Annotated in this window: 118 protein-coding genes and 1 tRNA gene (2 of these 119 running past the window's edge); 66 read left to right on the top strand and 53 right to left on the bottom strand. The window is 61.0% G+C overall.

Annotation, left to right across the window (positions count from 1 at the left end; translation table 11 throughout):
* Both C8C89_RS14895 and C8C89_RS14890 read left to right on the top strand, forming a co-directional pair.
* A protein-coding gene (locus C8C89_RS14895; protein ID WP_133990678.1) for a PAS domain-containing protein crosses the window boundary here: on the top strand, positions 1-2,460 show its 3' portion. Its footprint begins 2,022 nt before the window's first position; only the last 2,460 of its 4,482 coding nucleotides appear in the window; its start codon lies off the left edge, out of view; it ends in the stop codon at positions 2,458-2,460.
* Positions 2,457-3,380, top strand: coding sequence for a diguanylate cyclase (locus C8C89_RS14890; RefSeq protein ID WP_133990676.1), 924 nt, complete (start codon positions 2,457-2,459; stop codon positions 3,378-3,380). The genes C8C89_RS14895 and C8C89_RS14890 overlap by 4 nt, the downstream gene beginning before the upstream one ends.
* 10 nt (positions 3,381-3,390) lie before the next feature.
* Here C8C89_RS14890 and C8C89_RS14885 read toward each other — a convergent pair whose 3' ends face one another.
* From C8C89_RS14885 to alaC, 10 genes are all read right to left on the bottom strand, one after another.
* Entirely contained in the window at positions 3,391-3,846 is a 456-nt protein-coding gene (locus C8C89_RS14885) for a MaoC family dehydratase (protein ID WP_101481764.1), read from the bottom strand.
* Entirely contained in the window at positions 3,839-4,336 is a 498-nt protein-coding gene (locus C8C89_RS14880) for a MaoC family dehydratase (protein ID WP_101481765.1), read from the bottom strand. The genes C8C89_RS14885 and C8C89_RS14880 overlap by 8 nt, the downstream gene beginning before the upstream one ends.
* The gene (locus tag C8C89_RS14875; protein WP_133990674.1) at positions 4,333-5,478 is read right to left on the bottom strand and encodes an acyl-CoA dehydrogenase family protein; all 1,146 of its coding nucleotides are present in this window, start codon (positions 5,476-5,478) and stop codon (positions 4,333-4,335) included. Before C8C89_RS14875 ends, C8C89_RS14880 begins: the two co-directional genes overlap by 4 nt.
* A gap of 16 nt (positions 5,479-5,494) precedes the next feature.
* Positions 5,495-6,685, bottom strand: coding sequence for an acyl-CoA dehydrogenase family protein (locus C8C89_RS14870; protein ID WP_133990672.1), 1,191 nt, complete (start codon positions 6,683-6,685; stop codon positions 5,495-5,497).
* Between the two features lie 237 nt (positions 6,686-6,922).
* Positions 6,923-7,312: a hypothetical protein gene (locus C8C89_RS14865; protein WP_133990670.1), complete on the bottom strand. Its 390-nt coding sequence runs from the start codon at positions 7,310-7,312 to the stop codon at positions 6,923-6,925.
* 174 nt (positions 7,313-7,486) lie between these two features.
* Positions 7,487-7,702: a hypothetical protein gene (locus tag C8C89_RS14860; RefSeq protein WP_133990668.1), complete on the bottom strand. Its 216-nt coding sequence runs from the start codon at positions 7,700-7,702 to the stop codon at positions 7,487-7,489.
* A 198-nt stretch (positions 7,703-7,900) separates the two neighbouring features.
* The gene (locus tag C8C89_RS14855) at positions 7,901-9,490 is read right to left on the bottom strand and encodes a TrkA C-terminal domain-containing protein (RefSeq protein WP_133990666.1); all 1,590 of its coding nucleotides are present in this window, start codon (positions 9,488-9,490) and stop codon (positions 7,901-7,903) included.
* Between the two features lie 244 nt (positions 9,491-9,734).
* Positions 9,735-10,229 carry a hypothetical protein gene (locus tag C8C89_RS14850; protein ID WP_133990664.1) on the bottom strand — a complete coding sequence of 165 codons (495 nt, stop codon included), beginning with the start codon at positions 10,227-10,229 and terminating at the stop codon, positions 9,735-9,737.
* Between the two features lie 245 nt (positions 10,230-10,474).
* Entirely contained in the window at positions 10,475-12,763 is a 2,289-nt protein-coding gene (gene metE, locus C8C89_RS14845) for a 5-methyltetrahydropteroyltriglutamate--homocysteine S-methyltransferase (RefSeq protein WP_133990662.1), read from the bottom strand.
* 365 nt (positions 12,764-13,128) lie between these two features.
* The gene (gene alaC, locus C8C89_RS14840) at positions 13,129-14,346 is read right to left on the bottom strand and encodes an alanine transaminase (RefSeq protein WP_133990658.1); all 1,218 of its coding nucleotides are present in this window, start codon (positions 14,344-14,346) and stop codon (positions 13,129-13,131) included.
* A gap of 341 nt (positions 14,347-14,687) precedes the next feature.
* Between alaC and C8C89_RS14835 the strand changes: the two genes are divergently transcribed.
* Positions 14,688-15,341: a pentapeptide repeat-containing protein gene (locus C8C89_RS14835; protein WP_101481778.1), complete on the top strand. Its 654-nt coding sequence runs from the start codon at positions 14,688-14,690 to the stop codon at positions 15,339-15,341.
* 163 nt (positions 15,342-15,504) lie between these two features.
* Here the strand turns inward: C8C89_RS14835 and C8C89_RS14830 are convergent, their stop codons facing one another.
* Entirely contained in the window at positions 15,505-16,719 is a 1,215-nt protein-coding gene (locus C8C89_RS14830) for an MFS transporter (protein ID WP_133990656.1), read from the bottom strand.
* Between the two features lie 120 nt (positions 16,720-16,839).
* Here C8C89_RS14830 and C8C89_RS14825 point away from each other — a divergent pair, with 120 nt between their 5' ends.
* Positions 16,840-17,766: a LysR family transcriptional regulator gene (locus C8C89_RS14825; RefSeq protein ID WP_133990654.1), complete on the top strand. Its 927-nt coding sequence runs from the start codon at positions 16,840-16,842 to the stop codon at positions 17,764-17,766.
* A 199-nt stretch (positions 17,767-17,965) separates the two neighbouring features.
* On the opposite strand, the gene C8C89_RS14820 is transcribed toward C8C89_RS14825, so the two are convergent.
* On the bottom strand, positions 17,966-20,233 hold the full coding sequence (locus tag C8C89_RS14820) for a carboxy terminal-processing peptidase (RefSeq protein WP_101481781.1): 2,268 nt from the start codon (positions 20,231-20,233) through the stop codon (positions 17,966-17,968).
* Positions 20,234-20,752: 519 nt separating this feature from the next.
* Between C8C89_RS14820 and C8C89_RS14815 the strand changes: the two genes are divergently transcribed.
* Together C8C89_RS14815 and C8C89_RS14810 are read left to right on the top strand one after the other, a co-directional pair.
* Positions 20,753-22,723: a Cache 3/Cache 2 fusion domain-containing protein gene (locus C8C89_RS14815; protein ID WP_166674751.1), complete on the top strand. Its 1,971-nt coding sequence runs from the start codon at positions 20,753-20,755 to the stop codon at positions 22,721-22,723.
* Positions 22,724-22,774: 51 nt separating this feature from the next.
* Positions 22,775-23,047 (top strand): DUF2007 domain-containing protein, encoded by a 273-nt coding sequence (locus tag C8C89_RS14810; RefSeq protein WP_101481782.1) that lies wholly within the window; start codon positions 22,775-22,777, stop codon positions 23,045-23,047.
* A 2-nt stretch (positions 23,048-23,049) separates the two neighbouring features.
* Here C8C89_RS14810 and C8C89_RS14805 read toward each other — a convergent pair whose 3' ends face one another.
* Positions 23,050-23,598, bottom strand: coding sequence for a thymidine kinase (locus C8C89_RS14805; RefSeq protein ID WP_034778598.1), 549 nt, complete (start codon positions 23,596-23,598; stop codon positions 23,050-23,052).
* Positions 23,599-23,889: 291 nt separating this feature from the next.
* On the opposite strand from C8C89_RS14805, the gene C8C89_RS14800 reads away from it, so the two are divergent.
* Together C8C89_RS14800 and C8C89_RS14795 are read left to right on the top strand one after the other, a co-directional pair.
* Positions 23,890-25,287 carry a cystathionine beta-synthase gene (locus tag C8C89_RS14800; RefSeq protein WP_243858026.1) on the top strand — a complete coding sequence of 466 codons (1,398 nt, stop codon included), beginning with the start codon at positions 23,890-23,892 and terminating at the stop codon, positions 25,285-25,287.
* On the top strand, positions 25,284-26,465 hold the full coding sequence (locus tag C8C89_RS14795) for a PLP-dependent aspartate aminotransferase family protein (RefSeq protein ID WP_133990652.1): 1,182 nt from the start codon (positions 25,284-25,286) through the stop codon (positions 26,463-26,465). Before C8C89_RS14800 ends, C8C89_RS14795 begins: the two co-directional genes overlap by 4 nt.
* Before the next feature lie 218 nt (positions 26,466-26,683).
* Here C8C89_RS14795 and C8C89_RS14790 read toward each other — a convergent pair whose 3' ends face one another.
* Positions 26,684-27,520: a hypothetical protein gene (locus C8C89_RS14790; protein ID WP_133990650.1), complete on the bottom strand. Its 837-nt coding sequence runs from the start codon at positions 27,518-27,520 to the stop codon at positions 26,684-26,686.
* Positions 27,521-27,632: 112 nt separating this feature from the next.
* Between C8C89_RS14790 and C8C89_RS14785 the strand changes: the two genes are divergently transcribed.
* From C8C89_RS14785 to C8C89_RS14770, 4 genes are all read left to right on the top strand, one after another.
* Positions 27,633-28,079, top strand: a complete 447-nt coding sequence (locus C8C89_RS14785) for a DUF2939 domain-containing protein (RefSeq protein ID WP_133990648.1) — start codon at positions 27,633-27,635, stop codon at positions 28,077-28,079.
* A 125-nt stretch (positions 28,080-28,204) separates the two neighbouring features.
* Positions 28,205-28,708 carry a DUF2939 domain-containing protein gene (locus C8C89_RS14780; protein ID WP_166674750.1) on the top strand — a complete coding sequence of 168 codons (504 nt, stop codon included), beginning with the start codon at positions 28,205-28,207 and terminating at the stop codon, positions 28,706-28,708.
* A 51-nt stretch (positions 28,709-28,759) separates the two neighbouring features.
* Entirely contained in the window at positions 28,760-28,972 is a 213-nt protein-coding gene (locus C8C89_RS14775) for a hypothetical protein (RefSeq protein ID WP_092709745.1), read from the top strand.
* An 8-nt stretch (positions 28,973-28,980) separates the two neighbouring features.
* Positions 28,981-29,364, top strand: a complete 384-nt coding sequence (locus C8C89_RS14770; protein ID WP_101481788.1) for a nuclear transport factor 2 family protein — start codon at positions 28,981-28,983, stop codon at positions 29,362-29,364.
* Between the two features lie 12 nt (positions 29,365-29,376).
* On the opposite strand, the gene C8C89_RS14765 is transcribed toward C8C89_RS14770, so the two are convergent.
* Positions 29,377-30,774, bottom strand: a complete 1,398-nt coding sequence (locus C8C89_RS14765) for an HD domain-containing protein (RefSeq protein ID WP_133990644.1) — start codon at positions 30,772-30,774, stop codon at positions 29,377-29,379.
* Between the two features lie 121 nt (positions 30,775-30,895).
* On the opposite strand from C8C89_RS14765, the gene C8C89_RS14760 reads away from it, so the two are divergent.
* The 3 genes from C8C89_RS14760 to C8C89_RS14750 all read left to right on the top strand — a co-directional run bounded on the left by C8C89_RS14760 (position 30,896) and on the right by C8C89_RS14750 (position 33,792).
* On the top strand, positions 30,896-31,153 hold the full coding sequence (locus tag C8C89_RS14760) for a hypothetical protein (protein WP_133990642.1): 258 nt from the start codon (positions 30,896-30,898) through the stop codon (positions 31,151-31,153).
* Positions 31,154-31,269: 116 nt separating this feature from the next.
* Complete coding sequence (locus C8C89_RS14755; RefSeq protein WP_347876594.1) at positions 31,270-33,558, top strand: TonB-dependent receptor; 2,289 nt, start codon at positions 31,270-31,272, stop codon at positions 33,556-33,558.
* A 147-nt stretch (positions 33,559-33,705) separates the two neighbouring features.
* A tRNA-Leu gene (locus C8C89_RS14750) sits at positions 33,706-33,792 on the top strand.
* A 94-nt stretch (positions 33,793-33,886) separates the two neighbouring features.
* Here C8C89_RS14750 and C8C89_RS14745 read toward each other — a convergent pair.
* The 21 genes from C8C89_RS14745 to C8C89_RS14655 all read right to left on the bottom strand — a co-directional run bounded on the left by C8C89_RS14745 (position 33,887) and on the right by C8C89_RS14655 (position 46,738).
* Positions 33,887-34,996 (bottom strand): tyrosine-type recombinase/integrase, encoded by a 1,110-nt coding sequence (locus C8C89_RS14745; protein WP_133990640.1) that lies wholly within the window; start codon positions 34,994-34,996, stop codon positions 33,887-33,889.
* Positions 34,996-35,214: a DUF4224 domain-containing protein gene (locus tag C8C89_RS14740; RefSeq protein ID WP_133990638.1), complete on the bottom strand. Its 219-nt coding sequence runs from the start codon at positions 35,212-35,214 to the stop codon at positions 34,996-34,998. The genes C8C89_RS14745 and C8C89_RS14740 overlap by 1 nt, the downstream gene beginning before the upstream one ends.
* Positions 35,215-35,719: 505 nt before the next feature.
* Positions 35,720-37,729, bottom strand: coding sequence for a DNA cytosine methyltransferase (locus tag C8C89_RS14730; protein WP_133990634.1), 2,010 nt, complete (start codon positions 37,727-37,729; stop codon positions 35,720-35,722).
* The gene (locus tag C8C89_RS14725) at positions 37,726-38,046 is read right to left on the bottom strand and encodes a hypothetical protein (RefSeq protein ID WP_133990632.1); all 321 of its coding nucleotides are present in this window, start codon (positions 38,044-38,046) and stop codon (positions 37,726-37,728) included. The genes C8C89_RS14730 and C8C89_RS14725 overlap by 4 nt, the downstream gene beginning before the upstream one ends.
* Positions 38,043-38,723: an RNA-directed DNA polymerase gene (locus C8C89_RS14720; RefSeq protein WP_347876593.1), complete on the bottom strand. Its 681-nt coding sequence runs from the start codon at positions 38,721-38,723 to the stop codon at positions 38,043-38,045. The genes C8C89_RS14725 and C8C89_RS14720 overlap by 4 nt, the downstream gene beginning before the upstream one ends.
* Before the next feature lie 23 nt (positions 38,724-38,746).
* Positions 38,747-39,205: a hypothetical protein gene (locus tag C8C89_RS27580; protein WP_347876592.1), complete on the bottom strand. Its 459-nt coding sequence runs from the start codon at positions 39,203-39,205 to the stop codon at positions 38,747-38,749.
* A 206-nt stretch (positions 39,206-39,411) separates the two neighbouring features.
* The gene (locus C8C89_RS14715) at positions 39,412-39,783 is read right to left on the bottom strand and encodes a four helix bundle protein (RefSeq protein WP_133990630.1); all 372 of its coding nucleotides are present in this window, start codon (positions 39,781-39,783) and stop codon (positions 39,412-39,414) included.
* 18 nt (positions 39,784-39,801) lie between these two features.
* Positions 39,802-40,410, bottom strand: a complete 609-nt coding sequence (locus C8C89_RS14710) for a DUF1566 domain-containing protein (RefSeq protein WP_133990628.1) — start codon at positions 40,408-40,410, stop codon at positions 39,802-39,804.
* Between the two features lie 22 nt (positions 40,411-40,432).
* Positions 40,433-40,777, bottom strand: a complete 345-nt coding sequence (locus C8C89_RS14705) for a hypothetical protein (protein ID WP_133990626.1) — start codon at positions 40,775-40,777, stop codon at positions 40,433-40,435.
* 35 nt (positions 40,778-40,812) lie between these two features.
* Positions 40,813-41,025, bottom strand: a complete 213-nt coding sequence (locus C8C89_RS14700) for a hypothetical protein (RefSeq protein ID WP_133990624.1) — start codon at positions 41,023-41,025, stop codon at positions 40,813-40,815.
* The gene (locus C8C89_RS14695) at positions 41,022-41,915 is read right to left on the bottom strand and encodes a DUF2303 family protein (protein ID WP_133990622.1); all 894 of its coding nucleotides are present in this window, start codon (positions 41,913-41,915) and stop codon (positions 41,022-41,024) included. The genes C8C89_RS14700 and C8C89_RS14695 overlap by 4 nt, the downstream gene beginning before the upstream one ends.
* On the bottom strand, positions 41,912-42,262 hold the full coding sequence (locus tag C8C89_RS14690; RefSeq protein ID WP_133990620.1) for a hypothetical protein: 351 nt from the start codon (positions 42,260-42,262) through the stop codon (positions 41,912-41,914). Before C8C89_RS14690 ends, C8C89_RS14695 begins: the two co-directional genes overlap by 4 nt.
* 21 nt (positions 42,263-42,283) lie before the next feature.
* Positions 42,284-42,595: a hypothetical protein gene (locus C8C89_RS14685; RefSeq protein ID WP_133990618.1), complete on the bottom strand. Its 312-nt coding sequence runs from the start codon at positions 42,593-42,595 to the stop codon at positions 42,284-42,286.
* Between the two features lie 34 nt (positions 42,596-42,629).
* Positions 42,630-42,818: a hypothetical protein gene (locus C8C89_RS14680; protein ID WP_133990616.1), complete on the bottom strand. Its 189-nt coding sequence runs from the start codon at positions 42,816-42,818 to the stop codon at positions 42,630-42,632.
* A 121-nt stretch (positions 42,819-42,939) separates the two neighbouring features.
* On the bottom strand, positions 42,940-43,080 hold the full coding sequence (locus C8C89_RS27010; protein ID WP_166674748.1) for a hypothetical protein: 141 nt from the start codon (positions 43,078-43,080) through the stop codon (positions 42,940-42,942).
* Positions 43,077-43,250 carry a hypothetical protein gene (locus tag C8C89_RS27005; RefSeq protein WP_166674747.1) on the bottom strand — a complete coding sequence of 58 codons (174 nt, stop codon included), beginning with the start codon at positions 43,248-43,250 and terminating at the stop codon, positions 43,077-43,079. The genes C8C89_RS27010 and C8C89_RS27005 overlap by 4 nt, the downstream gene beginning before the upstream one ends.
* A gap of 17 nt (positions 43,251-43,267) precedes the next feature.
* On the bottom strand, positions 43,268-43,594 hold the full coding sequence (locus C8C89_RS14675; RefSeq protein WP_133990614.1) for a hypothetical protein: 327 nt from the start codon (positions 43,592-43,594) through the stop codon (positions 43,268-43,270).
* Between the two features lie 30 nt (positions 43,595-43,624).
* Entirely contained in the window at positions 43,625-44,395 is a 771-nt protein-coding gene (locus C8C89_RS27350; RefSeq protein WP_243858025.1) for a DUF1566 domain-containing protein, read from the bottom strand.
* A gap of 258 nt (positions 44,396-44,653) precedes the next feature.
* On the bottom strand, positions 44,654-45,046 hold the full coding sequence (locus tag C8C89_RS14665) for a hypothetical protein (protein ID WP_133990612.1): 393 nt from the start codon (positions 45,044-45,046) through the stop codon (positions 44,654-44,656).
* A gap of 251 nt (positions 45,047-45,297) precedes the next feature.
* Entirely contained in the window at positions 45,298-46,032 is a 735-nt protein-coding gene (locus C8C89_RS14660; protein ID WP_133990610.1) for a hypothetical protein, read from the bottom strand.
* A gap of 7 nt (positions 46,033-46,039) precedes the next feature.
* A complete protein-coding gene (locus C8C89_RS14655; RefSeq protein ID WP_166674746.1) occupies positions 46,040-46,738 on the bottom strand; it encodes a S24 family peptidase in 699 nt (232 codons plus the stop codon).
* Between the two features lie 517 nt (positions 46,739-47,255).
* Here C8C89_RS14655 and C8C89_RS14650 point away from each other — a divergent pair.
* The 30 genes from C8C89_RS14650 (at position 47,256) to C8C89_RS14515 (ending at position 72,773) form a co-directional block, all read left to right on the top strand.
* Positions 47,256-47,699: a phage regulatory CII family protein gene (locus C8C89_RS14650; RefSeq protein WP_133990606.1), complete on the top strand. Its 444-nt coding sequence runs from the start codon at positions 47,256-47,258 to the stop codon at positions 47,697-47,699.
* On the top strand, positions 47,696-47,875 hold the full coding sequence (locus C8C89_RS14645; RefSeq protein WP_133990604.1) for a hypothetical protein: 180 nt from the start codon (positions 47,696-47,698) through the stop codon (positions 47,873-47,875). Before C8C89_RS14650 ends, C8C89_RS14645 begins: the two co-directional genes overlap by 4 nt.
* Entirely contained in the window at positions 47,872-50,460 is a 2,589-nt protein-coding gene (locus tag C8C89_RS14640) for a DUF5906 domain-containing protein (RefSeq protein ID WP_133990602.1), read from the top strand. The genes C8C89_RS14645 and C8C89_RS14640 overlap by 4 nt, the downstream gene beginning before the upstream one ends.
* A 292-nt stretch (positions 50,461-50,752) precedes the next feature.
* On the top strand, positions 50,753-51,511 hold the full coding sequence (locus C8C89_RS14635) for a hypothetical protein (RefSeq protein ID WP_133990600.1): 759 nt from the start codon (positions 50,753-50,755) through the stop codon (positions 51,509-51,511).
* Between the two features lie 152 nt (positions 51,512-51,663).
* Positions 51,664-52,212 (top strand): hypothetical protein, encoded by a 549-nt coding sequence (locus C8C89_RS14630; protein ID WP_133990598.1) that lies wholly within the window; start codon positions 51,664-51,666, stop codon positions 52,210-52,212.
* The gene (locus C8C89_RS14625; protein WP_133990596.1) at positions 52,209-54,227 is read left to right on the top strand and encodes a phage terminase large subunit family protein; all 2,019 of its coding nucleotides are present in this window, start codon (positions 52,209-52,211) and stop codon (positions 54,225-54,227) included. The genes C8C89_RS14630 and C8C89_RS14625 overlap by 4 nt, the downstream gene beginning before the upstream one ends.
* Entirely contained in the window at positions 54,173-54,511 is a 339-nt protein-coding gene (locus tag C8C89_RS14620; RefSeq protein ID WP_133990594.1) for a Mor transcription activator family protein, read from the top strand. Before C8C89_RS14625 ends, C8C89_RS14620 begins: the two co-directional genes overlap by 55 nt.
* A 54-nt stretch (positions 54,512-54,565) precedes the next feature.
* Positions 54,566-54,778 (top strand): hypothetical protein, encoded by a 213-nt coding sequence (locus C8C89_RS14615; protein ID WP_133990592.1) that lies wholly within the window; start codon positions 54,566-54,568, stop codon positions 54,776-54,778.
* Positions 54,778-56,259 (top strand): phage portal protein, encoded by a 1,482-nt coding sequence (locus tag C8C89_RS14610; RefSeq protein ID WP_133990590.1) that lies wholly within the window; start codon positions 54,778-54,780, stop codon positions 56,257-56,259. The genes C8C89_RS14615 and C8C89_RS14610 overlap by 1 nt, the downstream gene beginning before the upstream one ends.
* Positions 56,260-56,332: 73 nt before the next feature.
* A complete protein-coding gene (locus C8C89_RS14605; RefSeq protein ID WP_243858024.1) occupies positions 56,333-58,384 on the top strand; it encodes a prohead protease/major capsid protein fusion protein in 2,052 nt (683 codons plus the stop codon).
* A gap of 36 nt (positions 58,385-58,420) precedes the next feature.
* On the top strand, positions 58,421-58,753 hold the full coding sequence (locus tag C8C89_RS14600; protein WP_133990588.1) for a DUF2190 family protein: 333 nt from the start codon (positions 58,421-58,423) through the stop codon (positions 58,751-58,753).
* 3 nt (positions 58,754-58,756) lie between these two features.
* Positions 58,757-59,062, top strand: coding sequence for a hypothetical protein (locus tag C8C89_RS14595; RefSeq protein WP_133990586.1), 306 nt, complete (start codon positions 58,757-58,759; stop codon positions 59,060-59,062).
* Complete coding sequence (locus C8C89_RS14590) at positions 59,059-59,502, top strand: hypothetical protein (protein ID WP_133990584.1); 444 nt, start codon at positions 59,059-59,061, stop codon at positions 59,500-59,502. Before C8C89_RS14595 ends, C8C89_RS14590 begins: the two co-directional genes overlap by 4 nt.
* On the top strand, positions 59,499-59,672 hold the full coding sequence (locus C8C89_RS27000; protein ID WP_166674745.1) for a hypothetical protein: 174 nt from the start codon (positions 59,499-59,501) through the stop codon (positions 59,670-59,672). Before C8C89_RS14590 ends, C8C89_RS27000 begins: the two co-directional genes overlap by 4 nt.
* Entirely contained in the window at positions 59,669-60,640 is a 972-nt protein-coding gene (locus C8C89_RS14585; protein WP_133990582.1) for a phage tail tube protein, read from the top strand. The genes C8C89_RS27000 and C8C89_RS14585 overlap by 4 nt, the downstream gene beginning before the upstream one ends.
* A 36-nt stretch (positions 60,641-60,676) precedes the next feature.
* Positions 60,677-61,024: a hypothetical protein gene (locus C8C89_RS26995; protein ID WP_166674744.1), complete on the top strand. Its 348-nt coding sequence runs from the start codon at positions 60,677-60,679 to the stop codon at positions 61,022-61,024.
* Complete coding sequence (locus tag C8C89_RS14580; RefSeq protein ID WP_166674743.1) at positions 60,976-61,386, top strand: DUF1799 domain-containing protein; 411 nt, start codon at positions 60,976-60,978, stop codon at positions 61,384-61,386. The genes C8C89_RS26995 and C8C89_RS14580 overlap by 49 nt, the downstream gene beginning before the upstream one ends.
* Positions 61,379-63,919, top strand: a complete 2,541-nt coding sequence (locus C8C89_RS14575) for a tape measure protein (RefSeq protein ID WP_133990578.1) — start codon at positions 61,379-61,381, stop codon at positions 63,917-63,919. Before C8C89_RS14580 ends, C8C89_RS14575 begins: the two co-directional genes overlap by 8 nt.
* Complete coding sequence (locus C8C89_RS14570) at positions 63,819-65,531, top strand: hypothetical protein (RefSeq protein ID WP_133990576.1); 1,713 nt, start codon at positions 63,819-63,821, stop codon at positions 65,529-65,531. Before C8C89_RS14575 ends, C8C89_RS14570 begins: the two co-directional genes overlap by 101 nt.
* Positions 65,444-66,607, top strand: coding sequence for a DUF4214 domain-containing protein (locus tag C8C89_RS14565; protein WP_133990574.1), 1,164 nt, complete (start codon positions 65,444-65,446; stop codon positions 66,605-66,607). The genes C8C89_RS14570 and C8C89_RS14565 overlap by 88 nt, the downstream gene beginning before the upstream one ends.
* Positions 66,604-67,746: a hypothetical protein gene (locus C8C89_RS14560; protein WP_133990572.1), complete on the top strand. Its 1,143-nt coding sequence runs from the start codon at positions 66,604-66,606 to the stop codon at positions 67,744-67,746. The genes C8C89_RS14565 and C8C89_RS14560 overlap by 4 nt, the downstream gene beginning before the upstream one ends.
* Positions 67,747-69,816, top strand: a complete 2,070-nt coding sequence (locus C8C89_RS14555; RefSeq protein WP_133990570.1) for a phage tail protein — start codon at positions 67,747-67,749, stop codon at positions 69,814-69,816.
* Between the two features lie 8 nt (positions 69,817-69,824).
* Positions 69,825-70,253 (top strand): hypothetical protein, encoded by a 429-nt coding sequence (locus C8C89_RS14550; protein ID WP_133990568.1) that lies wholly within the window; start codon positions 69,825-69,827, stop codon positions 70,251-70,253.
* Entirely contained in the window at positions 70,250-70,534 is a 285-nt protein-coding gene (locus C8C89_RS14545; protein WP_243858023.1) for a hypothetical protein, read from the top strand. Before C8C89_RS14550 ends, C8C89_RS14545 begins: the two co-directional genes overlap by 4 nt.
* Before the next feature lie 189 nt (positions 70,535-70,723).
* On the top strand, positions 70,724-71,089 hold the full coding sequence (locus C8C89_RS14540) for a restriction endonuclease (RefSeq protein ID WP_133990566.1): 366 nt from the start codon (positions 70,724-70,726) through the stop codon (positions 71,087-71,089).
* Positions 71,086-71,343 carry a hypothetical protein gene (locus C8C89_RS14535; RefSeq protein WP_133990564.1) on the top strand — a complete coding sequence of 86 codons (258 nt, stop codon included), beginning with the start codon at positions 71,086-71,088 and terminating at the stop codon, positions 71,341-71,343. Before C8C89_RS14540 ends, C8C89_RS14535 begins: the two co-directional genes overlap by 4 nt.
* Positions 71,340-71,804 carry a D-Ala-D-Ala carboxypeptidase family metallohydrolase gene (locus tag C8C89_RS14530; RefSeq protein ID WP_133990562.1) on the top strand — a complete coding sequence of 155 codons (465 nt, stop codon included), beginning with the start codon at positions 71,340-71,342 and terminating at the stop codon, positions 71,802-71,804. The genes C8C89_RS14535 and C8C89_RS14530 overlap by 4 nt, the downstream gene beginning before the upstream one ends.
* Complete coding sequence (locus tag C8C89_RS14525) at positions 71,801-72,136, top strand: DUF6527 family protein (protein ID WP_243858022.1); 336 nt, start codon at positions 71,801-71,803, stop codon at positions 72,134-72,136. The genes C8C89_RS14530 and C8C89_RS14525 overlap by 4 nt, the downstream gene beginning before the upstream one ends.
* Complete coding sequence (locus C8C89_RS14520) at positions 72,133-72,528, top strand: hypothetical protein (protein WP_133990560.1); 396 nt, start codon at positions 72,133-72,135, stop codon at positions 72,526-72,528. The genes C8C89_RS14525 and C8C89_RS14520 overlap by 4 nt, the downstream gene beginning before the upstream one ends.
* Positions 72,525-72,773, top strand: coding sequence for a hypothetical protein (locus tag C8C89_RS14515; protein ID WP_133990558.1), 249 nt, complete (start codon positions 72,525-72,527; stop codon positions 72,771-72,773). Before C8C89_RS14520 ends, C8C89_RS14515 begins: the two co-directional genes overlap by 4 nt.
* A gap of 83 nt (positions 72,774-72,856) precedes the next feature.
* Here C8C89_RS14515 and C8C89_RS14510 read toward each other — a convergent pair whose 3' ends face one another.
* Positions 72,857-73,078 carry a hypothetical protein gene (locus C8C89_RS14510; protein ID WP_133990556.1) on the bottom strand — a complete coding sequence of 74 codons (222 nt, stop codon included), beginning with the start codon at positions 73,076-73,078 and terminating at the stop codon, positions 72,857-72,859.
* A gap of 757 nt (positions 73,079-73,835) precedes the next feature.
* On the opposite strand from C8C89_RS14510, the gene C8C89_RS14500 reads away from it, so the two are divergent.
* The 9 genes from C8C89_RS14500 to C8C89_RS14460 all read left to right on the top strand — a co-directional run bounded on the left by C8C89_RS14500 (position 73,836) and on the right by C8C89_RS14460 (position 84,948).
* The gene (locus C8C89_RS14500; RefSeq protein WP_133990554.1) at positions 73,836-74,246 is read left to right on the top strand and encodes a hypothetical protein; all 411 of its coding nucleotides are present in this window, start codon (positions 73,836-73,838) and stop codon (positions 74,244-74,246) included.
* A gap of 1 nt (position 74,247) precedes the next feature.
* Positions 74,248-74,685 (top strand): hypothetical protein, encoded by a 438-nt coding sequence (locus C8C89_RS14495; RefSeq protein ID WP_133990552.1) that lies wholly within the window; start codon positions 74,248-74,250, stop codon positions 74,683-74,685.
* 38 nt (positions 74,686-74,723) lie between these two features.
* The gene (locus C8C89_RS14490; RefSeq protein WP_133990550.1) at positions 74,724-75,407 is read left to right on the top strand and encodes an SOS response-associated peptidase family protein; all 684 of its coding nucleotides are present in this window, start codon (positions 74,724-74,726) and stop codon (positions 75,405-75,407) included.
* A gap of 71 nt (positions 75,408-75,478) precedes the next feature.
* Positions 75,479-75,952 carry a translesion error-prone DNA polymerase V autoproteolytic subunit gene (gene umuD, locus C8C89_RS14485; protein WP_133990548.1) on the top strand — a complete coding sequence of 158 codons (474 nt, stop codon included), beginning with the start codon at positions 75,479-75,481 and terminating at the stop codon, positions 75,950-75,952.
* Between the two features lies 1 nt (position 75,953).
* Positions 75,954-77,255, top strand: a complete 1,302-nt coding sequence (locus C8C89_RS14480; RefSeq protein WP_133990546.1) for a Y-family DNA polymerase — start codon at positions 75,954-75,956, stop codon at positions 77,253-77,255.
* Positions 77,256-77,710: 455 nt separating this feature from the next.
* A complete protein-coding gene (locus C8C89_RS14475; protein ID WP_133990544.1) occupies positions 77,711-77,989 on the top strand; it encodes a hypothetical protein in 279 nt (92 codons plus the stop codon).
* A 441-nt stretch (positions 77,990-78,430) separates the two neighbouring features.
* Positions 78,431-78,907 (top strand): DUF4188 domain-containing protein, encoded by a 477-nt coding sequence (locus tag C8C89_RS14470; RefSeq protein WP_133990542.1) that lies wholly within the window; start codon positions 78,431-78,433, stop codon positions 78,905-78,907.
* Between the two features lie 205 nt (positions 78,908-79,112).
* Positions 79,113-79,529, top strand: coding sequence for a hypothetical protein (locus C8C89_RS14465; protein ID WP_208327702.1), 417 nt, complete (start codon positions 79,113-79,115; stop codon positions 79,527-79,529).
* 376 nt (positions 79,530-79,905) lie between these two features.
* On the top strand, positions 79,906-84,948 hold the full coding sequence (locus C8C89_RS14460; RefSeq protein ID WP_133990541.1) for a diguanylate cyclase: 5,043 nt from the start codon (positions 79,906-79,908) through the stop codon (positions 84,946-84,948).
* Between the two features lie 43 nt (positions 84,949-84,991).
* Here C8C89_RS14460 and C8C89_RS14455 read toward each other — a convergent pair whose 3' ends face one another.
* From C8C89_RS14455 to C8C89_RS14445, 3 genes are all read right to left on the bottom strand, one after another.
* On the bottom strand, positions 84,992-86,491 hold the full coding sequence (locus tag C8C89_RS14455; RefSeq protein WP_133990539.1) for a nucleobase:cation symporter-2 family protein: 1,500 nt from the start codon (positions 86,489-86,491) through the stop codon (positions 84,992-84,994).
* A 275-nt stretch (positions 86,492-86,766) separates the two neighbouring features.
* A complete protein-coding gene (locus C8C89_RS14450) occupies positions 86,767-87,195 on the bottom strand; it encodes a hypothetical protein (protein WP_101481792.1) in 429 nt (142 codons plus the stop codon).
* Positions 87,196-87,277: 82 nt separating this feature from the next.
* A complete protein-coding gene (locus C8C89_RS14445; RefSeq protein ID WP_133990537.1) occupies positions 87,278-87,688 on the bottom strand; it encodes a winged helix-turn-helix domain-containing protein in 411 nt (136 codons plus the stop codon).
* Positions 87,689-87,837: 149 nt separating this feature from the next.
* Here C8C89_RS14445 and C8C89_RS14440 point away from each other — a divergent pair, with 149 nt between their 5' ends.
* The gene (locus tag C8C89_RS14440) at positions 87,838-88,560 is read left to right on the top strand and encodes a S24 family peptidase (protein ID WP_133990535.1); all 723 of its coding nucleotides are present in this window, start codon (positions 87,838-87,840) and stop codon (positions 88,558-88,560) included.
* A 44-nt stretch (positions 88,561-88,604) separates the two neighbouring features.
* On the opposite strand, the gene C8C89_RS14435 is transcribed toward C8C89_RS14440, so the two are convergent.
* From C8C89_RS14435 to prpB, 5 genes are all read right to left on the bottom strand, one after another.
* Entirely contained in the window at positions 88,605-90,491 is a 1,887-nt protein-coding gene (locus tag C8C89_RS14435; protein WP_133990533.1) for a propionate--CoA ligase, read from the bottom strand.
* Between the two features lie 113 nt (positions 90,492-90,604).
* Positions 90,605-91,795 carry a 2-methylaconitate cis-trans isomerase PrpF gene (gene prpF / locus C8C89_RS14430; RefSeq protein WP_133990531.1) on the bottom strand — a complete coding sequence of 397 codons (1,191 nt, stop codon included), beginning with the start codon at positions 91,793-91,795 and terminating at the stop codon, positions 90,605-90,607.
* A gap of 119 nt (positions 91,796-91,914) precedes the next feature.
* Complete coding sequence (acnD, locus tag C8C89_RS14425) at positions 91,915-94,509, bottom strand: Fe/S-dependent 2-methylisocitrate dehydratase AcnD (protein ID WP_101484600.1); 2,595 nt, start codon at positions 94,507-94,509, stop codon at positions 91,915-91,917.
* Positions 94,510-94,520: 11 nt separating this feature from the next.
* A complete protein-coding gene (prpC, locus tag C8C89_RS14420; protein WP_133990529.1) occupies positions 94,521-95,675 on the bottom strand; it encodes a 2-methylcitrate synthase in 1,155 nt (384 codons plus the stop codon).
* A 75-nt stretch (positions 95,676-95,750) separates the two neighbouring features.
* Positions 95,751-96,638, bottom strand: a complete 888-nt coding sequence (gene prpB, locus C8C89_RS14415; protein ID WP_096236075.1) for a methylisocitrate lyase — start codon at positions 96,636-96,638, stop codon at positions 95,751-95,753.
* Between the two features lie 50 nt (positions 96,639-96,688).
* On the opposite strand from prpB, the gene C8C89_RS14410 reads away from it, so the two are divergent.
* On the top strand, positions 96,689-96,892 hold the full coding sequence (locus tag C8C89_RS14410; protein WP_133990527.1) for a hypothetical protein: 204 nt from the start codon (positions 96,689-96,691) through the stop codon (positions 96,890-96,892).
* Positions 96,893-97,000: 108 nt separating this feature from the next.
* On the opposite strand, the gene C8C89_RS14405 is transcribed toward C8C89_RS14410, so the two are convergent.
* Both C8C89_RS14405 and C8C89_RS14400 read right to left on the bottom strand, forming a co-directional pair.
* Entirely contained in the window at positions 97,001-97,249 is a 249-nt protein-coding gene (locus C8C89_RS14405; protein WP_076571626.1) for a hypothetical protein, read from the bottom strand.
* 127 nt (positions 97,250-97,376) lie between these two features.
* Positions 97,377-97,613: a hypothetical protein gene (locus C8C89_RS14400; RefSeq protein WP_101481798.1), complete on the bottom strand. Its 237-nt coding sequence runs from the start codon at positions 97,611-97,613 to the stop codon at positions 97,377-97,379.
* 176 nt (positions 97,614-97,789) lie between these two features.
* Between C8C89_RS14400 and C8C89_RS14395 the strand changes: the two genes are divergently transcribed.
* Entirely contained in the window at positions 97,790-98,647 is an 858-nt protein-coding gene (locus C8C89_RS14395; RefSeq protein WP_101481799.1) for an MBL fold metallo-hydrolase, read from the top strand.
* 140 nt (positions 98,648-98,787) lie between these two features.
* Positions 98,788-99,396, top strand: a complete 609-nt coding sequence (locus tag C8C89_RS14390; RefSeq protein WP_133990525.1) for a hypothetical protein — start codon at positions 98,788-98,790, stop codon at positions 99,394-99,396.
* A gap of 16 nt (positions 99,397-99,412) precedes the next feature.
* Here the strand turns inward: C8C89_RS14390 and C8C89_RS14385 are convergent, their stop codons facing one another.
* On the bottom strand, positions 99,413-100,867 hold the full coding sequence (locus C8C89_RS14385; protein WP_133990523.1) for a M20/M25/M40 family metallo-hydrolase: 1,455 nt from the start codon (positions 100,865-100,867) through the stop codon (positions 99,413-99,415).
* A gap of 173 nt (positions 100,868-101,040) precedes the next feature.
* On the opposite strand from C8C89_RS14385, the gene C8C89_RS14380 reads away from it, so the two are divergent.
* From C8C89_RS14380 to C8C89_RS14370, 3 genes are all read left to right on the top strand, one after another.
* Complete coding sequence (locus C8C89_RS14380) at positions 101,041-101,571, top strand: GNAT family protein (RefSeq protein ID WP_101481802.1); 531 nt, start codon at positions 101,041-101,043, stop codon at positions 101,569-101,571.
* A 120-nt stretch (positions 101,572-101,691) separates the two neighbouring features.
* Positions 101,692-102,141 (top strand): glycine zipper domain-containing protein, encoded by a 450-nt coding sequence (locus C8C89_RS14375; RefSeq protein WP_101481803.1) that lies wholly within the window; start codon positions 101,692-101,694, stop codon positions 102,139-102,141.
* Positions 102,142-102,284: 143 nt separating this feature from the next.
* Positions 102,285-103,235, top strand: a complete 951-nt coding sequence (locus C8C89_RS14370) for a protein phosphatase 2C domain-containing protein (RefSeq protein WP_133990521.1) — start codon at positions 102,285-102,287, stop codon at positions 103,233-103,235.
* Here the strand turns inward: C8C89_RS14370 and C8C89_RS14365 are convergent.
* Positions 103,216-103,635: a DUF2177 family protein gene (locus C8C89_RS14365; protein WP_101481805.1), complete on the bottom strand. Its 420-nt coding sequence runs from the start codon at positions 103,633-103,635 to the stop codon at positions 103,216-103,218. The two genes, C8C89_RS14370 and C8C89_RS14365, sit on opposite strands and share 20 nt — an antisense overlap.
* A 340-nt stretch (positions 103,636-103,975) precedes the next feature.
* Here C8C89_RS14365 and C8C89_RS14360 point away from each other — a divergent pair, with 340 nt between their 5' ends.
* The 5 genes from C8C89_RS14360 to C8C89_RS14340 all read left to right on the top strand — a co-directional run bounded on the left by C8C89_RS14360 (position 103,976) and on the right by C8C89_RS14340 (position 110,719).
* Positions 103,976-105,550, top strand: a complete 1,575-nt coding sequence (locus tag C8C89_RS14360) for an FHA domain-containing protein (protein WP_243858021.1) — start codon at positions 103,976-103,978, stop codon at positions 105,548-105,550.
* A gap of 392 nt (positions 105,551-105,942) precedes the next feature.
* Positions 105,943-106,545, top strand: a complete 603-nt coding sequence (locus C8C89_RS14355) for a metal-dependent hydrolase (protein WP_101481806.1) — start codon at positions 105,943-105,945, stop codon at positions 106,543-106,545.
* A gap of 105 nt (positions 106,546-106,650) precedes the next feature.
* Positions 106,651-107,160, top strand: a complete 510-nt coding sequence (locus tag C8C89_RS14350; RefSeq protein ID WP_243858020.1) for a sigma-70 family RNA polymerase sigma factor — start codon at positions 106,651-106,653, stop codon at positions 107,158-107,160.
* The gene (locus C8C89_RS14345; protein ID WP_166674742.1) at positions 107,160-108,128 is read left to right on the top strand and encodes a FecR domain-containing protein; all 969 of its coding nucleotides are present in this window, start codon (positions 107,160-107,162) and stop codon (positions 108,126-108,128) included. The genes C8C89_RS14350 and C8C89_RS14345 overlap by 1 nt, the downstream gene beginning before the upstream one ends.
* Positions 108,129-108,241: 113 nt before the next feature.
* Positions 108,242-110,719: a TonB-dependent receptor gene (locus C8C89_RS14340; protein ID WP_133990515.1), complete on the top strand. Its 2,478-nt coding sequence runs from the start codon at positions 108,242-108,244 to the stop codon at positions 110,717-110,719.
* 9 nt (positions 110,720-110,728) lie between these two features.
* Here C8C89_RS14340 and C8C89_RS14335 read toward each other — a convergent pair whose 3' ends face one another.
* The 4 genes from C8C89_RS14335 to C8C89_RS14320 all read right to left on the bottom strand — a co-directional run.
* Positions 110,729-111,616, bottom strand: a complete 888-nt coding sequence (locus C8C89_RS14335; protein ID WP_133990513.1) for a pirin family protein — start codon at positions 111,614-111,616, stop codon at positions 110,729-110,731.
* A complete protein-coding gene (locus tag C8C89_RS14330) occupies positions 111,613-112,011 on the bottom strand; it encodes an OsmC family protein (protein WP_101481810.1) in 399 nt (132 codons plus the stop codon). Before C8C89_RS14330 ends, C8C89_RS14335 begins: the two co-directional genes overlap by 4 nt.
* 78 nt (positions 112,012-112,089) lie before the next feature.
* Positions 112,090-112,809 (bottom strand): SIMPL domain-containing protein, encoded by a 720-nt coding sequence (locus C8C89_RS14325; protein WP_243858019.1) that lies wholly within the window; start codon positions 112,807-112,809, stop codon positions 112,090-112,092.
* 62 nt (positions 112,810-112,871) lie between these two features.
* Positions 112,872-113,534, bottom strand: partial view of an SUMF1/EgtB/PvdO family nonheme iron enzyme gene (locus tag C8C89_RS14320; protein ID WP_166674741.1) — the end only. 1,644 nt of this gene lie beyond the right edge of the window; only the last 663 of its 2,307 coding nucleotides appear in the window; its start codon lies beyond the right edge, outside the window — the gene reads right to left on this strand; the stop codon is at positions 112,872-112,874.

Below are 113,534 nucleotides of genomic sequence, written 5' to 3'. Positions count from 1 at the left end.
TTCGACGTGTATGCGCCCCATGTCGAGGGCGTGCTCGCGGGCCGGCCGCAAAGCTTCGAGCGCGACCTGCTCGATCCCGCCGGCCAGGTGTGCCATACGTGGACTAACTACATCCCCGATGTCGACGACGGCGGCGGCGTGCGCGGCTTCTTCGTGCTGGCCTCGGACGTGTCCGAACTCAAGCGCACGGAATTGCGCCTGCACGAGCTCAACGAGCAAATGGTGCGCGCGCGCGACAAGGCCGAGGCGGCCAGCACCGCGAAGAGCGAATTCGTCGCCAACATGAGCCATGAAATCCGCACGCCGATGAACGCCATCATCGGCCTGGCGCGCCTGCTGGAAGAGTCGCCGCTGGAGCGGCGCGAGCGCAGCTATGTCGGCAAGATCCAGATGGCCACGCAGTCGCTGCTCAATATCGTCAATGACGTGCTCGATTTTTCCAAGATCGAGGCGGGGCAGATGGTGCTGGAACAGCACCGCTTCCAGCTCGAACGCATGCTGGACAGCGTAGGCGTCTTGCTGGCCAGCAGTGCCTGGGCGCGCGGCGTGGAACCCGTGTTCGTGCTCGGCCCCGGCGTGCCGGACGAACTGGTCGGCGACGCCCTGCGCGTGGAACAGATCCTGATCAACCTGGTGGGCAACGCCGTCAAATTTACTTCGCATGGTGAAGTGGTGCTGGCCATCGCCAAGGTGGCCGAGGATGCGGCCAGCGCCACCCTGGAGTTTTCCGTGCGCGACACGGGCATCGGCATCGGCGCAGCTGAGCAGGAACGCATCTTCGACGCGTTTTCCCAGGGAGACAGCGGCACCAGCCGCAAGTACGGTGGCACGGGACTGGGGCTGGCCATCTGCCGGCGCATGGTGGAATTGATGGGAGGCAAACTCAGCGTGAAAAGCGCGCTGGGCGAAGGCTCCGACTTCCGCTTCAGCTGCCGCTTCGACAAGGTGGCGCCGCCGTCCGAGCCGCCCGCCAAGAGTGCCCCCAAGGCCCTGTCGCTGCTGATCATCGACGACAATGCCAGCGTGCGCGCCATGCTGGAAGACTGGTGCGCGGCGCAGGGTTGGCACAGCCGCAGCGCGGACAGCGGTGCGGCCGGCCTGGCGCTGCTGCGCGCCAGCGCCAGCGGCATGGACGGCTTGCCGCCGGCTGACCTGGTGATGCTCGACGCGGCCATGCCAGGCATGGATGGCATTTCCATGCTCACCGAGGCACGCGCCGACGAACACCTGGTGCTGCCGCCCGTGATCATGCTGGTGGCCGACCAGGATAGCGAAAACCTAGAACGCCTGGCCGACAGCCTGATGCTGGCCGGCATCGTCTCGAAACCGGCCACCCCGGCGCGCCTGCTGGCGGCCGTGACGGCCGTGCGCGAAGGCCGCAGCGCCCCGTCCGCGCTGCCCGTGTCCACACCCCTGTCGGGCTTGCTGGAAGGCATGCGCGTGCTGCTGGTGGAAGACAATGAAATCAACCAGGAAGTGGCGCAGTACATTCTGCTGCACTCGGGCGCGCGCGTGGCTGTGGCCGCCAACGGCAAGCTGGCCGTCGACTTGCTCGCCAGCACGCCGGACGCCTGGGATGCGGTGCTGATGGATTTGCAGATGCCCGTCATGAATGGCTACGACGCCACCCTGGCCATCCGCGCGCTGGGCTTGCCGGACCTGCCCATCATCGCCATGACGGCCAATGCCATGGATGAGGACCGCCTGCGCGCCATCGCCAGCGGCATGAATGCGCACGTGGCCAAGCCCATCGATGTCGACGAGATGATCCAGACCCTGACCCGGCTGGTGCAGGCGCCCCAGGGGAAGGGCAGTAGCGCCGTCCACGCAGGCAATGCCGGCACGGAAACGCTGGAAGTGCCGGCCGCGGTGCCCGGCATCGACCTGGAAGCGGCACTGCACCGCTTCGGCGGTGATTATGGCGCCTTCCTGGCACTGCTCAAGCGTTTTGAGAATTCGCAAGGCGATGCCGTCGAGGAAACCCGGCGCCTGCTGGCTGCTGGCCAGGCGCGGCAGGCGGCACAGCTGCTGCACCGCGTGTGCGGCGTGGCGGCCAACCTGGGCGCCACCCACATCGCCAGCCTGGCTGGCGAAGCGGAAAAGGCGCTGCAAGGGGGCCGCGCGCACGCCACCGCAGCCCTCCTCGGACAACTGGAACTGGCCATGGCCGAAGTCATCGAAGCGGCGCGCGCGCTGCCCTCGCCCCTGCGGCGCAGCCAGCCGGCGCCCCCCGCCCCCGGCAGCGGGCCAATCGACCTGCGTGCCGGCCTGGCCGAGCTGCTCGTCTTGATCCGCAACAATAACCTGAAGGCGCTGGCACAATTCCACGCGCTGCACCCCGCCTTGCAACAGTCAGACCGGGAAGCGGCTCTGGCGATGGCAAACGCGATCGAGACCTTGAATTTTTCCGAAGCGGAAAAGCTTGTGCTCGATCAGCTGAAACGAGAGGAAAACAAGTGAGCTGGACCAACCTTGCCATGAACGGGCGCATCCTCATCGTCGATGACGCCATGGAAAACATCCAGATCCTGCACCAGCTGCTGCGTGAGGAACACGACGTGCTGTTCGCCCTGAACGGCGAGAAGGCGCTGGAAATTGCGCATAATCAACTGCCCGACCTGATCCTGCTCGATGCCGTCATGCCCGGCATGGATGGCTATGCCGTCTGCAATGCGCTGCGCGAATCGACCATCCTGAGCGCCATTCCCGTCATCTTCGTCACAGCCCTGAACCAGCCAGAAGACGAGACGCGGGCGCTGGAAGCGGGCGCCGTCGATTTCATCACGAAACCGTTCAACGCAGCCGTCGTGCGCGCCCGCGTACGCAGCCAGCTGACCATCAAACGGCAGGCCGACGCCATGCGCGAACTGTCGCTGACCGACTCGCTGACGGGCGTGGCCAACCGGCGCAGCTTCAATGACACCATGGACAGCGAATGGCGGCGCTGCGCGCGCGATGGCGTGCCGATGGCCCTCATCATGGCTGATATCGACCACTTCAAGGATTACAACGATACGTATGGCCACCAGGCGGGCGACCTGTGCCTGCAGCAGGTGAGCGCCGCCCTGCGCCGCTGCGCCGTGCGCCCGCCCGACCTGCTGGCGCGCTATGGCGGCGAGGAATTCATCATCCTCCTGCCGCAGGAAACGAGGGACGGCGCCGAAGTGGTAGCCCGGCGCATGCTCGACGAAGTGCGCGCCCTGCACATCGCGCACGCCAGATCCAGCGTCGGCCCGCATGTCACGATCAGCCTGGGCGTGGCCAGCGTCATGCCCACCGAAGGCATGGACCCCAGCGCCCTGATCCGCGCCGCCGACGCCCTGCTGTACCGCGCCAAGCATACGGGGCGGGACAGGTATTGTGCGTCGGACGGGGCGTGAAATTGATTCTTTACGGATAACAGCGCATCAAAAACTCCGCCACGCACACGGGTTTCGGGTCACCCTCGCGCTCCATGGTGACGGCCCAGTTCACTTGCGCCCCTTCCGGCAGGTCGTCGACGCAAAGAATGTCGAGCCGCGCGCGCAATCGGCTGCCGACGGGCACGGGCGCGGGAAAGCGCACTTTATTGAGCCCATAGTTGATGGCCATGCGGATGCCGGCCATGTGCAGCGCCCCCTGCAGCATGGCCGGCAGCAAGGACAAGGTCAGGAAACCATGCGCCACGGTGCAGCCGTAGGGCGACTCGCGCGCGCAGCGCTCGGCGTCGACGTGAATCCACTGATGGTCGTCCGTGGCGTCGGCAAAGGTGTCGATGCGCTGCTGGGTGATGGTGAGCCAGTCGGAGACAGCTACGTGCTGCCCCGCCAATGCTTTAAAACCGGCAATGCCGGCGATATCACGCACGCGCCTGCTCCTCTTGCGCCACCGGGCGGCGGCCGAACATGCCCATGCCTTCCACCGTCGTCACCACGTCGCCATGCTGGTTGCGCACGCTCCACACGGAAATGACGATGCCACGGTCCGGCTTTGACGTCGATGGCCGCACCTCCTTGACCTGGTAGGTCAGGTGCAAGGTATCGCCCGCGCGCACGGGTTTGAGCCAGCGGATGCTGTCCAGGCCGGGTGAGCCCATGCTGGACGAGTGCTTGAGCAGATTGTCCACCACCAGGCGCATCATCATGCCGCAGGTATGCCAGCCGCTGGCGATGACGCCCTTGAAGATGGTCTTTTCGGCAGCCGCATGGTCGACGTGGAAGGGCTGTGGGTCGAAATCCGTGGCGAAGGCGATGATTTCCTTTTCCGTCACGTGGCGCTGGCCCAGGTCGATTTCCAGGCCTTGCGTAAAGTCTTCGAAATACCAGTGTTTGGGTTTGATTCCGGTCAATGCGGTCATGCGGTCTCCGTCGGCAAGAAGCCCGGCTGGGCGATAAAGCGCTCGATATGGTGCTCCACGTCGCCCAGGGTCAGGCCGATCATGGACAGGCGCTTGAAGTGGTGGGCGGCGGGCAATTCATCCGTCACGCCCATGCCGCCATGCAATTGCACGGCTTGCTGGCCGACAAAGGTGGCGGCCAGTCCCACCCGCGCCTTGGCGGCGGAGACCGTTCGGCGGCGCTCCGCCACGTCGTCGCTATCGACCTTGGCGGCGGCCAGCATGGCCATCGAACGCGCCTGCTCCAGGTGAATGAACATGTCGGCCATGCGGTGCTGCAAGGCCTGGAATTTGCCGATCGGCGCGCCGAACTGCTGACGCGTCTTCAGGTACTCGAGGGTGGCGGCAAAGATGGCGTCCATGGCGCCCACCGCTTCCGCGCACAGCAGCGTGGCGCCGTAATCCACGGCAGCATCCAGCACGGGCCAGCCCTGCTCCGCCTGGCCGAGCAGCGCGTCGTGCCCCAGTACCACTTGCACAAAGGTGACAGTGGCAGCGCGCTGGCCGTCGATAGTGCGATAGTCGCGCACGGAAACGCCCGGTGCGTCAACAGGCACGAGAAACAGCGAGATGCCGTCCGTCTCATCCTGGCCGCCGCTGCTGCGCGCCGAAACGATCAAGGCGCCCGCCTGGGCGCCGTGTATGACGACGGTCTTCTCGCCATCCAGCACGAAACCGTCGCCGCCGGCGATGGCCGTGGTGGCGATATCGTGCATATCGTGGCGCGACTGGCGCTCGCCCAGCGCACAGGCCAGTTTCAGGCTGCCGCTGGCGACCTGCTCCAGCACGCCATCATGGCCGCCGGCCAGGGTGAGAAAACGCGCCCCCAGCATGGTGGCCAGATACGGTTCGACCACCAGGCCGCGCCCCAGTTCCTGCATCACCAGCAGCATGTCGACGGCAGAGCCGTCGAAGCCGCCCGCGCCGGCCGGCAGCGGCAAGGCCGTCATGCCCAGCTCGGCCAGGGTGGCCCAGGCGGAATCGGACGTGCCCGTGGCCGAGTGGACGATTTGCTTGCGCGTTTCAAACGGGTAATCCTTGTCGACCCAGCGCCTGAGCGCGTCGGCAAATTGCTGCTGTTCCTGATTAAATTGGAAGTCCATGTCGTCTCCTTCTGGCTTACAGGCCCAGGATCATCTGGGTGATGATGTTTTTCTGGATTTCATTCGAGCCGCCATAGATCGATGTCTTGCGGTAATTGAAGTAGTAGGCGGCCAGCGGCGCGGCCAGGTCGTCGCCGCCAGCGCTGTGCGGCGCGCTGCCGTCAAGAAAATCGGGGTCGAAAGGCAAGGCTTGCGGGCCGAGCGCTTCCACCATCAGTTCCGTCAGTTGCTGCTGCAGTTCCGAGCCGCGCACCTTCAGCATGGAAGCCTGCGGTCCCGGTCCCTTGCCCTCTTCGCTGATGACGCGCAAGACCGTCATTTCCAGCGCCATCAGTTCGATTTCCAGATGGGCCACCTTGGCGGCAAAAGCGGGATCATGCAGCAGCGGCGCACCGCGCTTGGATTGCTGCATGGCCAGCTGCTTGAGGAAAGTCAGCTCGCGCTTGGAGCGGCCCACGGCGGCGATGCCCGTACGCTCGTGCCCCAGCAGATACTTGGCGTAAGTCCAGCCCTTGTTTTCCTGGCCCACCAGATTGCTGACGGGCACGCGCACATTGTCAAAGAAGACTTCATTCACTTCATGTTCTTCATCGAGCATGATGATGGGGCGCACGGTGATCCCCGGCGTTTTCATGTCGATCAGCAAGAAACTGATGCCTTCCTGCTTGCGCACCGTGCTATCCGTGCGCACCAGGCAAAAGATCATGTCCGCGTGCTGGCCCAGGGTGGTCCAGGTTTTCTGACCATTCACGATGTAATGGTCGCCGTCGCGCTGGGCCGTGGTTTTCAGGGAAGCGAGGTCGGAACCGGCACCCGGCTCCGAGTATCCCTGGCACCACCAGTCGTCGCAGTTCAAAATGCGCGGCAAATAATAGGCTTTTTGTTCGGCGCTGGCGAAGGCCATGATGACGGGCGCCACCATGTTGATGCCGAAAGGCAAAATCGGCGGCGTCGCGGCGCGCGCGCACTCGTCTTCCCAGATATGGCGCTGCACGGCCGTCCAGCCCGTGCCGCCATGTTCGACAGGCCAGGCCGGTGCGGCCCAGCCTTGCTGCGCGACAATCTTGTGCCAGCGCACATAATCATCACGGTTCATGCGCAGATGCTGACGCACCTTGCGCTGCAAATCCGCTGGCAAATGCGTGTCGAGGAAGGCGCGCACCGTAGTGCGGAACGCCGTTTCCTCGGCCGTGTAATGCAGGTCCATGTCTGTCTCCTTGTTCTTATCGGTTGCCGTATTGACTGCACGCAAGGAAGCTCAGCGCACAAAAAAGCACGACCGTTCTCAAGGATTGTACAACAGAATGGGGGCGGCGCCAGGGGTTTTACAAAGGCTGGCGCGGAGAGGGAGTTGACTCGAATTGGCCAGCCGCCACAGACGGCGACCAGTGAGTGCATGCCCGATTGTAATGCCAGACACAGCCGCCATAGCTTCGCGACACAGTCAGGAATGCATATCCCAGAGTGAAGGAATAGGCCAAAACGGCATGTACTCATGCCAACCCACGAAGAATGAGAAGACTGCGTGGATTGCCGGCGACGAAGCAAAGGCCAGCAACACGTACCAAGCGAACTCGCTGCGCTGCATGCGGAACGCCAGCGGAGGAAGTGCAAGTGTTGCGGCGGCCGGGACGCCATAGTAGACCGGCCATGGAAACCCGGCGGTCGCACCGAACTTGGCAAAACACATGCCGACAACTACGACGACGAAAGCAATGCCGCAAGTGAGGCCAGCGGTCGGCATCACCGGCCTGGCGCGCAAGGTCCAGCGCAGGATGCCGATGAATACGAGCAATGAAACCACAATGAAGATGAAGAAACGCGTGGGTGGCAAGTTTATTCCTTCAAGTAGGTGTACATTACAGCCCGCTTTTGGCCGATAGTCGAAGTTCCCAGGAGCCTCGCCCACGTGTGTCGGTATTTACTGGCGGTTAGCTGGCTTTATTGTCGATCGATGGCCGAAAAAATCATGGCAAACATGGGTATTGCGTGAATATTCTCTCGCAGTCTACGGATGATCTTGAATGCACTTTACGCCCTCGGCGACGTGCTCCGCCCAACCGGTTTTATGCGTTGCAAACCATGCCTCAATTTGTGGCTTTGTAGCACCACAATCCAAGGCAATTTTTTCAATTTCTTCCGGACTCTTCTCGGGCGGAGATTCGCTACATCCGGAAATGAAAGATACCAAAACGACGGTACCCAACCATAAATTATTGCTCATCAATTTCTTTCCTATTTCAGTAGCACCACCAGCGCGGTCATCTGTTTGAGCGACTCCGGCAGGATACGGCCCAAGAGCTTAACGAATTGCCAATAAGAAAAATTCACACATTGTCACATCGATGCGAATATTTGCTGTTGGCCTATTGTGTTGAAAGACGCGGGCAAGCTGAAGTTTAGATAAAAATCCAGGCAAAAATCAGCCATACAAATGCAGCAGCACCTGCACGGCGACGATCTTGACGATGGTCATGCTGGGGAAAATCATGGCATAGCCGAGGTTCGGGCGGTCCGACTTGGCCAGGCGGTTGGCGAACACCAGCACGGCCGGGTTGCCCGTGGCGCCTGCCGCAATGCCTAGCAATTCAGGAAACGGCAGGCGCAGGAAAATCTTGCCAAGAATCACGACGAGCGCCACTACCACCAGCACCGTCACGGCACCGAGCGCCAGCATGGGCAAGCCATCGGCGCCCACCTGCTGCACGAAGGGCAAGCCGGACGCCATGCCAACGGAAGCGAGGAAAATCGTCAAGCCATAGTTGCGCATGACCAGGTTGGCCGACAGGGGCAGCCGCCAGCTGATCTTGCCGACTCTGCCCAGGCGCCCCAGGATCAGCGCCATCACCAGCGGGCCGCCCGCCAGGCCCAGGCTGAACGAGCCTATCCAGGGCAAGGGGATAGGCACCAGTCCCAGCAACACACCCAACACCATGCCCATGCCCAGCGAGACATAGCTGAACTCGGCCGTGGCCGTGATGGAATTGCCGAACAGCTTGCGCACGTCGGCCGCGTGTTTCGCTGGCGCAATGGCCATCACCCTGTCGCCAAATTCCAGGGTCAGGAAGGGATGGGGCAAAATCATGGCGTCGCCGCGGCGTATGAAGGCGATTTGCAAGGGGAAGTCTTTCGACAGGTTCAGTTCGCCCAGCGGCACGCCAACGATTTCCGCGTCGGACACAAACACTTCCGTGCCGTCGAACGCGCTGCGGTCCTTCATCAAACGGCCCGGGTCCAAATGGCCCAGCGCCGTGCGCGCCGCTTCCACGCCCGCCACCGTGCCCGACACCATCAACGCGTCGCCCACGCCGAGCACCAGCGATGGATCGGGCAAGCGGTTCTGGTGCCCCTGGCGCACGCCGATCACCTGCACGCCGGCCAGCGGGCCATCGGCCAGTTCGGACAAGGCCGCGCCCGCCAATTTCGCTTCGTCGATGGTAATTTCCGACACAACGATGGGCGCGGGCGGCGGCGTCAGCACGGGTTTCAAGATGCGCCCGGCCAGGTACAGACCCAGCATGGGGCCGACGACGCCGAAAGGATACGCGACGGCATAGCCGACGGCTGCGTCGCCATTGCCGTGCGACGCTTCCAGTGCCGCCTGCAGGGCCGCCGTGCTGGTCATGGCGCCGGCAAACACGCCGCTGGCCATGCGCAGCGAGATATCGATCCACTGCCCGCCCCATACGGACACGGCCAGGCCGCCCATGACGGCGGCAAACGCGATCAGATTGTGTTTTTGGCCCGCGCCGCGCAAACCGGCGAAAAACTGCACGCCATACTGCACGCCTATGCCATACAGAAACAACAGCAAGCCGATGGAGCCGACCATCGGCGGCGGCACGGAGCCGGGAGCGAATGCGCCCAACGCCAGCCCCGCGAACAGCACGCCGCCCACGCCCAGCGAAAAACCGAACACGCTGATACGCCCCAGCGCATAACCGGCGCCGATGACGAGAAACAGGGCGAGGATGGGCGTCGACTCCAGCGTGTGGCGAAATAATTGAAGCATCAGACAACCTTGATCTGGAGAAAGCCCAGTTTAGCATGCACAAAAGCAACACGATGGCGATGATGACGAGCAAGCGTGCGCTCGTTCATGCGCTCAAAAACGGGCAAAAAAAAGCCCGCTGCGGGAGCGGGCTGAATCTAATTCCTGTGAGGAAGTAGAGGAGACAGGTGCAATGATGCCGCGTTGCAACATAACAATCCAATTGCATGTTGTGATGATAGAAATATGCTTTATCAATATCTCGTCAGACCGTTCCAAAAATGATCAGTGTTCGATCAGTTCTTTGTAGGCGAGTGACCAGCACCCGGGCGCGCTCTAGAGGTACGCAAGTCTTCAGCGCAAACCCCTTCGGCACTGTCACGGCATCCAGCTTGAGCATCGACGGTTCGTTGATGACATCGAAGCCGTTGCGCTTGAAAGTCAGTTGTTCGATGCTGTCGTTGCCGGCTGGAGCGGGCTTGACGACGATGAGTGACCAGTGGCCTTCATCACCCACAAATTGTTTTTGCGCCAGGAATGCGTTGACGCTCTCCGCGAGAGGCTCCGAGCTGGGCAGCTGGCTCTGGTACATGGTCAGCGGACATAGCAGCGTGCCGGCCGGCCAGGCCATATCGGGCAGCGCTGCGACCGCGTCCGGTCGCAATTGGGCCAAATGGCGATCAAGCGGATGCCACTCCTCCGAGCAGGCCCCGAGCGCCATCAACGCGAGCATGCCGGCGGCGCGAAACACAGTCTTCATCCGCTTGCCTCCTTTTGGATGCTTGGTTTACGTAAGGGCATATTAAGCGACGAAGCTGTGATAGCCAGCGCAATAAGGCGCAACGGGCAAAAAAAAGCCCGCTGCGGGAGCGGGCTGAATCTAATTCCTGTGAGGAAGTAGAGGAGACAGGTGCAATGATGCCGCGTTGCAGCATAACAATCCAATTGCATGTTGTGATGATAGAAATAGCTATTCCCTATATCTGCCCTCTCCCCCTGCCTTCCTCAGGCGACGTTGTCGCCGCGCAAGGTTTTTGCCGCCGCTACCATGTTCGCCAGCGCGGGAATGACTTCTTTCCAGCCACGCGTTTTCAGGCCGCAATCGGGGTTGACCCACAGGCGATGCGCGGGGATGCGTTCGGCCGCCTTGCGCATCAGCTTGACCATCTGTTGCTGGCTCGGAATGTTGGGCGAGTGAATGTCGTAGACGCCAGGGCCGATTTCGTTCGGATACTTGAAATCATCGAAGGCGTCCAGCAATTCCATGTCGGAGCGTGAGGTTTCTATCGTGATGACGTCCGCATCCATGTCGGCGATTTGCGCGATGATGTCGTTGAATTCCGAATAGCACATGTGCGTGTGGATTTGCGTTTCGTCAGCCACGCCATTGGCCGTGATGCGGAACGATTCCACGGCCCAGCGCAGGTACTCGGCCCACTGCGATTTACGCAGCGGCAAGCCTTCACGCAGTGCCGCTTCGTCGATCTGGATCACGCGGATCCCGGCCTGTTCCAGGTCCTGCACTTCGGCGCGGATGGCCAGCGCCAGCTGGTAGCACGATACGGAACGGGGTTGGTCGTCGCGCACGAAAGACCAGTTCAGGATGGTGACAGGCCCCGTCAGCATGCCTTTCATCGGTTTGTCCGTCAGCGACTGGGCGTAGGTGCTCCACTCGACCGTCATCGCACGGGGGCGGCTGATGTCACCGAACAAGATGGGCGGTTTCACGCAGCGCGAACCGTACGATTGCACCCAGCCGAACTGGCTGAAAGCGTAGCCGTCGAGTTGTTCGCCGAAATACTCGACCATGTCATTGCGTTCCGCTTCGCCGTGCACGAACACGTCCAGGCCCAGGGTTTCCTGTTCCCTCACGCAATGGGCGATTTCCGCCTGCATCCGTTTTTTGTAGCTGGCGTCGTCCAGCTGGCCGCTGCGGAACTGGCTACGCGCCTGGCGGATTTCCGCCGTCTGCGGGAAGGAACCGATGGTTGTCGTCGGATACAGCGGCAGTTGCAGCAACGCGCCTTGCTTGGCGGCACGCACTGCATAGTCGCTGGCGCGCTGGCCCAAGGTCGCATCGATGCGGGCAACCGCCGCTTTCACCTCCGGATTGTGCACGCGGCTCGACTGGCGACGCGCTTGCACGGCCGCATGGTTGGCGTCCAGCGCCGCTTGCACAAAGGCGCGGCCATGGTTCAGTGCGCCGGCGATGGTGTGCACTTCATCGAGCTTTTGGCGGGCAAAAGCCAGCCAGGAACGGATATCGGCATCAAGCTTTTGCTCACTGTTCAGGTCGACGGGCACGTGCAGCAGCGAGCACGACGGGGCGATCCACAGGCGCGACTGCAGGCTGCGGTGCACGGGTTCAAGCCATGCCAGCACTGCGTTCAAGTCCGTCTTCCAGATATTGCGGCCGTTCACCACGCCCAGGGACAGCACGCTGGTGGCGGGCAATTGGGTGATGACTTGCTCGACTTCATCGCGGGCGCTGATGGCGTCAAGGTGCAAGCCTTGGACTGGCAATTTGCACGCCAGTTCCAGGTTCTCTTGCAGCTTGCCAAAATACGAGGCCAGCAGCAGTTTGACGTGATTGACCTTGCTCAATGCGTCATAGGCCGTGACCAGCGCCTGCTGCCAGGCGCTGTCGAGTTCCGTGACGAGTATCGGTTCGTCGATCTGCACCCATTCCACGCCTTGGGCGGCCAATTCCTGCAGCAGTTGCACGTAGACGGGCAGCAAGCCTTGCAGCAGCGCCAGTTTGTCGGAGTCATCCTTGGCCTTGCCCAGCCACAGGTAGGTAACGGGGCCGACCAGCACGGGCTTGGCTTTCACACCCAGCTGGCGCGCCTGCGCCAGTTGCAGCAGCAGGCGGCTGCTGTCGAGCTTGAATTGCGTGTCGGCAGCGAATTCCGGCACGATGTAGTGATAATTCGTGTCGAACCATTTCGTCATTTCACCGGCATGCACACAACTGCAATCGCTGTCGCTGGCCGAGCGGCCACGGGCCACGCGGAAATAATTATCGATCGCCGCACCGCCCAGATTGCGCACGCGCTGTGGCAAGTTCCCCAGGGTAAAGCTCAGGTCCAGCACTTGGTCATAGAAGGAAAAGTCACCGACGGGCGCCAGGTCCAGCGCGCTCTGGTCTTGCCAGTGGCGCTGGCGCAATGCGGCGCCATGGCCTTCCAGCGCTTCCAGGCTGCTTTGGCCCTTCCAGTAATCTTCCAGGGCGAATTTCAATTCGCGTTTGGCGCCGATGCGCGGGTAGCCCAAATTATGTGTCGTGACGGTCATGGTGGTAATGCCTCCTCGTGAAGTATGGAGACATCATAAAGGCTTCTATCCATGAAAAATAATGGTAAAACTTCATGCATTCATGATTGATATTCATGTGAACTCATGCTCGAACGCATTCACCTGGCCGTGCTGGGCGAAGTCGACCGCCTCGTTCGCCGAGCGTGCCGGCCGGTACCAAGGCCAAGACGACAGGCAAAAAAAAGCCCGCTGCGGGAGCGGGCTGAATCTATTTCCTTGGAGGAAGATAGAGGAGACAGATGCATGATGCCGCGTTGCAGCATATAAAACCACTTTATATTCGTGATGTCAGAAATACGCAGCAGTGATATTAGGGGCAACACATCATTCTATGCGGCAACTTTTTACACTGCTGTTTCCGTTTTCCCGTCGCCGGAACGCAACATATTCTTGATGCCGCGTAATGCTTGCCGCACCCTGGCCTCGTTTTCGATCAGGGCGAAGCGCACGTATTCGTCGCCGTATTCGCCGAAACCGATACCGGGCGAGACGCTCACCTTGGCTTTTTGCAGCAGCAGCTTGGCAAACTCGAGCGAACCCAGGTGGCGGTAAACTTCCGGGATATGCGCCCAGATATACATCGAGGCCTTCGGCTTTTCTACCATCCAGCCCGCTTCATGCAAGCCTTTCACCAGCACGTCGCGGCGACGCTGGTACTGGGCGCAAATTTCCGTCACGCAGCTTTGATCGCCTTCCAGCGCGGCGATCGCCGCCACCTGCACGGGCGTAAAACTGCCGTAGTCGTGATAGCTCTTGATGCGCGCCAGGGCCGACACCAGTTCCGCGTTGCCCACCATGAAACCGATGCGCCAGCCCGCCATGTTGTAGCTTTTCGACATGGTAAAAAACTCCACTGCCACGTCGCGCGCACCGGGCACCTGCATGATGGATGGCGCCTTCCAGCCATCAAAAGTGATATCGGCATAGGCCAGGTCATGCACTACCAAAATATTGTGCTGCTTCGCCAGCGCGACGACCCGTTCAAAGAATTCCAGCTCCACGCATTGCGCGGTGGGGTTGGACGGGAAGCCCAGCACCATCATCTTCGGTTTCGGGTAGCTTTCGCGGATGGCCCGTTCCAGTTCGGCAAAGAAATCCACGCCAGGGCCCATGCGCACGGAACGGATGTCGGCGCCTGCGATCACGGCGCCCCAGATGTGGATGGGGTAACTGGGATTGGGCACCAGCACCGTGTCGCCACGGTCGAGTGTCGCTAGCATCAAATGGGCCAGGCCCTCTTTCGAGCCGATGGTGACGATGGCTTCGCTGTCCGGGTCGATATCGACCTCGTAACGCTTTTTGTACCAATGTGCAATCGCGCGGCGCAGGCGCGGGATGCCCTTGGAGGCGGAATAGCCGTGCGTGTCGGGGCGTTTCACCGTTTCGACCAGCTTGTCCACGATGTGGGCCGGCGTGGCGCCATCGGGATTGCCCATCGACATGTCGATGATGTCCTCGCCACGGCGGCGCGCGGCCATCTTGAGCTCGGCAGTGATATTGAAAACGTAAGGGGGAAGACGATTGATGCGCGAAAAGCTGCGCGGAGCTTGGCTGTCGGTCATGATATCTCTATACGTAAGCGCCCGGATCCGTCCGAGCGACGTTGGCGCAATGGGTGCGCCTGCAACGATACTAACCCGGTTTGTCCAGCACTGGCAAGGGTGCTGCAGAGCCGTTACAATGCAGGCAGATCGAAAATGAGCGCACCGGTTGGTAACCCGGTAAGTGCCTGGCGCAGTCCAGCATGCTCCCGCCCACGCGGACCCACGGCGCTGACCCTTGGCTGTTACACCAGCCGGGGAGGTGTTCTGGTTCGTGCATGTTTTTCGCCGCGCCATCCCTCCCCTGCTTTTTTACTTTAGGAATGAGACGGATGGCAACACACGACACTGCAGCAAGCAGCATGACCCTGGATCGCGCCGGCATCGAGCAGCAACTGGCGCAATCCGTGCACCATTTCATCGATTGCACCTTCGATGGCGAAGATTTGTCGCGCCTCGATCTGCAGGGCTGCACCTTCGAGCGCTGCACCTTTGCCGAAACCAGCTTGTTCGCCAGCAAACTGGCGCGCAGCACCTGGCGCCGCTGCCGCGCAGGCAGCGCCGATTTCGAATCCGTGGACGCCGTCGATGCCACGTTCGAAGGCTGCGACCTGAACAACACGAAATGGCGGCGCGCCAAGCTGGCCTCGGTCACGTTCCGGGGCTGCAAGCTGACGGGCGCCTCGTTCGAGGAAGTGGCCCACCTGGGCCTCACCTTCGAAGACAGCCTGCTGGTGGGCGCCGACTTGCGCGGCTTCTCCTTCCGCAAGGCCATCTTGAAACAACTGGACTTTTCCGATGCCTACCTGGCAGGCTGCGACTTCCGCGACGCCGTCTTCGAAGGGGGCAGCTTGCGCAATGCCACCATCAAACTGGCGAAGTTCCAGGGCGCCGACTTGCGCGGCGCCGACATCGACGGTTTCAAGCTGAGCGAAGCGTCCTTGCTGAAAGGCGCCGTCATCACGCATGCGCAGGCAGCCAACTTCATGCGCGCGCTCGATCTGGTGGTGATTTAATCTCAACAGGCAAAAAAAAGCCCGCTGCGGGAGCGGGCTGAATCTATTTCCTTGGAGGAGATAGAGGAGACAAGTGCATCTTGCGGCATTGCGGCATATCACGCCACTTTATATTCATGATGATAGAAATACCTGTCAGTGATAATGGGGCTGCATCAGCGCTTCAAGCCGTACGGCGCGTGGCCAGCGGCAAAAATTCTGCCAGCCACACCAGCAAGGCCAGGCCCGGAAACGCCATGCCGGTCAGCAAGGTCGCTGGCCAGCCATAGCTGGCGTACACCCAGGCGCCGATGGCCGAACCGGCCGCGCCACCGGCAAAGAACAGCGCGAAATACAGGCCGTTCAGGCGGCCCCGCACTTCCGCGCCCAGGCTGAAGATGGCGCGCTGGCCCAGCACCAGATTCGCCGCCACACCCATGTCGAGCACGATGGAAGCGATGACCAGCAAAGCCAGCGCCACATGTTTTGATTCCGGTGCCAGCATCGGCAAGGCAAAGGCGACGATGCCCAGCACCAGTGCAGCGGCCGTGGCCGGCAAGGTATGGCCCGCATCGGCCAGGCGGCCGGCGATGGGCGAGGCAACGGCGCCTGCCATGCCCACCAGGGCAAAGATGGCGATGCCCGTTTGCGTCAGGCCGAACGCGGGGCTGGCCAGCACCAGCGGCGTGACGGTCCAGAACAGGCTGAAGGCGCCGAACAGGCCGGCATGATAGGCGGCGCGGCGGCGCAGCACGGGCGTGCCCAGCAGCAAATGCCACAGCGAAGCCATCAAGGCCGGATAGCGCATGTTCGAGACAGGCTGGCGCACGGGCAAGGCGCGGCGCAGGACTGCTGCCAGGGCCAGCATCAGTACGGCGGCGCCGCCGAACACCACGTGCCAGCTCGCATGGGCCGCCACCAGCGAGGCCACGGGTCGGGCCAGCATGATACCCAGCAACAAGCCGCTGACGACCTTGCCCACGGTTTGTCCCCGCGTCGCTTCCTGCGACAGGTGAGCGGCAAACGGTACGATCACTTGCGCCGCAACGGAACCGAGGCCAATGGCCAGCGCGGCAGCCAGGAATACCACGGCGCCCGTGGAGAGGGCCGCCACCACCAGGGCCGTGGCCGTCACCAGTAAGGCGGTGATGATCAGGCGGCGGTTTTCCAGCAAGTCGCCCAGGGGCACGACAAACAAAAGTCCTAGCGTATAGCCCACTTGCGTCAGGGTGACGATCAGCCCGGCCGCCTTGGCAGACAGGCCCGTCGAGGCGCTGATGGGCCCGACGAGGGTTTGCGCGTAATACAGATTGGCCACGATCAGGCCGGAAGCAATGGCCAGCAGCAGCACCATGGCCGGCGCAATGTCGTGGGGAGCAGAAGATGAGGCCTTGTTCATGTTGTTTCCTCGGTTCGATAGGGATGTCGCCATTCTAGGCAAAACCGGGCCTCAGATAATTAGGGCATAATCCACTTACACCTTTCACATAAGATGAACAATTAAAACGAAAGCTATCCCTTGGACAAGATCAAGGCCATGCAGACCTTCGTGCGCATCGTCGAAGCCAACAGTTTTTCCAAGGCGGCCGAGACCTTGAATTTGCCGCGCGCCGCGCTGACGGCCACCCTGCAAAAGCTGGAAGCCTACCTGGGCACACAATTGCTGCAGCGGACCACGCGCCGTTTGTCCCTGACGCCGGAAGGCGCCGAGTACTTTCACCACTGCATCGACATCCTGAAGGCCGTCGACATGGCGGAACTGGCATTCCGCGGCCCAGACGCGAAAAAACCGCGCGGCTTGCTGCGCATTAACCTGCCCAATACGGTAGGCCGGCGCCTCGTCATTCCCCATATCGCACAATTCCACGCCGCCTGGCCGGACGTGCAATTGCAGCTGAGCCTGACGGACCGCCTGGTCGACCTGACGCAGGAAGGCATCGATTGCGCCTTGCGCGTGGGCACCTTGCAAGATTCCGCCTTCATCGGCAAACAGGTCGGCCTGATGCGCTTCGTCACGTGCGCCGCACCCGCCTACCTGGCACGGCACGGCACGCCGCAGACCCTGGCCGACCTGGCCGCGCATCAGGGCATCATGCATTACTCGGGCCGCACGGGTCGCGCCTTCGACTGGGATTTTTTTCAGGGAAATGAAGTGCAGCGCGTGCAGATGGCCGGCCCCATCGCCGTCAACGATGCCGACGCCAGCGTTGCCTGCGCCTTGCAGGGGCTGGGACTGGCGCAGGCCGCCGTATATCAGGTGCGCGAACACCTCGACAGCGGCGCGCTGGTCGCCGTGCTGGCCGACCACCCGCCGACGCCCATGCCCATGTCGCTACTGACGCCGCAAGGGCGGCTGGCCACGCCCAAGCTGCAGGCGTTTGCCAGCTGGATCACGGCCCTGCTGGGTGCCCAGCCCGACGTGCAACTGCCCACGCACAAAATCTGAGGCAAAAAAAAGCCCGCTACGAGAGCGGGCTGAATCTATTTTCTTGGAGGAGAATAGAGGAGACAAATGAATTATGCTGCATCGCGGCATATTGATCCAATTGATTGTTGGAATGATAGAAATACGCCAAACGGATAACTGATCGGGGCAAAAAAAAACCGGCGCCGCAAGGAGCCGGTTCTTCACGCCACAACAAGCCTTACTTCGCTGCCGTCACCGGCGTCGCCTTGGTATCTGCGCCATACGGCAAGACCTTGGATGCCATGCGAGTATCGGCCTTGATCAGCGCCACTTCGTCGGCCAGGATGCGCGCCGCTTCGTTCAGCAGCACGTCCTTGGCGCTCTTGGCGGCCGTTTCGGCGTCCAGCTCGGCGCTAAGGGCCCGCTCGTCGCCCTGCAAGCCATCGTCGGTGCGCAAGGCGCCCTTCACGGCGGCGATCTGCTTGGCAGTCTTGCTGGCCGCTTTCGCACCCTTCAGCACGTCTTTCGGATCGGGAATCACCACCAGGTCGTCGGCAGGATTCGAAATCTGTGCGATCAGGCGTTTTTCACGGGCCTTGGCGCGCGCTTCCTGGGCATCGCGCTCCTTGCGGCGCACGGTTTCGTTGAGCGAAATCTGGTTTTCCTTGCGCTGCTTGACGACGAGGGCTATGTCATCGAGCAAGTACTGGAAATCCTTGTCCTTGGCCACGCGCGCTTCATGTTTCTTGTCCAGCAGCGGCACGATCTCCTTCAGGTCGCCCGTCGGCATGTAGGGCGCCGGCTTGATGGCCACCCAGGGCAGAGCATTGTCATAGCTCGATTCGCCGAAGTTCTCCGTGTCCGACATGGCTGGCAGCTTGATGTCGGGGGTGACGCCGCGCAACTGCGTGGTACCGCCATTGATGCGGAAGAACTGGGCGATGGTCATTTTCAGCTCGCCAAAACGGGCTTTCTCGCTGCCGCCAAAACGGTCGAGGTTGAACAGGGTCTGCACCGTACCCTTGCCGAAGCTGCCTTCGCCGATGATGACGCCACGGCCGTAATCTTGCACGGCGGCGGCGAAAATCTCGGAAGCGGAAGCCGAGCCGCGGTTGATCAGCACGCCCATCGGGCCATCCCATGCCAGACCGGCATTGGTATCGCTTTCCACGTCGACCTTGCCTTCGGCATTGCGCTGCATCACGACCGGGCCCTTGTCGATGAACAGGCCCGTCAGTTCGACGGCTTCGTTCAGCGAACCGCCGCCGTTGTTGCGCAAGTCGATCAGCACGTTGTCGACCTTATCCTTCTTCAACTCGACCAGCAAACGGCTGACGTCGCGCGTGGCGCTTTTAAAGTCTTTGTCGCCACGGCGGCGCGCTTCGAAATCCTGGTAGAACGTCGGCAGGGAAATCACGCCGATGCGGCGCTTGACGCCGTTTTCCCGCACTTCGATGACCGATTTCTTCGCCGCCTGCTCTTCCATGCTGATTTTCTTGCGCACCAGCGGCAAGACCACGTGCTTGGCGTCCGGGCCGGCGTCGGCCGGCAGGATGTCGAGGCGCACCACGGAATCCTTGGCGCCGCGGATCAGCTGCACCACGTCATCGATGCGCATGCCCAGCACTTCCGTAATGGGGCCGCTTTCGCCCTGCCCCACGCCGACGATGCGGTCGCCCACTTTCAGCTTGCCCGACAATCCCGCCGGGCTGCCCGGCACGACTTCGCGCACCACCGTGTATTCATCGCGCGTCTGCAGCACGGCGCCGATGCCTTCGAGCGACAGCCGCATGGCGATGTCGAAGTTATCCGAGGCGCGCGGGCCCAGGTAATTGGTGTGCGGTTCGATCGACATGGCATACGCGTTCATGAAGATCTGGAACACGTCTTCGCTGTTGAGCTTGCGCGCACGGGTCGTGTAGCTTTCATAGCGCTTGTCCAGCGTCTCGCGGATGGCCTTGTCTTCCTTGCCCGCCAGTTTCAGGCGCAGCCAGTCGTTCTTGACGCGCTTGCGCCACAGGTCGCGCACTTCCTCGTCGTTCTTCGGCCAGGCGGCCTTTTCGCGGTCCAGCTGGTAGCTCTCGTCGGCGGCGAAGTCAAACTTGGTTTTGAGCAATTCACGCGCATACGCCATGCGCTCGTCGAAACGCTGCTGGTAAAGGTTGTAGATGGCAAATGGCGCCGTCAGGTCTTCATTGATGATGGCGTCATCGAGCTTGGTGCGCAAGGGCGCGAAGCGGTCGACATCGGCCTGCACGAAAAACAGTTTCTCCGCGTCCAGGGACTTGAAATAGCGGTCGAAGATTTTCTCCGACATGGCGTCGTCGAGCGGCATGGCCTTGTAATGGACGCGCGTCAATACGCGCGAAGCCCACAAGGCGGCCTGCGTTTGCTGGGCCAGTGGCTTCATGGTTAGCGGAGGAGCGGCGCTCTTGTCCGTCTGGGCTGCGCCAGCGTGGGCTGACAGGGCAAGCACCAGGGTGACCAGCATCATTTGCTTCTTCATCGGCTTCTCCGAAAATTAGTTAAATCAATTCCAGGCGGCGCAGCTACACATGCGCCAGCCAGCAAGACAGTAAGGGGAATACACGACTGGTCTGCATATTATTCTACAGGATACGGCCTGGCGGTCTCCCATGGAATATCAGTTTCTTCCCGGAAGCTTAAACGCGGATTAAAGGCGGCGTCTCATTCATTACAAAGTGAAACATTCGTGAGGAAATACTTCGCCCGGCAGTGCCGAATATTCAAATGCGTAATACGAAACTCAAAAAGTCAATGGGTGACTTCATGAATCCTTGATGCAGATGATGTTTTTATGCGAAATAATGGTTCCTGCGGGAAACACTTAGTAACAAAAAGCAAGCGACATGCTATCATCTCGGCCTGAAATTTTGCATGCCTGTGCACGCTTTCCTAGCGGGCACGCCGCCGTTTCAAGCGTATTCCCCACCAGATCCCCTCCCCGCGTGTCATGTCATGACCAGGAATGGCCGAGCTGATTACCCTTTGCCAGACTCAAACTATGCCTACCAATTCGTTCTCCCTTCGTCACTTTAGTGTCGGGGGCAAGATTACCGCCTTCACGTTTGCGCTGGTCAGCCTGATCCTGGCCAGCCTGACTGCCCTGATGACCAACCATACCTCGCGCGTGCTGGAACAGCGCGCCGAAGCGGCCGTCATCAGTGAGCTCAATAGCGTCATGACGACCACGGAAGTATTCCATACCGCCATGGTCAACGAAGCGGCCAGTTTCGCCCGCCTGTTCGCGGCCGAATTCCCCGGCCCGTTCACGGTCGACACAGGCGCCATGGTGGCCGTGGCCGGCAAGGCTACGCCGGCCCTGGCCAGCGGTGGCAAGGTGCTCAACCTCGACACGGCCATGGTCGACCGCTACACGGCGCAAACGGGCGTGATCGCCACCATCTTTGCCGCCAATGGCGATGAATTCGTGCGCATCAGCACCTCGCTGAAAAAACAGGATGGCGAACGGGCCATCGGCACCCAGCTCGACCACAACCACCCCAGCTATGCGCCGCTGCGCGCGGGCCAGCGCTTCGTCGGCATGGCCACCTTGTTTGGCAAGCAATACATCACCCAGTACGACCCCGTGCGCGATGCAGGCGGCAAGGTGGTAGGCGTGCTGTTCATCGGCCTCGATATCAGCAAGAATCTGGCCATGCTGAAAGACAAGATTCGCCAGGTCAAGATTGGCCAGACGGGCTACATCTATATCGTCGACACGGCCCCCGGCGCCAATTACGGCCACCTGGTGCTGCACCCGAACAGCGAAGGCAAGAGCGCGCTCGATTTCAAGGCCAGCGATGGCCGCCTGTTCATCCAGGAAATGCTGGCGCAGCAAAATGGCGCCATGCGCTACACCTGGACGGCGCCAGGCGAAACGGGCGCCAGCGCGCGCGAAAAGCAGCTGTATTATCGTCAATTCAAGGATTGGCAATGGATCATCGCAGGTGGCACGTTCACGGACGAGATCACGCTGGAGGCGCGACAGCTGCGCAACCAGCTGGCCATTTCCGGCTTCGTCGCGCTGCTCGTCTTCGTCCTGCTGCTGTACTGGCTGGTGCGCGCCCTCGTGTCGCGCCCGCTGGCCGCCGCCGAAACGGCCGCCGCGCAAATTGCCGCCGGCGACCTGACCGTCCACCTCGAGACGACCAGCCACGACGAAATCGGCCGCCTGCTGCTCGCCATGAACCGCATCAGCGACAAGCTGTCGCAAGTGGTCAGCAACGTGCGCGGCAGCGCCGGGCAAATCGCCACGGCGTCCGGTGAAATCGCCAGCGGCAACCTGGATTTGTCGAGCCGCACGGAACAGCAAGCCAGCTCGCTGGAAGAAACGGCCGCCTCGATGGAAGAACTCAGTTCCACCGTGCGGCAGAACGTTGATCACGCACAGCAAGCGAGCAAGCTGGCGCGCGACTCGTCGACGCTGGCAGCCGAAGGCGGCGCGGCCGTGGCGCAAGTGGCCAGCACCATGGATGCCATCCGCAGCTCATCGGGCAAGATCGCCGACATCATCGGCGTGATCGACGGCATCGCCTTCCAGACGAATATCCTGGCCTTGAACGCGGCAGTGGAAGCGGCCCGTGCGGGCGAGCAGGGACGCGGCTTTGCCGTCGTCGCCACCGAGGTTCGCACCCTGGCGCAGCGCTCGACGGCCGCGGCGAAAGACATCAAGGATTTGATCCAGGCGTCCGCCGGCACAGTGGACCTGGGCCATGCGCAAGTGAGCCAGGCCAGCGCCACCATGGACACCGTGGTGGCCAGCGTGCAGCAAGTGAGCACCATCATGGCCGAAATCGCGCAGGCGAGCGAAGAGCAGCGCAGCGGCATCGAGCAAGTCAACCAGGCCATCGCCCAGATGGATCAGGTGACCCAGCAGAACGCGGCCCTGGTGGAAGAAGCGGCAGCGGCCGCCGACGCCCTGCAGGAGCAGGCGCAGGATCTGAACCAGGTGGTGGGCGTGTTCAAGCTGTAAGCTCAAGCCTGGTGCTAAGATGGGGACGAACCCACCTTGCCAGGAGACGCGATGCACGACGACTACGTTTTAATAGCCCGGCTGATGATACCGACGGATGCGCACGTCATTCGCGGCTGCCTGGCAGCGGCCGGCATCGACGTGCTGCTGACGGACGACCAGCACATGCAGGCCGACATGCTGCTGGCGGCCGCCATTGGCGGCGCCCGCGTCATGGTGCGTGAACACGACGTGGCGCGCGCAAATGAAATACTGGCCGCCTTCGAGCGGGGCGATCTGGCCTTGTCAGATGATGCGGACGTGGGCGCGCCCGTCGCCGAATAAGCCTACGAGTAGAAACAGCGCCCGCATGCCTGGCGGTAACTCTCGTTGCCGCCAATACTGATCTGCTCGCCTTCCTTGATGCGGCGGCCCTGCTCATCCACGCGGATGTTCATCGTGGCCTTCTTGCCGCAGGTACAAATATTTTTCAATTCCTCGATATCGTCGGCCAGCGCCAGCAGATAGGCCGAGCCGGGAAATGGTTCGCCCTTGAAATCCGTGCGCAAGCCGTAGCAGATGACGGGCACGCCCTTCACTTGCGCCAGCTGGTGCAATTGTTGCACTTGTGCCGTGCTGAGAAATTGCGCTTCATCCACCAGCAGGCAAGCCACCTGGGGAATATCGTTGAGGAAATTTGTATCGGCATGGAAGATATCGACCTGGCGCTGCGGGCCCAGGCGCGAAGTGACACGGCCCACGCCGTAGCGGCTGTCGATGGCTGCCGTGTACAGGCGCACCTGCTGGCCCTGCTCTTCATAGTTATGCGCGACTTGCAACAAGGCTGTCGACTTGCCCGCGTTCATCGCGGAATACCGGAAATAAAGTTTTGCCACTGCCGCCTGCCCTGTTTGGTTGATTTTCAATACTATTTAGTATCTTTTCGAGGCGTGATTATAAATCGCAATGGTGAGCTTGCGGCAGCTTAATACGCGCGTCGCTGGCGCGGCAAGCGGGCGAAAAACGGCGCATACTCGAATCGTCCGCGCTGCAAGCGATATGCACAGGGCGCATATGCAAGCATGGAAACATTCGTTCGCCGCACTCGTCCACCCGCCTACACTGCGCGGCACGGAAGGCTGCTCGGGACACAATCCGGAGCGGCTGTTTCTCTGACAGGAGCCACCATGAATGATCGAATGCCATCCCCATCTCCATCTCAGCCGCCAGCGCTATACAAGCTGATCGGCAATACCCCACTGGTCGAAGTGACCAGGCTCGATACGGGCCTGTGCCAGCTGTTCCTGAAACTGGAATCGCAAAATCCCGGCGGTTCCATCAAGGATCGCATCGGCCTGTCCATCATCGAAGCGGCCGAAGCCGACGGCCGCTTGCAGCCGGGCGGCACCATCATCGAGGCCACCGCCGGTAACACGGGCATCGGCCTGGCGCTGGTGGGCCGCATCAAGGGCTACCGCGTGATTCTCGTCGTGCCAGACAAGATGTCGACGGAAAAAGTGCTGCACTTGAAAGCCCTGGGCGCGGAAGTGCACACCACGCGCTCGGACGTGGGCAAGGGCCATCCCGAGTACTACCAGGACTACGCGGCGCGCCTGGCGCGCGAACTACCGGGCGCCTTCTTCGCCGACCAGTTCAACAATCCCGCCAATCCGCTGGCCCACGAAACGACGACGGCCCCCGAAATCTGGGAGCAAAGCGGGCACGACGTGGACGCCATCGTCGTCGGCGTGGGTTCGTCCGGCACCCTGACGGGCCTGACGCGCTACTTCCGCAAGGCGCAGCCCAAGCTGGAATTCGTACTGGCCGACCCGCAAGGCTCCATCCTCACCGAATACATCGATACGGGCAAAGTGTCGGACACGAGCGGCTCGTGGGCCGTGGAAGGCATCGGCGAAGATTTTATTCCGTCCATCGCCGACATGGACAGCGTCACTAAAGCCTACACCATCACAGACCAGGAAAGCTTCGACAGCGCGCGCGCCCTCTTGCGCGCCGAAGGCATTTTAGGCGGCTCGTCGACGGGCACCCTGCTGGCCGCAGCGCTCAAGTACTGCCGCGAACAGACGAGTCCCAAGCGCGTCGTCACTTTTGTCTGCGACACGGGCACGCGCTACCTGTCAAAAGTCTACAACGATGGCTGGATGCGCGACCAGGGCTTATTGCAGCGGGCCGTGTCGGGTGACTTGCGCGACCTGATCGGGCGCCGCTACGACGAGGGCGACGTCGTCAGCGTGGCGCCGGGCGACACCCTGCTCACAGCCTTCAACCGCATGCGCGCCAGCGACCTGGCGCAGCTGCCCGTCATTAATAGCGGCCAGCTGGTCGGCATCCTCGACGAATCGGACTTGCTGCTGCACGTCTCCGGCGACGCCGCCCATTTCGCGTCGCTGGTGGGCGCCACCATGACGACGCAGATCGAAACGCTGGCCCCATCAAGCGGCTTGCCCGCCCTGCGCGCCACCCTGGACCGGGGCTTGACGGCCGTCGTCGCCGACGCTGACGCCTTCTATGGCCTGATCACCCGCTTCGACCTTCTCAACCACTTACGCAGGACACTATCTTGAGCAAAGAAACTATCCGCAAGAGCCACCTCGCCACGCGCGTCATCCACGCCGGCCAGTCGCCCGACCCGTCGACGGGCGCCATCATGCCGCCCATTTACGCCACCTCCACCTTCGTGCAGGAGAGCCCCGGCGTGCACAAGGGATTGGACTACGGCCGCTCGCACAATCCCACGCGCTGGGCGCTCGAGCGCTGCGTGGCCGACCTGGAAGGCGGCAGCGCGGCCTTCGCGTTTGCCTCGGGCCTGGCCGCCATCTCGTCCGTGCTGGAGTTGCTGGACGCGGGCAGCCACATCGTCGCCGGTGACGATATGTACGGCGGCACCTACCGCTTGTTCGAGCGCGTGCGCCGCCGCTCGGCCGGCCACCAATTTACCTATGTCGATCTGACGAATCCGGAAAACCTGCTGGCCGCACTGCGCCCGGAAACAAAGATGGTGTGGGTCGAAACACCCACCAACCCGATGCTGAAACTGGCCGACCTGCGCGTAATTGCCGACATCTGCCGCGCACGGGGCATCATCGCCGTGGCCGACAATACCTTCGCCAGCCCGCTGGTGCAGCGTCCTCTGGAACACGGTTTCGACATCGTCGTCCATTCGACCACCAAGTACTTGAACGGCCACTCGGACATCATCGGCGGCATCGCCATCGTCGGCGCAGAAGAACGCCAGGCGGAATGGCGCGAGCAGCTGGGTTTTCTGCAAAATTCGGTGGGCGCGATTGCCGGGCCGTTCGACAGCTTCCTCGCCTTGCGCGGCGTAAAAACCCTGGCCATCCGCATGCAGCGCCATTGCGAAAGCGCCCTGGCGCTGGCGCAGTGGCTGGAGCAGCAGAAAGAGGTAAAACAAGTGTTTTATCCGGGCCTGGCCTCGCACCCGCAGCACGCGCTGGCGCAGCGCCAGATGGATGGTTTCGGCGGCATCATCTCCATCGACCTCGATACGGATTTAGCCGGTGCGCGGCGTTTCCTGGAGCGTTGCGAGGTGTTCGCCCTGGCCGAGAGCCTGGGCGGCGTGGAAAGCCTGATCGAGCATCCGGCCCTGATGACGCACGCCAGCATCCCGGCCGAGCAGCGGGCCAGACTGGGCATAGGCGATGGCTTGATCCGGCTGTCGGTGGGGATTGAAGACCTGGAAGACCTGCGGCATGACTTGCGCACGGCGCTCGACGCGATTTGATCGGCCGGCTCCTGTTTTTCCAGGGTGGTAGCGGCGCTCCAGGTGCTGTTCCACCTGTTCCGGATAAACAGCACCTCCTTGAACTCTCCCCGCGCATGCATGGCCGCCTGGTCCTGGAAATGGGGTGAGCGCGGATCGCTGCTCTGGCCCTACGCGGCCAGCGCGCGCCACTTGCCCGAAGCGTAAGGCACGGGCAAACTGGCATGGTCAACTCCGCATCAGGACGCGTCGATCAAGGCCGCAATACGCTGCTCGAGTTCCACGTTTTGCGCCTGCAGCTGCACCACCCGCTGTTTCAGGCTGGCGATCTCGCCGCGCAGGCGCTCCGCTTCGGACGGTGTCTGGGCAGCGTTTTCCGCCCACGGCTCGTTGCCCGTCTCCGGCGTATCTTGCGAGACGTGGACTTTCGGCTCGCGCGGCGTGCGCGTGGCGGCGCGCTGTTCGCGGATTTCCTTGGCGGCCTGGCGTAACAACTTCTTGCCGCCGGCGACGGCCGCCACCTGCTCTTCCGGCGGCAGGGATGCCACGGTGGCGGCCGCATTGATGGAGATCGTACCCGAACGGACCGCTTCCACCAGTTCCGGCGACGCCGCCTTCTGAATCTTTTCGATCTGGCTGATCTGGTTGCTGCTCAGGCGGGCGGCCTTGGCCACCTCTTCGCGCGTGCTCATGGGCGGCTTCGGCGCATTTTCGCCGTCCGGGGCATCCTGGGCGCTGACGGGAGCCGGGCTGCGCGCGGCGACGATTTCCTTCTTGCGCAGGGCCAGCACGCCGCGCTGGAAGTCCGACACGCTGCGCCGCGCCAGGTGGTTGTCGATCATCCACAGCATGACGTCGTCGAGCGAGGTAAAGCTGGCGTTCTGGATGGTCTTGAATTCGATGCCATGCTGGCGGCAGATGGCGTAGCGGTTATGCCCGTCGATCAGCACGTCGTTCCACAGCACCAGCGCGTCGCGGCAGCCTTCGGCCAGCAGGCTGCGCTCGAGCGCCGCGTATTCGCTGGCGGTGAGCGGGTCGATATACGACTGCAGCACCTGATTGATAGTGATATTCATGGTTGTCCTCAATATTGCGGCGCGATGGTCCGCGCCGGCACGAATGCTACACCATCCGCCTCCCCTGGCCGGGTAAAATCATGGCGGCACAGCTCAATCAAAAACACGGACCATGAAAAGAAAGTACGCCACCGCAATCATTTTTACCGTTGCCGCCATCGGCTTCACCTGGGTCAGCCCCTACATCGCCATGTACCGCATCAGCATCGCGGCGAAATCCGTGCGCCTGGAAAACCTGGCGCAGCACGCGGACCTGACCGCCGTGCGCGCCAGCGTGGCGCGCCAGTTGCGGGCGGCCGGCGACACGGCCAGCGAAGACGACTTCAAGGAAATGCTCGACACCATCGTCTCGCCGCCCGGCATCACGGTGCTGATCCTGCACGGCAAACAGGGGGCGGACGGCAAGCGCCACGACTTCGGCATGGCTTACCGCTCGTGGAACGAAGTGGTGTTGCGGCGCAGCGGCGCCGGCCCCGCCGCCAGCCAGTTTTTGCTGCGCCGCCACGGCATCTGGGACTGGAAACTGACGGATATTACCTTGCCGCCAGAATTACTCTGATGAAACTTGATCTAAAACAACACTTACTTAAACCGTCATATTGATTTTGGGAAATATTATGTAGAATGCCAACACTTCAGGCGCACCGGGTCGCCAGGCATCCGAGAGATTGCACGATGAAAAGAATGATGCTTCTCGCTGTAGTGGCACTGGTCGCGCTGGCCGGCGTCTTCTATGGCAGCCCGTATTTCACCATGAACAAGATTCGTGCGGCGACCATGGACGAAGATACCCAGGCCTTGGCTGCGCAGATCGACCTGGAGCTGCTGCGCAGCAGCCTGGGGCAGCAACTGCACACCCTGTTCTCGGCGCCGGAAGTGGCCGACGATATCAGCCCCGACGTCATTGACCCCTTGCTTGATACCATGCTGATGCCTGAAGGCATCGTCGCCTTGATGAAGCTCAATGACCGCTACGAGAAGCCAATCGCCAAGGTCAGCGACATCAGCGGCCGCAAGCGCAATGCCAAGCCCGACTACAAGCTGCGCTACACCTCGTGGGACAGCGTCGTGGTGCAGCGTGCCCACAGCAAAAGCCATATCGGCGAGCTGACCCTGACGCGCGATGGCGTGTGGGGCTGGAAGCTGACGTCGGTGGCACTGCCCAGGAATCTGCTGGCCGACGCGTAAAACGGCCGCGCACTGCTATCATCTGTCCATCCACATTCATTTGGAGGCAGCATGACTGACCTGGTACACCACGCACTGGCCCACGCGGCCAAACCGGCCACCACGCCCTGGGTCGTCACCCTGGTCAGCGGTGAAAAGCTGACAGGCCCCATCACCGCTCTGGCCGACGGCTGCTACGCGATCGGCCTGGGGCAAATCAAGTATTTTTCCAGCGACAAGGTCGCCAGCCTGAATGTCTCGGGCGCGGGCGCTTTTCCTATCTGAGCCATCTGATGCGTTTTCCTACGGACGGTGCGGATCTGGCAGCGCATTTGCAGGCGCTGGAAGCGGCGCTGCAAAGCCGGGCTGTGCGCGCCGATAGCGTCAGCCTGGCGGCACTGCTAGCTGACGAGTTCGTCGAATTCGGCAGTTCCGGCAATGTCTGGACACGGGCGGCGACCCTGGCCGACCTGCCTGCGGAACAATTTATCTCGCGCAGCATCAGCGAGTTTCAGGCGCAGCTGCTGGCCGAGGACATCGCGTTTGTTACCTACCGCTCGCAGCGGCACGCAGCGGGCACCCAGCCCGCCAGCGCCAGCCTGCGCAGTTCGCTATGGAAGCGACGTGATGGCCGCTGGCAAATGGCGTTTCACCAGGGCACGCCCATTCCTGCCTGAGACAGCTCCCGCTCACGCCGCCAGGCGCGTGCCGTCAGGTTGCGCGAGGTCGGGCAAGCACGCCAGCGCCGCTTTCAGGGCGGAAAAACACTGCGCGTCGATGGCTGTGCCCACCGTCTCGGCCATGATCTCGAGCGCTTTGGGTATCGGAATTGGTCCCCGATAAGGCCGGTCGGCCGTGATGGCGTCGAAAATATCGGCCGTGGTGATAATGCGCGTTTCCAGGCTGATGTCGTCGGCCGTCAAGCCCCGCGGATAGCCCTTGCCATCGAGCCGTTCATGGTGCGCAGCTGCCACGACAGCCAGTTCGGCAAACGCATCAATGCGTGACAGAATCGTTTCCGTATAGTGTGCGTGCTGCTGCACTGCCAGCCACTCATCGGCGTCGAGTTTGCCAGCCTTGTCCAGCACACTGTTGCTGACGCCAAGCTTGCCGACGTCATGCAGCAAGGCACCCCGCTTGAGCCAGCGGCGCCGCTCCGGCGTCACACCCAAGGCTTCGGCAATCATGTCCGTGTACAGCGCAACGCGCTCGCTGTGACCGCTCGTGTACGGGCTTTTCGAATCGACTACCTGGCCGAACGCGGCAGCGATGTCGTCGAGATAATCCTCATCCACCGGCACGGAACGGTTCGCCGGTTCCAGCGCCGCCACGGCGGCCGTCAGGTCCTGCGAGCGCAACATGGACCAGAAGGCGCCCGACTGCGCCACCCGCTCGAATGCCTGCACCAGTTGTGGATCAAACCAGGTCGCCGAGCGCTGGCGCACTTCCGCCTGGGCCGCGCGCGCGCCATCGGCCGTATGAAAGACGTCGACCACCTGCGCCAGCAGGGCAATGCGCGAAAACAGGGGAATCGCCTGGCCTGCCAGTTTGTCCGGCTTGCCCTGGCCGTTGTAGTGTTCGTCGAGGCTGTAGATGCCCTGTGCCACGGCTTCCGGAAAGCGCAGCAGGCGCGCGATGTCGGCGCCGCGCTGGCAGCGCGTGGCGATCAGCTCCTGCGCGATGTGCGGGCCGTCGCGCAAGATCGTCATCACGGCGCGGAAGCGCTCGGCCAGGCCGGCCTTCAGGCCCGTGTGCTTGAGGACGAATTTGAGCACTTGCGGCAGGCTGTCGCCCACAGTCTTGAAGCCTTGCTTGAAAGACAGATCATCCGTCAGGTAGAGCTCGCAGATGCGTGCGGCATTGCTGCTGCAGCCCAGGTCCTTGAGCAGCAGGGTGTAATACAGATTCCACAAGTCTTCATCCGCCATGCCCAGTTCGCGTCCCACATGCATGCCGATCCAGCAACAACGGATGCAATGGCCTTCCGGCTGCCCCTCCGTGATGTCCAGGGCCTGGCTGAGGGCGGCGATCAGTTCGGAGAGCCGGATGCCGTCTACGGCCGGTGCACTTGCAGATAAAATTATCATGGTAGCAATATAAGTTTCCAATTTACAATAGATTACATTCTACGCGAAATCCTGCATGTAGATGCCTTGTGGCAACCTCATTGCCCCTGCATGCGCCGCGCGGGTACAACTGGCAGGCAACATGCCATCCCATGATGTGGCAACACAACAACATCGCATGGCAGAAAGAAAGAGGGGAAACTGTCGTATTTTTCGCACTGCGCACTGGCCGCTCACACGCCATGGCGTCGGCATGTTTGCGCTGTCGCAGGGAAAACCTTCGGTGGCCAAGTGGCCGTTTGCGCTGGCAAAAGCCTTGCGGCACCTCACTATGCACCCGCCCGATATTGACGACAAATACGATTTTATTCAGGTATTGAGTCGAAACGAATATAAATAGTTTGGCCTGGAAAATGGCATGAATACCAAAACTTTCCGTGCTAGCATGATTTTTCGTCTAGCGGACTTGCGCCTGCCTGGACCTTACGAACAAACTTGACCGACAGGAGCCGTTTCATGATGACACCGCATGCCAGCACCATACGCCACACCCTGATTGCCCTGGCAATCACTGCCGCCTTTCCCCTGCAGGCGCTGGCGCAAGACAGCGTCCCGGCGCCAGCCGCCGACGCACCTGCCGCTCCGGTGGCACAGGCCGGCCCTGGCCAGCTGGAAACGGTCATCGTGACGGCGCAGCGACGCGCGGAAAACATCAAGGACGTGCCCATGTCCATCGCCACCCTGAAGGGCGACAAGCTCGACACCCTGACGGCCGGCGGCGCCGACATCCGCTTCCTCAACAGCCGTTCGCCCAGCGTCTCGGTCGAATCTGATTACGGCCGCACCTTTCCCCGCTTCTATATTCGCGGCCTGGGCAACACCGATTTCGACCTGAACGCCTCGCAGCCCGTGGGCCTGGTGATGGATGACGTGGTGCAGGAAAACGCCATGCTGAAGGGTTTCCCCGTGTTTGACGTGGATCAGGTCGAGGTGCTGCGCGGCCCGCAAGGCACCCTGTTCGGCCGCAACTCGCCGGCCGGCGTGATCAAGTTCGATTCGGCCAAGCCCGTCTTCAAGACGGAAGGCTACCTGAGCGGCGGATTCGGCAAGGATGGCATGAAGAACCTGGAAGGCGCTTTCAACGTGCCCGTCAGCGACACCGTGGCCCTGCGATTTTCCGGCCAGACGCAGCGCCGCGACGACCGCGTGCACAACCCGCGCCCCACCGGCACGCGCGACTTTGAAGGTTATGAAGACAGCGCCGCCCGCCTGCAAGTGCTGGTCAAGCCCACGCGCGACTTCACTGCCCTGTTCAACGTGCACGCGCGCGACCTCGATGGCACGGCGACGCTGTTCCGCGCCAACATCCTTAAACAGGGCACCAATGACCTGGTCGACAATTTTGATTATGGCTCCTACCCTACCGATGGCATCAACCGCCAGCACCTGAAAACCAAGGGTGGCAGCATGCGCCTGAAATGGGACTTGCCCGGCGTCACCCTGCATTCGATCACCGGCTACGAAAAGCTCGACTTTTACAGCCGCGCCGACGTCGACGGCGGCTATGGCGCCGTGTACGCCCAGCCGATGGGCCCCGGCTTCATTCCTTTCGTCGTGGAAACGGCCGACGTGATTCCCAAGCACAAGCAGATTTCGCAGGAATTCCGCGCCGAATCGAGCACCAAGGGCCCGCTGCAATGGATAGGCGGCCTGTTCTACTTCAAGGAAGATATCCAGATCGACAGCATCAGCTTTGACAGCCTGGCGCCCGGCAATCCGCAAAACAGCGCCTACGCCACGCAAAACCAGAGCTCGAAGTCGTACGCGGCCTTCGGCTCGCTCAACTACACGGTCTCGGACGCCCTGAAACTGCGCGCCGGCCTGCGCTACACGAGCGACAAGAAGGAATTCTCGGCCAAGCGCGTGGAAGCGACCACGGCCGGGCCATTCAACCTGAATGACACCTCGCACAACGTCAGCTGGGACCTCAGCGGCACCTATGTGCTGACACCCGAAACCAACGCCTACGCGCGCATCGCCACCGGCTACCGCGCGCCATCGATGCAGGGCCGCCTGAACGGCCTGGCCGACCGCCCTTCGTTTGCGGGCGCCGAGAAAGCGCTGTCCGTCGAGGCGGGCATCAAGCAGGACCTGTTCGACAAGCGCGCGCGCCTCAGCCTGGCCGTGTTCCAGTACCGGGTCAAGGACAAGCAACTGACAGCCGGCAGCGGCGCCGTCAACATGAACCAGCTGATCAACGCCGACAAGGCCACCGGCCGGGGCGTGGAACTCGATTTCCAGGCTAACCTCAGCGATTCCCTCAGCATGACCCTGGGCGGCAGCTACAACCACACGGAAATCCAGGACAAGAAGCTGTTCGTGCAAAGCTGCGGCAACGCACTGAACAACCCGGCCAGCGGCTGCACCGTCACCGACCCCGTCGGACCATTCAAGGGCACAGCCTATATCGACGGCAACCCGCTGCCACGCGCACCGGAATGGCAAACCAACTTCACCCTGAAGTACAGCATCCCCGTCGCCAATGGCGAGTTCTACGCCTACACGGACTGGGCCTATCGCACCAGCTACAACTTCTTCCTGTATGAAGCGAAGGAATACAAGGCCAAGGAACTGCTCGAAGGCGGCTTGCGCGTCGGCTACAAGTGGGACAAATACGAACTCTCCGCGTATGGCCGCAACATCACCAACCAGATCCAGTCACTGGGCGCCATCGACTTCGACAACCTGACGGGCATCGTCAACGAACCACGCACGTATGGCGTGCAGTTCAAGGCGACGTTTTGATGGCGGGTAGATGAAACCAGGCTGTCCGGTGCGAACCGGACAGCATTTTTCTCCCACCACGGCAGAAACCTGGCTGTGGATGCGAGACCATCGCTCCGGCACAAGATGGCATTACGGGCATCACCTGTGCTAGAATCTCGCCGCGCTGCCCGGATGGTGAAACTGGTAGACACTGGAGACTTAAAATCTCCCGCCTGTAAGGGCGTGCCGGTTCGATTCCGGCTCCGGGCACCAGCGCACATGCCTTTTTCAGCGATAGTGACCACTATTTTTTTGCGATTTATTTTTTCCGCAAAATACAGTCTTTTCCGCAATGAATCACCAGAGCCTACTTTGTGGGCTTCACCAGCTTGCCTCGACGATGGCGAATATACTGTGCCGTCATGGTTGTTGTGGAGTGCCCCAGCAGCTCTTGGGCTGCATTAATCCCATGTTTTTCATCCGTATCCGTACCTGCCTTGGCGCGTAAATCCCTGAATTGAAACTTCCGAATTGCCTTTTCTAGCAACGGATTGGCCGTGGCCGCCAAGTCGCGCGCATTTTCAAAAGCCGTGCGCAACATAAATTTGGTCATGCGCTGCCCATCCTGGTTGTTGATAAGGCTGATCCCCTGGGCTTTGCGCGCCTCGATGCGCTGCATCACCACGGCCAACTCTCCCGAGATTTCAACCCGCAGCTTCTGGCGCGTCTTGTTCTGCCTCAACTCGATGGCGCCATCACGTATATCAGACCGGCTTAGCTTCAGCGTATCGGCTGGCCGCTGCCCCACCAAGTAGGCCAGATCTAGAATATCCTGCAGGCCCGGTGAGGCTGCGGCATACACGGCTGCCAATACCTCATCGTCGATGTAAACATCGCGGCCCTCCTCCTTGTACCCAGCAATGCCGGCGCATGGATTGGCAAGATCGGTCAATCCAGCGCCCCTGGCAAAATTCCAAATATGCGACAACAGCGCCTTGTCCCGGTTTGCAGCAACTTGCCCCTCCCTGCCCGTCATTTCCGGTACCTCCTTGCCTTTCGCGGCGAGCGCAGCATGCTTGACCCGAATAGCCGCTACGATGCCGGCTGTCCGCCATTCCATGTACTGCCGCACCATTGCCGGCCGTATTGACTCCATCGGTTCATTGGGGTCATCGAAAAATGCGCGCAGCTGTGCTAATTCATTCATGTTTTTGCGCTGCGTTTCAGGATGTTTTTTGAGCATCACCTGGCTGATATAGCGATTGGCCACCATGCTGAACGTCGGCCGGGCCGCTGAAGGCACCGTGCTGATAGTCAGCTGCCCCCATTTGCGTATCGCCTCAACGTAATCCTTCCCGAGCGGAATTTCTTTTCTTGGTTTTCCGCCAGCATCGAGGAAATAGTATGTCGCCTTCCCTCGATGCCGCGCTCGCATGCCGATAGGTAGGTTCTTGTTTTTGCTTGGAATTCCACTCATTATTTCTTTCGTAGCCCAGGAGGTACCCAGGCGCCTTTTTCTGATGGTGCCGCCTGCGCGGCCTTACCCTCGATTGCTGTGCGCGTCACCACAGGCCGGCCGATGGCATTGATAAAAAACGGTACACCCATCTGCCGCAGCGCCTGGACTTGCAGGCTTTTAAGCTTTCGCCCAGTCAATTCGAATATTTCACTCTGCTCAAGGAATGTCGCGCTCATAGCGGGATTTTTCCTTTCCTCTTCAGTGAGTAAGTGACTAAGCCAAGCAGCTTAGCCAAGATAAATTCAATGCGCCCGCCTTTGCTGTGCGGCCTGCCTGGCAGCATTACCAGGCAGTCGAGACTGGCAACCTGCGCCACGCTCATGCGTATGTAGCCCAGCCAGCTACCGCAGGTCGGCGCTGAATTCTCGCCCGGGGTGATTGCGAAATAGCCCTCAGTGCGTATCTTATTAACGAGTACCAAGATTGGAGCTGTACACTGAACAACATAAAAATGGAGATCAATTTGAGAATTTTGCAAAACTACCGCGGGTATACGATCCAAGCAAGTGCGCACGAAGGTGTGCCACGAGGAACTTGGTTCGGCGCATTTGAAATTAGAAAAAATGATAATTTCGTACAAGTTGCAGTCATTGACGAAGTTTGTACAAGTGCACATATGGCAGTTGATTTGGCAATGTGCCATGGAATTGAATGTGTGGAAAAGATTCCCGGGCACTAAGTTCACGCCACCCTCGCAATCTCGCGCTCATGCGCGAAGTTAGCGAGAATCAAGGCCTTGGCCATGGGCGGGCAGACTGAATTTCCGCACATGCGCACCTGGGCGCTCTTCGTCAGTTTCAGGCCCTGGGCCGGGTCGTCGCCAATGATGTAATCGTCGGGGAAGCCCTGGGCACGGAACAGTTCGCGCGGCTGCAGCATGCGCAGGCCAATATCCACGATCTGATAGTCTTGGCCGTGGATCGTCACCAGGCCGAACCGGTCTCGGCTGGTAACCGTGGCAAGCGGATCGGCAAGTCCCTGCGACTGGTCGGTACCGTAATAGGCCAGCAGGAACGAGCGCACCTCGGCGTGGTGCTGGCCGCCAGCGCTTACCGTGCCCAGCGGCTCGTCGGTACCGGCTGCCGTGCTGGTGCCGCGCAATTTGACAAGATTGCTGGTGACGATGCCCAATGCATGCGGCGCGCCAGCGGGGTTTTCCTTCGGCCCGGCCGTGATCGTCGGAAGCGGGGTGTTCATGTCGCTGCCGGTGGCACCGGTACGGAATTTGGTGATGTGCGCCGACACCATCGAGAAATGGCCGCCCTTGACCTGGGCGCAGATGGTGCGCAGCGGTTCGTCGGCCGGCATCACGCGCTGATTGCTCGCGTTGGCATGCTCGGTCAAGAAGGCCGTCACCAGGCTGTGGTGGTCGCATGCGGTGACCGTGCCGATAGGGTCGGTTAGGTCGGAGCCGACGACGCCCGTGTAATGCTTGGCCAGGAATGCCGTGGCCACCGCCTGATTGCCCGCAGCGGTGATGGTCGGCACCGGCATGTCGGCACACGCGCCAGGGTGGCCGGTGGTATTGGTCATGACGAATGGCGCAAGCTCAGCCTCTACCAGGGCATGCTTCGCGGCCGCGCCCACCACCGTGCCCAGCGGCTTTTCGATATCCAGCGCGCGCGGCGCTTGGCCCTCGCGTTCCCCATATCCCACCTGCACCAGCGTGGCCACGCCCAGCGCCTTCTCGCCGCGATGCGCGCCAGTGATGGTGCGGAACGGCTCGCCGATGGATTCGGTGCGATCACCGCCCTGGTGCGTTACCGGGACGATCGTCGGCAGCACCACAGCACGGTGGTTCTCAGTCGTCAGCGTGCCGAACGGCTGGTTGGCCGACACCGGCTTGCCGCCGTAGATTGGGCCGCCCTGGCCGACGATGAACGGATCGGCCGCGTCGACCACGTAGCGCATGATGCCCTTGGCGATGCGGCGCAGCGTGGCCGGCGCCAGCGGCTTGTCGCGCTCAAAGATCGATGGACACGGCAGGCTGAAGTCGATGCATTCAGCGGCCGTGCGGTACGGCAGCAGCTTGCCCGCGCGCACGCCGATGCTGTCCGGAGCGCCATGAGTTGGCTCAGGCCACTTGATGGCGATGCCGTCGCGACGCGCCACCAGGAAGAAGCGCTTGCGGATGGTCGGCGTGTCGTGGTCGCAGCCGCGCATTTCGCGATAGTCGACGGTGTAGCCGTGCGCGCGCAGCTGGCGGATGAACGAATCGAAGGTCTTACCCTTCTTCGCCGGGTCCGGCTTGGCGCTGCCATCGGCCTCAACAAGCAGTGGACCCCATGTCTTAAATTCCTCGACGTTTTCCAGCATGATGACGCGCGGCTTGCACTTGGCGGCCCAGCGCAGCGTCACCCAGGCCAGGCCACGGATGCGCTTTTCGACGGGCTTGCCGCCCTTGGCCTTTGAAAAATGCTTGCAATCGGGGCTGAGCCAGACTAGGCCCACCGGGCGATTGTTCGTGACCTTGATCGGGTCGACGTCCCACACGCTCTCGCACAGGTGCGTGGTGTGCGGATGGTTCGCCGCGTGCATGGCCAGCGCTTCGGGGTCGTGGTTGATGGCGATATCGACCGGGCGGCCGAATGCCTGCTCCAGGCCGGTACTGGTCCCGCCGCCGCCGGCGAAGTTGTCGATGATCAGCTCATTGCCCAGGTCGAGCGACATGGTGAAATTGTCTCGCTTCATGCGGTTACGCCTTTCTGCAGCATGTATACGGTTTTAAAACCAAGGTAATTGGGTGTGCCGGGGTGGTCTGACCCAAAGTAAATGTTTTTCGGCACAGTCCTCCCTGCGCGGCTGATGTGGAAGAGCACATGCCCAAAACAGCAGCCGATCTTGTATTTTTCAATCACTTTCTTGAAGTCTCGGAAGTCCAGCCATTCATCCGGCCGTGCTGCGAAAACTGCCAGCACAGCAACTTCGACTGGCCTTGAGAAAGCCAGCTCCCAAGTGATCTCCCGACTGTCGCGCCTTGGCACTTCAAATAGAGCAAGCTGTGTCATGAAGATTTCCGATAAGTTTGAGTAAACGCCTGGTTGACGCAATGCCCGCGCCGCAGCACAGCGCGCGCCAGCGCCGCCCGGTCAGCATGGCTACTGCCAGCCTGGCGCAGCAAGCCGAAATAGCTATTTGCTGCGGCAAACACTTCATCCGCAGCAATGCCTGCGACGCGGCTTGTCGCCTCGCGTACGGTGCGCCGCCGCGTGCGGCTGTGCCATGGCTTGATGACCTGGCCGACGAAGTCCACGCCGCGGGCAATGGGCTGCAGGATGGTTTTGCTGGGATTGAGGTTGGCGTGCAGCACGCGTGGCAGGAACTCGTTGATGTTGGCCAGCGCCGCGCCCAGCCACTGCGGCGATTCGTGCAGCAGCAGGAAGTCATCGACGTAGCGGATGTAATAGCGCGCGCCAATGCGGTGCTTGCAGTGCTGGTCCAGTGCATCGAGGTAAATGTTGGCGAAGAACTGGCTTGACAAGTTACCGATCGGCAGGCCCAGGTGCGCGGGCTGATTGACCAGGCGCTTGTGCGCTGGCACGCGCGCCAGCATATCGGCCTCGCCGCGCAGCTGATAATCCTCGCGCGGGTCGTGAAAGAGGATCGTTTCGGCTAGGCGCAGCCACCATGGCTCGGTAACGCGCGCGGCGATCTGCCCGCGCAGCACCACCTTGTCGATGGCCACGAAGAAGTTGGCCAGGTCGCATTTCAGGTAAAAGCGGGCTGGGCCCAGTTCTGCGTCACGCTGCGGATCTTTGCCTCGAGGCGCTTGGCGGCGTACATGGTGCCGCGCCCAGGGATGCAGGCGCAGGTGTCCTTGATGAACGAGGCATAGAAGCGTGGCGAAATTTTGTTGTACAGCAGGTGGTGCACGACACGGTCGCGGAAGTCGGCCGCCCACACCTCGCGCGCTTTCGGGCGGGTGACGACAAAGCAGATCGACTGGCCAGGCTTATACGAACCATCCTGCAGCTCGTCGCGCAGCTCGATCAGGTTGCGCTCCAGGTGCTGCTCAAACACCAGGGCGCTGGGGGTATTGCGTTTGCTGCGGCGGCAGTCAAAGTAAGCGACGGCCAGCTGCTCGAGCGTGAAGTCCGCATCGGGATGATCTGCGGACGGCGCGGGCGCGGCCTTCGTACGACTTGTGGTTGTTGTTCTGGTTGCCATTGTTGAAATTCTGATTCCACGCGTTAGAAGAGGAAGGGCCGTACTGCGTCAATTCGTGCTATCAACGTCGCCCCACCGAAGGCTGTGCCGATCAGCGGAGAAACTGCGCCAGGCCTGTCCGGACACCGCCGGCTGGTTACTGTGGTGCGCATAGCGGTGGCCTTGTGAGCCAGCGGCACGACCAGATTAAAAAGATCGCACGGTCCCTACGGCCTTGGCCGAGGGGATACAGGCGACGATGCGGAGTACTTGCGCCAGCCGCCGGCCTGCTTACCGACCATGCTGGTTAATGCGATGGCCCGCGCGTACTGGGCGACGGAGATAAAGCGCATGTCCTTGGAAAGCCGGAACAGCAGCTCAATCACCTGCGTGCGCTCGATCAGCTTGTCGAGGTACGGCGTTTTGTCGCCCGCGCAGTTCGCGCGGAAGATAAGCACCGTCAAACGCACGCACTCGTCGCGGATTTCCTTGCCAATCGATGCCTTGAAGTCACGGGGCATGTTCTTGGTCAGGTCGGTAGCCACGACCAGAAGATCGTATGCAACCTTGGAAATCGGTAGGTCGGTATGGTTGGCCATGTTGAAATGGTTAAAGTGTTAAATTTCTAATCTGCGGACGGCGCGGGCGCGGCCTTCGTACGACTTGTGGCCGTCGTACTGGCTGCCATAGTCGAAATACTGAGTCCACGCGTGAGAAGAGGAAGGGCCGTACTGCGTGCTGGACCAGTGCCAGACGGCGTCCAGCGCCTGGTTGCCACCTTCCCGGAATTCGTCCACGCTTGTCTGCGCTGGCAGTTCTTCGGTGTAGTGGCGCCCCATTGGCACGCTGCTGGGGTTTTCGCCATCACGGAACGATGCGTAATTTTCCTGTGCTGTAGGCTTGAGGTTGCGGTAGATCAGCTCCAACTCGTCGCGCGCTGGAACGTACCAGTCGTCGAAACCTTCGATGACGCTAGCGCGAACTGCCTTGGCCAGATCACTACCAGCCGCCGCCATGGCATTGGTGTTTGCCAGGCCGTCGGCGTAGTCCTCGGCGCCCGGCACGCTTTCTTTCGATGCGTGCCAGCGGCCCTTGAATTCGCCGAACAGCTTCGGCGACACGATCAGTGCATAAGTCTTGCCACCGACTTGGTTCACGCCGGCGAAGAAGCCGCCGCCGAATGCGGCACCGATGGCAACCGGCAAGGTGTTGGTATTCAGGTTCATATCGTTTTCCATTTGAGGTGATTCACGCACCAATGCTGGTGCAAAACGCGGCCACTTCGGCCACGGCTATGTCAAATTTATTCACAGGAATGTAGGGCAGTCGGCCGTCGATACCGCCCATCGCGGATCGAAGTCGCACTGCCTCGCAGTCCTTCAGGCCAATCCTGCCCATCCGCTCATAACGATCACAGATATGGCACATGGTTTCGGTTGCGAGATCGATGGCCCAGCCCTTCATCCCGCTGTTGCAAAGCGCCGCCAGCATCTTCGACAGTGCATTAAAGGCATCCGTCGACGGCGCGCCGATCAGCGTTTCAACCGCCAGCCGCAATTCCAGCGCCAGTCGGCGGTGGGTTTCGGTGACCATCGGCACATTGCCAGTGGGAAGTGGACGGCGCATAGTTAAGCCCGGACGCTGGCGGCCTGCAGGTGCTCGACGGGCACCTGCCATGGCATGCCGTCGAGCGTGCCAGCCACGCGGACCATGGCGATACGCTGACCATTGCCAACATCAGGCTTGATGCATTCGACCACGCCGGCCTGCGGGCCATCGTCACTATCGAAGGCCACGCGGCTGCCGCAGGCAATCACTTTCGAGCTGGTGGCGGACATCATGGCTTGCCCATCAGCACAGTGAAGCCGCCGGCGCGGGCCTGTTCGACGTACTCGCGGAATGCCTCTTCGATAGCATTCTCAGGGCGGTCCAGTTCGTACCAGAACTTCACCTTGCCCGAGCCCAGGCGGTATTTCAGGCGTGCCTTGATGCGGTAGCCGTCGGCCCCCTTGAACAAGCGCGCGCCAATGGCGAACTCACGAGGGATCTCGATGGCGCCGCCCTGCGCGCGCGCATCGATGGTTTCGGAATAAGCCAACTGGGTCTGGCCATTGTCCAGGCGCTTGTGCGAGCTGAAATTGACTTCCGTCTTCGCCTGCAGGGTCAGCGCTACCGCCAGGAGCGTGTCGCCGGTCGGCAGACCTTCGCCTGGCACCACGTCGGCGATATTGTCTTCGAGGAAAATAGCAAATTCCTCCTGTTCCTTGAGCTTCTTGTCGTTGGCGATCCAGATTGCCGCCTCGCGGCTCAGTTCCGCCTTGTAGGTCGCGCGGAAGTCGCGCCAGCCGGCCTGCTCGTGATCAGCAAGGTGATGGTGGTCATTGAGCACTGCCGTCAACGTGCGTGCATCCAGATCCGCATAGATGTAGCAGTCGCTGGTCGCGCCCTGTTTGCCGACAAACGTCAGGAAACTGTCGAGGTCGCCCAGGTGTACCGTGCCCGTCTTGCGGCTCGGCGCTGGCTGGGCTTTTTCGATGGCGGCCGTGATATCTTTCAGGTCGAAGCCTTCCGGCACCAGCATGTAGCTGGCGTTGCCAACTTCCTTGACCGCGCTGGCGGTGGCCGTCAGTGCGCCCAGCTTGGCAATCATCGACGAATCGACGTGCAGGTGATCGCCAGATGGGAAGTGACTCAGGGCGCCTACGTCGGCCGGGGTGGTGGTGTCGTTCATTTCGTTGCTTCCTTAAAGGTGGATGGGGCAGGAGCTGGAGCTTCGCGCAGTTCCAGGCTTCCTTGTTTCGGATGATTGCGCGAGAGATCGTTATCTTCGGTCAGCCAGAAAAAGTCCTCGCCGCGCTCAGGCTTGGGCAGATCCAGCTTGATTTCGTCGGAGATCGTGACCTTGTCGACGTCCTGGCCGCGGCCGGCGGGCTTGATCTTGATTTTCAGGTTGACGGCGCCGCCCTTGCCTGTCTCCTTGACCTTGGCCAGCAGCTCGCCGAGCATGCTGGACAATTCCGAGTGAGCGCGGCCGTCGCGCAGATCCTGCAAAAACACGGCGAATGCTTTCGATGCCATGGAGAGATTCCTTCTTGGTAATTAATATGAGGTCGGCTGAGCGACCGCGCGCGTGGCATACATCAGGGCGGAGCGGAAGCCAATGTCCGCGCTGCGCAGCCAGTACAGTGGTGTGTCACCTTCGTTTTCAACGGCCTGGAAAGCGGCAGCGACAATGCCATTTGGCTGCACGTCCGCTACGCTGATCTGCAGCGGTGTTGGCGTAATCACGGCGCCGATCTTCGCGACAAGGGCGCGCAGCTCTTCGCCCTTGGCCTTGATTTCATTCATCAGTGCGATTTCTTCGGCAGACAGTTCGCGGTAGCCGGTAATCTTGCGGTGCTGGTTTTCCATGGTGCTTCCTATGGTGAGTGCTTCGGTTGGTGGGTTAATCGTTGTCGTTCGCTTGCATTTTTTTCGGGTCGAACCGGTCGCGGCGCTTCATATGCCGCCGTGCAGTCGTGTACAGCACTACTTTCAGGCTTGGCACCTTGAGCATGGCGTCCAGCGACCAGGTGCTGCGCAGCAGACCGTGCGCGATCTGCAGTGCGGCACGGTCGGGTTCGATGCGCGCCATGTCAGAATCCTTCCCGATAAACCCGGATGGCATGCAGTGCAGCCTGCAGTTGGCCGGCGCCCAGGCGGCGAAAATGACGGTACATCTGCAACAGGCTGAGCAGCATGTTCATCACAGATCCTCAGGTGACCCGGACAAACACCCGGCAGACGCCGAACCGGGCCTGGGCATGCATGACGGCGCTGCTGCTGTCGTGCGCGATTTCCGGGTAGACCAGGTCTGGCATACCCTCGCGGCGCACGGTGACGGTAAAGGCGATCATTGGGCATTCCCTCCTGGGGCAGTGCTAAGTATCGAAAACACCATTTCTGCGGCGATGGCGTCGTGCTGCTCCAGCGCACCAGACAAGGTGGCAATGAATGCATGCGCCCTCGCCTCGCTGTCCAGCGGCTCGCGCTCCCGGGCTTCCGAAGCGCAGTACCGGATCATCATCAGCAGATCCCGGGCACTCATGACGCACCTATGTCATCGAGCAGCCGGCGCATCAGGCTGATGGTTTCGGGCGTTACCGCACCCGTCAGCTCGTAATCCATGCTTGCGGCGCGTATAGCGCCGGTCAGTTCCGATGCATACGCCATGCGTGCCGCTGCCGCGCGCGTGGAGCTCAAACCTTGCTGCGCTACCGATACCAGCGCAATACGCTGGCCCCGGCCATTGGCCAGGCTGTATGTCGCGCCAACGGCGTTGCGCTGCGCCCGGTTTGAAAGCACCAGGCTGACACGGTGCACGCGCGCTGGCGCGGCAACTGCCGGGCGCTGGATGTTGTCGAGAGTCATCGCGGATCTCAGGCTGAAATGGATAAAGGATTAAATTGGAAATCTGCGGACGGCGCGGGCGCGGCCTTCGTACGACTTGAGGAGGCCGTCCTGGAGGCCATTGTAGAAACTCTGACCCCACGCGTTAGAAGAGGAAGGGCCGTACTGCGCGCCAGACCAGTACCAATCTGGCTTGAACTGGTTGGGAAGATTGGCCTGCAACAGGCGCTGCTCGGCGCGGGTTGGCAGTTCGCCGCCCTTGGATGCAGCCCAGCTGCCAGCTGCATCCCAGGTAACAGCTTCTGCCTCACCGTCGAGCAACACCAGATGCTGATCTGGCGCGCCGTTGACGCCGTGAATGATGCCGGCGTAGGTGCCGCCGCCAAAGGTGCCACCGATGACGCCAGGCCCGGGTACAGGCAATGCGGCGATGGCATGGCCGTAATTGAATTGAGCCATACGGGCATCGGCCTGGGTGGCGTCCATGTTCCAGTGCGCCAGGAACATGGCGCGAATTTCTATGGCCAGTTCGCTGTCGAGCGGATGCAGGTCCGCATCGAGCGGCGTGGGGGCCGTCACTGTAGCTGCGCCAGGCGTGCTCATGGCATCCAGACTGGATTTGATGGAATCGCTTGGCAGCGTTGATAAGCAAGTTGCGAAGACCGTCGCCTGGTCAGCGCGCTCCTTTTCGGCATCGATGGGGAGGCGTGCAGCGCGGTCAGCGATGTACCGCAGGATGTCAGCGATTTCGAGGACCGCTTCGATAGCGGAATGGATAGTGCTGCTGGAAGGTGCTTCGGCGCTTAAGTTTTTTGCATTCATTTTTATCACCGTGTCAAAATGTTTAATTACTTAAAAGAAAGGCTAAAAATGTCCGATGAATCGTCAATGACTTACACGGAAATGTCCGAACATGCATTTAAAGGTGCTGTCGAGTACTTGCAACTGGCGATACGTCATGTCGACCAGCTGGAGGGCTGGGGCGGTGCAATGAAAAATCCGGTATTGGTTGCGGCGCTGGTACAGGCTGCCGCTACGGAGTTCAATTCCATGATGCTCAGCCACCGCATTAGCCCGGCTTTAGATTGCGTTACCGAGGCCGTTGCCGAGGTTAGTGACGTCGGCCGGGAGATTGTTGCTGGGATGAGCAAATAGCTTTGCAGCGAAACCGCAAGGGCCATCGGACTTGCGCGCGTCGCGGCACTTGGCAAGGCGCGGGCCAAACACTGGGTCGATGGTAGTAATGATTTTGCGGCAAGCCATATCTCGCATGGCGAAGTGGGCGCATTCTGTGCAAAGGCGCAGCTGGGCGACAGACGGCAGGACATCGAGGTACGCGCGCCAAGCCTGCTGTTCCTGCTCGTCTACTCCGCCATTGCTTTCGCGGTCGAGGATTGACGCGCTGACCTGCTGCTGCAAAATGGGGGCGGCTTGCGCCTGGTGGGGTGCTGCGGCTGCGATATGCGGTGCCATGTGGCTCTCCATCGGTTGAGATTGGTGCGTCGATGGAGCAATTATCACACTCGTGTTTTATTGATGTCAACACAAATGTGTTTAATTTTGGAATATTTTTTGACGAACTGAAATTCGCAGTGATCGCAGTATGGTTCGCACTAGGTGACTACTATGCTGAAGAGGTTCGAACGTAGGTAGGGCTCGGGAGTGATCTGAGGCTCGGTCGACCGCGAGTGGTAGTCGATCGAGCCCATTAGTTAGCGAGGACGCTAATTTTGTTGAGGTGGGCAGTGCTCTTTTATTGCTAATTCGATTACATCGTAAATTGCTATGGCTGACTGTATGTCACTAACAAAATAACCATTTGAGTCGATCTGCCCCTTTTTTTTGCCCTTAGTTAAATTCACATATCCTTTATCCCCACTCAATCTAACAATAACGGATGTGGCATTATTAATTGCACGTAAGGCTGATATTTCTGCTGAATTCACAATAAAATCTGCCCGCTCTGAGACGCCAACTCCTTGAGTCTCGCGAGATACATCCTTAAGATCTTTTTCAAAAACAACATCCCCATCCACCATTATGGAAATTTTATTCATAAACAACCATCCGTCTTTCCCCCAATAGTAGGGCGATATAAATAGAATGGCACGCTTATTGTCGGGAACTGATATGTATGCCTTGACTCCGGTTACTACATTCACCGAAAATCCTGCATGATAAATTCTCAACTTCCTAAAAGCATCCCTAGTACCCATTGCTTGCGGGTCAATGCCGGCCGGCACACCTGCGAACTTGGCCATAAAGTTAGTTACACCATCCCCTTGATCCCTGACTTTACTTTCCTCGTACGTACCCAGGAGGGCCGCCTTCCATTCGCCGGGAGTCGGAGCACGAACTACTGTTGAAGGCGTTGGCTGATTCATCTTTTGCGGCGCGGGGCTCTCTGAACACCCTACTAAGATGAGAATTGTGAAAACTGAGGTGTAAAATTTCATCATTCCTGCCTTAAAAGTGATCACCTTCGCGACGTACGACGCGACCTATGATTATGCATTCGGCAGATTGGCAAAGCCTACGATAAAACTTGCGCTGATCAAAATTATCAGACATTAGCCACCACTGACCGGCATCTCGCGACATGCGCTTTATAACAGCTTCCCCATCATAATTAATGGCAAAGACACTGTTATCAACGGGCTTTGTGTCGGCGGTGTTTATTATAACCGTATCATCCTCGTAAAAAGTTGGCTCCATACTCTCGCCACGTACTTGAATTGCAATTAAATTCTCTGGAGAGTATCCCTTCCTTTCAACCCAACTGCGCGGAAGCCCCATTGTCCCACCATCATGCTTATCCGGCACGGTCTGAAACCCAGTAACGCCTGCTTGCAGCCGCAGCGTTACCTTCTGTATCTGATAAAAATCATTGGGGTTATCGTCAGTTAGTACAACCCGCTTTGCTCCGGAAATTGCCGGGTGCGCATTATTCTCGCTTTTTTGAGGGGTTCCCTCACCTTCTGCTAGCCAATGAGCATCTACATTAAGCGCCTTAGCAATAGACGTGATTTTTTTTGAGGAGTCTCGCGCCCCCGACTCAAGGTTCCCAATTGTTCCCTGGGCTACCCCTGCCTTATTGGCAAGTTCCTGCTGCGTCCAGCCTGCCCGCGCCCTTGCCCAGACGATCCGCTCAGCGAGTGTTCTCATGTTCATTTTGCTAATTTTTAGTCTTGTATAGAAATATCACGAATGTAATACAGAAATTCAACACATTGGTGTTGACAGCTGAAAACACAGACGTGATAATTCGTCCATGGATATCCAAAAAATCACTCACGATTTGCTTGAGACCGGTCTTACACAGAAACAGCTTGCTGGCCTTGCCCTATGTAGTCAGTCCGCAATCAATGCCTTTGCTGGCGGTCAACGAGGGCTGCGCCCATCGTTGGCAATTGGGCTGCGCTTGCTTGCCTTGCATCAAGATCGGTGTACGCCGCCTACTGCCGGGCATGGCGGCCGCCAGCCTCCCTCAACGAACAACATGCTGGACTCAATACCGGACCATTCCGTGATCGTCGTGGCATGCGGTCCGGCGTCGCAGTCGGGCATTGAAGCGGACATTGCTGGTCGGGCACGGTAGATCACTTGTTCTGTCTCCTTTTTTGAATTTCCTAGTTTCAACTTTCTCAATGTCTTTCACATCATTTTTTTTCAAGGCGATCGTATGAATGTCCTGGATGCGTTTTATCAAACCGTGCACGCAGCGGCCGGCGGCTGTGAAGCGCTAGCCGTGCGCCTGGGCATGTCTGCGGCAGTACTGCGCAACAAAGCCAACCCGAACGCGGCGGCGAACAAGCCGTTGTTAGACGAAGCTGATCGCATCATGGGCATTACTGGCGATCACCAGATCCTGCACGCCTTGGCCAACAGCCATGGATTCGTGTGCGTCAAGGTCGACGATACCGCCACGGCCAGCGATATGGCGGTGCTGGAACTGGTAACGCAAGTCTGGTCCACCCAGGGTGAGGTCGGTGCCGAAGTCAATGCAGTGCTGGCCGACGGTCGCGTGGAGCGGCGCGAGCTAGTCGCCGTGCGCGCCAAGGTGTTCCGCGCCCACCGCGCGCTGGAGGAGCTGGCAGCGCGCCTGGACGGAATGGCAGAAAAATGATGGCCTGTGCCGAAATGCTGCCGCTGATCGGCTTAAGCGCACGATGGATTGCCGGCGAGAGCGCGCCGGCTATTTTTTGCCAAAAAGACTGCAATTGGGAAATGATTATGTATAGGAACGCTGGAATGGTACTTGAAGCTGCAGCTATGGACTTTTTGAAGGCGCGGCTGAAATGATCCCGGCATCTTTGGAAACCGCCCGCCAGGCCTTGTATTTCGTCAGCCCCATAGTACGCGACGTGTGGGTGCGCATGGGCATGGCGCTGAAGGCCGAATTTGGGGACACCGCCAAAGACATGTGGCTGGAGTGGAGCCAGTCCTATGACGGCTATGACGCCGGCGCGGCCAACGCCTCGTGGCGCTCGTTCAAGGCCGGCAAGGTCGGCATTGGCAGCTTGTTCGCCGAGGCACAGGCCGAAGGCTTCAAGTTCGGCGCCGATGGCGTCGAGGTGCCGCCGGAAAAGCTGGCGGCCGACCGCAAGGCCCGTGATGAGCGGTTGGCAAAAGAAGCTGCCGAGCGCTTGGCCCGTGCTGATGCTGCGGCCGTGCGCGCCCCATCGCAATGGCGCATGGCCGCGCGCGAAGGCGAATCGCCGTATCTGGTGCGCAAGCAGGTTACCCCGGAAGCATGCCGCTACCTGGCCGATGGCGCCATCATCATTCCGCTGATGCGTTACGACTTCAACCCGCCCAAGATGGTCGGCAAGCAAGCCATATTTGCTGACGGAGAAAAGAAAAACAGCGGGGGCATGGACAAGTTTGCCGCCTCCTGCCGCCTGGGCGACGTGCCAATGGACGGCGACGATATCGGCATCGGCGAGGGCTATGCCACCTGCCTGTCGGCACGCATGGCGATTGGTCACCGCTTTGCCGTGTACATGGCGCTCGACGCCGGCAACATGGTGCACGTGGCCGCCATGCTGCGCCGGCTGTTCCCGAATAGCCGGTTGGTGTTCTTTGCCGACGACGATCACATGACCGGCGATGCCGGCCGGCGCAAAGCCGAAGCTGCTGCGGCCGCCGAAGGCAATGCGCTGGTGATCCTGCCGGCCTTCACCTTGCCGCGCCGCCAGAAAAAGAACGATGACTCGCTGCCGGATCTGAACGATTTCAATGACCTGCACGTGCACGAGTCCTTGGCCGTGGCCACTGCGCAGATCGAGGCGGCACTTGCAGCGCATGCGCCTGTCCCGGCCGTGCTGGTCGATTCTCCCGCGCCCTCATTGAACGATGACGCCCGACAAGCGATGCCAACTGCCGATGAGCTGCCGGAGCCGGTCGATATCAGTATGCCCACCGTGGAGCAGCTGATCGCGCATTTCTCCCTGATCTGGCCTACCACCGACATCTGGGACGGATTACGCAAGCAGCGCCTCAAGCGCTCGGCACTCAATGCATGGGTCGGCAAAGACGTGGCGCTGGCCTGGGAGAAAGACCCGAAGCGCCGCACCGTGTTGCGCGACACGCTGCCCGTCCTGGTGGGCGGCCGCGCAGTCCCGGGGGGCGCGGGGGGCGGCAAGCTGGGCGAAATGCTGGACAACCTGACGCTGCTGCGCGGCACCGAAACCGTATGGGATGCGATCGGCCAGCAGGTCATGACATTGGGCGCGGTACGGGCCGATTACACCTCCGACCTGACGTCGAAATGGCAAGAGCATGCGCTGCGCAAGACCATCGAAGCACGCAACCTGGTGTTCGATCCGACTCAACAAGCAGACCCGGAAACACACGTCAATATTTTCCTGGGCTGGCCGCTTGTTCCTGCTGCCAATATCGAACTGGTGACGCCGATCCTCGCGCTCCTTGAGTCATTGTGCGGCGCCGAGGATAACGTCGATGAATGCGTGGCGTGGATCCTGCGCTGGCTGGCCTTCCCCCTGCAGAACCCCGGCGCCAAGATGCAAACCGCCCTGTTGATGTTCGGTGAGAAGCAAGGTACCGGCAAAAGCCTGTTTTTCCAGGACGTGATCGCACCGATCTATGGCGAGTACGGCACTGTCGCCAGCCAGCATCAACTCGACTCCACCTTTACCGCCTGGCGCTCGCGCAAACTGTTCGTGCTGTTCGAAGAGGTGCTGTCGCGTGACGACAAGTACAGCCACAACGGCACGCTGAAATACATGATCACCGGTAAGTCGATGAGCATCAACCAGAAGAATCTTCCGGAGCGTACTGAGCGCAACCATATGAACGGCGCATTTCTGTCGAACGAGCCCCAGCCTATCCCGATAGAGCTGGAAGACCGTCGCTTCATGGTGATCGAGGCTCGCGCCAAGCAGGACCAGGAATTCTACGACCGTGTCAGCGACTCGATCAAGCGCGGCGGGATTGAGGCGTTCTACCAGTTCCTGCTCGACTTCCCACTGGATGGCTTCAACGAACACACGAAACCCATGATGACGCTGGCAAAAGAACGTGTGATTGAGTTCGGCCTGAATGGCTGGATGTCTTTCCATCGGTCTTGGAAGGATGGCTACCTGGCCGCGCCGTACTGCTCTTGCCTGTCAGAAGACCTGTTCACAATCTATAAGCGCTGGTGTGACAAGACCGGCGAGAAGCCGCTCACGCTGTGCAAGTTCGCAGGTCTGCTGGCCAGCCGCGAGCACAAGGTCAAGCGGGTGGTGTCAGTCGGGAGCAAGGGCAAGGCGTCGAGGATGGTGTTCGAAATCAAAAACGAGGCCGAACCAGGCACGCTGGACCAACAGATCGAGACGTTCCGCAGCAAGGCTGATGTACGCGGCCTCGGCACGGCGCAGGGTTGATGGCAGGCAGGAGCAGCGTTGATTACCAACCCTGCATAGCGCAAAGCCGCATGAATGCTGAGTTTGAGCATGGTTGCAGGGATAGCTGGCTTGTTACACGTATGTGCGGATATTCATGTTGGTGTTTATTTGCTGTGTTTTTTTTATCCCATGATGGGCAAATAACCATGCATACCCTATATACCCTGCTGAGAGTGAGTGTAGATGCGGGTTGCAACGGTGCAGGGTTGAAACGCAGCCGTGATCAACCCTGCTTGATATCTGAAGTTGCCACTAAATCGGAGATTACAGTATGAGCGCCACCATTGACGTACGTGATGCCGTGACGCAGTTGACTGCGAACATGGCCGGCCTGAAGAAGCAGATCGACTTCGCCAGCCGCGTTGCGGTTACGCGTACCGCCCAGCTGGCCGCCATCGATGAGCAGAAAGAAATGCGCGACGTGTTTCGCAGCCCAACACCGTACACGCTCAACAGCCTGTTCGTGCAGCCAGCCACCAAGACCAGGCCATCGGCCATGGTCAAGCTGAAAGACGAGGCCACCAAGGCCACGCCAGCGGCCAAGTTCCTGGCGGCACAGATCAGCGGCGGCCAGCGCAAGCAAAAGAAATTCGAACGTGCGTTAGAAGCGGCTGGGGTCATGCCCGTGGGCTACCGCGCCGTGCCAGGCTCGGGCGCCAAGGTCGACGCCTACGGCAACATGAGCCGGGGCCAGATCGTGCAGATACTCGCCTTCTTCCGTGCCTTCCCCGAGATGGGCTACAAGGCCAACATGACGGCAGCAGGCCGTGCCCGGATGGCTAAAGGCACGAAGAAGGCGGCCGGTTTCACTTATTTCGTCGGCAGCCCTGGAGATCGCCTGCCGATAGGCATTTACCAGCGCACCAGGTTTGCCGCCGGCAGTGCAGTTCGGCCAGTGCTGCTCTTCGTACGCTCGGCCGTGTACCAGCCCACGCTCCACTTTGAGGATGTCGTCGAGCAGACCGTCAAGCGCGAGTTCTCCGGCCAGTTTGCCAAGGCGTTCGCCGAGGCGATGGAGACCGCCCGATGACGGGGCCGAATCGAAGGGGCGGCCCGACCCCTGCCCCCCCTCAACGGGTCCTTCCCCGAGCGCGGCTGGTAGGGGTAATTCGAACCCCGTTAAAACGCTAGCGGCTGCCCAAAATATTTCCTGACAATTAACCTGACTAAACCAGAAACAACATGCCGAACCTGACAACAATCGCAAAATGGGCCGAATCCATCGGCATATCGCGCCAGCAAGGATATGCCGCAGTAAAGCGCTGCGAGATACCCGTCACCGACGGCCAGGTCGATACCGAGTACGCGTCGATCCTCTACGAACGCCACACGCGCCCGCGCGCCAACGGCAAACGGCCTGCCCCCCTGGAAAAAGCATCTCTTCCACAGAGGGAGAGGGAGGGTGAGACGGCGCGTGTTCCTTCGTACGATGCCAGCCGGGCGCGCCAGGCAGCCGCTGATGCATCGTTGGCAGAAATGAAAGAGGCCGAGGCTCGTGGCAAGTACCTGCTCAAAGCCGACGTCGAGGCGGCAATCTACCAGGTAGCACGGGCCCTGCGTGATGGCTTGATGAACTGCTCGCGCCGCGTCGGCGCTGACGTTGCCGCACTTTCCGATGCCGATGCCTGCGAGGCGCTAATCGCCAGCGAGCACCGCGCCTTGCTTGAAAGCATGCAACACACGCTGGCCACCAGCTTGGCGCTGGAGCCCGCCGAGGAAGCTGCTCAATGAACGACGCCTACGGAATCGTGAATGACGCATTCGGCCGCGGATTCCTGCCCGACCCCGATATGTCGGTCGATGAATGGGCGGACCGTTACATGATCATCCCTGCCGACTCCGGAGCCAATGAGCACGGCAAGTACCGCACCTCGCGCACGCCGCATGCGCGCCGGGTGATGCAGGCACTGTCCGACAAGCATCCCTGCAAACGCGTGGTACTCAAGGGCGCCAGCCAGATGCTCAAGACGCAAGTTGGGCTGAACTGGTTTGCCGCCAGCGTGCACCAGAGCCCGGCCAACTTCTTGTGGATACTCCCGACCGGCAAGCTGGCCAAGCGTACCAGCGCGCGGATCTCGAAAACCATTGCTGCCGTGCCCGAGCTCGCCGAGCGCGTGGCCGCACCGCGCTCGCGCGACTCGGTCAATACCCTGGACACCAAAGAATATATCGGCGGCGCGCTGACAATCGTCACCTCGGGCGCCGCCGCCAACTTGTCTGAACTGCCGGCCAGGCGCGTGCTGTATGACGAAATCGACCGGGCCGAAGCGAACGTCAACGGCGAGGGTGCGTCCTGGAAATTGGCCGAAGCGCGCCAGACCACATTCGAGAAGAACAAGAAATCCTACTATCCAAGCTCACCGACCATCGAGGGCGAGTCCATCATCGACGAGCTGTACCAAATGGGTACCCAGGAAGAGGCGCTGGCCGACTGCGTGCACTGCAGCCACACGCAGACACTGGAATTTGAGCGGCTGCAACTGTCGGAGGATGGCCAGACAGCGATGTACCCGTGCATCGAGTGTGGTGCCTTCATGGTCGAGAGCGACAAAAGCCGCATGTTCGCACGCGGCGCCTGGAGTACTGGCGTGCAGGGCGACGGCGAAACCATCAGCCTGACCATCTCCGGCATGTTCTTGCCGTATGGATGGTTTTCCTGGCTGGGCATGCTCAAGGAATACCGCGCGGCCAAAGAGAAACTGGCCGCCGGTAGTGAAGAGTTGATGATCACCTTCTACAACACGCGCCTGGCACGCTGCTGGGCGCGCGCCAAAGAGCAGACCAAAGCAGCCGAATTGAAGGCGCGGGCAGAGGAATATCGTCTGGGTACCGTGCCCAAAGGCGGCTTGATCCTTACCGCAGCAGTAGATACCCAACCCGACCGCTTGGAGGTCAAGGTCGTTGCATGGGGCGTGGGCATGGAGTGCTGGGTGGTCGATTACCAGGTGCTAATCGGCGCGCCGGCTGAGCCAGCCGTATGGGCGCGCCTCGATGCGCTGCTGCAGAGTCGTTTTCGCCATGCGAACGGCAAGATGTTGCCAATCTCCGCCGCGATGATTGATTCGGGCGGCCACAATACCCAAGACGTCTACAACTTCACGGCTGATCGTCAATGGCGCCACGTCTTCGCCATTCGCGGCGCTTCGCAGGCAAATAAGCCGATCCTGAGCGCCAAGCCCAGCCTGGTCGATATCGATTGGCAAGGCCGCAAGGTACCAAGTGGCGCCAAGCTGTGGCTCATTGGCACCGACACCGCCAAGGATCACCTGGCCAACCGCTACAAATTCTCGCACGGACCAGGCGCGATCCATTTTTCCAGCGACCTGCCGGACGAATACTACGAGCAGCTGACGGTCGAATTCCGCATCACATCCTACAAGCGCGGGCGCAAGGTCACCAGTTGGCAAAAACCGAACGGCGCGCGCAATGAAGCGGGCGACGTCATGGTCTACAACCTCGCCGTGGCGCATTACCTGGGACTGCACAAGAAAAACGAAAGCCAATGGCAATTCATCCGCGACAGAGTGGACCCGCCCACCGGCGACCTGTTCGACGAACCGCCCCCGGCGCCGGCCGAAGTCGAAGCCGGAGACGACGCCGTCAGTAGCCCCGTCACTGAACCGGCCGCCCCGCCAGTCATCGCACCACTACCACAGCAGCAAGTTGAACCAAGTAAAGAAAGAGGCACCGCATGGCCGAAGCCAAAAAAACCGCTATCAACATCACGGAGAACAGACAGATGGTAAATTTCGCCGCTGGCATTGCCCCTCCCGATCTGGTGGACCTGATCTTCGACTACATCCTCGCCGAGTTTCCGGAAATGGCGCAGCGCGCGGTTGTGCTGAAGGAGGCCACGCGCAAAGAGTTCTCGGGAGACACCACGTACATTCCGCGGCGCTCCCCTACCGAGCGACAGAAAATGGTCAATGAAGTGCTGCGGCTGTTCAACGGCCGCAATGCGACGGAGATCGCCCGGCGCCTCAATATCAGCCGTTCGACCGTGTATCGCCTCATTAAAACGGCCGGATAAAAAATCGTCTCAGTTTTCTTGGAATTGAGACGATCAATTTGCCATGCTGTTGACATGGCCCTCACACAAACAGACCTCGACGCCCTCGATCATGCTATCGCCTCCAATGAAGTGGAGGTGGAAATGGACGGGCGGCGCGTCAAGTATAAATCCACCAGCGAACTGATTACTGCCCGCAACCATGTGGCCGCGCTCGTCCGCGCCGCAGCGCCACAGCAGCCGAGGAGCAGTTTCCGATTTCGCTTCACCACTTCGCGCGGGGACTGATGAAAAATATCATCGACCGCGTTATTGGCTGGGTCAGCCCCTCGGCCGGCATCGCCCGACACTTTGCGCGCCGCCAGCTGGAGCGCGCCTACGAAGCGGCAAGCCCGCGCGACACCTGGCGTCCGCGCCGTGCCGGAGCTAGTGCCAATGCGGATCACCTGGCCGATGCGGCCAGCCTTCGCGCCAAGTCTCGCTCGCTAACCCAGAACGTCTCATATATCGCTGCCGGCTTTGAAGGATTGGTGTCATCGACCATTGGCACTGGCATTATGCCGCGCGCCATCGGGCGTGAGGCAGACAAGATCAATGAATTGTTCGAACGCTGGATGAAGGTTTGCGATGCCGATGGCCGCTACGACTACTACGGCATGCAGGCAGCGGCGTACGAGGCCATGGAGGTCGACGGCGAGGTTTTGATTCGACTGCGGCCGCGCCGTCCGTCCGATAACCTGCCGGTCCCGTTGCAGCTTCAATTGCTTGAAATCGACTGGCTCGACAGTTCGCGCACCGGCGTCATTGATGGCAATGATGTGATCAATGGCATCGAATACGATGCGCTGGGCGCGACCACCGCATACTGGTTGTGGCCGCAGCATCCTGGCGACAATACGCGCCTGCGCGGCAAGCAGTCGCAAAGCCAGCGCGTCCCGGCCGAGAACATCATTCATTTGTTCAGCCCAAAGCGGCCTGGGCAAGGGCGCGGCTTTCCAAGGCTCAGTCCAGTGATTGCGCGCGTGCGCGACCTGCAGCTGTATCAGGATGCTGAAATTGCCCGCAAAAACAATGAAACCCGGTTGTCAGTCATGGCCAGCGGGGATGCCACCCAGTTGGCGAACCCGGCCATCGGCGACGAAGACCCGCAAAACCGCGCGCGCGACACCGGCGACCTGGGCGAACTGGCCAGCGGCGGCATCATCCAGATGCCAAACGGCATGCAAATCACTGTGGTCGAGCCGAAGGCGGCGCCAGGCTATGTCGATTACGTCAAATTCGAACTGCATTTGATCGCGGCAGGCTTTGGCGTGCCCTACGAAATGATGACGGGCGATATGAAGGAGGTTAATTTCAGCAGCGCCCGGGTGCGCCTGCTCGACTTCCGCCGCGCCATCGGCCGCATGCAGTGGCTCACCATCATTCCGAAGGCGCTTGACCCAATCCATCAGGCCTTCGTCAATGCTGCCTACTTGAGCGGCGCTATCAAGTCGCGCGACATGGCGGTACGCTACAGTCCACCCAAATTCGACTATGTCAATCCGCAGCAGGACGTGGCTGCCGACTTGGCGGAAGTTGGCGGCGGTCTGTGCAGCCTCAGCGAGAAATTGCGCCAGCGCGGTCACAACCCGGAAGACGTCTTCAAAGAACTGGCCGCCGACTTCGAAACCCTTAAAAATTTGGGCATCCTAGACACGCTCCTGTTCCTTCAAAAAGGTAACTTGCCAACCGCCTCGACCGCACCGCAGCCGACGACGGAGGCATCGTAGATCGCTGCGCAACGAACAAAAAATCGTCTCACTTTTCTTGGAAATGAGACAGTTAAATCAGCACACTGGCGTCATGCCTACACCAGCCAAACCCCAACCTGCTCCGGCAGACGATTGCACCGCGCGCACCATGCCGATGCTCAGCCGCGCGGCCGAACTTGTGCCAGCGACCTTCAGCGAAGCCGATAACACCGTTGATGTCGTCTGGACCGTCGGCGGGCGCGTGCGCCGCTATGACTGGTACAGCGATGCTCCATACGAAGAAGAATTGCTCGTCACGCCCGAGGCGGTGGACATGGCACGCTTTGATGCCGGTGTGGTGCAGGTTCTGGACGGGCATTCCACATATGGCGGGGTTGCGGCAATCATCGGCATCGCGACTCGGGCCAGCATCGAAAACGGCGAGGGTCGCGCCACTTTGCGGCTCTCGGTGCGTCCCGAAATGGCCGGCATTGTCGCAGATATCAAGGCGGGCATCATCCGAGCGATCAGTTTCGGCTACAGCGTCACCAAATACGAAATAACCCGCGCGATCGACCGTACCGATGGCGTGAACATGCCGCTGTACCGCGCCGTCGCGTGGCAGCCGTATGAAATCAGCTTCGTCACCGTCCCAGCGGATGCAAATGCCAGCACCCGCGAAAAACCGTCGAATGGCACCCCTTGCGAATTCATTCGTAGCGGCGCAGCACATCCCGCCACACACACCAACCAGGAACCGAACATGACTCCAGAAGAAATTGCGGCGCAAGCCGCCCAACGTGCTGCCGACCTGGCAGCCACGCAATCGGCCACAAACGCGGCCCAGGCCGCCATGGCTGCAGCCGAAGCTGCAGCGACGGCTGCTGCGGTGCAGCGCTCAGCCGACATCACCGACATGTGCACGCGCCACGGTGTCGGACAGCTGGCCGCTGGCCTGATTCGTGGCGGCAGTTCGGTCGACCAGTCACGCGCCGCCGTGCTCGAAGAATTGGCGCGCCGCGATGCGGCACAAGGCGGTCATCGCAATGTTCAGATCCAGACCGTCAGCGACGAACAGGAAACCCGCATGCTGGGCATGGAAGAAGCAATCATTCACCGCGTCCACAGCCGTTCCGCATTGACCGACAACGGTCGCCAGTTCCGTGGCATGAGCTTGCTGGAAATCGGTCGTGAATTCTTGCAGTCGCGCGGCATTGAAACGCGCGGCATGGACAAAATGCGCTTGGCCGCTGAAATGCTGCAGTTCCGCTCGGGCATGCACTCGACCAGCGACTTTGGCGCGCTGTTTGCCAACGTCGCCAACAAGCGCCTGCGCAGCGCCTACGATGAAAACCCGGGTACCTATGCCCAATGGGCACGCCGCGCACCCAATGCGCCGGACTTCAAGAACATCAGCGTGGTGCAGCTGTCCGGCGCGCCCGAGCTGCTGCAAACCAACGAGCATGGTGAATTCAAATACGGCACCATGAAAGACGGCGCCGAGACCTATGCGGTATTGACCCATGGCCGTATCGTCGCGTTGACCCGCCAGGCGATTATCAATGATGACTTGCGTGGCTTCGATCGCCTGGTCAGCGCCTTCGGCAACAGCGCGCGGCGCCTTGAAAACCGCACGGTGTACAGTCAGCTGACCGCCAACGCGAAGATGGGCGATGGCATCGATCTGTTCCATGCGGACCACGCCAACATCTCCAATGCCGCCGCTGCCCTGGGCATGGACGGCCTGAAGGCTGGCCGTACCGCGATGCGCCTGCAGAAAGGTCTGCAGAAAGAAGAGCTGAACATCGCGCCGAACTTCCTGATCGTACCGGCCAGCCTCGAACAAGTGGCCTACCAGCTGACCAGTGCCAACTATGTGCCAGCCAAACAGTCCGACATCAACGAATTTCGCGCCGGCGGCCGCACTGCGGTTCAGCCTATCGTCGAGCCCATCCTCGACGGCATCAGCGCTGTTGACTGGTATCTGGCCAGTGATAGCGGCCAGATCGATACCGTCGAGTACTGCTACCTGGACGGCGCCGAAGGGCCGGTCATTGAAAGCCAGATTGGCTTCGATACTGACGGCATCTCCTACAAGTGCCGTCTCGATTTCGCTGCCAAAGCGGTCGATTTCCGTGGCATGTACAAAGGCCGCGGCGCATAAGCCACTGCAAAACCACCTCCTCTACAGGATCACATCATGCGAAATTTTGTACAAAACGGCAATATTCTCTCCGTCCTTGCGCCCTACGTCACGCTCAGCGGCCAAGGCGTACTGGTCGGCGTCTTGTTTGGTGTCGCTGCCACGGACGCCGCCAATGGCGCGCCAGTGGAGATCAAGCGGCAAGGCGTCTTTGATATCACGGCGCTGGCCACGGACGTTGGTGCCCAAGGCGCCAAGATCTATTGGGATGCCGCAGCGCGCCGCCTGACCGTGACGGCCGCCGGTAACGCCCTGGTGGGCGCGCTGGCCGAGGCGAAGCTCAATGGCGACGCTACCGCCCGCGTGGCGCTCGACGGTGTTGTCCGCTGACCCATGTCATTTGCCGCCTCCGAAGCCCGACTTAACGCCAGCGTCATGCGCCACCTGGCAAATGCGGTCGCCGTCATCGGTAGCCGCGATGTGCCGGTCATCTTCGATTCCGAGTACACCCAGGGCCGTGTTGGCGTGGTGCGCATGGGGGCTGCCGCGCCGCAGATGATTATCGGCACGGTCGATGTGCCACCCGATTTCGTCGGCAGCACAGTGCGCGTTGACGGTGTGGATTGGATCATCAGCGAACGCCAGCCCGACGGCGTGCAGCCTACCGGCCTGACCTTGGTCATCCTGGAGCGCCCATGAACAGCGCCCAGTTTGGCCTAGTTGGCGCCCTGGCAGAGTTGCTGCAGGCAGAACCGGCGCTGGCCGACGGCCGTGTCTACCGCTCCCGCGCGCGGGCCATCGGTGTTGATATGCCGCGTGCAGTGGTGGTGCGCATCGAGCGGAGCACGTCGACCCTGGCCGACGTTATCGGCGGGCCGACCACCTGGGCCAGCCTGATCCACATCGAATGCTATGCGCGCGCTAGCGGCGCGGCGCCTGATGCCGAGGCTGACGCCCTGGTTGTTTCCGTGTTCGATCGCCTAGCGACCAGCCCGACCTTGGGTGGGGCCGCTATGTCGGTCGAACCACTGGCTGGCGACACGCTGGGCTGGGACGTCGACGAACTTGATTCAAAACTGGCATGCATCACGGCGAAATTCGTGGTCATGCATCAAACCACTGGAAGGACCCTAACGTGACCGATATGAATAAACCCGGCAACACGCCTGTTACCGCACCGCTGCCAGCGCCGGCAGTACGGCATGCCGAGCCGACTCGCGGCGGTAGCTACATCCGCGACATGACTACTGGCGACCTGGTGCAGGCCGAACGCGCACCAGGCGCCCCCAGCGCAAAGGAAAAACCATGAGCCGCCTCATTAAAAAAACTGCCGTCCTCGCCAAGCTGGAAACCGTCTATGGCGTTGATGCTGTGCCCACGGGGGCTGCCAATGCCCTGCTGGTCAGCAATCTGAGCATCAACCCGATGAACGCCCAAAACGTTGACCGCGCCTTGATCCGGGCCTATTTCGGCAGTTCCGAGCAGCTGGTTGGCACGCGCTATGTCGAATGTGGTTTCGACGTGGAGCTGGTGGGCTCCGGTGAGGCCGGCGTAGCACCGCCCTGGGGCGCTCTCATGCGCTCGATCGGCTTTGCCGAGGTCGTCACCGAGGGCGTGCGCGTCGACTACGTTCCGATTTCGGACGGCATCGAATCATCGACCATCTACTGGTATGACGACGGCGTGCTGCATAAGCTGCTGGGCGTGCGCGGCAGTGCCACCCTCACCCTGACCGTCGGTGCCAAGCCGGTAATCTCGTTCAAATTCCTGGGCCTGGACGGCGGTGTTGCCGAGCAGGCAGCCCCAGGTACGACACTGTCCGCCTGGCGCATACCGCAGATCGTGGTTGATGCCAACAGTGGCAACCTGATATTCGGCGCCACGCATGCGGCGGCGGTTGCGCCCGCACTCACCGGCGGTATCGAGGTATCGAGCCAGGGCCTCACCATTGACCTGGGCATTACGGCCACCTTCCAGCCGCTACTGGGCGAGGAGTCCGTGGAGGTCACCGACCGCGCCGTCAGCGGCGCCGTCAAGCTCAAGCAGAGTGCAGCGCAGGAAGTTGAATTCATGACCAAGGTCAAGGCCGCCCAGTTGTCCTCCGTGGGCCTGGTTCACGGCACCGTCGCCAATGACAAGGTGTTGGTCTTCATGCCCTCGGTGCAATTCACCGACCCGACCAAGGAAGAACTCAATGGCCAGCGCCTGATCGGCTACAAGCTGCGCGCTGTGCCGGTGGCCGGCAATGACGAACTCCGTATCACCACCAGTTTTTAAACCCACGGGGCTCCGTGCCCCGAACAAGGAAATAGCATGAGCAAAAAATACAAAATGGCCGTTGGTAATGTGATCCGGGTTCCGGTTGAGGGGGCCTGCAACAACGAAGATGGTCAAAAGACTAAATTCAAGTTCAGCCTGCGTTGCACGCGCCTGAGCGCGACAGATCTGGCCGCCGCCCTCGCCTCGCGCGATGACCTTGCCAAGGATTTCCTGATCAGCGTCACTACCGACTGGAAAGATCAGCGCCTGGTGCTGGAAGAAGACGGCTCCCCGGCAGAGTTTTGCACGGAAGCGTTCGAGGCGCTGCTCGACATCGCCGGCATGCCGCTGGTTTGCCTGAACGCCTATGTGAAGGAAGTCGGGGCGACCGCAAAAAACTGACCGAGGTCGCGCGCGCTTGGGCGCTCGGCCAGATCGAGAGCGAGGCGGAGCAGCAGCAGGATGAATCCGAGGTCGACTCTGCTGCTGCAGCTATTGGCCTGGCGCCCGCCTGGCCCGCTACGACGACGGAACCCCTCTACCTGTGGCCCGAGAATGTACGCAGCTGGCAGCTATTCATCGCCGTCAACACTCAGTGGAATGTAGGGCCGACGGGTGCGGTGGGCCTGAACTACCTGGGCGTCGAGGTCGTGATGCGGCGCGGCTGGCGCATCAAGCGGCGCGACGAGCAGCGTCTTTTCAATGATATTCAAATAATGGAGCGCGCCACCTTACGGGCGTGGCAGGAAAAAGACAATGGCTGAATCACGGGTAATCATCACGGCAGACGCGGAGCAGGCGCGGCGCGAGATCGAGCGCTTCCGCGACTCGGCCTCTGGCTCCATGGGTCAGGTCGGCGCATTGAGCGGCAAGCTGGGCGACACACTCAAGTCGCTCGGCTTTGCCGCGCTTGCAGCTGGTGCCATCAAACTCTCCGACGCCTACGATCAGATGACTGCCCGTCTGAAAATGGCCACCGCTACCACGACGCAATTGATGGTGGCGCAACGCGAGTTAATGGCTATTTCGGTACGCCAACGCAGTGGCTTGGATGCCACTGTGGATCTGTACGCCAAGACGTCAGCGGCAACCGCCGACATGGGCGTGTCGCAAAAAAGCCTACTCAAATTTACCGAGGGCGTGTCCGCTGCCCTACGCATTAACGGCACCACCGCTGAAGCCGCCGCCGGTGCCTTGAATCAACTCGGCCAGGCCATGGGGGGCAGCACCATCCAGGCCGAAGAATACAACTCCATCCTGGACGGCGCGCGCCCCTTGCTGCAGGCCGTGGCCAACAACATCGGCGCCGCCGGCGGCTCGGTAGCCAAGCTGACCGCACTGGTCAAGGCTGGCAAGGTCGGGACGGCCGAGTTTTTCGAGGCGGCCGTCAAGGGTTCCGACGAACTGATCGCTGCCGGTGACAAGATCCCGTTGACGTTTTCGCAAGCGCTGGGCGTGGCCAAGGACCGCTTGATGATGTTTGTTGGCGGTGTGAACCAATCGACCGGCGCCGTCAGCGGAATGTCCCAGGGCGTCGTTGCGGCTTCTGAAGCCATCGTTTTCTTGTCTGCTCACCTTGATGTCGTTGTTGGGGTCGTGGGAACACTGGTTGCTGCCCGGCTCGGGAGTTGGGCATTAACGGCCGCCACTAATTTGTACGGGATAGTGGTGGCGAGCCGCGCTGCCGCCGCAGCAACATTGGTTACCGCTCAAGCAGAGGTGACTGCTACAGCGACCGCATCCTCACTGGCAGCGGCCAAAGTAATCCAGGCCCGCGCCACCCTCGCCGGTATGGCTGCCGATGCGGATAAGACAATCGCGATCCTGATTTTGAATGCTGCTGAACAAAAGGCGGCAGCGGCAGCTAGCGCGCATACTCTTGCGCAGATGGCACAGACGGCTGCGCTGCGAGCGACCTCTGTTGCTGCCGGCGTGGCTCGCTCCGCACTGGCCCTGGTTGGTGGGCCAATCGGGGCCATTGTTACCGTGCTGGGTCTAGCCGCCACGGCATGGTACGCATTCGGTAAATCCGCCTCCGATTCATCCCAAGAAGCGGCCGGCGCTGCCGAGCTGACGTCAGACGAAATCGTGGCCAATCTCGAAAAACAAACCGCCAAACTTCGTGAGCGCATTGCTCTGGCAAAGCTTGGTCAGGTAGAGATTGCCAAAATGGAATCTCCGGAAGCGCAGGGCATTGCCAAAATGGGGGCCCGTATTGCAAACATGCGCGCCAACTATTCTTCTCTCACTGGTGTACAGCAGATCGCATTAATTGAATTGACCGAGCAGTTCAACAAGGCCTCGGCGGCGATGACGCGCACAGTTAGCGCGACCACGGACATGGCGGGAGTTAAGACCCTTCAGACCACTGGCGAATGGATGAAGAAGTACGCCACCAATGCTGAAAAGCTCAAGGAGAAACTCGATGAAGTCCGAAAATCATATGCCGATGGCGTTATTCCTGCCGAGCTGGAAAAGCGAATTCGGGAGTCGTTTGCCGACAAGGACGCCGCCGGAGCGCTTAAGAAAGAGGCCGATGCCTACACCAACCTGAGCGTGGCGATCGGCACCAAGATCAAAGAAACGACCCTCGAAATGAGCGGTCTTAGTAATTTAAACGAGGCGCAAAAACTACAGATCGCACTAGATGAGCAAATCGCCGCCGGCAAACTCACGCTCGCGCCGAAGCACAAAGCAGCCTACGAGCAGCAGATCAAGGATTTGGCCGTCAACCTGGAGGTGATCGAATCGAGAAAGCGTGCGCAGGCCGGTGCCGAAGCGATGGGCAAGGTCGAGGATGCCTACCAGGAGCAAGTCAAGCGGCGCCTGGCTACCACTGTAGACGAGGCGGAGAAAAATGAAGAACTGGTGCGTACGTTTGGCATGACCAAGGCCGCCATTTCGCAATTGGAGTTGTCGCGACTTGAGGAGCAACTCGCGCAGCGTGCATCAACAGGTCTGACGATGGACGAGATAGACGCCCTCGAAAAACTGATCGCGGCAAAAAAGCGCAGTGCAGTGTCGACTATTACCCTCGAAGGACTGGAGGCTGATAAGGCTGCCACAGCCGCAAAACTCGCGGAAAGTAAGAAGATGTGGGAATCGATCGACCAGACGGCCCAAGACACCCTTGTATCGATTGGCAACTCAAGTATTTCCGCTATTGACCGAGTGTGGGGTTCGCTGAAAAAACGGCTTGTTTGCGTGGCTCTACCAGGCTACGCTCAAGAAGTGGATTATCAACATCGGCGCGTCGGTTTCGGGCGGCGGCGCTGCTGGCCTGGCATCAGCCGGTGACCTTGGTCTGACTGGTGGCGCGGCAGGCGGAGGCGTGGGTGGAATTGCCAGCTTGGCACAAAGCGCCAAAACCGCCTACACCATCGCCACGCAGGGTTTTGCCGGAATTACCGCTGGCTTGGGCAGCGGCGTGGTCAGCTTGGGCACGCTGTTTGGTTCGACCGCTGTCGAAGCCTTCGGTGCCGGCCTGGGCAGCACGGGGCTGGTGGGCGCGGCGGATGCTGCTGGCCTGTATGCCGCATCGGGCGGCGTGGGTAGCGCGGGCGCAGTTACGGCCGGTGCCTATGCTGGTGCAGCGGTTACGGCCGCTGCCGGCATCGCTGCTGGAGTGCTGGGTGGTCGATTGATCTCTGGCCAGTATGGAAGCAATACAACGGTGAATGTCGGTACAGGCATCGGCGCCGTTGCTGGGGCATTCATGGGTGGCCCTATCGGCGCGGCCATCGGCGGCGCCCTAGGCGGCGTGATCGGCGGCATCGGCAATCGCATCTTCGGCATGGCCGACAAGAAGTATGGTGAAACAGGCATTACCGGGACGCTGTCCGGTACCGGCTTCAGTGGCACGGAATATGCCAAATGGACGCAAAAGGGAGGCTGGCTGCGCAGCGACAAGTCGGACACGGACCGTAAAGCCGTCGACACCACGACGTCTAATGCATTTGTGGAAACTTACGCCGCCATTCGCAATGTCTCCGCCACCTTGGCCAATACGCTGGGCATCGATACGTCCAACCTGGCCACGCGCGCCCAGGCGCTCAACATCAATCTGACTGGCCTCACGACGGAAGCGGACAGGCTGGGCGCCGTTACCAAGTTCTTCGAAGGCGTCGGCAACACCATCGCCGTGGAGCTGGTGCCGAACTTGGCGCAATTCCAAGTGCAAGGCGAATCGCTGAGCACTACCTTGCAACGGGTTTCGCAGGACTACGCCAGCATCGACGCCGCTCTGCAACTGTTGGGCAGCAATTCGCAACAGGCCTTCGGCACCGTGGGCACCGCGAGCGTCGCCGCGCGCGAAGCCTTGATCAAAATGGCCGGCGGCCTGGATGCGCTTACTGGCGGCACGCAGTTCTTCGCTGAGAACTTCTTGACGGTCGAGCAGCAGATGGCCCCGGTCATCGAGAACGTCAACAAGTCGCTTGCGGCGCTTGGAAAGACCAGCGTCACGACCACGAAACAATACGCGGACGCGGTGCTGGACCTCACGAAATCCGGCGCTCTCGCCACCGAGTCCGGCCAGCAACTGTATCTGCAATTGCTGGCATTGGCCCCCGCTTTCAAATCCGTCACCGACTACAACGAAAAGCTCAATAAGTCGCTGGAAGAAGTGGCGGAGAAGACAGCGGCAGCGGCGAAGGCGGCGGCGGACGGGGCTATCGCGGCGGCAAAGGCGGCCGAGGAAGCGGCTGCAGCGGTTGCCGCCGGCCTGTTGTCGGCAGTCGATGCCGCTGGCGCCATAGTGCAGACCGTGGTCAATCGGGAAAAACGGCGCTGGCCAAGGCGAATGAGATCGCGGCAAAGGCGATGCAGATCCGGATCGACAACGAAACGGCGGCGCTGGCGAAGCACAAGTCGCTACGCGATGCGCTCAAGTCGAGCCTCGACCAAATGAACGTGTCGGGCACGATGGAGGATATGGGCCGTGCCAGCGCTCAGGCGCAGATCGCGGCAGTCCTGGCCAGCGTCAAGGCTGGCGGCGCGCTGCCTGATGCCGACACGCTAAAAGATGCGCTGTCGAGCGTGACGAAAGACGCCAGCGACAAGTTCGCCACCTACGATGACTACCTGGTCGATTTCTACAGGACGCAGAACGACATCGCGGCATTGGGTAAATTGACTGATTCCTCGCTGTCGCTCGAGCAGGAAACGCTGGACCTGCTGCAGGCGCAGAAAGATGCCAGCCAAGTGGCCTATGAGGCGGAAGTGGCGCGCCTGGACGGCATCCTCGAAACGGCGCGCTCGCAGATCGATGTGCTTAAAGGCATCGATACCACCTCGCTGTCGATCCTGCAGGCGATAGCAGGCCTGGCCAGTGCGATGGCGGCAGCTCAGGCCAATTCGAGTGTGGGCGCGCTGTCGGGCATCAACAATGCCTACCAGACTGCGCTGGGCCGTGCGCCTGAAAAAGCTGGCATGGACTACTGGGGCGGCCTGGCCAACAGCGGCACGTCGATAGGCGATATCGTTTCCGGGATCAAGAATTCGCCAGAGGCGCAGGCGCAGGCACTCTACAAATCGGTGATGGGGCGCGCAGGCGACGCGGCCGGCATCGATTACTGGACCAATGTACTGGCCGGCGGCTCGTCAATCGACCAGGTGCGCGCCGCGATGATGGGCAGCGCCGAGTACAAGAAATTGCACTCGTTTGATGTAGGCACTAATTACTTGCCATCCGACATGCTAGCCCAGGTACACGAGGGCGAGCGCATCATTCCTGCGGCTGACAACCGCGAGTTGATGGCGCGCCTGAGCAGCCCGACGTCGAACAACGACGCGCTGCTCGCCGAGTTGCGCGCGCAGCGCATTGAGAGCGAGAAGATGCGCATTGAGAACGAGAAGCTGCGCTTGATGCTAGAAAGTCACCTGTACGCCATCGCCAAAAACACGCTCAACACCGCCGACTCGCTCGAAGGCGCCGCGAATGGCGACATGCCGCTGACCACCAAGAAAGAAAAGGAGACTGCATGATTATTCTGGACCCGATTGCCGTGTCCGACCCTGGTGTATTTGTCAGCTCGAACGTGCCGGAGAACGACTATCCGGCGCATAGCCTGACGAAAGTGTATGCGGCTGGCGAGCGCGTGATGAATGCGGCCGCGCACCTGATTTACGAATCGAAAACGGGCGTGAGCAGCGTCGTCACCCTGTCCATCGCCTCGCCCGGCGTCATTAATTGGACGGCGCACGGACAGGCGGCGGGCACGCCGGTATCGTTCGCCCCGACAGGCGCCTTACCAACAGGCCTGGTGGCTGGCGCTACTTATTACGTGCTCAGCCCGACCCCCAATGCGTTTAACGTCAGTGCAACGGTGGGCGGCGCAGCCATCGCGCTGACGGGCAGCCAGTCCGGCGTGCACACCGCCAGCGCGGGCCCGAACGTCAACAAACCACTGAGCGACGTGACGTACTGGCTGTCGAAAGGTGCGACAAATCGCTGGAAAATGGTCGATGCCTACAACAACACGCAGACCGAGCGCGCCGAATCTATCGTGCTCACACTCAAACCGCAGGCCATCGCGCAGGGCATCTACCTGGGCAATCTGGACGCGGCAGAGGTGGTCATTACGTCTACCGATCCGGCGGCCGGCGTGGTCTACCAGCAGGCATTCAGCCTGATCGTGTCGAGTTCCGGCAGCAGCATGTATCGCTGGCTGTTTAACCGGCGGCGCCGCAGGACGAGTTTTCTGGCGCTCGATCTGCCCTTGTACTACAACACGGCGGTGACGATTGCCATCAATAACCCCGGCGGCATTGCCAAATGCGGCATGTGTTGCATTGGGCCTATCGAAGAGATCGGCGGCACGGAATATAGCCTCGGCCGGGATTTCAAGGATTGGTCGACGACGAAATTCAATTTCGACGGTACCAGCGAGACCACGGAGCGGGGCTATTCCAAGCGCATGTCGCTCGATCTGATCATCGATAACGACCAGATCGAGTATGCGCAGGAGCGTATGGAGGGGCTGCGTCAGAAAACCATTGTCTATATCGGCGCCGCCATATATGGCGGTTTTACGGTCGTTTGCGGAAAATTTTCGTCGCTCAAGACCGTTATCCCGAGCGTCACACATTCAAAAATGGCTATGCAAATTGAAGGAACAGTGTAAATGATCACAAAATTGATGGAAGGCCTGCCGAATCAGTCGATGGCGCAGGTGCCATTTGACGAGGCGGTAGCCAAATACATGGCCGAGTTGCCTGCATGGGGTGGTGAGGCGAATGCGCTGGCGGCCGACGTGAATGCAAAACAGATACAGACGACTGCGTCAGCCGCCAGTGCTACGGAATCGGTCAACGCTGCCACGGAGCAGGTTTCTGCTGCGCAGGCGGCACGCGATGCTGCTGTTGCGGCGCGTAACGCCGCCCAAGGCTTTGCTACTGATGCCCAGCAAGCCGCGTCCGGGACAGTGCTGATCGGCACTAGCACGACGTCCTTGGTCATTGGCACGGGCAACAAAACGCTGACAACCCAGTCCGGCAAGCAGTACGCCGCCAACATTTTCATCACCGCAGTGAGCGCATCTGACCCGACCCGCTTCATGACCGGCACGGTGGCCTCGTATGTGGGCACGACACTGACGATTGCCGTGACTGCGGTCGGCGGCAATGGCGATACAAAATCAGACTGGAACATCAGCGTGACCGGCGCCCCGGGCGCAGCAGGCAGCGCAGCACTCACAGGAAATGCTACGGGCGCCATTAACCTGCTCAAGGGCACGGCCCCAGCAGCCAGCGCCACACCGGATATCTGGGCGGCCGGCGGAAACCGGGTGCCTATCAGCTTTGGCACTACGATCACTGGTTTCCCGGCGGCGCCCCAGGCAGGTGCCCAGCGCACGCTGGTGGCCACCGTGGCGTTTTCGGTCACGAGTAGTGCGAATCTGGTGATTGCCGCCGGCAGCACGACATTGGCTGTGGGTGATGAGCTCGATGTCACTGCCGAGACCCCCACGTTATTCAAGGTATGGGTGCGGCGTGCCAGTGTCGCCTCCGGGGTTCTTACGGGAGACACGCTTACCACGGTCCGAAGCCTGCTGACCCCTGACTGGCTGCTGTGTGATGGATCGGCGTACCTCAAAACTAGCTACCCAGCTCTGTACGCAGTGATCGGAAACCTGCTCGCCTTGCAGGACGCCCCAGCTATTGTTAGTCTTTCGGCACAGCCTTCCGGCATTGCTGTGTCTGGGGATGGTAATTGGGTAATTATTGGCCTGACTACTGGCGCCCCTTCAGTGCGTCAGCGAACTGGAACTACTTGGACTACTTCACCATACCCTAATACTATGAACTCAGAGGGGGGCATAACCATTAACCCAGATGGCACATTGTTTTGTGTATCCACAGTAAATAATAACGAAATATCTTTTGCCACTCGTAGTGGTACTACGCTAACACTGGTGAACCCAACAGGTTACACATTTGTATCGGGTGACGCGTATCCAAAGTTTAGTCCAGATGGTGCCAAGTTTTTCTTGCGAAAAGCAGCTACCCCGTACTTTAATGCGTACTCCGTTAGCGGCACAGTTTTCACTAAACTGCCAAACCCGACTGTTGCAGCAGGAAGTAGTGCGGTGGTTGATGGCTGCTTCAGTGCAGATAATAAGTATCTTGCTATCGCCCATACGGATGCCCCGTATTTAGAGGTGTATAAAATTGAAGGCACGACACTGACAAAACTTGCTGCATTAGATGTCAGTAATGTTTCCGCTACTGCGAAATGCACTTCCGTTAGCCTCGACGCTGCGGGTAACACTTTAGTAGCATCCCTGACTAAGTATCCTTTTGCGCTCATCTATTCACGGGCAGGTGATGTGTTCTCTCGTATGCCGGAGTTGACCCCTAGTTTGGTAGGCTTGCCTTCGGAGCTGACCAGTTGCAGTGTTACCCAAGACGGGAATCACATTATTGCAACAGCTGCGGTGGAGGAGCCAACTTATGGTACTAAGTACATGAATTTCTTTAAAAAAGTTGGGAACGTCTTCACACGCACAACAACAAATATCGTTATGCCCGTAGGCGCAGTTCGCAAGCATGCTATGTCAACAAACGGAAAGCTCTTGCTGATTTCTGGGACATTTATTGGATGGGCAAAGGCATACGAGCAGTCCTATGACCCAACGATCCAGTTTGGACTTCCCACCATTAACATTGGTGCACCTACTTTCATAAAGACGTAAGGGCCAGTATGACTACGCTATACCTGATGGACGAGCAAGGAATATTTACCGCGTCGAGAGGCTTTGACCCAATGGGGCCGGTGCCGCGCAACTCAACCCTGGCCGCACCGCCCGCGCTCGCCGGGACACAGGTGGCTCGCTGGACCGGAGCCACCTGGGATGTGCTGGCCGAGCGCCCACCCGTCCCGCCAGCACCGGTTATTGTGCCGCAGAAAGTCACGCGCCGCCAAGGACGGCAGGCGCTGCTGCTTGCGGGCAAGCTCGACCAAGTGCCGCTGGCCATTGACGCCATCGAGGACGAGACAGAGCGGCGCCTGGCGCAGATCGAATGGGAAGACGCCCAGGATTTCGAACGCCACCGCCCCCTAGTGGTCGAGATGGGCGCCGCCCTGGGCCTGGATCTCGATGCGCTGTTCATCCAAGCGGCCACATTGTGAAGCGCCTCAGCCTCCTGGCCGTCTGGCTGGCCTGCATTGGCGCGGCCGTGCTCACGCTGCTGCGCATGCTCTGGTCGATTCTGTCGAATCCGGCCAAAGCGCTGCGCATCGCCGTCGCGCTGGACCGGGCGGGCAATGCCGCGGCCAATGGTGTCGAAACCGAAACGCTCAGCAGCCGCGCCAACCGGGCGCGCAGCGAGGGGCGCCGCTGGGGCTGCATCTTGTGCCGCTGGCTCGATTGGCTGGACCCGCATCACTGCCGCGATTCGGCTGGCACGTAGCTGTTGTCGATAAGCCTCCCCATACAACCCGCTTCGGCGGGTTTTTTCATTTCCAGCGCCTGCGTACATGCCCCCGGAAAAATACCGTCTCACTTTTCCCTAGAAATGAGACAGCCAAGCTCGTACTGTCAGCATCAGCCGTTACCCCGAAGCAATCTATCCACATACCCACCGCCAGAAAGGCTACGTATGACTGAACCCGCAACAATTACCGCCGCCGGCGGCGCGCTCGCCCTTGGCACCGTGACCTTGACAGGCTCAATTCTTGGGCTGGAATACGACGTGCTGCTTGTCGGCCTGGCTGGCGGCCTGGTCGCGCTGTCGATGGTCGACCAGACCAGCCGCCTGAAAATGGTCATTTCCGTCATGACCAGCGCCCTGGTGGCCGGCTATGTCGGCCCCATCGCGCATGCTGGCGCACTGGAGTACTTCCCTTGGACGGCAAAATCGGCCGACGCCGTGCGCTGGTTCTGCGCCTTCGCCGCTGGCGTATCGGCGCAGACCATCGTGCCGCTTGGCCTGGGCTGGCTCAAAAAACGCGGAGGCAGCCAATGACTTTCATCCTGAATCTGCTGGCCGGGGCCATCCTGCTGGGGCATGCCCTGTGCGTGTTGAACCGAATGACCCGCCGCAGCAACCACCTGTATCGCATGTTTTACGTGCTGCTAGGCGTGGGTGCCGTTGCCGTGCTGACCGGGCCGCTTTACGGCTACACGGAGCCGCCGCCTGGCGAGGTGCTGCTGAATGTGGGTATGGCAGGTGTCGTCGTGACGAGCTGGCTTGCTAAAAATAGGAGGACCGCGCCATGAATTTGACCAAGAATTTCACCTTGCAGGAACTGATCGCGTCCGACTGGGCCACGTGCCATGGCGTCGACAACACGCCACCGGCTGCCGTGCTGACCGAACTGCAGCGCACGGCCGAACTGCTGCAGCGAATCCGCAACTACCTGACTGCCTGCACTGGCATCGACACGCCCTTGACGAACATCAGCGGCTATCGCTCGATCCCCGTGAATCGCGGCATCGGCAGCAGCGATGGCAGCGATCACGTGCGCGGTTGTGCTGCTGATTTCAAGGCCTTGCGCATGACGCCGTACCAGGTATGCCAGGCCCTGCTGCCGAAATTGGACGAGTTGGGCATCGGCCAGATTATCAATGAACTGACCTGGGTGCATGTCAGCACGCGCATGGTGGCCAAGCCGATCAACCGTATCATCACCATCGATCATCAAGGCACGCGCGCTGGCATTCTGCAGGTGCGGCCGTGAGCGCGCTGGGCAGCAAGCTATGGCGCAGCCAGCTGGGCGGGCTGATGTTTCATTGCCCCGGTTGCGGCTATGATCACGTCGTCCACGAAGCCGGACAAGGCTGGTCCGGCCCCACTTGGTCGTTCAATGGTAACGGCGATAATCCAACGTTTTCGCCCTCCGTGCTGGTCACGACAGGTCGCGCGGTCGATTCGTCATTTGTGAAAGAAGCAGGTGATCCGCCGGAGGTGTGCCATTCATTCGTCATCGATGGTCGGATCCAGTTTCTCGGAGATTGCGACCATGAGCTGGCCAACCAGACTGTTGAAATGCCAGATTGGCGGGCATCTTGAGCGCCATCAGCGTGCTGGCGGGCGCTGCCGTCAGCGGGATCTGGAAGGCGGCGGCCGTCGTGCTCGCCGCAGCGCTGCTGCTGGTGGCCAGCTCCACCGGCACCGGCTGGTGGCTGGCCGCAGGCGACCGTGACGCCGCGCGTGCTGCGTTGGTGCTAGAGCAAGGCGTTAGCGCGCAGCTGCACAGCTCGATCACCGAGCAAAACCACGCCATCGATGGCATGGCCAAGGCAACCCTGGCGGCGCAGGAGCGCGGCGCAGCGGCGCAGGCGTCCGCCGCTGTCAAGGGCAAGAAGTACGACTCGGCCCTGGCGCAGATCGCTAGCGCGCGCGCTACGACCTGCGACGAGGCGATGCCTGCCATCAGGTTGCTGCTGGAGGGCATGCGATGAAATGGCCGCTTGTATTGCTGCTGGCCGGATGCGCCAGCGCGCCACCGGCGCCGGCGCCGCAGCTGGTCGAAGTCCCCGTCTTTGCGCCATGTGTAAAGTCGGTACCGCAGCGACCAGCCTATGAATTCGACCAGCTGGAACCGTCAGCAACGGATGGCGAGATCGTCCTGGCGCTGGCGCGAGACTGGCCGCGCGGTCGCAAGTATGAAGTTGAGCTCGAGGCGGCTATTGTGGGGTGTCGGTAGGATGTATCTAGAAAACTGGATAGACGGTGATCGGCTGAACTTTTAGCTTTTCAAGACGGGGGGCTGCATCCGCGTTTTTGTTCTTATGTCCTTGTGAGTGGAATATAGCCAACGGCCGTAAGGCCATTTCCATCTACGTCGCCAGCAGGAATCGCGATGGCCGCTCCTTGAGCCGCTCCTTTTGTAGCGGCAATTGCTGCTGCAGTACCGTATTGGTGCGATGCGACATTTTTGCGAGTTTTTATGTCGAAGAGAGTAAAAGAAAACACTTTAACCGTATTGCCTGATGGGTCAATAATTTCCATAACTACTCCGAAGAAGTGGATAGAAATATATACTGATCGATCCTACTGGAAAGCGCAACCAATCTTGCATGATCCGCAATAAATTGGTGGGGCGGCTAATCTATTACAGCCGTCGGCCGATCTCCAAGCGCCGCCAACGCCTCCCGCTTCTCATCCGCATAGGCGTGCATCATCCAATACGCTGACGCACCGCCTATTGGTATCACCTTTGTCGCCGTCGGCACGGTGGCGCAAAAGTCCGCCGATACCTGCATCAGTAGTATCCGTTTCTTCAGTAAGTCAGCACTCCGATAGGCAGCTTCGACCTTGTCCGGCAAGCTGTGCGCCAGCACATGCTCGCAAAGCTCGCGCGGGAAGAAGTTTGCGACCGATTCCAAGCACCAGTCGCGGAACGTTGGCTGGAAACCTTGCACGGTGATATTAGACCGGCTCCGGTGGCGCCGAAGGAGGCGCCGCTGCCAATCCCGCCAGCGGGCTACTTCCTGACGCGGTGGCGCGAAATAATCAAACCTTGATCCTGCAGACGGAAGAGGTGGCTGCGACAGGGCGGGCGTGTCAGGCGTATGTAAGGGACAGTTAGATTGTGGCGGTAAAGTGCGGAGCCTTATCGGTCAGACCACCTCATCGGGTTGGATTGAATCAGACTTCATGATACTTTCATGGTGTAATAGATACTATTCTCTTGTTTTATTTCGCAAAATAAGATAGATTCCAAGTCTTGAAATGTTGTTAACGAAATAGAAAATTAAGGTTTGTTATGGATCTAAACAGTCGTCCCCGCATTGCAAAAAAAGACATTACTGATCTTTTGACTGTGGAAGGATATCGTCCAACGATTTCAAAAGATGGACATATTGAGGTGAAGTCTGAAGGTGGTTTCTTTGTAATTTTCCATGATGATAATGACGAGCGTTACATCCAAATGGCATATCCGTCAATATGGATTGAAAGGGATAAGAGTAAAACAAATATAATTAACGAGGCTTGTAATTTTGCAAATGCCGACTCGAAATTGGCGAAATGCTATTTCCACAAGGGGAATGTTAATTGCACTGTCGATGGGATATTTGAATCATCTGAAAATTTCGTCGGGAATCTTGCAAGATATTTATCTGCTCTTCGCTATTGTTCTAATAGTTTTGTCTCTGAAATGCGCAAAGGTTTCTAACATGCCTTCCCCATCGTCATTAGATACGAAGGATGATTATGTTTCATCTACAAAAATTGCTAGCGGAGTCAGTGGGATAATCGTGAGTCTGGTAGCGATTTGGGTTCCTGATGGATCAGATAAAAGTACGATTCTGGTTTTCGCGCCCTTACTAGGGGTTTTAGTGGTAAGTTTTCTTGATTTTGGAGTGTCGAAATTTAGAGAAAATTCAGATAATAAAAAACGAGAAAAAAATGAAGCATTATTTCATCAGAAAACAAAAGATATTATAGATGATGAAAATGCTGCTCCAGAATTTAAGGCGCAAGTGCAGGCGTTAGTGAATAACCATCATTTAAAAGCAATCCAGAATTTGGCAGATAATATAAATAAATCTGTGATAATTGATAATGCAAGGGATGGTGTGGGAAGCAATAACAGAAGTAATATAGGTGAATGATTTGAACTTTTTATTCGTTGAATTTTAGGTCTAATTGAATGTGTGCCGACTATACCCCTAGCCGTAAAGAGCAGATCGAAAACCATTTCGGAGTTCGATCGCCTCAATTTGACCTACCTCCAGAGGCATGGCCTGGCTACATGGCGCCAATCCTACGCGGCTCGCATGATGACCCTGGCGAGTTGGAAATCGCCCCCGCCATGTTCGGCATGGTGCCCCACTGGGCCGATCACAAGCTGGCCCGCCAAACCTACAACGCCCGCACCGAGACGGTGGCCAGTAAGCCATCCTTCCGCAGCGCCTGGAAGCGCAAGCAATTCTGCATCATCCCGGCAGCCAACTTCTTCGAACCCAACTACGAAACCGGCAAACCTGTGCGCTGGCGCATCGAGCGCGCGGATGGTGGACCGGTGGCCATCGCGGGAATATGGGAATATCGGCCGGCTGATCAGCTGCTGTCTTTCTCGATGCTGACGATCAACGCCGATGGGCACCCGCTGATGCAGCGCTTCCACAAGCCCGACGATGAAAAACGCATGGTGATGATCCTGGACCCGGACCAGTACAAAGGCTGGCTGGACGGTTCGCTGGTGACAGAGGAGGACGTTTATCGGCAGTATCCTGCTGAACTACTGATCGCTCAACCTGATCCCCTCCCCCCTCGTACAAGAGCGAAACCTGACGCAAAGGCCGATTCAGCGCCAACGGACTCCCTTTTCTAGAAACAATTTTATACTTCCTGTTTCTTGCTTCGGTCGATATACTGTATAAAAACACAGTATATTGGCCAGCCATGAACGCAAGATTATCATTAAATCAACCCAACCAGCCCGGTGTATCGCAGGCTCCTTTGCCGCTGGCGCAGTGCCCAATCCCCAGTGCCAGGCCTGAAATTTCCCATCGCATATCCGCTGGGTTCCCGTCGCCGGCCGCTGACTATACCGAGGACGGCTTAGACCTGAACGCGTTTTTGGTACAGCACAAGGCGGCCTCGTTCTTTTTCACTGTCGAGGGCGACTCGATGCGCGATGCCGGCATACTGGATGGCGACAAGGTGGTGGTCGACCGCTCCGTCGCGCCCCTGCACAGTCACATTGTCATTGCGGTCATCGATTCCGAATACACCCTCAAGCGCCTGTATTGCCAGCACGGTAAATTCGAGCTACGTCCAGAGAACCCTGCATACAAGGCGATCTGCATTGCTGAAGGTAGCGAACTGCAGATATGGGGCGTGGTGACCGGCGTCGTACGCAAGCTGCGAGTGTGACATGAGTGACCCAACCAAGCAGGTTTTTGCGCTTGTCGACGTCAACAATATGTACGTCAGCTGCGAGCGCGCTTTCAATCCCCGCTTGCGCGACCGCCCGGTCGTGGTTCTGTCCAATAACGATGGCTGTGCCGTGGCCAGGTCAAACGAGGTGAAGGCCCTGGGCGTGCCGATGGGTGCGCCATGGTTCCAGATGCGCGACCTGGCGCGCCAGCACGGAATAGTTGGTTTGTCGTCAAACTATACCTTGTACGCGGACATGAGCAATCGCATCATGACCATCCTTCGAACCTACAGCCCTAATGTCGAGGTCTACTCGATCGATGAATCATTTCTCAGCCTGAACGGAATGGGCGGCCTATGGGCCTCGCCGACAGCCATGGGGCAGGATATCCGCGCCAAGGTGGCGCAGTGGACCAGCCTGCCCGTGTGTGTGGGCATAGGGCAGTCGAAGACCTTGGCCAAGCTAGCTAACCACGTGGCGAAGAAATTCCCTCTATTCGACAGCGTTGCTGACTTCACAACCATGTCTGAAGCCCGGACCGCCTGGCTGATGCGACGCATCGATGTCGGCGAGGTGTGGGGCGTCGGCCGCCGCATCAGCGCCAAGCTGCGCACCATGGGCATCAACACCGTACAGGACTTGAAAGACGCGCCGCCCAGCACCATGCGTGCGCACTTCGGCGTCGTGCTCGAGCGCACATGCAAAGAGCTGCGCGGGATATCATGCCTGGAGCTGGAAGAGGTGGCGCCTCCACGCAAGGAAATTGTGTCGTCTCGCTCCTTCGGCACCATGGTAATGACGGCGGCCGAGCTGGGCGAATCGATATCGACATACGCGGCGCGCGCCGGCGAGAAGTTACGCAGCCAGCATTCCCTATGCGGCGCCATCCATGTTTTCGTACAAACGAACCGGTTCCGCGAGAAGGACGAGCAATACTCTAACGGCATCACCATCCCCCTGGTCGAGCCAAGCGCCGATAATCGCGTCCTGGCCGGCGCCGCGCTGCATGGCCTGGCCATGATTTTTCGCGACGGCTTCAAATACAAGAAGGCCGGGATCATGCTGATGGATCTGCAGCCGGATACCCGGCGCCAGGGGGTCTTGTTTGATGCTGGCCAGGACCGCGCCCGATCAGTGCGCGCGATGGCCGCCCTTGATGCGCTAAACGAGCGGTTCGGACGCGATACCGTGCACCTTGGCTCTGCAGGCTTGGTCAGGCGCTGGGCAATGTTGTCGGAAAACCGCACGCCGCGGTATACCACGAACTGGATGGAACTGCCCAAGGTGAGGGCGCAGTAAAACCTGGCATGCTTATTGGCCTCGACGTGAATTTCTATGCCTCTGCCTCTGCCTCGCGGATTGGAGTTACGCTTAGCATGTATAGTGCAGCTTTTAGTGACGCCGATTTTTCATTCCAGTTTTGGGAATCGTACTCCCCTCTCCCCAAAAAATCCCCACGAAGCTCTACAACCCGCATTTTTACTGGCTTTAGACTTCCGGCTCCGGGCACCAGCGCACATGGATTCTACAGAGATAGTACTCGCTATTTTTCTCGTTTCCGCCAGTTCCTCAAAACTGGCTTTGTTCCACAAAAAATCTCCGACGCACTTGTAGATCCTACTCTCCACTCATGCTGGATCGTCAGTTTCTTGGGTCAAACCATCAATTTTTTAAGCCGCACCTGAACTTCCGCAAGGGCAATCCCGACATTGCGCGCTACCATCCATTGCCCCAACAATGCGAGGTCATCAATCATGCGCCAGCTGCTTTCGCTTACCTTGCAGTGTTCTGCGGCAGGCTACGCAGCAGGCAACCATGGCGACAAAAAAACGCCAGATATTATCGGGATGAACCGCTTCGCCCTCGCTACTCTTTACGGCACGCCCGCCAGCTACCAGCAGCAAGGCGAGTGCCTGCAATTCAACTATGGCAGCGCGGTGGTCGGCTACCGGGTCATCGTGCTGGTCGACCAGCAGCAGCGCGTGGCAGGCTGGGCCTCGTCAGGCTCAATGGGCGCGAACCGGGCTCGTTAATTTTATTACCTCGTGCTCAGGTCAAACCTTGCGCCGCCGTCGTCATGTCAGCGCAAGACTTAATTTGTGCGGTGGAACCCGCCTACTACGGCAACCGGCCAGAAGCAGACCTATTGCGCTTTCGCATATACTGCACTGAACGATGTGCCCCGGGGAGAGGATGATGACTGAGCATAATGCACGACGACTTGCCTTCCATGGAGCGTCATTGATCGTATTTTTGATTTTGTTATGCGTGATGTTGAACTTCACTTTTCCGGAAGAGGACATCTATAAAAATGGCTTTTGGGTCTGCTTAGGCCTGCTTTTTCTTTACCTGCGAGCCGTGCCGAAAAAAATTTGGGTGCCCGATTGATTGGTTCGTTTCAACCGCTCCTGCGCTCCCGGCGACGACAGCATACGGCCAGAGGCGGATGATTACACTCGCTTGTAAGGAACAGCATGATTCACCGTGAACGGCTCACCGCAACGATCAACGGCGACTTTGTCGTTTTCCTCATCGGCATGCGTGTCAATCAGCCATGGAAGGTGCACAAGTGGTGGCCAGTTGCCGCCGCGATGCCACGCATGATCAGCGAGCTGCGGCGCCAGCCCGAATTGGGCTTGTTGCATGCGGAGATGTGGTTTTCAAGGACGCTCATCATGGTTCAGTACTGGCGCTCGATGGACCAATTGATGGCCTATGCCACTAGCAAGCAGGCGGCTCATCTACCGGCGTGGAAGGCGTTCAATCAGTCCGTCGGCACCGATGGAACAGTTGGCATCTGGCACGAAACCTTCGCCGTAGCTGCCGGGGCCTACGAGAGCGTCTATGTCAACATGCCTGCCTTTGGGCTAGGCCGTGCCGGCAGCCTGGAAGCGGCAACTGGGCAGAAGCATTCAGCTGCGGACCGGCTCGGGCGTAGCGAAAAAGCCTGAGTAGCGCAGCAAGAAGCATCCGCTATTACCGTGAATGTCGATACCCGTATGTTTTTTTCTTGGGCTCCAGGCCGCTTCCTGCGGGAAGCTCTTGCCCCAACGATCCGACTCATCAATGTTGATGACAATACGGCTATCGCGTGCTTTTTTCCAGATCTGACACTGTGCCCAGCTACCGTTTTATCTGCTTACCAAGGAGTCAAGCATGCAAACGTTGATGGTGGTCTCTCGACTTTTCCCAGACTTGCTCAATGGAAACAAGAGGTCAACGATCCGCTTCAGCGAATTGCACATAGAACCTGGCTATCTGCGTTATGAGTGCGAAGGAAAACCTAGCCAAACGACTGTCGTATGGGTCACCCGCTGCACGTACATGCCTTTAAACAAGGCCGCCGCGTTCTGCAGCATGGAGGCCATGTGGCCGCCCATGGTAATGCTCGAGGCGATGCGGGAACACTACCCTCTTATTCAATTATCCGACACGGTTCAAGTCGTTGAGCATTACACACCTGAGCAGACGAAGAACCTTAGCCAACGGTGTGTATCGGGGGTTTCCCACACCTCCAGCGATTTCATGGAACGCGCCGTGCACCTATGCTGCACAGGCTCGACATATCCCTGAAGTACCTGACTATTTGCCAGTAAGCCGGGCGCGATCACGCCGAGCCAGAACCGGCGTGAAGGCAGGACTCCGTACCATGTACTTCCGCCAATGAGTTCGGGCATTCTTCTTCCTTGACGTATAAAATACTTGCAATATTGCATAGAAATAGTGGCCAGCATTAGCTCGCTCTCGTCAATTCTGCGTAACAGGCCTGCGGACTGCGTCCAATCATCGCTCGCAGAGTGCCCGGCAGTGCCGACATTTTTGCAACAACGTCCATCGTTCCTCTCGCTACTCCACGACTTCCTACTGATATAATACTTGCAATGAAGTAAGACTCCGAAATGTGCGCCTCCAGGCTCCCGCAACCGTCTGTGTACTGCTAGCCCAGCCCATGAGCTCCCTTTTCGACCACGAGATCATCAAACAGCTGCACAGCGGTGACCGCTCACGCGTTTACCGCGCCAGGGCTACCGATGGCACCACGCTGATCGTCAAGAAGCCCAATCAGCAGTTCCCTTCCTTCCAGCAGCTGGCACAATTCAAGCGCGAGTATGCGATCGCGCGCCGCTGCCGCCATCCTGGCGTGGTGCGTCCGCTTGCACTGCAGCTGCACGGAGGATGTTGGACGATGATCCAGGAAGATGCCGGTGGCCAGGCGCTCGACCAGGTTTTACGCACCCAGGTAGCGGCGCGCAGGACGACGGCGCAACCGGCGCTGGCGCTGGACGATTTTTTCGACATCGCACTGCAACTGTGCGCGGCGCTGGAAGAGGTCCATCGTCATGGCGTGATCCACAAGGACATCAATCCATCCAATCTGGTGTGGAATGCCGATCGACGTCTGCTGCAACTGATCGATTTCGGCATCGCCTGTGAACTGCCATACGAAAGCCATGGCATCGACAATCTCCAGTCACTGGAAGGTACGCTACGCTACATGGCGCCGGAACAGACCGGGCGCATGAATCGGCGGGTCGACTGGCGCGCCGATTTCTACGCGCTCGGGGCCACATTGTACGAATTGCTGGTCGGCCAGGCGCCATTCGAGGCGGGCGACGAGATGGAACTCGTGCATTGCCACATTGCCCGCAGTCCGGACTGGTCGCACCCGGCGCTTGCCGGCTTGCCTGGCCAGCTGCTGCCGATCATCCAGCGCCTGCTGGAGAAAAATGCCGATCAACGCTACCAGAGCTTGCAAGGCCTGCGCAGCGACCTCGAAGCATGCCGCGCAGACAAGCCGGCGCGGGCGCTCAAACTGTCCGATCACAACGGCCGCTTCCTTGTGCCACAAACGCTGCACGGGCGCGAGGATGCCATCGCAGCGCTGCTGGCGGCGTTTGAGCGCAGTGCGGCCGGCACCTGCGAGATGCTGCTGGTGGCCGGTCATTCAGGCATAGGCAAGTCGGCGGTCGTCAACGAGGTGCAGAAGCCCATCATCGCCCGGCGCGGCTGTTTTTTGTCCGGTAAATTTGACCAACTCCAGCGCGACGTACCCTATGCCTCGCTGATCCAGGCCTTCCAGGGGCTGGTGCACCAGCTGCTCGGCCAGCCCGAGGAAACATTGAGGCAATGGTCCGGCAAACTGCGCGATGCCTTGGGCAGCGGCATGGGCGTGCTGGTCGAACTGATTCCCCAACTGGCCTTGATCGTCGGCCCCACCGATGCGACGCCCGCGTCGGCGCCGGCACAGGCCCGGCTGCGCCTGGACCGCCTCTTCCCCCGCTTCGTTGAAGTATTCGCCTGCGCCGGGCATCCGCTGGTGCTGTTCCTCGACGACCTGCAATGGGCCGACGCGGCCACGCTGCGGATGATCGAACTGCTCATGGTGTCCTGCGACAAGAGCTGCATGCTGTTCATCGGCGCGTACCGCGACAACGAAGTGAGTGCCGCGCATCCGCTCACCGCCCTGCGCGACAAGCTGCGCGCGCGCGGTGTGCGCCTGTCCACGCTGTTACTGAACCCACTGACCGAGCCGCAGCTTGCGCAAATAGTGTCGGCCACCGTGCGCGTGGCGGCCCCTGACTGCGCACCATTGACCCGCATTTGCTACCGCAAGACCGGCGGCAATCCATTTTTCCTCAATCAGTTCCTCGCTTCGCTCAATGAGACGGGCCATCTGCGCTACCGGGCCGACGACGATTGTTGGGACTGGGACATGCGCGCCATCGAACAGGCCAAGTACACCGACAACGTAGTCGAGGTGCTGCTGGAGAAAATCCGCCGCCTTCCCACGGCAACCCAGCACCTGCTGCAACTGGCCGCCTCCAGCGGTAACCGCTTCACGCTCGACACGCTTGCACTGGCAGTGGAGCGCGCGCCGCGTCACACGCAGCAAGCCTTGTGGCCGGCGCTCCATGCAGGACTGATCCAGCCGCTCGACGAACGCTATAAATACGTCAATGGCGACACCCGCGCCGGCCAAAGCGGCGTCAAGTACCGGTTCCTGCACGACCGGGTGCAACAGGCAGCCTACCTGGTCGCCGATGCCAATGCCCGCACGGCCAACCATCTTCGCATCGGCCGCCTGCTCCTGCGTCATGCGACGCCGGAGCGTCAGGATGGCGCACTGTTTGAAATCGTTGAACAGCTCAACGCCGGTCGCGCGCTGATCGACGATGCGGGCGAGCGCGTGCATCTGGCGACGCTCAATCTGCAGGCCGGCGTCAAGGCACGGCGTTCTGCCGCGTTCCAGGCCACGCTGGAGCACATGCGAATTGGTCTGGGCCTGCTGCCGGCGGATGCATGGAGCGTCCACGCCGACCTCTGGCTCGACCTGCAGCTCGGCGCGGCCGAAGCGGCTTACCTGTGCGGGCAGTTCGATACCGCCGAGGCGATCTATCCACTCGTGCGCGCCCGCACTTCGAGCCCGCTGCTGCAGGTACGCTGCATTGCCATCCAGGCGCACCAGTATCAATTGCAGGGCCGCCTGCTCGACGCCATCGCCGTGCAGCGCGAAGGCCTGGCGCAGTTGAACATCGCCATACCGCACGATGTCGCGCACATGAAGGCGCACTTCGACGAAATCCTCGCCGACATCGGGCGCCTGCATGGCACGCAGACGCCCGACACGTTGCTGGAGGCCGGCGAAATGTGCGAGCCGGACGCGGTGGCCGCGATGCAGATGATGCAGGGCCTGTGGATGGCCAGCTATTATGCCGGCCAGCAGGACCTCAGCGCCCTGATGGTGGTATCGATGACGCGGCTGTCCATGCAGCGGGGGAACAGCGATTTCAGCGCCGTCGCCTATGTTGGCTACGCGATGATGCTAGCGCTGTACGGCGGCGACGTGGCGCGCGGCTACGAATTCGGCGCGATGGCGCTGGCGCTAGCCAGGCGGCGTGCCAATCTGCAGACGCGCACACTCACGGGCCTGATGTTCGGTGCGCTCATCAGCCACTGGACGCGGCCCCTGCGCAGCTCCGACGCCCTGTACGAAGAAGCCTTTGCCTGGGCACTGGAAATCGCCGATTTCGTGCAGGTCGGCGTGGTGGTGGCCGTGCGCGCCACCGAGCGCATGATCCTCGGCGACTACCTGCCGCACCTGATGCACGACATAGAGCACGACCTGGCGCTGATGCGCGCCAACGGCCAGCAGGCGATGGCCGACTGCTGCGTCGCCGCAGCGATCCAGCCGATCAAATGCCTGATGGGCAGCCTTGCCCATCAAACCAGCTACGATGATGCGACGTTCAGCGAGGAGCGCTTCCTCGAACAATATGGCGGCTCGCAGCTGTACCGCGCCTACTATTTGCAAGGCAAGATCCGCAACGCCTACCTGTTCGACGGCGCCGACGCCGAACTGTTGGCGGGCCAGTTAGGCATCGTCACCCAGATCATGCGCGGCCAGGCCAAGGTTGTCGAATCGAGCTTCTACGCCGCGCTGATATGGATCCGCGCCTTGCGGCGCGACCCGGAGCGCCCCGATGCAAACGATGTACTGGCCGTGATCGACGCACTGCAGGCGCGCCTTGCCGGCTGGGCCACCGAGGGCTCGGACAATAGCAACGCCAAGCATCTGTTGGTGATGGCTGAAATGGCACGCTACCGGCACGATTTGCAGCTGGCCACGCGCCATTACCGGCAGGCGATCGACGCCGCCGGCCTGGCTGGCTACGTCAACGTGCAAGCGCTGGGCAATGAACTGTGCGGCGAATACTGGTGCGAGCAGGGCCACGCGCGCGTGGCCGCCGTATTCATCCAGGACGCCATGGCGCACTACGGCCAGTGGGGCGCGCAGGGCAAGGTGGAGCAACTGCGGGCACGCCACGCTGCGCTGCTGCCGAGGATGGATGGCCGCGCCACGCTGTCGCATGTGGGCCCCAACACGCACGGCAGTTCCGCGCTCGACCTGGTGTCGCTGTTGAAAGCGGCGCAGATCCTGTCGAACGAGGTCGGCTTGCGCAATGTCCTGACACGCCTGATTTCCATCGTGTGCGAAAACGCTGGCGGGCAAGTGGCGCGTCTGCTGCTGCTGTCAGAAGGCAGCTACCAGCTGGAGGCCAATATCGATGGCGATGGCGTCACCGTCCTGCAAGCGCGGCGGCTCGACCTGAATGCCGCCAGCGACCCGCAGTTCCCGCTGTCGCTGCTGCGCTATGTGATTCGCACTGGCGCGGAGGTGATCGAAGACAGTATCACAGGCGTCTCGCGCTTTGCCGCCGACCCGTACGTGCAGCTGCAGCGGCCGCGTGCCGTCATGTGCCTGCCGATACGGCACGGCGGCCAGATCGACGGCATCCTGTACTTCGAGAACCGGCTTGCAGAAGCCTCGTTCACGCAGGAGCGCGTCGCGTTCCTGCGCATGCTCGGTGTACAGGCGATGATCTCGATCTCCAGCGCCAGGCTGCATGACAGCCTGGAGCGGCGCGTTGCCGAACGCACGGAACAGCTGGAAGACGCCAACCGCAAATTGGCAACCCTGTCCATCACCGACGGCTTGACCGGCCTGGCGAACCGGCGCCATTTCGACGACGTGCTGCGCAACGAATGCGCACGTGCCACGCGCGTCGGCCAGCCGCTTGCCGTCATCATGCTCGATGTCGACTACTTCAAGCGCTTCAATGACCGGTACGGCCATCAGGCCGGTGACGCATGCCTGATCCGTGTCGCGCACGCGCTGGCGAGCGGCATGCGGCGCGCGGGCGACCTGACTGCGCGCTACGGCGGCGAAGAGTTTTCGATCGTGCTGCCGAACACCGGCGCGGACGAAGCGCGCCAGATCGGCGAAGCGCTGCGGCGCGCCATCGAAGAGCTGGGCATCTCCCATGAAAGCGCGGATGCGCAGCAGGTTACGATCAGCGTCGGCATCGCGATCCATTCGGCGCCGGGCGCCGCCGATCCGGATGCCCTGCTGCGCCTGGCCGATGCCGCGCTGTACCACGCCAAGGATGCGGGGCGCAATTGCGCGGTGCTCAAGGTGCTGCCGCCTTGCTGATCAGCATGCGCCGCGCGCCGTGTCCACGGCGTGGGGCGGGTCCTCAATCGCTGCCGTGACTGTTCTCGCGCGCCTGGTCCCTCGCCACTTCCTTTGAGGCCAGGCCATTGAAGAACAGATTGAGCAGCACGGCTACGATGGCAGCCAGCAGGATGCCACTGTGCAGTAACGGCGACAGGGCCTTGGGCATGTGCTGCGCGTATTGCTCGGCCACCAGCGGCAGCATGCCGAAGCCGATCGACAGGGCCACGATGAACAGGTTGTTACGGTTGCTTTTGTAGTCGACGCCGGCCAGGATGCGGATGCCCGTGGCGGCGACCATGCCGAACATCACCAGCCCTGCCCCGCCCAGCACGAACGCCGGCACGGCTTCGGCCGTTTGCGCGATCTTCGGGATCACGCCCATGACCACCAGGATGATGCCGGCCGCGACACAAACCCAGCGGCTGCGCACGCCCGTCACGCCCACCAGGCCCACGTTTTGCGAGAACGAGGTATACGGGAAGGTATTGAAGATGCCGCCGATGAGGGTGCCCAGGCCATCGACGCGCAAGCCGCGGCTGATATCGTCCTGCGTGATGCGCTTGTCCGTCATTTCGCCCAGCGCCAGGAACATGCCCAGCGATTCGATCATGACGACGATCATCACCAGACTCATGGTCACGATGGCGACCACGTCGAAGGTAGGCATGCCGAACTGGAACGGCGTGACGATGGCGAAGGCCTTGGCGCTGGCCACCTTGGCGAAATCGGCCTTGCCCAATACAAACGACAGGGCCGTGCCGGCAATGATGCCGATCAATACCGCGATATTCGACAGGAAACCCCGGCCATACTTGGCCACCAGCAAGATGACGGCCAGCACGAAGAAAGCGATACCCATATTATCCAGCGCACCATAGCCGGGGTTGGCAATCAGGGGCACGGGACCGGCAGGCGCAGGCAAGCCGGCTGCCGTGGCAGCAGCGGCCATCTTGAGGAAGGCGGGATCGGCAATTTGCGCCATGGCGGGCGGCCCGCCCATGGCCCAGTTCACGCCCACGCGCATCAGCGACACGCCAATCACGGCGATGATGCTGCCAGTGACCACGGGCGGAAACAGGGCCAGCAGGCGGCTGATGAAGGGAGCGATCAGCATGGAGACGACGCCGGCGCCAATCACGGCGCCAAAGATGCCGGTGATCCCCAGGGTCGGGTTGTTCGCCATGGCCAGCATGGGACTGACGGCGGCAAAGGTCACGCCCATCATGACGGGCAGGCGGATGCCGAAGTACTTGCCTATTCCCAGGGACTGGATCAGGGTCACCAGGCCGCAGCAGAACAGGTCGGCACTGATCAGTGCCGCCACCTGTTCGGGCGGCAGCTTGAGCGCACGCCCGACGATCAGCGGCACGGCGATGGCGCCCGCATACATGACGAGCACATGCTGCAAGCCCAGGGTGAACAGCTTGCCGGCAGGCAGGATTTCATCCACGGGCGATGGCGCTACGGGCGTGGTGCCGGGCGCGCTGCGGTGGATGGATTTCAGACGGGGAGTGGCCATTTACGCTCCATTTCCTGGGTTACCGCAGCCCGGATGGGCACAGGTGAAAGGGAAAAGCAAGAGAGAAACGGGACAACAGGAACACAACGGCGACCGATGATGCATGCGAAGCTCCTTGGATGGGACGACTCCAGCAAGCCATGCACGCTTCGTGCCAGGTAGTGTGTATACAGTTTATGGCGACAAACCAGCATGACTGAGCATGGTGCTTCCCCCTTCGCACCGATTTCAGGCGCGCCGCTTGGTCCATGCACTAAAAGAGGACGCCAGCGCCGTCAACGTCGCGCCCGCACCTCCTTGACGGCAGCGGCAGCGTCCGCCGCCAGTTCACCGATATCCTTGTCGCGGCGCCGGTCGAACCAGCGCACGCTGGCACTCACCAGCCACCACGCCGGCAAACCGACGAGCGCCATCAGCGGTGCGGCGATGAACAGGAAGCCCGTGGCCGGATCACAGCCATACAGCGCCGCCACCGTTTGCGCGCTGTCAAACAAGCCGGGCCACCACGCCAGCACCGCCGACACCAGGACGGGACCGGCAAAGGTGGCAATGATGATGCTGGAGCAAATACGGATGAGCGCCTCCTTGCAGTTGCGTGGCCACATGACCATGAAGCTGAGCAAGGTGGCAAAGAAGGCGGCCAGCAAGGGGACGCCCAGCAGCTTGATCCAGGCAGCCCCTGCGGCGGTGATATCGATATGCATGATGTGCTTTCAGTTGCGGCAAGAAAAAGCTGCGCTTGGCAGCTTGCTTGCTGTCATTCATTTGAGAAGGCCGCTTGCCACCCTAAGCTTGTGCCGGACCAAACAACGCCGCCACCAGCGGATCGCGACGCGCCGCACCGCCTGGCCAGCAGGCCGTGCGGCGCACTTGCGGCGGCAGTTCGGCCCAGCCGTCAACGTCCTCGTCCTGTTCTCCCAGTGCGTACAGGGCGGGCCGCTGGCGCCCCGGCTCCGTGCAGTGGCGCTGCGCCAGGTGAATCTGTCCCATGCCGCACATGTAGCGCAAATAGCGACTCATGGTGCCTGCATCGAGTCCCAGCAAGGCGGACAATTGCGCCGCGCTGGCATGGCCCTGCTCTTGAATGTACTGCACGATGCGGGCGATATGCAGCTGCGACTTCTTGCTGCGTGCCTGTAACTGGCGCCCCTGCCGCGGCACCGCCCTGCTTTCCACCAACTGACTGCTGTTCAACATTTGCCTGACCTCCCGTGGTGTCGCCAAGCCGCAAACGCTGTAGTGCGTTTGCGACAGGCAACGAGTGGACTTTATCAATCGCTAATGTTAAAGTCAAGCATTTGGTAATTTATCAAACGGTAAATTTCGGGTTTAATGTGGAGATGAATATGTATCAATACAGACGCGACCGCCTTCTGGCCCTGATCCGCGAGCACTACGACAATACGCGCAAGAAGATTTCCGACATCAGCGGCTGGAGCGAGGCGCGCATCTCGCAAATCCTCTCGCCCACGTACCGCGAGGGACGCGCCTTCAGCGAAAAAATCGCGCGCAAGCTGGAAGCGGACTTGCAGTTGGACAGCATGTACTTCGACCAGGGTGCGGCGCCCGACCAGGCGGAACTGGCTGCGCGTGCCTTGGGTGCGCTGGGTGAGGCACAGCCGGTGGTGGTGGTCGATGGCGAAGATGCGCGCTTCTACCCGATCCGCAAGGTCAAATTGCGCCTGTCAGCTGGTATCACGGGCTTTGCGATCGAGCCGGAAACGCACGACGGCAGCACCATCAGCGTGCCGCGCAGCTGGGTCGAGCGCAATGGCTACCACCCTGAAAAACTGGTGGCGATCAAGGTCAAGGGCGAGAGCATGGAGCCGGCCCTGTACGAGGACGATGTGGTGATCATCAATACGGCCGACAACCGGCCGGCCGACGGCATCGTGTTTGCCATCAATTACGAAGGCGAACCCGTGGTCAAGCGCATGGCGCGCGATATCGGCGAATGGTGGCTGACGTCGGACAACCCGGACCAGCGCAAATACCACCGCAAGCTGTGCCGCGGCAATGAATGCCTGATCGTGGGCAGGGTCGTGCGCAAGGAAAGCGACCGGATTTGAGAGCGAAGTTTATCAATTGATAAATTTCGTTCTCGTCACGGAACTTACGCCAATGCTGCCTGGATCTGCTGCAGCGACGCCGGATCGTCCATCGACGTCAGGTCGCCCGGGCTGCGACCTTCGCAGATGGCCTGGATCGAGCGGCGCAGCAACTTGCCCGACCGCGTCTTCGGCAACTGCAGCACGAACAGCACGCGCGCTGGCCGCGCCACGGCGCCCAGCTGGCGGTCGACCACGGCCATCACTTCGCGTTCCAGCGCCGCTTTCGCGTCAAGGCTGTCGAAACCCTGCGGGTCCTTCAGGATCACGAAAGCCATCGCCACCTGGCCTTTGAGCTTGTCTTCCACGCCCACCACCGCCACTTCCGATACATTCGGATGGCTGGTAATGCTCTCCTCGATTTCGCGCGTGCCCAGGCGGTGGCCGGCCACGTTGATCACGTCATCGGTGCGGCCCAGAATGAAGTAATAGCCATCCGCGTCGCGCACGCCCCAGTCGAAGGTGGAATACACTTGCCGGCCGCTGAAGGTGGACCAGTAGGTCTCGACGAAACGCTCGTCGTCGCCGTAGACCGTCTGCATGCAGCCGGGCGGCAGCGGACCTTCCAGCACCAGCACGCCCTTCTCGTTGGTGCCGCACTCCTCGCCCGTCGCTTCGTTGAGCAGCTTGACCTGGTAGCCATACATGGCCAGGCCAGGGCTGCCCAGGCGCGTCGGCGTGTCGGACACGCCTTTCGCCACCGACAAAATCGGCCAACCCGTCTCCGTCTGCCAGTAGTTGTCGATGATGTCCACTTTCAGCTCGTCGGCGATCCATTGCGAGGTGGTTTCATCGAGCGGCTCGCCCGCCAGGTACAGCGCCTTCAGGGAGGACAGGTCGTGCTTGCGCATCAGTTCCACAGGATGCTTGCGCAGCACGCGGATGGCCGTAGGCGCCGAAAACATGCGCGTGACCTTGTATTTTTCAACGATGCTCCACCAGATGCCTGCATCGGGACAAACCGGCAAGCCCTCATACAGGATGGTGGCCATGCCGGCGATCAGCGGGCCATACACGATGTAGGAATGCCCCACCACCCAGCCGATATCCGAGGTGGCAAAAAAGGTTTCACCGGGCTTGCCGCAGAAGTTGTACTGCATCGACGACGCCAGCGCCACCGCATAGCCGCCCACATCGCGCTGCACGCCCTTGGGTTTGCCCGTCGTACCCGAGGTGTACAGCACATACGACGGCTCGTTCGATTCGAGCCAGGTGACGGGCACCTGCGCATCGAGGTGCTGCTCGCGCAGTGTCGCGTAATCGACGTCGCGGCCTGGCGTCAGCGCCATCGGCACGAGATGGCGGTCGACCAGCAGCACTTGCTGCGGCTTGTGCGCGGCGATGCGGATGGCTTCATCGAGCAGCGGCCTGTAGGCAATCGCCTTGCCGTTGCGCGAACCGGCATCGGCGGAAAACACCAGCTTGGGCTGCGCATCGTCGATGCGGCTGGCCAGGCTGTTGGCGGCAAAGCCGCCGAACACCACGGAATGCACGGCGCCGATGCGGGCGCAAGCGAGCATGGCGAACGCCGCCTCGGCGATCATCGGCATGTAGATCAGGACGCGGTCGCCCTTGACGACGCCCAGTGACAGCAAAATGGCGGCGCAGCGTTCCACTTCGCGCTGCAGTTCGCGAAAGCTGTAAGTGCGCTCGGTATTGGTTTCGGTGGAAATGGCGATCAGCGCAGCGGCATCGCCCTGGCTGTCCACCCAGCGGTCGACGGCGTTGTGGCACAAATTGGTGGTGCCGCCGACGAACCATTTGGCGAACGGTGGACGGGAATAATCGAGCACTTGCGAAAACGGGGTATGCCAATCGATCTTGTCCGCTTCCTCGCGCCAAAACGCCTCAGGCGTGTCGATCGAGCGTTGATAAAATGCTGCGAAATTCATATCTCCTCCGGTATGCGTGCAATCTGTGTCGAGCTTGGGCGAACTGGCCTGGCCGCCACTTGATGTGTGCCGCCTGGGTGTCATCTGCCTGCCATCTGCCTGCGTATTTCCTCCTAAAACGCGTCGCCGGGAATGCGCACAGCCCCTTCCATCAGCACGCGCGCGCTGCGGCTCATGATGGCCTTGGTGACGCTCCATACGCCATCGGCGAGCGCCGCTTCCGCCCCCACCATCAGGGTGCCGGACGGGTGACCGAAACGCACGGAGTTGCGGAGACCGCCGCCAGCCGCCAGATTGACCAGCGTGCCGGGAATGGCCGCTGCCGTGCCGATGGCGACAGCCGCCGTGCCCATCATGGCGTGGTGCAGCTTGCCCATGGACATGGCGCGCACCAGCAAGTCGATCTCGCCTGCTTCCACCTTTTTTCCGCTCGACGAGACATAGCTGGCCGGCTTGGCGACAAAGGCCACTTTCGGCGTATGCTGGCGCTTCGCCGCCTCGTCGAGGTGCGCAATGAGCCCCATGCGCAGGGCGCCATGCGCGCGGATGGTCTCGAAGCGGGCCAGCGCGGCGGGATCGCCATTGATGGCGTCCTGCAGTTCCGTGCCCGTGTAGCCGATGGCGTCCGCATCGACAAAAATCGTCGGTATACCGGCATTGATCAGGGTGACTTTCAACATTCCGATACCCGGCACGTCGAGGTCATCGACCAGGTTTCCGGTAGGGAACATGGCACCGCCGCCGCCCTCTTCCTCGGCTGCCGGATCGAGGAATTCCAGTTTCACTTCGGCCGCAGGGAAGGTTACGCCATCAAGCTCGAAGTCGCCTGTTTCCTGCACTTCGCCATTCGTCATGGGCACGTGAGCGATGATGGTCTTGCCGATATTGGCTTGCCAGATGCGCACCGTGGCCACGCCATTGTGCGGCACGCGTGCAGCGTCCACCAGCCCACTGGCAATGGCGAACGAACCGACGGCCGCCGACAGGTTGCCGCAATTGCCGCTCCAGTCGACGAAGGGCTTGTCGATGGAGACCTGGCCGAACAGGTAATCGACGTCGTGCTCCGGCCTATCGCTGGCCGCCAGGATCACCGTCTTGCTGGTGCTGGAGGTGGCGCCTCCCATGCCGTCGATCTGCTTGCCGTACGGGTCGGGGCTACCGATCACGCGCAGCAGCAAGGCATCGCGCGCCGCGCCAGACACTTGCGCGCTGGCGGGCAAATCCTGCAGGCGGAAAAACACGCCCTTGCTGGTGCCGCCGCGCATGTAGGTTGCGGGGATGTTGATTTGGGGGGTGTGGCTCATGTCACTCCTGGAAAGAGGTAGGTCGGATTAGCGGGGCAGCGCCACGCGTAATCCGACACATTGTTGGCGGGTTTTTCGCAAATATTGTCGGATTACGCTGCGCTAATCCGACCTACCCGTCAGGCTGCCTTGGACGACTCGAGGAAATCTTGCGCGAAGCGCTGCAAGACGCCGCCGGCCTCGTAAATCGACACCTCTTCCGCCGTATCGAGGCGGCAGGTGACGGGTACATCGAGCGTCTCACCGTTCTTGCGATGGATGAGCAAGGTCAAGGTGGAGCGCGGCGTACGCTCGCCCACGACGTCGTAGGTTTCGCTGCCGTCCAGGCCCAGGGTCTTGCGATTCACGCCTGGCATAAATTCCAGCGGCAAGACGCCCATGCCCACCAGGTTGGTGCGGTGGATGCGCTCGAAACCTTCGGCCACGATGGCTTCCACGCCGGCCAGGCGCACGCCCTTGGCGGCCCAGTCGCGCGAGGAACCCTGGCCATAGTCGGCGCCGGCGATGATGATCAATGGCTGCTTGCGCTCCATGTACACCTCGATGGCTTCCCACATCCGCGAGATGGTGCCTTCCGGCTCGATGCGCGTGAGCGAACCGGCCTTCACCTTGCCATCTTCGATCACCATCTCGTTTTTCAGCGTCGGGTTGGCAAACGTGGCGCGCTGCGCCGTCAAATGGTCGCCCCGGTGCGTGGCGTAGGAATTGAAGTCTTCCTCCGGCAAGCCCATCTTCGCCAGATATTCGCCGGCCGCGCTATCGAGCATGATGGCGTTCGATGGCGACAAATGATCGGTGGTGATGTTATCGCCCAGGACGGCCAGCGGACGCATGCCTTTCAATGGGCGTGCGCCAGCCAGCGCGCCTTCCCAGTACGGCGGACGGCGGATGTACGTCGTCTGCGGGCGCCAGTCGTACAGGGGGCTGACCTTGATGCCATCGTCCGCCTGCGCGGCAAACATGGGGATATACACCTTGCGGAACTGCTCCGGCTTGACGCTGGAAGCGACGATGGCGTCGATCTCCTCGTCCGATGGCCAGATATCCTTCAACTGGATAGGCTTGCCGTCCGGGGCAATGCCCAGCACGTCCTTCTCGATATCGAAGCGGATGGTGCCGGCGATCGCGTAGGCCACCACCAGCGGCGGCGAGGCGAGGAAAGCCTGTTTCGCGTACGGGTGAATGCGGCCGTCGAAGTTGCGGTTACCCGACAAAACGGCCGTAGCGTACAGGTCGCGCGACACCACTTCATCCTGGATGACAGGATCAAGCGCGCCCGACATGCCGTTGCACGAAGTGCAGGCAAATGCCACCACGCCGAAGCCCAGTTGTTCCAGCTCGGTCATCAGCCCCGCTTCCTGCAGATACAGTTCCACGGTTTTCGAACCGGGTGCCAGCGACGATTTCACCCAGGGTTTACGCGTCAAACCGAGACGGTTCGCATTGCGCGCGATCAGGCCGGCGGCGATCATGTTGCGCGGATTGTTCGTGTTGGTGCAGCTGGTGATGGCGGCGATGATGACGGCGCCGTCCGGCATCTTGCCCGGCTCGTTTTCCACCACGCCGGAGATACCCCGCGCAGCCAGTTCCGACGTCGGCACGCGGTTATGCGGATTCGACGGCCCCGCGATATTGCGCACGACGGACGACAGGTCAAACGTCAGCACGCGCTCGTATTGCGCGTCGACCAGGCTGTCGGCCCACAAGCCCGTTTCTTTGGCATACAGTTCGACCAGTTTCACCAGCTCATCGTCGCGGCCTGTCAATTTCAAATACTTGATGGTTTGCGCGTCGATGTAGAACATGGCGGCCGTGGCACCGAATTCCGGCGCCATATTGGAAATCGTGGCACGGTCGCCCAGGGTCAGGTGCGATGCTCCCTCGCCGTAGAATTCCAGGTAGGACGAGACGACCTTCTGCTTGCGCAGAAATTCCGTCAGCGCCAGCACCGTATCCGTGGCCGTGATGCCCGGCTGCGGTTTGCCCGTCAGCTTGACGCCGATGATGTCGGGCAAACGCATCCACGAGGCGCGGCCCAGCATCACGCTTTCCGCTTCCAGGCCGCCCACGCCGATGGCGATCACGCCCAGCGCGTCGACCATCGGCGTATGCGAATCCGTGCCGACCAGGGTGTCGGGATAGGCCACGCCATTTTGCACCTGGATCACGGGCGACATGCGCTCGAGGTTAATCTGGTGCAGGATGCCATTCCCCGGCGGGATCACGTCGACGTTTTTAAAGGCTTTCTTGGTCCAGTCGATGAAGTCGAAACGGTCTTCATTGCGACGGTCTTCGATGGCGCGGTTCTTGGCGAAGGCATCGGGGTCAAAGCCGCCGCATTCGACGGCCAGCGAATGGTCGACCACCAGCTGCGTGGGCACCACCGGGTTGACCAGGGCCGGGTCGCCGCCCTGGGCTGCGATGGCGTCACGCAAGCCGGCCAGGTCGACCAGGGCAGTCTGACCCAGGATGTCATGGCAGACGACGCGGGCGGGGAACCATGGAAAATCGAGGTCGCGGCGGCGCTCGATGAACTGGCTCAGCGACGCGTTCAGGGTGGCAGGGTCGCAGCGGCGCACGAGGTTTTCGGCCAGCACGCGCGAGGTATAGGGCAAGGTTGCGTAAGCGCCTGGCTGGATCGCATCGACGGCGGCACGCGTGTCGAAGTAGTCTAGCTGGGTGCCCGGCAAAGGCTTGCGATGCAGGGTGTTCATATTAGGGGTCATTATTTGCGGTCCTTGATCGGCACGAATTCCAGGTCTTCCGGGCCCACATAGTTGGCGCTCGGGCGGATGATCTTGTTGTCGATGCGCTGCTCGATGATGTGGGCGGCCCAGCCCGAGGTGCGCGAAATGACGAACAGCGGCGTAAACATCGCCGTCGGCACGCCCATCATGTGGTAGGACACGGCGGAGAACCAGTCCAGGTTCGGGAACATGTTCTTGATTTCCCACATGACCGATTCCAGGCGCTCGGCGATATCGAACATTTTCGTGGAACCGGCTTCCTGCGACAGCGAACGGGCCACTTCCTTGATGACTTTATTGCGCGGGTCGGAAATCGTGTAGACGGGGTGACCGAAGCCGATCACCACTTCCTTGTTGGCCACGCGCTCGCGGATGTCCGCTTCCGCTTCGTCGGCATTGTCGTAGCGTTTCTGGATATCCAGTGCCACTTCGTTCGCGCCGCCGTGTTTCGGGCCGCGCAGCGCACCGATGGCGCCCGTGATGGCCGAATGGATGTCCGAACCCGTACCGGCGATGACGCGGCTGGTGAAGGTCGAAGCATTGAATTCGTGTTCCGCGTACAGGATCAAGGACGTGTGCATGGCTTTTTCCCACGACGCGGACGGTTTTTCACCGTGCAGCAGATGCAGGAAGTGGCCGCCGATCGAGTCGTCGTCCGTTTCCACCTCGATGCGCTTGCCGTTATGGCTGTAGTGGTACCAGTACAGCAGCATGGAGCCGAACGACGCCATCAAACGGTCGGCGATATCGCGTGCGCCCGGCGCGTTATGGTCGTCTTTTTCCGGCAAGGTGCAGCCCAGCACGGAGACGCCCGTACGCATCACATCCATCGGGTGGGCGGCGGCCGGCAGCGCTTCCAGCGCCAGCTTCACGGCCGACGGCAGGCCGCGCAAAGACTTCAACTTGGCCTTGTATCCTTTCAATTCTGCGGCGGTCGGCAACTTGCCGTGTACCAGCAGGTAGGCGATTTCTTCGAATTCGCAGCTGTCGGCCACGTCCAGGATGTCATAGCCGCGATAGTGCAAATCGTTGCCGGTCTTGCCGACCGAGCACAGCGCCGTGTTGCCAGCGGTAACGCCGGACAGGGCGACGGATTTTTTAGGCTTGAAAGTAGCGACTTGCGATGCGGTCATTGTGTTCTCCAGAAGATGATTGTCAGTCCAGTGCAGCGGGCCAGGGCCTCCCATGACCCGCTCTTTTGTAGGTGCTTACTTCTTTTGCGCGGCGAACAGCGCGTCGAGCTTTTGCTCAAAATCATGGTAGTTGATCGATTCATACAACTCCATGCGCGTCTGCATGGTATCGACGACATTCTTTTGCGTACCGTCGCGGCGCAGTGCGCGGTAGACGTTGTCGGCCGCCTTGTTCATCGCGCGGAAGGCCGACAGCGGGTACAGGGCCAGGCCCACGTGGGCGCTGCGCAATTCGTCCAGGGTGAACAGCGGCGTGGAACCAAATTCCGTGATGTTGGCCAAAATCGGCACATTGACTGCCTTGGCAAACGTGGCATACATGTCCAGGTCCGTGATGGCTTCCGGGAAGATCATGTCGGCGCCCGCCTCGACGCAGGCGACGGCACGCTCCAGCGCCGCTTCCAGGCCATCGACGGCCAGCGCATCGGTGCGCGCCATGATGACGAAGTTCGGGTCCGTGCGCGCATCGACGGCCGCCTTAATGCGGTCGACCATTTCTTCCTTGCTCACGATTTCCTTGCCCGGACGGTGGCCGCAGCGCTTGGCGCCAACCTGGTCTTCGATGTGCAGGCCGGCGGCGCCGAACTTGATCATCGATTTCACGGTGCGCGCCACGTTGAAGGCAGACGAACCGAAGCCCGTGTCGGCATCGACCAGCAGCGGCAGGTCGCACACGTCAGTGATGCGGCGGATATCGGTCAGCACGTCATCCAGACTGGAAATACCCAGATCGGGCAAGCCCAGCGAGCCGGCTGCGACACCGCCGCCGGACAAATAGATGGCCTTATAACCGGCGCGCTTGGCCAGCAAGGCGTGGTTGGCGTTGATGGCGCCGACGACTTGCAACGGGGATTCTTCCTGGACGGCCTTGCGGAATGCGGCACCTGCGGAGTATTGAGTCATGTGTTCACCTTATGGGATTCGGGTCGTCCCGAATGTTTCATGGACTTGCTATGAGCATCACTATTGCAATTGCCGTGCCAGGGTCGCGCGGCACCCCGGAAAGTACGCAGAACCACAGTGAAATACGAGGGAAACGGCCATGGATGGGCGAGGCGCGCAGTGTCACGCAAGGGAACATCGATGTCACGATAAAGGTCAGAGATGTTTCACTTATGTTTCAATTATTTCATATGGAACATCATATTGAAACATGAAACAGGCCGTGTATTTAGAGGGATGAGCGCAGAACTTGCGGCGCACCAAACGCAAAACAGCCGGCGGGCGCCGGCTGCTGGAACACAATGAGACTCAAAAACAAAAAACTAGGCCAGCCGCACCAGCGGGTTGGCGATGATGTTGTCGATCTGGCGCACTGCCTCTTCGCAGGCAGCGGCAATCGCGCCATCCTCGTCGTCGCGCACAAATTGCATGGTCGAGCCTTCGAACACTTCCAGGCCTTCCGCCGTGGCGCGTTCGATGTCGCAACTGGCTGACCATTTGCCGTCGGTAGTAGGCACGGCCAGGGGAACGATTTCCCAGCCTTTATAGTGAATTTTAGAACTGTTATCCATGGTGTGCCTCCTTCGGGACTGACTCAATAGTGGAAATCGTAGCATGAAGCGGGACCGCTAGCGACGTGTTTCACGCACGAACGGCGCAATCGGGCTAAACGATTTACGCGGACTCATTGACGCTGACTCAAGGACGCAGCAGATTATCCACTTCCGTCCTGGCCACTTCCAGGCCGGCCGTGCAAGCCGTTTCTGGCGCCGCGTAGCCACCCAGGGTACGGCTGCGCGTGATCGCTTGCGCCGCGCTCTCGCCCTCGCGCTGCAGGCGATAGGTAAAATCCCATAAATCGTCGTTATCCTTTTGCGGGGTCACCGAAATCGTAAAACCGCGGTACTGTTCGCTGCGTGCAGTGGTATCGTCCATAAACTCCTCCTTGTAGAACGAGGTTACCACGCTGCAAGCGCCAAGGTGCGCACGACTGTGACGGGCGCATGCATGCGGTCTTATCTGTTTTTCGCATGTTCAATGTCAATTCTCAACATTTTTTTAGCCTGCTCTGGCGATATAATGCACTTCCCTGTCCGTACCTTGCCGCCGCGATGACTCCACAAATCCAAGCTTTCTTCGACCCCGCCACCGCCACCGTCACCTACGTCGTGTACGAGGCAGATGGCCAGGACTGCGCCATCATCGATTCCGTGCTCGACTACGATCCGAAAGCGGGCCGTACCTCGACCGCGTCGGCCGACAAGGTGATCGCCTTCGTGCGCGAACACGGCTTGCAATGCCGCTGGCTGCTGGAAACCCATGCGCATGCCGATCATCTTTCCGCCGCGCCCTACCTGCAGCAGCAACTGGGCGGCGATGTGGCCATCGGCGCCGCCATCCAGACGGTGCAGCAAGCCTTTGCCGCCGTTTACCACCAGGATGACGCCCGGGCCGACGGCTCGCAGTTCGACCAGTTGTTCGCGCCCGACCAGGTGTTTCATATTGGCAAGCTGGAGGTGCGCGCCCTGCACGTGCCAGGCCATACGCCGGCCGACCTGGCTTACCAGATCGGCGACGCCGTCTTCGTAGGTGACACCCTGTTCATGCCGGACGTGGGTTCGGCCCGCTGCGACTTTCCAGGCGGCTCCGCGTCCCTGCTGTACCGCTCCGCGCAGCGGCTGCTGTCGCTACCGCCGCAAACGCGACTGTTCATGTGCCACGACTACCCGCCCAACGGCCGCGCGCCGCGCTGGGAAGTGACGGTGGCCGAACAGCGCGCCAGCAACATCCATTTGCGCGACGGCATCACGGAAGAGCAATTCGTTGCCATGCGCACGGGCCGTGACGCCACCCTGGACATGCCGACATTGATCCTGCCCGCCATCCAGGTCAATATCAATGCGGGCAAGCTGCCCGAGCCGGAAGAAAACGGCGTGCGCTACCTGAAGATACCGCTGAACGCGATTTGATTCCCTGGGCGTTCCCCGCTCGCCGCTCCTCCTTTCTTGACACCACGCAAACTCCAGCCCAGGCAATCCGCATACAGTGCAGATTGCCTGGGTTCGCTTGGGCACCGCTTTTTCCTGTTCAACATTGACGGAGCGCCCACTTGTCGCCCGCCCCTACGCTCGATACGAATTGCATCCTGCTCGCCGAGGCCGAAGGCGGGTATGCGCCCTACCGTTCCCAGGGCAAGGGCGATGCGCAAGCCGAGGCGGCGCTGCGCTACGAACAGAACGGCATGCTGCGCATGCAAGCCAGGCGCGACGGCTGGGTCGAAAAAGTCAAGCCTGTGACGCCGGTGAACAAGCCGGAGGCGGCTAGCAAGGAATTCAATGCCTGGCGCAAGCAGGAAATCCAGAACTACCTGGCCGCCAGCCAGCTGGCGCAGGCGCTGCCCCTGGAAGTGCCGGACTTCGACTTCCTGCCACAGACCTTCAATATGCCGGCGCTGCTGGGTGAAATGGGCGCCGGCACGGCGCTGACCAACGTGGTCCTGGGCATCGCCCACGCGAACCACGTCGGCAAGAGCGTGCTGGTGGCGGGCACCAGCGATCCTGACAGCGCTAGCTGCGTGCTGGTGTTGCCGCCGGCCACCGTGCGGCCCATCGCCCACGAGAAACCGTGGTTCCGCGCGCGCGGCGAAAACAATGCCTGCTTGCCGTGGTGGGGCATCCGCCACGATGGGGCCGACGATCTGCAGGGTTACTCGCAGTGAGGAGGCGAGCCCCCCCTTACTCCGTTTGCTCCGGGGCCCGCCCGATCTCGCCATCGATATTGGCCAGGAACCAGGCCAGCGACGACATCAGCGCCACGTTGCGCTTCAGGTTCTCCGGGTCGACCTTGTCCAGCGTGTCGGCCGGCGTGTGATGGTAGTGGAAGTAGCTGTGGCTGTCGACCAGCGGCTCGAAGCTGGGCACGCCGCCCGTTTCCAGGCGGTGCAAGTCGCCCGTACCCAGCGCGTCGCGGCGCGTGAACGCGTGCGCACCGATTGGCTGCAAGGCGGCGCGCAGGGGCGCGAACAGCTTTTCCGACTTCGGCCCGACGCTGGCCAGGATGCCGAACGGGCGGCCGGCGCCGCTGTCCATCTCGATGGCCGCATATTGTTTTCCAAGCGCCAGCTTGTGGGCTTCGAAATAGGCCTGGCCGCCACGGCCGCCATTTTCCTCGTTCATCCACGCGATCACGCGGATGGTGCGGCGCGGGCGGTAATCGAGCTTTTTCAGGGTTTCCACCACGCCCATAGCCGCCACCACGCCGGCGCCGTCGTCGTGCGCGCCCGTCGCCAGGTCCCAGGAATCGAGGTGGCCCGAGACCACCACCACTTCGTCAGCCTTGTCCGTGCCCGGCCAGTCGGCGATCACGTTATAGCTGTCCGCCTCGGGCAGGTTTTGCGGCGTCAGTGTCAGGTGCATTTTCAGGGGACCGCGCGCGGCCAGGCGGCCGATCAACAAGGCGTCTTCCACCGTGACAGCGGCGGCGGGAATGCGTTTATTGTCATCGAGGCCCGTGGCGCCCGCATGCGGGATGCGGAAGTTCGCGCCGCCGATCGAGCGCACCAGCGCGGCAGCCGCGCCCAGGTCGGCCGCCGCCTTCGGTCCATTGAAACGGAAGCGCGAACCCTGGCCGTAAGTCACGCCGGCCAGGCCCCGCTCGGCCATCTCCTGGTCGAACGGCGTATCGATCAGCACGATGGCGCCCTTCACTTGCGCCGCACGCGCCTTGAGCTCCTCCAAGCTTTTGACAATGATGAGGGGCGCCGTCAGGCCGGCGGCCGGAGTGGCACCGGAGCCGCCCAGTGCGGTGAGCACCACGCGTTGCGACACGCCCTGCGGACGGCCCGCATAGTCGACGATTTCCGCCGTTTCCACACCGCGCACCCAGTGTGGCACTTTCACGGGCTGCAAGGTGACAGTGGCGCCCAACTGGCGCATGGCCTCGGCCACCTGCTGCACGGCGGCGGCCGCGCCGGCGGAGCCAGACAGGCGCGGGCCGATCAAATCCGTCATGTCAGCCAGGCGGGCATACGCCCAGTCGCTTTGCAGCGCCGTGTCGCGCACCTGCGCCAGCGCCTGCGGCGCATCGCCTGGCGCGGCGGCAAAGGCGCTGGCGGCGCAGCCAAGGGCGATGGCAATGGCGATGGACAAGGACGAACGGCGCAGTGGCGCGCCAGTCAAAATGGTATGCATGTGATTTCAGTTCCAGTCAACAAGGTCGAAGCGGATACGCCGTGGCCAGGGGCAAGGCGCGGCTTTCTACGATAGCGTATTTATTCTGTCATTGCAGCAACTTTTACGGGATCGATTGCCTCTTTCCTCCAGAGTCGATACCATGCAAAGCGTGATCGTTACCGGATACCTCCATGCTCAAGGGAACACTCTGTACCGTCCGACATTTGCAGGCTGCGGACCTGAATGCCTATATTTCCCTCGTCAACGACCTGCCCTCGCGCGGCGAGTTTTTCTCCATGCAATTCAAGTCGCCCGAGGCCATGCGGCGCGATTTCCTGCAATCGGGCTTTGTCACCGAGGACAGCGAATTGTTCCTCATCGAAGACAAGGCCCAGCACATCATCGGCACGATCACGCATTTCAAGAGCCGCACGCCAGCCTCGCGCGAGATCGGCTACCGCCTGTTCGACCGGCAGCGCGATGGGCAGGGCTACATCAGCGAAGCGACGCGCCTGGTGATCGACTACCTGTTCAACGCCTATCCGTATCACCGCCTGGAACTGCTGATGGATCCACTGAACATCGGCTCCGAGCGCATCGCGCAAAAGAACGGCTTTACCCAGGAAGGCTTGATGCGCCAGGCCTTTTTTATCAACGGCGCGATGCACGATGTCAAAATGTACAGCCTGCTGCGGCCCGAATGGCAGGCGCGTGCACGCTGACTTGTTACCATCGGAGCAGGATTGTAATAAGTTGTATTAGACATGGAACAAGCGGGGAGCAGCAGATATAGTCCAGTCCATGCAGATCATTGTGATCTCGCCGGAATGGAAGGAAATGCCATGTTGAACAAGAAACTCCTGGGTGCGGTAATGGTAGCGGCAGTGGCTGTGTCTTCGGCCGCAGTCGCCGGTGACCGCGACTTCAATACCGTTGCTGGCGCCGTCGTCGGAGCGGCCATTGGCAACAGCACCGGCGGCCGCAATGGCGCGATCGTCGGTGGCGTGCTTGGCGCCGCCGTCGGCAACAGCATCAGCACGAATGACCGCTATTACGACCGTGGCGGCTATCGCGGCGGCTACCGCGAAACCTATTATGCGCCTGCGCCGCAACCGGTGTACTACGCCCCGGCGCCGCAACCCGTGTACTACGCGCCGCCACCGCGCTACTACGGCCCGCCGGCTGTCGTCTACGTGCAACCGGGCCGCGGCTACTACCGCGACCATGGCCGCCGCGGCTACTATGACCGGGACTACCATGACCGCGGCCACGGCTGGGGCCATCGCCGTTAAGCACCACCCTGCATTATGCGAAACCTGCGCCAGCCTGCTGCCGCAGGTTTTTTTGCGAGACAGGCAAGGTATCACCGCTGCACAATTTCGGCTAAGCTGTGTCCTATGATCAACTTAACTGGCCGCCTGGACCGCACCGACCGATGCATTTAATCAAAGACGCGCTTGACTTCGGCCCCTGGATCGATGCCGCCGCCGGCACCAGCGTGGGCGCCGGCCCCATGCCGCGACGCGAAAACCAGGATAACTTCCTGCTGATCGATGCCAGCGGCCACGCCGTCTGCCTGTCACGGCAGGCGCCATTCCACTGCCAGGTGCCGGGCTGGCCGCGCGGCCATGTGCGCGCAGCCGTGCTCGACGGCATGGGCGGCCACGGCCATGGGCGCGAGGCGGCGGAAGCGGCCGTGCAAGGCTTGCTGGCCATGCCCGCCTGCCTCGACACGGCTAGCCTGGCAGCAAGCCTCGACGCCTTGCACACGCGCTTGCAGGACAGTTTCGCAAGAAGCGCACCCGCCCAGGCGCGCCCCCCCGGCACCACCCTGACCTTGCTGGAGGTGCCGCCCGGCGAAGCCCCGCTGCTGTATCACGTGGGCGATTCGCGCCTGTATGAGCTTGCCGACGGCGCGGCCAGCATCCTGACCGTCGACCACGTGCCAGCCACCGTGTACGCCATGCGCGGCGCGCTCGACGAGACGCGCTGGCGCGCTGCCGTGCACGGCGAGCACCATCCGCAAATTTCGCAGGCATTTATTTTAGGCAACGCCATCAGCGACAGCTTGCAGCTCGACAAGCCCCTGCGCGGCCTCGATGCGGCCACCTTGCCGCCCTTCCTGGCGCATCTGGGCGACCGCCGCGTGCTGCGCGTGCGGCCCGGCGCCCACTATGTGCTCGCCAGCGATGGCTTCTGGGCCTGTGACGATCCGCTCGCTCTCACGGGCCGCTGGCCCGCCTTGTGTGCCGGCAAGAGTGCAGCACAGGCCGTCGGCGCCCTGTTTGACGACTTCCTCGCCCACCCGCCAAAAGGCTTGCATAGCGACAACATTACCTTGCTGGCGCTGCGCTTCGATGCGGCGTTCACCGGCCCAGGCGGCTAGCTGCCAGATAACCGGCCGTTGCCGACGCGGCCGACAACACGCTGCCCCAGGCCATGTCGATCATCGTCAAGCCCAGCGGCCAATCGCGCAGGGTCGCGTAATTACTCAAGTCATAAGTACCATAGGCAAGCAGGCCGAGCAGCGCGCCCAGTGCCGCCGCCGTGCGCCCGCGGCGCGCACGCAGTCCGGGCAGGATGGCAAAGACCAGCAGCCCCGCCACGTACAGCAGATAAAACAGCGTGGCCGGCGCCCAGCGGGGCGACTCCGCCAATAGCGGACCCAGCGCCGCGGCATACACGGGCCGCATCAACACCGCCAGCCACAGGGCATCGATGGCCAGGAACACAGACAAAGTGGCGCCATAGGCTATGGCAAGCTGAAGCGGGCGTTGGGCAGGCATGGTCGTCTTTCGATTCAAACGTGAGGGGATCGGCTGCGCCAGCATAATGCAAAACGTCCCAGGCTCGCATCGCGGGCGTAAAAATACCCCGCCGGCGCGCACGCGCATCGAGGGGAAGCGATTCCATGTAATATCAGAACAACATATCAAGAAAGATATAAAATATGTTTTTGAGCAATGGTTTCCTTGGCGCGTATTGCAGGGTGTGACCGGGAACATGAATTCGGGCAAAAAGAGCGCATTCCGGCGCTGCGAAAGTTGCCAAGCAGGCGCAAAAGCGCGTAAGCTCTCATGTAGAACAGAGGGCAAAATGCCCCCGCTCGATTCGAGTCAGAATGTCATGAAAAAATGCAGCAACCCGGAGCACCCGCACTGTACGTTCTGGGTCTTGCCTGGGGAAACAGTCTGTGCGGGCAACCACCCGCAAGCGACCAATGCCCCCAGCAGCTACGACCTGTTGACCGCACTGCGCAGCGCCCGTTCCGAGCCATCGGCAACGGCGCTTTCGCACGCCCCGGCCCATGATCCTGCCTTTCAGGCCGTGAGCAGCAATGTACCGCTCTCCACCGCACCTCCGCCATTCACGCCAGCCGCCGTTGCCGCGCCAGCGGCTGCGCCGGCCTACCAGCCCGTACAAACCCATCTGCACATCAGCGGCTTCGATCCCCGTGCGGCAGGCGGACGGCAAACCCTGAAAATGGAACTGCGCGGCATGAGCGCCGCCTGTGCGCCGCAACTGACCTTGCGCCTGCGCTCGGACCTGATACCCCGTGGCCATGTGCAGCATGATTTCGTGCGTACCACCCGCGGCGACTGGCGCCCCGTGTTTGTCGAGTTCTCCTCGCGCAACAAGGAACACGGGCAGTACCAGATCGAAGTGGAAGTGCACAGCCATGTCGACGGCGCCGTGGCGCAGAAATGGGTGTGCACCTTCGTCATCCTGGTGCCGCGCCGCGATGCCACCCTGACGGAAATCCACCAGATCTTCCTCAGCACGCACAAGAATGTACGCGTGATGGCCGACGACGCCTCGATCGCCCGCGTCACGGGTGGCGACGGCTGTAACCTCGACGTGACGGCGCGCAATGCCGGCATCGCCCACGTGGATTTATCTGCGCCGCAAGGCAAGATCGACATGGGTTTTACCACCATCGCCTGGGACGAGGAGTTGATCGAAGTCGACCTGCCCGCCGCCAGCCACTGCCATCCGCATCCGAGCCAGGCCGCCTGCCTCGTCAATGCGGCGCCGGAAGCGGGCGAACAGCGCCAGATCCGTCTGTTCGCGCTGGAAGAATGCATGCTGGGCCGCTTCGAGCTGGTGGACCCGGAAGCCGATGTGCTGCTCAGCCATTTCAACCCCGACGGCCAGGACAACAATGGCTTGACACGGCGCCTGTCAGGCCGCCATGCCATCATCCGCCGCGGCCAGCAAGGCTTTGAAATCGAGGACGTGTCACGCTACGGTGTGCTGCTCGACGGCGTATGGCCTGGCAAGCACAAGCCAGTTGCCCTTCGGCTGGGCATGCGCATCGAACTGTCTGCCAGCATCAAGGGAATCGTCGTGCTCAGCGTCACGGCCATCCTTGCGCACGGCGTAATCCTGCACCGCATCGACCACGGCGCCCGCGCCGAATGTTTTTACCTACTGCTGCCGGAAGCCCAGCCCTCGCCAGCCACCCACCTGGCCACGCCGCAGGCCAGCTGCCTACCCGTGCTCTTCCACCGCAACGGCGGTTTCTGGCACCTGGACACGGCCAGTGGCAAGGAAACAGCACTGGCCCCCGCTACCGCTCTGGATAAACTCAGCGGCTTCGCGCGGCACAAACGCTTCGCCAGCGAACCGTATCCGGAATGCTGGATCATCCGCACCGAGGGTGCGGCGCTGTGCGATAGTAGTACCATGCAAACCGCCTGATGCAACGACGTCCTGCACCGCCCTGATCGCTAGCGCGGCACCAGTACGAGAAAAATCATCGACAAGCCGAGTATAAACACCGCTTCCAGCGTAAACACGATGGCGGGGATTTGCAATTCGCGCGGGATTTTCATGGCAAGACCTCTTCAAAACGTAGGACTACCCTCAGCATAGTGCGCCCTGCGCCAATTGCATTATCAGCCGCACAATACACTTGACTGGCCGGCATGCGTTGCCGAGCTCGCTGGCAAGGCCATTCCGACACACAATTTAACAAATTATCGCCAGATATTCTGCAAATACTCCCCCCTCACGCCCTTGCATACTGTATATTCATCCAGTTAATATCCCTTGCATTTCACAAAGCGTCCGCATGGCGTTTTACATTTCCTATGGCTTCCAACAAAGCGCACCATGCGACCGGCTGGGCTGCCGGCGTGATTGCCGCGGCCCTGGTCGCGCACGCTGACGCCGGTGGGCCCTATCAAGTGCTGAGCATGCTCGCCTTTATCATGGGCGCGCTGGGCGGCACGGCGCCCGACTGGCTGGAAGTGGCCTGGTGGGCGCGCACGCACCGACTGTGGATCACGCACCGCACCTGGACGCACTGGGGCCTGGCCTGGATCGCCCTGCTCATCTACACCTACCTGCAATTGCCGCACCACCTCTGGGCACCGCCCCTGTTCGGCTTTGCGGCGGGCGGTATCATGCATCTGCTGGCCGACTGGCCCAATCCGCTGGGCGTGCCGTGGATCTTTCGCCGCCACTCTCTGCGCTGGTGGAAAAGCGGCCGCCATGACATCATCGTCATCGCCGCCGCCTGGCTGGCCGCCACGGTCGTGGCCGACCATGTGTTTTTCGATGGCATCCACCTGCGGCGCACCCTGCTGGCGCTCGACAGCCTGCTGCACTGGTCCGCCACTGCCCTGCAGCAAGCCTGGGCGGATCTGCAACAGTGGCAGGAACGCTGGCGCCTTGGTGGCGGCGCCAATTGACGCGGGCGGCGTGGCAATGTGATAATGAGTATCATTCTCAAAAAGCCCAGCCAGCCGGCACACCGCGTTCCGTCAGCCCAGCTCTTCCCTTGCCTGGAGAACGCAGTGAGTACCGTCAGCCCCACCCATGCCAGCCACCTGAGCACCCTGTACAGCGAGCACCATGGCTGGCTGTATGGCTGGCTGCGCGGCAAGTTGGGCAATCGCGCCGAGGCGGCCGACCTGGCGCAGGACACCTTTTTGCGCCTGCTGGGCAAGCGCGATGCGGTGCCCCTGCGCGAGCCGCGCGGCTACCTGGCGACGATTGCGCGCGGCTTGCTGATCGACCGCTACCGACGCCAGGCGCTGGAGCACGCCTACCTGGAAGCGCTGGCCCAGCAGGCCGAACCGGTATCGATGTGCGCCGAAACGCATGCCATCATCATTGAAACCCTGCTCGCCATCGACCGCCTGCTCGACAGTCTGGGCGCGCGCACGCGGGCCATCTTCCTGCTGGCGCAAATCGAGGAACTCAGCTATGTGGACATCAGCCGGCGCCTCGGCATATCCCTGCCGACCGTCAAGAAACACCTGGTGCGCGCCTACACGGAATGCCTGCTGCTGGCGGCCGGCTGATGTTTTCCCCTTCCGCCCCGCATTCAGCCCCAATCCCCCGCAAAGTGCTGGCCGCCGCCGCCCACTGGCATGTGGAACTCCAATGCGGCAGCGCCGACCCGGCAGCGCTGCAGGCATGGCGCGACGCCAGCGACGAGCATGAACGGGCCTGGGAACTGCTGCAGCGCATGGATGGCCAGCTGGGCACGATACCCGCCAGCCTCGCCCTGCCCGCGCTGCAGGCGGCGCAGCAACGCCGGCGCGCGGCCGCCAAGATACTCGCGCTGCTGGTGGCGGCCGGCAGCGGCATCGCGCTGGGCCAGGCAGGCCTGCAGTCGGGCCCATGGCAAGCCCTGACGGCGTCCTTGCGCACGGCGCCGGGCCAGCGCCGCCACGTCACCTTGGCCGATGGCGGGCGCCTGGAGGTCAATACGGATAGCGCCCTGGATGTCGCCTACAACGCCACGCAGCGCCGCATCCGCCTGCACCATGGCGAAATCATGATCACGACGGCGCCCGATCCGCGCCCCTTCCTGGTCGACACCCGGCACGGCGTGATCCGCGCGCTGGGCACGCGCTTCGGCATACGCTGCGACGCCGATGGCAGCACCGTCAGCGTCTTCGAGCACGCCGTAGAAGTGCGCTGCGCTGCACGACCGGACGCCGTGTGGCGCCTGGAAGCGGGTCAGCAGCTACGCTTTGGCGAAACTGGCGCGGATAATGTGCAGGCCACGCAAGCGCACCAGGACAGCTGGCTGCGCGGCATGCTGGTGGCCGCCGACTGGCCCCTGCAACAACTGGTGCGGGAACTGGCGCGCTACCGGCGCGGGCGCCTCGCATGCGACGCCAAGGTGGCGCGGCGGCCCGTCACGGGCACCTACCGCCTCGACGATATCGACGCCGTGCTGGAAAGCCTGTGCGCCTCGCACGGGCTGCAAGTGACCTACTTCACACGCTACTGGGCCACGGTGGCGGCCAGGCCCGCATAATTATTTTCAGCCTTTTTGCGCAAGGGGTTGGTGTTTCGATGCGCTGCTTCGGCTTCATAGATAAGTAGCCGATTCATCCTCCATTGACCACACCCTGAGCAGAAAGACCGAGCATGCAGCTGACCACCCCCGTCCTCCATCCCGCCGCGCGCGCCATCCGCCTGGCCGTCCTCACCATGGCTTGCGCCGCCCCCGCCGCCTTCATCGCCGCACCCGCCCTGGCGCAAGGCCAGGCTGCCGCCGCAGCACCGCAACCCTACGCCGTGCCCGCCGGCCCGCTGGCCACTGCCCTCAACGATTTTGCCGTCGCCGCCGGCGTCAGCCTGTCGACCGATCCCGCGCAGACGCGCGGCCTGCGCTCGCCCGGCGTGCGCGGCAGCTTCAACGTAGCCCAAGGCTTTTCCCAGGTGCTGGCCGGCAGCGGCATGGAAGCGGTGCAGCTGCCGAACGGCGCCTACGTGCTGCGCCAGGCGGCGCCATCCTCCACCTCGGAGGCTGGCGTAGAAAAGACCATGGCGCCCGTGATGGTCAGCGCCAGCATGGAGCGCGACCCCGTCAGTGAGCACAGCAGCTCGTACGCGGCGCGCGCCGTCACCGTCGGCAAGGGCGTGCAGACCCTGCGCGAAATTCCCCAATCCGTCAGTGTCGTCACGCGGCAGAAAATGGACGACCAGAACCTCAGCACTATCGACGCCGTGCTGGCCAATACCACCGGCATCACCATGTACGATAGCCCCATGGGCGGACGCTATGTGTATTCACGCGGTTTCATGGTCGAGACCTACCAGTTCGATGGCGTCAACCGCGCCATGTACTACCCGCAGGCGAACAGTTTTACCAGCAATACCGCCATGCTGGATCGCGTGGAAATCGTGCGCGGCGCCACGGGACTGCTGCAGGGCACAGGTTCGCCGGGCGCCGCCATCAACATGGTGCGCAAGCGCCCGCTGGCGGAAAAACAGACGCAACTTGCGCTCAGCGCGGGCCGCTGGAACGACGTGCGCGGCGAAGTCGACGTCACCGGCCCCTTGAACGAGTCGGGCAGCATCCGCGGCCGCGTCGTGGCTGCGCACGACCAGCGCGATTATTTTTATGACGTGGCCGACAGCCGCACCGACGTACTGTACGGCGTGCTGGAATTCGACCTGGCGCCGGGCAGTAAGCTGACGACGGGCGCCAGCTACGAAAAACTGCACTCGACCCCGTTTTTCTCCGGCATGCCCCGCTACCTCGACGGCAGCGACCCGAAACTGCCCCGCTCGACCTACCTCGGCGCCGATTGGAACCGGTGGGACAGCCGCCAGACGGCCGCCTTCGCCGAATTCGAGCACCGTTTCGATGCCGACTGGTCGCTGAAAGCCAGCGCCAACTACACGCGCGAACAGCATGACGTGAAATACATGTTCAACCTGGGTGCGCTCAACCCCGCCACCCTGGCCGGCATGATGATGTACGCCGGCGTGTTCGACTATGGCACCACCAACAAGGGTGTCGACTTGTCGCTCGATGGCAAATTCAACGCCTTTGGCCGCCGCCACGGCTTCAGCGCGGGCATCAGCACGAACCGGCTGGAAAACGACAGCGATTACAGCCTGGCCATGATGAAGCTGCCCAATAGCGCCCTGCAACCCAATCACGGCGTAGCGGAACCGAGCGATGCCTGGCTTCGCGAAAATCGCTATGGTGGTGCTCACAGCCTGACGACCATGACGCAGACGGGCGCGTATGGCGTGGCCCGTTTCAGCGTCAGCGACCCGCTCACCGTGGTGGCCGGCGCGCGCGTGTCGAACTACAAATCGAGCAGCGTGTACCGCGACACGGGCGAGGTGTATCTCGACCCCTACCGCGAAAACGGCGTCGTCACGCCGTATGGCGGCGTGATCTACGCATTCGACAAGGACTGGTCCGGCTACGCCAGCGTCTCCGACATCTTCCAGCCGCAAAACCAGCGCACGGCCGATGGCGCCTTGCTCGACCCGCTCAAAGGGCGCAACCTGGAAGTGGGCGTGAAAGGTGAACTGTTCAACGGCAAGGTCAATACCTCGCTGGCGCTGTTCCGCATCGAGCAGCGCAACCGCGCCGAGGCCGATCTGGTCAATATCTGTACCAGCGGCACGGAGTGCTATTTCTCGACGGGAAAGGTGCGCAGCGAAGGCCTCGACGCTGAAATCAGCGGCGAAGTGGCGCCGGGCTGGCAGCTGTTCGCCGGCTACACCTTGAACAACTTCAAATACCTGGACCAGACCTCGATTGTGGGCGTGATGTTCGCCAGCACCTACTCGCCGCGCCACATGCTGCGCGCGTGGAGCGACTACCGCCTGGCCGGCGCGTTGCAGAAGTGGAGCGTGGGTGGCGGCGTGAACTTCCAGACGGAGAGCTCGCGCACCACGCGCGACGTGAAGGTGGCGCAAGGCGCGTACGCCTTGTGGAGCGCGCGCGCCGCCTACCAAATCGACCGCAACTGGACGGCGGCGCTGTCCGTGACGAACTTGCTCGACAAGCGCTACTACCAGACGGTGAGCGCGCCTGCGTGGGGCAATTTCTATGGCGAACCGCGCAAGGCGCAACTGACCTTGCGCGCGCGTTTCTAAACGAAATGCCTATGCCGAAGGCCGCAATGGCGCCTTCGGCAGCGGAATGAATTCCGTCTCGCCCGGCACCTGCCCCATGCGCTGGGCGCTCCAGTCGTCGGCCGCCTGCGACAAGCGCTCCTTGCTCGATGAGACGAAATTCCAGAACAGGAAGCGGTGGCCGTCCAGCGGCTCACCGCCGATGACAACAAACTGCACCGGGCCGCTGCCTGCCGTCACGACAGGCACCTTGCCCTCCTCCAGCAAGGCCATGGTGTGCGGCAGCAGCGCCACGCCATCGACCAGCACGTCCCCGCTGATCGGGTAAATCGCCGCTTCCGCCGGCAAGCCCTCTAGGCGCAGCGCCTTGCCCGCCTGCAGCGCCACGTCCAGGTACAAGGTCTGCATATAGGTGCGCACGGGCGAGGTCTTGCCAAACGCCGTGCCGATCAACACTTTCACGATGGCGCCATCGAGCGGCACGACGGGAATGTCGGCCTGCGGCGTGTGCGTGAAACTCGGTTCATCCTCTTCATGCGCCTTCGGCAGCGCGGCCCACAGTTGCAAGCCGTGGGTACGGTGCGGTTGTCCCGCCAGGTCGTGCGGCGTGCGCTCGGAATGCACGATGCCGCGCCCGGCCGTCATCCAGTTGATGGCGCCCGGTTCGATGCGCTGATAAGACCCTATGCTGTCACGGTGGTCGATCGCGCCTTCGAAGAGATAGGTGACGGTGGCCAGGCCAATATGCGGATGGGGGCGCACGTCGTGGTTGGCGTCCGGCGCCACGTCGATGGGGCCGAAATGGTCAAAGAAAATGAAGGGGCCGACGGCCTGTTTTACTGCAGAAGGCAGCAAGCGCCGCACGACAAAGCCGCCCCCGAGGTCCTTTTCGTGGCTTTTCAGGATAGCCGCGCTCATGCCAGCACCGTCGTCACTTCGGTGGTCACAGCCGTCATCAGCTTGTGCAGCGGGCATTTGCCGGCTGCGGCCAGCAATTCCTGGCGCTGCGCGTCGCTCAAGTCACCGGTCAGGTGCAGGGTGGCGGCCAGGCGGTACACGCCCTTGCGCTCTTCGCTGGCATCGCGCTCGGTCGACACTTCCACGTGTTCCAGGGGGATGCCCTTGTGCCTGGCATACCAGACCACCGTGAGCGCCTTGCAGGCCGACAGGGCCGCGTCGTACAGGTCGTGCGGAGACGGGCCGGCATCGCCGCCACCTTCCTCTATCGAGGCGTCGGCGGAGATGATGTGATCGCGCACGTGCACGATGTGGCGCATGGGTTGCGACTGGTCGCGGATGGCTTTGATGGTCATGGCGTTCCTTGGTGCGTTTGGAAAGCCACAATTTACACCGTTTGCCCGCTTTGCGCAGCCCGCTCCCGGGGCGCCTGGCTATTTGATGCGGAACACGGCGTCGACCGTCTGCGCCATCTTCAGGCTGGTGACGATCAGCATGTCGTCGGGATTTTTCTGCGCGCGACTGTTGGCGCGCTGGTAACGATCGGACGGCACCAGGCCCACCGCATTACCCAGGTTTTTCAGCTGGTCCGACGAGATGCCGGCCACGGCGCCCGCGCGCTTGCCGAAGCCGCGCGCCATCGCGTCGGCCTTGCGCTGCGCATCCTTGACGGCCTCGCCCACCAGTTCCTCCTCCAGGCGGACGCGCTGCGTGGCGCCGAAGGTGGTGGCAAACGCATCGAGATTGGGCATGGCCAGCAGCGGGCGCATGACGGCGGGCCACTTTGACAGATCCGCCACGTTGATATGCACGCTGGCCTTGATCAGGTACTGCGGATTGGCCGGGTCCTGCTCGGCGCCCTTGCGGATTTCCTTGCGTACGTCGCGCACCTCGATGCCTGCCGCCGCCTCGGCCAGGCCTTGCTCCAGCAACAGCGCCTTGATTTCCGTGATGCGCGTCTGCACGAGGGCCGTGGCCACCTCCGGCACGGGGTCGTAGACGCTGACGTCGAAGTCGATCTCGCCCAGGTCCGGCATGATGAAACTGTAGGCCGTGCCCGTCGCATGGATGAAGGGGTAGGCAGGCAAGTCGCCGGCAAGGGCAGGCATGGGCAGGCAAACGAAGAGGATGGACAGCAGGCGGTTCTTGAACACGGATACTCCAGCGCAGTTAAGATGCATGAAGTATCCGTCAAGATGACACTTTTGACAATTAATTAGTCGAGCGTGCGCGCCACCCGGAAGCCCACGATGTCGTTCGACAGCACGGTGGAAAAGCTATTGCGCACGGCCGAGCGCAGGTAGCGCGGGTGGTACAGCCAGGAGCCGCCGCGCAGGATGCGCCGGCTGCTGTCGCAGCCCTCTTCCCACGCGCTGCCATCGACGGGCGCGCCTTCGTAATTGTCGTGCACCACGTCCTGCACCCATTCCCACACATTGCCATGCATGTCGAACAAGCCCCAGGAATTCGGCGCGAAGCTGCCCAACGGGCTGGTGCCGCCGCGGTACACACCGCGCGGGCCGCCATTGTAGACATACAGGCCATCGTAGTTGGCTTGCTCGGTGCTGATCGTTTCGCCCACGTTGAAGGCGGTGCGCGTGCCGGCGCGGCAGGCGTATTCCCATTCGGCTTCGCTGGGCAAGCGGTACTGCCGGCCCGTGCGGTCGCTCAGCCACGCCAGGTACAGCTGCGCATCATTCCAGCTCACGCCCACCACCGGGTGCTGGTCGTTCTGCACGAACCCAGGATTGTCCCAGTCCGTTTCGGAACCGCCCGCCCATTGCGTCGCTTGCACAAAGGCGCGCCATTCTCCCACGCTGACGGGATGGCGCGCCAGCGCGAACGGACGCTCGATGCCGACCCAGTGCTGCGGCGTCTC

This window comes from Janthinobacterium sp. 75 (genome assembly GCF_004365495.1).
GTDB lineage: Bacteria > Pseudomonadota > Gammaproteobacteria > Burkholderiales > Burkholderiaceae_D > Janthinobacterium.
The sequence above is the reverse complement of the archived record's forward strand: the minus strand, read 5'-3'. Positions and strand labels throughout refer to the sequence as shown.

Coding starts and splice junctions, on each gene's coding strand:
- C8C89_RS14655 (WP_166674746.1), bottom strand. CDS start 46,738: ATGAGAACACTCGCTGAGCGGATCGTCTGGGCAAGGGCGCGGGCAGGC.
- C8C89_RS14815 (WP_166674751.1), top strand. CDS start 20,753: ATGCCTACCAATTCGTTCTCCCTTCGTCACTTTAGTGTCGGGGGCAAG.
- C8C89_RS14770 (WP_101481788.1), top strand. CDS start 28,981: ATGCGTTTTCCTACGGACGGTGCGGATCTGGCAGCGCATTTGCAGGCG.
- C8C89_RS14760 (WP_133990642.1), top strand. CDS start 30,896: ATGCCATCCCATGATGTGGCAACACAACAACATCGCATGGCAGAAAGA.
- C8C89_RS14500 (WP_133990554.1), top strand. CDS start 73,836: ATGGATCTAAACAGTCGTCCCCGCATTGCAAAAAAAGACATTACTGAT.
- C8C89_RS14365 (WP_101481805.1), bottom strand. CDS start 103,635: ATGCCTGCCCAACGCCCGCTTCAGCTTGCCATAGCCTATGGCGCCACT.
- C8C89_RS14820 (WP_101481781.1), bottom strand. CDS start 20,233: ATGAAGAAGCAAATGATGCTGGTCACCCTGGTGCTTGCCCTGTCAGCC.
- C8C89_RS14445 (WP_133990537.1), bottom strand. CDS start 87,688: ATGTTGAACAGCAGTCAGTTGGTGGAAAGCAGGGCGGTGCCGCGGCAG.
- C8C89_RS14620 (WP_133990594.1), top strand. CDS start 54,173: ATGGCCGAAGCCAAAAAAACCGCTATCAACATCACGGAGAACAGACAG.
- C8C89_RS14810 (WP_101481782.1), top strand. CDS start 22,775: ATGCACGACGACTACGTTTTAATAGCCCGGCTGATGATACCGACGGAT.
- C8C89_RS14460 (WP_133990541.1), top strand. CDS start 79,906: ATGAGCTCCCTTTTCGACCACGAGATCATCAAACAGCTGCACAGCGGT.
- C8C89_RS14710 (WP_133990628.1), bottom strand. CDS start 40,410: ATGAACCTGAATACCAACACCTTGCCGGTTGCCATCGGTGCCGCATTC.
- acnD (WP_101484600.1), bottom strand. CDS start 94,509: ATGAACACCCTGCATCGCAAGCCTTTGCCGGGCACCCAGCTAGACTAC.
- C8C89_RS14400 (WP_101481798.1), bottom strand. CDS start 97,613: ATGGACGATACCACTGCACGCAGCGAACAGTACCGCGGTTTTACGATT.
- C8C89_RS14405 (WP_076571626.1), bottom strand. CDS start 97,249: ATGGATAACAGTTCTAAAATTCACTATAAAGGCTGGGAAATCGTTCCC.
- C8C89_RS14370 (WP_133990521.1), top strand. CDS start 102,285: ATGCATTTAATCAAAGACGCGCTTGACTTCGGCCCCTGGATCGATGCC.
- C8C89_RS14435 (WP_133990533.1), bottom strand. CDS start 90,491: ATGAATTTCGCAGCATTTTATCAACGCTCGATCGACACGCCTGAGGCG.
- C8C89_RS14475 (WP_133990544.1), top strand. CDS start 77,711: ATGCGCCAGCTGCTTTCGCTTACCTTGCAGTGTTCTGCGGCAGGCTAC.
- C8C89_RS14535 (WP_133990564.1), top strand. CDS start 71,086: ATGACTTTCATCCTGAATCTGCTGGCCGGGGCCATCCTGCTGGGGCAT.
- C8C89_RS14375 (WP_101481803.1), top strand. CDS start 101,692: ATGTTGAACAAGAAACTCCTGGGTGCGGTAATGGTAGCGGCAGTGGCT.
- C8C89_RS14450 (WP_101481792.1), bottom strand. CDS start 87,195: ATGCATATCGATATCACCGCCGCAGGGGCTGCCTGGATCAAGCTGCTG.
- C8C89_RS14480 (WP_133990546.1), top strand. CDS start 75,954: ATGAGTGACCCAACCAAGCAGGTTTTTGCGCTTGTCGACGTCAACAAT.
- C8C89_RS14725 (WP_133990632.1), bottom strand. CDS start 38,046: ATGACACAGCTTGCTCTATTTGAAGTGCCAAGGCGCGACAGTCGGGAG.
- C8C89_RS26995 (WP_166674744.1), top strand. CDS start 60,677: ATGAGCAAAAAATACAAAATGGCCGTTGGTAATGTGATCCGGGTTCCG.
- C8C89_RS14755 (WP_347876594.1), top strand. CDS start 31,270: ATGATGACACCGCATGCCAGCACCATACGCCACACCCTGATTGCCCTG.
- C8C89_RS14515 (WP_133990558.1), top strand. CDS start 72,525: ATGAAATGGCCGCTTGTATTGCTGCTGGCCGGATGCGCCAGCGCGCCA.
- C8C89_RS14635 (WP_133990600.1), top strand. CDS start 50,753: ATGAGCGCCACCATTGACGTACGTGATGCCGTGACGCAGTTGACTGCG.
- C8C89_RS14340 (WP_133990515.1), top strand. CDS start 108,242: ATGCAGCTGACCACCCCCGTCCTCCATCCCGCCGCGCGCGCCATCCGC.
- C8C89_RS14730 (WP_133990634.1), bottom strand. CDS start 37,729: ATGAAGCGAGACAATTTCACCATGTCGCTCGACCTGGGCAATGAGCTG.
- C8C89_RS14715 (WP_133990630.1), bottom strand. CDS start 39,783: ATGGCCAACCATACCGACCTACCGATTTCCAAGGTTGCATACGATCTT.
- C8C89_RS14680 (WP_133990616.1), bottom strand. CDS start 42,818: ATGGCGCGCATCGAACCCGACCGTGCCGCACTGCAGATCGCGCACGGT.
- C8C89_RS27005 (WP_166674747.1), bottom strand. CDS start 43,250: ATGATGATCCGGTACTGCGCTTCGGAAGCCCGGGAGCGCGAGCCGCTG.
- C8C89_RS14355 (WP_101481806.1), top strand. CDS start 105,943: ATGGCTTCCAACAAAGCGCACCATGCGACCGGCTGGGCTGCCGGCGTG.
- umuD (WP_133990548.1), top strand. CDS start 75,479: ATGAACGCAAGATTATCATTAAATCAACCCAACCAGCCCGGTGTATCG.
- C8C89_RS27580 (WP_347876592.1), bottom strand. CDS start 39,205: ATGGCAACCAGAACAACAACCACAAGTCGTACGAAGGCCGCGCCCGCG.
- C8C89_RS14560 (WP_133990572.1), top strand. CDS start 66,604: ATGATTATTCTGGACCCGATTGCCGTGTCCGACCCTGGTGTATTTGTC.
- C8C89_RS14870 (WP_133990672.1), bottom strand. CDS start 6,685: ATGGACCTGCATTACACGGCCGAGGAAACGGCGTTCCGCACTACGGTG.
- C8C89_RS14650 (WP_133990606.1), top strand. CDS start 47,256: ATGAATGTCCTGGATGCGTTTTATCAAACCGTGCACGCAGCGGCCGGC.
- C8C89_RS14690 (WP_133990620.1), bottom strand. CDS start 42,262: ATGGCATCGAAAGCATTCGCCGTGTTTTTGCAGGATCTGCGCGACGGC.
- C8C89_RS14330 (WP_101481810.1), bottom strand. CDS start 112,011: ATGACCATCAAAGCCATCCGCGACCAGTCGCAACCCATGCGCCACATC.
- C8C89_RS14775 (WP_092709745.1), top strand. CDS start 28,760: ATGACTGACCTGGTACACCACGCACTGGCCCACGCGGCCAAACCGGCC.
- C8C89_RS14565 (WP_133990574.1), top strand. CDS start 65,444: ATGCAGATCCGGATCGACAACGAAACGGCGGCGCTGGCGAAGCACAAG.
- C8C89_RS14510 (WP_133990556.1), bottom strand. CDS start 73,078: ATGGAAATTATTGACCCATCAGGCAATACGGTTAAAGTGTTTTCTTTT.
- C8C89_RS14780 (WP_166674750.1), top strand. CDS start 28,205: ATGATGCTTCTCGCTGTAGTGGCACTGGTCGCGCTGGCCGGCGTCTTC.
- C8C89_RS14380 (WP_101481802.1), top strand. CDS start 101,041: ATGCTCAAGGGAACACTCTGTACCGTCCGACATTTGCAGGCTGCGGAC.
- C8C89_RS27010 (WP_166674748.1), bottom strand. CDS start 43,080: ATGATCGCCTTTACCGTCACCGTGCGCCGCGAGGGTATGCCAGACCTG.
- C8C89_RS14470 (WP_133990542.1), top strand. CDS start 78,431: ATGATTCACCGTGAACGGCTCACCGCAACGATCAACGGCGACTTTGTC.
- C8C89_RS14850 (WP_133990664.1), bottom strand. CDS start 10,229: ATGAAGACTGTGTTTCGCGCCGCCGGCATGCTCGCGTTGATGGCGCTC.
- C8C89_RS14410 (WP_133990527.1), top strand. CDS start 96,689: ATGAGCATCACTATTGCAATTGCCGTGCCAGGGTCGCGCGGCACCCCG.
- C8C89_RS14765 (WP_133990644.1), bottom strand. CDS start 30,774: ATGATAATTTTATCTGCAAGTGCACCGGCCGTAGACGGCATCCGGCTC.
- C8C89_RS14745 (WP_133990640.1), bottom strand. CDS start 34,996: ATGAGTGGAATTCCAAGCAAAAACAAGAACCTACCTATCGGCATGCGA.
- C8C89_RS14835 (WP_101481778.1), top strand. CDS start 14,688: ATGACCCTGGATCGCGCCGGCATCGAGCAGCAACTGGCGCAATCCGTG.
- C8C89_RS14335 (WP_133990513.1), bottom strand. CDS start 111,616: ATGAGCGCGGCTATCCTGAAAAGCCACGAAAAGGACCTCGGGGGCGGC.
- C8C89_RS14665 (WP_133990612.1), bottom strand. CDS start 45,046: ATGGCACCGCATATCGCAGCCGCAGCACCCCACCAGGCGCAAGCCGCC.
- C8C89_RS14615 (WP_133990592.1), top strand. CDS start 54,566: ATGGCCCTCACACAAACAGACCTCGACGCCCTCGATCATGCTATCGCC.
- C8C89_RS14640 (WP_133990602.1), top strand. CDS start 47,872: ATGATCCCGGCATCTTTGGAAACCGCCCGCCAGGCCTTGTATTTCGTC.
- C8C89_RS14875 (WP_133990674.1), bottom strand. CDS start 5,478: ATGGACTTCCAATTTAATCAGGAACAGCAGCAATTTGCCGACGCGCTC.
- C8C89_RS14550 (WP_133990568.1), top strand. CDS start 69,825: ATGACTACGCTATACCTGATGGACGAGCAAGGAATATTTACCGCGTCG.
- C8C89_RS14790 (WP_133990650.1), bottom strand. CDS start 27,520: ATGAATATCACTATCAATCAGGTGCTGCAGTCGTATATCGACCCGCTC.
- C8C89_RS14540 (WP_133990566.1), top strand. CDS start 70,724: ATGACTGAACCCGCAACAATTACCGCCGCCGGCGGCGCGCTCGCCCTT.
- prpC (WP_133990529.1), bottom strand. CDS start 95,675: ATGACCGCATCGCAAGTCGCTACTTTCAAGCCTAAAAAATCCGTCGCC.
- C8C89_RS14675 (WP_133990614.1), bottom strand. CDS start 43,594: ATGACTCTCGACAACATCCAGCGCCCGGCAGTTGCCGCGCCAGCGCGC.
- C8C89_RS14360 (WP_243858021.1), top strand. CDS start 103,976: ATGAAAAAATGCAGCAACCCGGAGCACCCGCACTGTACGTTCTGGGTC.
- C8C89_RS14575 (WP_133990578.1), top strand. CDS start 61,379: ATGGCTGAATCACGGGTAATCATCACGGCAGACGCGGAGCAGGCGCGG.
- C8C89_RS14465 (WP_208327702.1), top strand. CDS start 79,113: ATGCAAACGTTGATGGTGGTCTCTCGACTTTTCCCAGACTTGCTCAAT.
- C8C89_RS14695 (WP_133990622.1), bottom strand. CDS start 41,915: ATGAACGACACCACCACCCCGGCCGACGTAGGCGCCCTGAGTCACTTC.
- C8C89_RS14600 (WP_133990588.1), top strand. CDS start 58,421: ATGCGAAATTTTGTACAAAACGGCAATATTCTCTCCGTCCTTGCGCCC.
- C8C89_RS14555 (WP_133990570.1), top strand. CDS start 67,747: ATGATCACAAAATTGATGGAAGGCCTGCCGAATCAGTCGATGGCGCAG.
- prpB (WP_096236075.1), bottom strand. CDS start 96,638: ATGACTCAATACTCCGCAGGTGCCGCATTCCGCAAGGCCGTCCAGGAA.
- C8C89_RS14610 (WP_133990590.1), top strand. CDS start 54,778: ATGAAAAATATCATCGACCGCGTTATTGGCTGGGTCAGCCCCTCGGCC.
- C8C89_RS14705 (WP_133990626.1), bottom strand. CDS start 40,777: ATGGTCACCGAAACCCACCGCCGACTGGCGCTGGAATTGCGGCTGGCG.
- C8C89_RS14595 (WP_133990586.1), top strand. CDS start 58,757: ATGTCATTTGCCGCCTCCGAAGCCCGACTTAACGCCAGCGTCATGCGC.
- C8C89_RS27350 (WP_243858025.1), bottom strand. CDS start 44,395: ATGAATGCAAAAAACTTAAGCGCCGAAGCACCTTCCAGCAGCACTATC.
- C8C89_RS14700 (WP_133990624.1), bottom strand. CDS start 41,025: ATGATGTCCGCCACCAGCTCGAAAGTGATTGCCTGCGGCAGCCGCGTG.
- C8C89_RS14530 (WP_133990562.1), top strand. CDS start 71,340: ATGAATTTGACCAAGAATTTCACCTTGCAGGAACTGATCGCGTCCGAC.
- C8C89_RS14440 (WP_133990535.1), top strand. CDS start 87,838: ATGTATCAATACAGACGCGACCGCCTTCTGGCCCTGATCCGCGAGCAC.
- C8C89_RS14685 (WP_133990618.1), bottom strand. CDS start 42,595: ATGGAAAACCAGCACCGCAAGATTACCGGCTACCGCGAACTGTCTGCC.
- prpF (WP_133990531.1), bottom strand. CDS start 91,795: ATGAGCCACACCCCCCAAATCAACATCCCCGCAACCTACATGCGCGGC.
- C8C89_RS14490 (WP_133990550.1), top strand. CDS start 74,724: ATGTGTGCCGACTATACCCCTAGCCGTAAAGAGCAGATCGAAAACCAT.
- C8C89_RS14630 (WP_133990598.1), top strand. CDS start 51,664: ATGCCGAACCTGACAACAATCGCAAAATGGGCCGAATCCATCGGCATA.
- C8C89_RS14880 (WP_101481765.1), bottom strand. CDS start 4,336: ATGACCGCATTGACCGGAATCAAACCCAAACACTGGTATTTCGAAGAC.
- C8C89_RS14830 (WP_133990656.1), bottom strand. CDS start 16,719: ATGAACAAGGCCTCATCTTCTGCTCCCCACGACATTGCGCCGGCCATG.
- C8C89_RS14625 (WP_133990596.1), top strand. CDS start 52,209: ATGAACGACGCCTACGGAATCGTGAATGACGCATTCGGCCGCGGATTC.
- C8C89_RS14495 (WP_133990552.1), top strand. CDS start 74,248: ATGCCTTCCCCATCGTCATTAGATACGAAGGATGATTATGTTTCATCT.
- C8C89_RS14345 (WP_166674742.1), top strand. CDS start 107,160: ATGTTTTCCCCTTCCGCCCCGCATTCAGCCCCAATCCCCCGCAAAGTG.
- C8C89_RS14860 (WP_133990668.1), bottom strand. CDS start 7,702: ATGAGCAATAATTTATGGTTGGGTACCGTCGTTTTGGTATCTTTCATT.
- C8C89_RS14395 (WP_101481799.1), top strand. CDS start 97,790: ATGACTCCACAAATCCAAGCTTTCTTCGACCCCGCCACCGCCACCGTC.
- alaC (WP_133990658.1), bottom strand. CDS start 14,346: ATGACCGACAGCCAAGCTCCGCGCAGCTTTTCGCGCATCAATCGTCTT.
- C8C89_RS14605 (WP_243858024.1), top strand. CDS start 56,333: ATGCCTACACCAGCCAAACCCCAACCTGCTCCGGCAGACGATTGCACC.
- metE (WP_133990662.1), bottom strand. CDS start 12,763: ATGACCGTCACGACACATAATTTGGGCTACCCGCGCATCGGCGCCAAA.
- C8C89_RS14800 (WP_243858026.1), top strand. CDS start 23,890: ATGAATGATCGAATGCCATCCCCATCTCCATCTCAGCCGCCAGCGCTA.
- C8C89_RS14585 (WP_133990582.1), top strand. CDS start 59,669: ATGAGCCGCCTCATTAAAAAAACTGCCGTCCTCGCCAAGCTGGAAACC.
- C8C89_RS14385 (WP_133990523.1), bottom strand. CDS start 100,867: ATGCATACCATTTTGACTGGCGCGCCACTGCGCCGTTCGTCCTTGTCC.
- C8C89_RS14645 (WP_133990604.1), top strand. CDS start 47,696: ATGATGGCCTGTGCCGAAATGCTGCCGCTGATCGGCTTAAGCGCACGA.
- C8C89_RS14660 (WP_133990610.1), bottom strand. CDS start 46,032: ATGATGAAATTTTACACCTCAGTTTTCACAATTCTCATCTTAGTAGGG.
- C8C89_RS14855 (WP_133990666.1), bottom strand. CDS start 9,490: ATGCTTCAATTATTTCGCCACACGCTGGAGTCGACGCCCATCCTCGCC.
- C8C89_RS14455 (WP_133990539.1), bottom strand. CDS start 86,491: ATGGCCACTCCCCGTCTGAAATCCATCCACCGCAGCGCGCCCGGCACC.
- C8C89_RS14785 (WP_133990648.1), top strand. CDS start 27,633: ATGAAAAGAAAGTACGCCACCGCAATCATTTTTACCGTTGCCGCCATC.
- C8C89_RS14590 (WP_133990584.1), top strand. CDS start 59,059: ATGAACAGCGCCCAGTTTGGCCTAGTTGGCGCCCTGGCAGAGTTGCTG.
- C8C89_RS14740 (WP_133990638.1), bottom strand. CDS start 35,214: ATGAGCGCGACATTCCTTGAGCAGAGTGAAATATTCGAATTGACTGGG.